Origin of the sequence: Pseudoalteromonas sp. APM04 (assembly GCF_022809815.1) — a bacterium.
In the GTDB taxonomy this organism is placed as follows: Bacteria; Pseudomonadota; Gammaproteobacteria; order Enterobacterales; family Alteromonadaceae; genus Pseudoalteromonas; species Pseudoalteromonas marina.
Map to the genome: position 1 here is coordinate 1,497,946 of NZ_CP094441.1, position 115,343 is coordinate 1,613,288.

105 protein-coding genes (2 of these 105 only partly in view) are annotated in these 115,343 nt (G+C 39.3%); 65 read left to right on the forward strand and 40 right to left on the reverse strand.

The features are described 5' to 3' along the window. The 4 genes from MTP24_RS07075 to MTP24_RS07090 form a co-directional block, all read left to right on the forward strand. Nucleotides 1–48: the final stretch of an L-threonylcarbamoyladenylate synthase gene (locus MTP24_RS07075; protein ID WP_006792208.1), read on the forward strand. The gene continues 573 nt to the left of window position 1, outside the view; only the last 48 of its 621 coding nucleotides appear in the window; the start codon falls outside the window, past its left edge; the stop codon is at nt 46–48. Between the two features lie 6 nt (nt 49–54). Then, nucleotides 55–879, forward strand: a complete 825-nt coding sequence (locus MTP24_RS07080; RefSeq protein WP_243533420.1) for a ScpA family protein — start codon at nt 55–57, stop codon at nt 877–879. 155 nt (nt 880–1,034) lie between these two features. Then, nucleotides 1,035–1,586 carry a cytochrome b gene (locus MTP24_RS07085; protein WP_203986919.1) on the forward strand — a complete coding sequence of 184 codons (552 nt, stop codon included), beginning with the start codon at nt 1,035–1,037 and terminating at the stop codon, nt 1,584–1,586. Nucleotide 1,587: 1 nt separating this feature from the next. Continuing rightward, nucleotides 1,588–2,166 (forward strand): YceI family protein, encoded by a 579-nt coding sequence (locus MTP24_RS07090; RefSeq protein ID WP_203986922.1) that lies wholly within the window; start codon nt 1,588–1,590, stop codon nt 2,164–2,166. A gap of 60 nt (nt 2,167–2,226) precedes the next feature. Here MTP24_RS07090 and MTP24_RS07095 read toward each other — a convergent pair whose 3' ends face one another. Together MTP24_RS07095 and MTP24_RS07100 are read right to left on the reverse strand one after the other, a co-directional pair. Further along, a complete protein-coding gene (locus tag MTP24_RS07095) occupies nt 2,227–3,060 on the reverse strand; it encodes a transporter substrate-binding domain-containing protein (RefSeq protein ID WP_243533422.1) in 834 nt (277 codons plus the stop codon). 125 nt (nt 3,061–3,185) lie between these two features. Continuing rightward, nucleotides 3,186–3,353 carry a hypothetical protein gene (locus MTP24_RS07100; RefSeq protein ID WP_008131463.1) on the reverse strand — a complete coding sequence of 56 codons (168 nt, stop codon included), beginning with the start codon at nt 3,351–3,353 and terminating at the stop codon, nt 3,186–3,188. A 369-nt stretch (nt 3,354–3,722) separates the two neighbouring features. On the opposite strand from MTP24_RS07100, the gene MTP24_RS07105 reads away from it, so the two are divergent. After that, complete coding sequence (locus MTP24_RS07105; RefSeq protein ID WP_243533424.1) at nt 3,723–4,274, forward strand: hypothetical protein; 552 nt, start codon at nt 3,723–3,725, stop codon at nt 4,272–4,274. Nucleotides 4,275–4,314: 40 nt separating this feature from the next. Here the strand turns inward: MTP24_RS07105 and MTP24_RS07110 are convergent, their stop codons facing one another. Further along, complete coding sequence (locus tag MTP24_RS07110; RefSeq protein ID WP_203986929.1) at nt 4,315–5,115, reverse strand: hypothetical protein; 801 nt, start codon at nt 5,113–5,115, stop codon at nt 4,315–4,317. A gap of 184 nt (nt 5,116–5,299) precedes the next feature. Between MTP24_RS07110 and icd the strand changes: the two genes are divergently transcribed. After that, on the forward strand, nt 5,300–6,568 hold the full coding sequence (icd, locus tag MTP24_RS07115; RefSeq protein WP_243533688.1) for an NADP-dependent isocitrate dehydrogenase: 1,269 nt from the start codon (nt 5,300–5,302) through the stop codon (nt 6,566–6,568). Nucleotides 6,569–6,580: 12 nt separating this feature from the next. On the opposite strand, the gene MTP24_RS07120 is transcribed toward icd, so the two are convergent. After that, entirely contained in the window at nt 6,581–7,018 is a 438-nt protein-coding gene (locus MTP24_RS07120) for a hypothetical protein (RefSeq protein WP_006792199.1), read from the reverse strand. 520 nt (nt 7,019–7,538) lie between these two features. Beyond that, nucleotides 7,539–8,486, reverse strand: a complete 948-nt coding sequence (locus MTP24_RS07125) for a LysR family transcriptional regulator (RefSeq protein ID WP_203986932.1) — start codon at nt 8,484–8,486, stop codon at nt 7,539–7,541. Between the two features lie 117 nt (nt 8,487–8,603). Here MTP24_RS07125 and aceK point away from each other — a divergent pair, with 117 nt between their 5' ends. The 3 genes from aceK to MTP24_RS07140 all read left to right on the forward strand — a co-directional run bounded on the left by aceK (nt 8,604) and on the right by MTP24_RS07140 (nt 11,717). Then, nucleotides 8,604–10,379, forward strand: a complete 1,776-nt coding sequence (gene aceK / locus MTP24_RS07130; RefSeq protein ID WP_243533426.1) for a bifunctional isocitrate dehydrogenase kinase/phosphatase — start codon at nt 8,604–8,606, stop codon at nt 10,377–10,379. A gap of 54 nt (nt 10,380–10,433) precedes the next feature. Further along, entirely contained in the window at nt 10,434–11,396 is a 963-nt protein-coding gene (locus tag MTP24_RS07135) for a zinc-binding dehydrogenase (protein ID WP_203986937.1), read from the forward strand. 69 nt (nt 11,397–11,465) lie between these two features. Next, on the forward strand, nt 11,466–11,717 hold the full coding sequence (locus MTP24_RS07140) for a DUF2999 family protein (RefSeq protein WP_243533428.1): 252 nt from the start codon (nt 11,466–11,468) through the stop codon (nt 11,715–11,717). Between the two features lie 75 nt (nt 11,718–11,792). On the opposite strand, the gene MTP24_RS07145 is transcribed toward MTP24_RS07140, so the two are convergent. Then, nucleotides 11,793–12,290, reverse strand: coding sequence for a fasciclin domain-containing protein (locus tag MTP24_RS07145; protein ID WP_203986938.1), 498 nt, complete (start codon nt 12,288–12,290; stop codon nt 11,793–11,795). A 168-nt stretch (nt 12,291–12,458) separates the two neighbouring features. Here MTP24_RS07145 and lepB point away from each other — a divergent pair, with 168 nt between their 5' ends. Further along, entirely contained in the window at nt 12,459–13,109 is a 651-nt protein-coding gene (lepB, locus tag MTP24_RS07150; protein ID WP_052242862.1) for a signal peptidase I, read from the forward strand. 90 nt (nt 13,110–13,199) lie between these two features. Here lepB and MTP24_RS07155 read toward each other — a convergent pair whose 3' ends face one another. Both MTP24_RS07155 and metG read right to left on the reverse strand, forming a co-directional pair. After that, nucleotides 13,200–13,850: a bifunctional 4-hydroxy-2-oxoglutarate aldolase/2-dehydro-3-deoxy-phosphogluconate aldolase gene (locus MTP24_RS07155; RefSeq protein WP_138740012.1), complete on the reverse strand. Its 651-nt coding sequence runs from the start codon at nt 13,848–13,850 to the stop codon at nt 13,200–13,202. Between the two features lie 124 nt (nt 13,851–13,974). Further along, nucleotides 13,975–15,996, reverse strand: a complete 2,022-nt coding sequence (metG, locus tag MTP24_RS07160) for a methionine--tRNA ligase (protein WP_058429002.1) — start codon at nt 15,994–15,996, stop codon at nt 13,975–13,977. Between the two features lie 187 nt (nt 15,997–16,183). Here metG and apbC point away from each other — a divergent pair, with 187 nt between their 5' ends. Then, a complete protein-coding gene (gene apbC, locus MTP24_RS07165; RefSeq protein WP_243533430.1) occupies nt 16,184–17,260 on the forward strand; it encodes an iron-sulfur cluster carrier protein ApbC in 1,077 nt (358 codons plus the stop codon). Between the two features lie 4 nt (nt 17,261–17,264). Then, nucleotides 17,265–17,852, forward strand: coding sequence for a dCTP deaminase (gene dcd / locus MTP24_RS07170; protein ID WP_006792188.1), 588 nt, complete (start codon nt 17,265–17,267; stop codon nt 17,850–17,852). On the opposite strand, the gene MTP24_RS07175 is transcribed toward dcd, so the two are convergent. Together MTP24_RS07175 and MTP24_RS07180 are read right to left on the reverse strand one after the other, a co-directional pair. Further along, nucleotides 17,849–18,640: a CLCA_X family protein gene (locus tag MTP24_RS07175; protein ID WP_243533432.1), complete on the reverse strand. Its 792-nt coding sequence runs from the start codon at nt 18,638–18,640 to the stop codon at nt 17,849–17,851. The genes dcd and MTP24_RS07175 overlap by 4 nt on opposite strands. 20 nt (nt 18,641–18,660) lie before the next feature. Then, nucleotides 18,661–19,254: a tRNA-uridine aminocarboxypropyltransferase gene (locus MTP24_RS07180; RefSeq protein WP_243533434.1), complete on the reverse strand. Its 594-nt coding sequence runs from the start codon at nt 19,252–19,254 to the stop codon at nt 18,661–18,663. 135 nt (nt 19,255–19,389) lie between these two features. Between MTP24_RS07180 and MTP24_RS07185 the strand changes: the two genes are divergently transcribed. Together MTP24_RS07185 and MTP24_RS07190 are read left to right on the forward strand one after the other, a co-directional pair. After that, nucleotides 19,390–19,734 carry an Hpt domain-containing protein gene (locus MTP24_RS07185; protein WP_008131485.1) on the forward strand — a complete coding sequence of 115 codons (345 nt, stop codon included), beginning with the start codon at nt 19,390–19,392 and terminating at the stop codon, nt 19,732–19,734. 163 nt (nt 19,735–19,897) lie between these two features. Then, nucleotides 19,898–21,115 carry a pyridoxal phosphate-dependent aminotransferase gene (locus MTP24_RS07190; protein ID WP_243533436.1) on the forward strand — a complete coding sequence of 406 codons (1,218 nt, stop codon included), beginning with the start codon at nt 19,898–19,900 and terminating at the stop codon, nt 21,113–21,115. Nucleotides 21,116–21,169: 54 nt separating this feature from the next. Here MTP24_RS07190 and MTP24_RS07195 read toward each other — a convergent pair whose 3' ends face one another. From MTP24_RS07195 to MTP24_RS07210, 4 genes are read right to left on the reverse strand one after another with little or no spacing between them, the layout of a single operon-like run. Continuing rightward, complete coding sequence (locus tag MTP24_RS07195) at nt 21,170–21,637, reverse strand: glycine zipper 2TM domain-containing protein (RefSeq protein WP_243533438.1); 468 nt, start codon at nt 21,635–21,637, stop codon at nt 21,170–21,172. 17 nt (nt 21,638–21,654) lie between these two features. Beyond that, nucleotides 21,655–22,269, reverse strand: coding sequence for a penicillin-binding protein activator LpoB (lpoB, locus tag MTP24_RS07200; protein ID WP_008131492.1), 615 nt, complete (start codon nt 22,267–22,269; stop codon nt 21,655–21,657). A gap of 11 nt (nt 22,270–22,280) precedes the next feature. Further along, complete coding sequence (locus tag MTP24_RS07205) at nt 22,281–22,706, reverse strand: YcfL family protein (protein WP_243533440.1); 426 nt, start codon at nt 22,704–22,706, stop codon at nt 22,281–22,283. 8 nt (nt 22,707–22,714) lie between these two features. Beyond that, nucleotides 22,715–24,079, reverse strand: a complete 1,365-nt coding sequence (locus MTP24_RS07210) for an adenine DNA methylase (protein WP_243533443.1) — start codon at nt 24,077–24,079, stop codon at nt 22,715–22,717. A gap of 309 nt (nt 24,080–24,388) precedes the next feature. Here MTP24_RS07210 and MTP24_RS07215 point away from each other — a divergent pair, with 309 nt between their 5' ends. Further along, the gene (locus MTP24_RS07215; RefSeq protein ID WP_008131498.1) at nt 24,389–25,258 is read left to right on the forward strand and encodes a DMT family transporter; all 870 of its coding nucleotides are present in this window, start codon (nt 24,389–24,391) and stop codon (nt 25,256–25,258) included. 8 nt (nt 25,259–25,266) lie between these two features. Here MTP24_RS07215 and MTP24_RS07220 read toward each other — a convergent pair whose 3' ends face one another. The 7 genes from MTP24_RS07220 to MTP24_RS07250 all read right to left on the reverse strand — a co-directional run bounded on the left by MTP24_RS07220 (nt 25,267) and on the right by MTP24_RS07250 (nt 31,908). Beyond that, nucleotides 25,267–25,953 carry a M15 family metallopeptidase gene (locus MTP24_RS07220; protein WP_008131500.1) on the reverse strand — a complete coding sequence of 229 codons (687 nt, stop codon included), beginning with the start codon at nt 25,951–25,953 and terminating at the stop codon, nt 25,267–25,269. After that, complete coding sequence (dapE, locus tag MTP24_RS07225; protein WP_243533690.1) at nt 25,953–27,083, reverse strand: succinyl-diaminopimelate desuccinylase; 1,131 nt, start codon at nt 27,081–27,083, stop codon at nt 25,953–25,955. The genes MTP24_RS07220 and dapE overlap by 1 nt, the downstream gene beginning before the upstream one ends. Beyond that, the gene (locus tag MTP24_RS07230) at nt 27,080–27,424 is read right to left on the reverse strand and encodes an ArsC family reductase (RefSeq protein ID WP_058428993.1); all 345 of its coding nucleotides are present in this window, start codon (nt 27,422–27,424) and stop codon (nt 27,080–27,082) included. Before MTP24_RS07230 ends, dapE begins: the two co-directional genes overlap by 4 nt. Before the next feature lie 3 nt (nt 27,425–27,427). Beyond that, nucleotides 27,428–27,925 carry a PTS glucose transporter subunit IIA gene (locus tag MTP24_RS07235; protein WP_243533445.1) on the reverse strand — a complete coding sequence of 166 codons (498 nt, stop codon included), beginning with the start codon at nt 27,923–27,925 and terminating at the stop codon, nt 27,428–27,430. 3 nt (nt 27,926–27,928) lie between these two features. Next, the gene (locus MTP24_RS07240) at nt 27,929–28,315 is read right to left on the reverse strand and encodes an ACT domain-containing protein (protein ID WP_243533447.1); all 387 of its coding nucleotides are present in this window, start codon (nt 28,313–28,315) and stop codon (nt 27,929–27,931) included. A gap of 223 nt (nt 28,316–28,538) precedes the next feature. Beyond that, the gene (gene pta / locus MTP24_RS07245) at nt 28,539–30,692 is read right to left on the reverse strand and encodes a phosphate acetyltransferase (protein ID WP_243533449.1); all 2,154 of its coding nucleotides are present in this window, start codon (nt 30,690–30,692) and stop codon (nt 28,539–28,541) included. 1 nt (nt 30,693) lies between these two features. Beyond that, entirely contained in the window at nt 30,694–31,908 is a 1,215-nt protein-coding gene (locus tag MTP24_RS07250) for an acetate kinase (protein WP_243533451.1), read from the reverse strand. Nucleotides 31,909–32,191: 283 nt separating this feature from the next. Here MTP24_RS07250 and yfbV point away from each other — a divergent pair, with 283 nt between their 5' ends. Continuing rightward, nucleotides 32,192–32,638, forward strand: a complete 447-nt coding sequence (gene yfbV, locus MTP24_RS07255; protein ID WP_006792170.1) for a terminus macrodomain insulation protein YfbV — start codon at nt 32,192–32,194, stop codon at nt 32,636–32,638. A gap of 17 nt (nt 32,639–32,655) precedes the next feature. Here the strand turns inward: yfbV and rlmA are convergent, their stop codons facing one another. Genes rlmA through xthA form a run of 3 tightly spaced genes read right to left on the reverse strand, consistent with a single transcriptional unit; the run spans nt 32,656 to nt 34,909 of the window. Beyond that, nucleotides 32,656–33,453 carry a 23S rRNA (guanine(745)-N(1))-methyltransferase gene (rlmA, locus tag MTP24_RS07260; protein WP_243533453.1) on the reverse strand — a complete coding sequence of 266 codons (798 nt, stop codon included), beginning with the start codon at nt 33,451–33,453 and terminating at the stop codon, nt 32,656–32,658. Then, entirely contained in the window at nt 33,450–34,097 is a 648-nt protein-coding gene (locus MTP24_RS07265; protein WP_243533455.1) for an energy-coupling factor ABC transporter permease, read from the reverse strand. Before MTP24_RS07265 ends, rlmA begins: the two co-directional genes overlap by 4 nt. 5 nt (nt 34,098–34,102) lie before the next feature. Then, nucleotides 34,103–34,909, reverse strand: coding sequence for an exodeoxyribonuclease III (xthA, locus tag MTP24_RS07270; RefSeq protein ID WP_039036864.1), 807 nt, complete (start codon nt 34,907–34,909; stop codon nt 34,103–34,105). A gap of 240 nt (nt 34,910–35,149) precedes the next feature. Here xthA and MTP24_RS07275 point away from each other — a divergent pair, with 240 nt between their 5' ends. From MTP24_RS07275 to rluB, 4 genes are all read left to right on the forward strand, one after another. Next, nucleotides 35,150–35,581, forward strand: coding sequence for a hypothetical protein (locus tag MTP24_RS07275; protein ID WP_008131524.1), 432 nt, complete (start codon nt 35,150–35,152; stop codon nt 35,579–35,581). 218 nt (nt 35,582–35,799) lie between these two features. Beyond that, complete coding sequence (locus MTP24_RS07280; protein WP_008131525.1) at nt 35,800–36,321, forward strand: calcium-binding protein; 522 nt, start codon at nt 35,800–35,802, stop codon at nt 36,319–36,321. 148 nt (nt 36,322–36,469) lie between these two features. Continuing rightward, nucleotides 36,470–37,060, forward strand: coding sequence for an SMC-Scp complex subunit ScpB (gene scpB / locus MTP24_RS07285; RefSeq protein WP_008131527.1), 591 nt, complete (start codon nt 36,470–36,472; stop codon nt 37,058–37,060). After that, nucleotides 37,057–37,926 carry a 23S rRNA pseudouridine(2605) synthase RluB gene (gene rluB / locus MTP24_RS07290; RefSeq protein WP_006792163.1) on the forward strand — a complete coding sequence of 290 codons (870 nt, stop codon included), beginning with the start codon at nt 37,057–37,059 and terminating at the stop codon, nt 37,924–37,926. Before scpB ends, rluB begins: the two co-directional genes overlap by 4 nt. 72 nt (nt 37,927–37,998) lie before the next feature. Here the strand turns inward: rluB and MTP24_RS07295 are convergent, their stop codons facing one another. Further along, on the reverse strand, nt 37,999–38,745 hold the full coding sequence (locus MTP24_RS07295; protein WP_006792162.1) for a YciK family oxidoreductase: 747 nt from the start codon (nt 38,743–38,745) through the stop codon (nt 37,999–38,001). A 206-nt stretch (nt 38,746–38,951) separates the two neighbouring features. Between MTP24_RS07295 and MTP24_RS07300 the strand changes: the two genes are divergently transcribed. Then, complete coding sequence (locus tag MTP24_RS07300) at nt 38,952–41,381, forward strand: VolA/Pla-1 family phospholipase (protein WP_243533457.1); 2,430 nt, start codon at nt 38,952–38,954, stop codon at nt 41,379–41,381. A 102-nt stretch (nt 41,382–41,483) separates the two neighbouring features. Next, nucleotides 41,484–42,500 (forward strand): protease SohB, encoded by a 1,017-nt coding sequence (sohB, locus tag MTP24_RS07305; protein WP_243533460.1) that lies wholly within the window; start codon nt 41,484–41,486, stop codon nt 42,498–42,500. Between the two features lie 77 nt (nt 42,501–42,577). Here the strand turns inward: sohB and MTP24_RS07310 are convergent, their stop codons facing one another. Beyond that, nucleotides 42,578–43,909, reverse strand: coding sequence for a dicarboxylate/amino acid:cation symporter (locus tag MTP24_RS07310; RefSeq protein WP_243533462.1), 1,332 nt, complete (start codon nt 43,907–43,909; stop codon nt 42,578–42,580). Between the two features lie 191 nt (nt 43,910–44,100). Here MTP24_RS07310 and MTP24_RS07315 point away from each other — a divergent pair, with 191 nt between their 5' ends. After that, nucleotides 44,101–47,451, forward strand: coding sequence for an invasin domain 3-containing protein (locus tag MTP24_RS07315; protein WP_243533464.1), 3,351 nt, complete (start codon nt 44,101–44,103; stop codon nt 47,449–47,451). Nucleotides 47,452–47,695: 244 nt separating this feature from the next. Next, entirely contained in the window at nt 47,696–50,404 is a 2,709-nt protein-coding gene (gene topA, locus MTP24_RS07320) for a type I DNA topoisomerase (RefSeq protein WP_039036869.1), read from the forward strand. A gap of 171 nt (nt 50,405–50,575) precedes the next feature. Here the strand turns inward: topA and MTP24_RS07325 are convergent, their stop codons facing one another. Further along, on the reverse strand, nt 50,576–50,818 hold the full coding sequence (locus tag MTP24_RS07325) for a hypothetical protein (RefSeq protein ID WP_006792156.1): 243 nt from the start codon (nt 50,816–50,818) through the stop codon (nt 50,576–50,578). A 229-nt stretch (nt 50,819–51,047) separates the two neighbouring features. Between MTP24_RS07325 and MTP24_RS07330 the strand changes: the two genes are divergently transcribed. Continuing rightward, nucleotides 51,048–51,602, forward strand: a complete 555-nt coding sequence (locus MTP24_RS07330; protein WP_010557473.1) for a TIGR00645 family protein — start codon at nt 51,048–51,050, stop codon at nt 51,600–51,602. Nucleotides 51,603–51,670: 68 nt separating this feature from the next. Here MTP24_RS07330 and MTP24_RS07335 read toward each other — a convergent pair whose 3' ends face one another. Continuing rightward, on the reverse strand, nt 51,671–53,293 hold the full coding sequence (locus tag MTP24_RS07335) for an alpha-glucosidase family protein (RefSeq protein WP_243533466.1): 1,623 nt from the start codon (nt 53,291–53,293) through the stop codon (nt 51,671–51,673). Nucleotides 53,294–53,953: 660 nt separating this feature from the next. On the opposite strand from MTP24_RS07335, the gene MTP24_RS07340 reads away from it, so the two are divergent. From MTP24_RS07340 to MTP24_RS07375, 8 genes are all read left to right on the forward strand, one after another. Continuing rightward, nucleotides 53,954–56,740 (forward strand): TonB-dependent receptor, encoded by a 2,787-nt coding sequence (locus MTP24_RS07340; RefSeq protein ID WP_243533469.1) that lies wholly within the window; start codon nt 53,954–53,956, stop codon nt 56,738–56,740. 115 nt (nt 56,741–56,855) lie between these two features. Continuing rightward, entirely contained in the window at nt 56,856–58,349 is a 1,494-nt protein-coding gene (locus tag MTP24_RS07345; RefSeq protein ID WP_243533471.1) for a tryptophan halogenase family protein, read from the forward strand. Beyond that, the gene (locus MTP24_RS07350; RefSeq protein ID WP_243533473.1) at nt 58,349–60,205 is read left to right on the forward strand and encodes a glycoside hydrolase family 13 protein; all 1,857 of its coding nucleotides are present in this window, start codon (nt 58,349–58,351) and stop codon (nt 60,203–60,205) included. The genes MTP24_RS07345 and MTP24_RS07350 overlap by 1 nt, the downstream gene beginning before the upstream one ends. 89 nt (nt 60,206–60,294) lie before the next feature. Next, nucleotides 60,295–62,154 carry an alpha-amylase family glycosyl hydrolase gene (locus tag MTP24_RS07355; protein ID WP_243533475.1) on the forward strand — a complete coding sequence of 620 codons (1,860 nt, stop codon included), beginning with the start codon at nt 60,295–60,297 and terminating at the stop codon, nt 62,152–62,154. Then, the gene (locus MTP24_RS07360; protein ID WP_243533478.1) at nt 62,147–63,646 is read left to right on the forward strand and encodes an MFS transporter; all 1,500 of its coding nucleotides are present in this window, start codon (nt 62,147–62,149) and stop codon (nt 63,644–63,646) included. The genes MTP24_RS07355 and MTP24_RS07360 overlap by 8 nt, the downstream gene beginning before the upstream one ends. Nucleotides 63,647–63,655: 9 nt before the next feature. Next, nucleotides 63,656–66,061 (forward strand): glycoside hydrolase family 15 protein, encoded by a 2,406-nt coding sequence (locus tag MTP24_RS07365; RefSeq protein WP_243533480.1) that lies wholly within the window; start codon nt 63,656–63,658, stop codon nt 66,059–66,061. Nucleotides 66,062–66,347: 286 nt separating this feature from the next. Continuing rightward, nucleotides 66,348–66,644, forward strand: coding sequence for a hypothetical protein (locus tag MTP24_RS07370; RefSeq protein WP_243533482.1), 297 nt, complete (start codon nt 66,348–66,350; stop codon nt 66,642–66,644). Next, nucleotides 66,554–67,486 (forward strand): IS3 family transposase, encoded by a 933-nt coding sequence (locus tag MTP24_RS07375; protein ID WP_243533692.1) that lies wholly within the window; start codon nt 66,554–66,556, stop codon nt 67,484–67,486. The genes MTP24_RS07370 and MTP24_RS07375 overlap by 91 nt, the downstream gene beginning before the upstream one ends. A gap of 97 nt (nt 67,487–67,583) precedes the next feature. On the opposite strand, the gene MTP24_RS07380 is transcribed toward MTP24_RS07375, so the two are convergent. Further along, nucleotides 67,584–68,600 (reverse strand): LacI family DNA-binding transcriptional regulator, encoded by a 1,017-nt coding sequence (locus tag MTP24_RS07380; RefSeq protein ID WP_010557464.1) that lies wholly within the window; start codon nt 68,598–68,600, stop codon nt 67,584–67,586. Nucleotides 68,601–68,891: 291 nt separating this feature from the next. Here MTP24_RS07380 and glk point away from each other — a divergent pair, with 291 nt between their 5' ends. The 5 genes from glk (at nt 68,892) to gap (ending at nt 74,780) form a co-directional block, all read left to right on the forward strand. Beyond that, nucleotides 68,892–69,884 (forward strand): glucokinase, encoded by a 993-nt coding sequence (glk, locus tag MTP24_RS07385; protein ID WP_008131565.1) that lies wholly within the window; start codon nt 68,892–68,894, stop codon nt 69,882–69,884. Between the two features lie 32 nt (nt 69,885–69,916). Beyond that, nucleotides 69,917–70,933, forward strand: a complete 1,017-nt coding sequence (locus MTP24_RS07390; protein WP_243533484.1) for a LacI family DNA-binding transcriptional regulator — start codon at nt 69,917–69,919, stop codon at nt 70,931–70,933. 328 nt (nt 70,934–71,261) lie between these two features. Beyond that, the gene (gene edd, locus MTP24_RS07395; protein WP_243533486.1) at nt 71,262–73,112 is read left to right on the forward strand and encodes a phosphogluconate dehydratase; all 1,851 of its coding nucleotides are present in this window, start codon (nt 71,262–71,264) and stop codon (nt 73,110–73,112) included. Nucleotides 73,113–73,145: 33 nt separating this feature from the next. Continuing rightward, a complete protein-coding gene (eda, locus tag MTP24_RS07400; protein WP_008131571.1) occupies nt 73,146–73,766 on the forward strand; it encodes a bifunctional 4-hydroxy-2-oxoglutarate aldolase/2-dehydro-3-deoxy-phosphogluconate aldolase in 621 nt (206 codons plus the stop codon). Between the two features lie 9 nt (nt 73,767–73,775). Beyond that, a complete protein-coding gene (gene gap / locus MTP24_RS07405) occupies nt 73,776–74,780 on the forward strand; it encodes a type I glyceraldehyde-3-phosphate dehydrogenase (protein WP_039036880.1) in 1,005 nt (334 codons plus the stop codon). A gap of 66 nt (nt 74,781–74,846) precedes the next feature. Here the strand turns inward: gap and MTP24_RS07410 are convergent, their stop codons facing one another. From MTP24_RS07410 to MTP24_RS07425, 4 genes are all read right to left on the reverse strand, one after another. Then, nucleotides 74,847–76,142 (reverse strand): leucine-rich repeat-containing protein kinase family protein, encoded by a 1,296-nt coding sequence (locus tag MTP24_RS07410; protein WP_243533488.1) that lies wholly within the window; start codon nt 76,140–76,142, stop codon nt 74,847–74,849. A 69-nt stretch (nt 76,143–76,211) separates the two neighbouring features. Continuing rightward, nucleotides 76,212–76,925, reverse strand: coding sequence for a YebC/PmpR family DNA-binding transcriptional regulator (locus tag MTP24_RS07415; RefSeq protein WP_006794578.1), 714 nt, complete (start codon nt 76,923–76,925; stop codon nt 76,212–76,214). 202 nt (nt 76,926–77,127) lie between these two features. Continuing rightward, nucleotides 77,128–79,206 (reverse strand): M13 family metallopeptidase, encoded by a 2,079-nt coding sequence (locus MTP24_RS07420; protein ID WP_008131576.1) that lies wholly within the window; start codon nt 79,204–79,206, stop codon nt 77,128–77,130. A gap of 171 nt (nt 79,207–79,377) precedes the next feature. After that, nucleotides 79,378–81,156: an ABC transporter ATP-binding protein/permease gene (locus MTP24_RS07425; protein ID WP_138741052.1), complete on the reverse strand. Its 1,779-nt coding sequence runs from the start codon at nt 81,154–81,156 to the stop codon at nt 79,378–79,380. A gap of 94 nt (nt 81,157–81,250) precedes the next feature. On the opposite strand from MTP24_RS07425, the gene MTP24_RS07430 reads away from it, so the two are divergent. The 5 genes from MTP24_RS07430 (at nt 81,251) to MTP24_RS07450 (ending at nt 86,258) form a co-directional block, all read left to right on the forward strand. Further along, nucleotides 81,251–81,712: a hypothetical protein gene (locus MTP24_RS07430; RefSeq protein WP_138741053.1), complete on the forward strand. Its 462-nt coding sequence runs from the start codon at nt 81,251–81,253 to the stop codon at nt 81,710–81,712. Nucleotides 81,713–81,823: 111 nt separating this feature from the next. Next, nucleotides 81,824–83,662, forward strand: coding sequence for a protein translocase subunit SecD (gene secD, locus MTP24_RS07435; RefSeq protein WP_243533490.1), 1,839 nt, complete (start codon nt 81,824–81,826; stop codon nt 83,660–83,662). Next, nucleotides 83,655–84,587 (forward strand): protein translocase subunit SecF, encoded by a 933-nt coding sequence (secF, locus tag MTP24_RS07440; protein WP_243533492.1) that lies wholly within the window; start codon nt 83,655–83,657, stop codon nt 84,585–84,587. The genes secD and secF overlap by 8 nt, the downstream gene beginning before the upstream one ends. A gap of 117 nt (nt 84,588–84,704) precedes the next feature. Beyond that, on the forward strand, nt 84,705–85,181 hold the full coding sequence (locus MTP24_RS07445; RefSeq protein ID WP_243533494.1) for a GreA/GreB family elongation factor: 477 nt from the start codon (nt 84,705–84,707) through the stop codon (nt 85,179–85,181). 258 nt (nt 85,182–85,439) lie between these two features. Beyond that, entirely contained in the window at nt 85,440–86,258 is an 819-nt protein-coding gene (locus MTP24_RS07450; protein ID WP_243533496.1) for a DUF2971 domain-containing protein, read from the forward strand. Nucleotides 86,259–86,408: 150 nt separating this feature from the next. On the opposite strand, the gene MTP24_RS07455 is transcribed toward MTP24_RS07450, so the two are convergent. Beyond that, nucleotides 86,409–86,747 carry a zinc ribbon domain-containing protein YjdM gene (locus MTP24_RS07455; protein ID WP_243533498.1) on the reverse strand — a complete coding sequence of 113 codons (339 nt, stop codon included), beginning with the start codon at nt 86,745–86,747 and terminating at the stop codon, nt 86,409–86,411. Between the two features lie 305 nt (nt 86,748–87,052). On the opposite strand from MTP24_RS07455, the gene MTP24_RS07460 reads away from it, so the two are divergent. The 5 genes from MTP24_RS07460 (at nt 87,053) to MTP24_RS07480 (ending at nt 91,322) form a co-directional block, all read left to right on the forward strand. Further along, on the forward strand, nt 87,053–88,447 hold the full coding sequence (locus MTP24_RS07460) for a RimK family protein (RefSeq protein ID WP_243533500.1): 1,395 nt from the start codon (nt 87,053–87,055) through the stop codon (nt 88,445–88,447). Between the two features lie 3 nt (nt 88,448–88,450). Further along, nucleotides 88,451–89,560, forward strand: coding sequence for a GNAT family N-acetyltransferase/peptidase C39 family protein (locus tag MTP24_RS07465; protein ID WP_243533502.1), 1,110 nt, complete (start codon nt 88,451–88,453; stop codon nt 89,558–89,560). Nucleotides 89,561–89,577: 17 nt separating this feature from the next. Beyond that, nucleotides 89,578–90,090, forward strand: a complete 513-nt coding sequence (locus MTP24_RS07470) for an MgtC/SapB family protein (protein WP_243533504.1) — start codon at nt 89,578–89,580, stop codon at nt 90,088–90,090. A 202-nt stretch (nt 90,091–90,292) separates the two neighbouring features. Further along, nucleotides 90,293–90,943 (forward strand): GGDEF domain-containing protein, encoded by a 651-nt coding sequence (locus tag MTP24_RS07475; RefSeq protein ID WP_243533506.1) that lies wholly within the window; start codon nt 90,293–90,295, stop codon nt 90,941–90,943. Between the two features lie 4 nt (nt 90,944–90,947). Then, nucleotides 90,948–91,322, forward strand: coding sequence for a GGDEF domain-containing protein (locus MTP24_RS07480; RefSeq protein WP_243533508.1), 375 nt, complete (start codon nt 90,948–90,950; stop codon nt 91,320–91,322). A gap of 13 nt (nt 91,323–91,335) precedes the next feature. Here the strand turns inward: MTP24_RS07480 and MTP24_RS07485 are convergent, their stop codons facing one another. Beyond that, nucleotides 91,336–92,346, reverse strand: a complete 1,011-nt coding sequence (locus MTP24_RS07485) for a helix-turn-helix domain-containing protein (protein ID WP_243533510.1) — start codon at nt 92,344–92,346, stop codon at nt 91,336–91,338. Between the two features lie 124 nt (nt 92,347–92,470). Between MTP24_RS07485 and MTP24_RS07490 the strand changes: the two genes are divergently transcribed. Continuing rightward, nucleotides 92,471–94,378, forward strand: coding sequence for a beta-ketoacyl synthase (locus tag MTP24_RS07490; RefSeq protein ID WP_243533512.1), 1,908 nt, complete (start codon nt 92,471–92,473; stop codon nt 94,376–94,378). Between the two features lie 155 nt (nt 94,379–94,533). Beyond that, nucleotides 94,534–95,517 (forward strand): energy transducer TonB, encoded by a 984-nt coding sequence (locus tag MTP24_RS07495; RefSeq protein WP_243533514.1) that lies wholly within the window; start codon nt 94,534–94,536, stop codon nt 95,515–95,517. Nucleotides 95,518–95,622: 105 nt separating this feature from the next. Here MTP24_RS07495 and MTP24_RS07500 read toward each other — a convergent pair whose 3' ends face one another. After that, the gene (locus MTP24_RS07500) at nt 95,623–96,039 is read right to left on the reverse strand and encodes an MgtC/SapB family protein (protein WP_006794759.1); all 417 of its coding nucleotides are present in this window, start codon (nt 96,037–96,039) and stop codon (nt 95,623–95,625) included. A 244-nt stretch (nt 96,040–96,283) separates the two neighbouring features. Between MTP24_RS07500 and MTP24_RS07505 the strand changes: the two genes are divergently transcribed. Further along, the gene (locus tag MTP24_RS07505; protein ID WP_243533517.1) at nt 96,284–96,661 is read left to right on the forward strand and encodes a hypothetical protein; all 378 of its coding nucleotides are present in this window, start codon (nt 96,284–96,286) and stop codon (nt 96,659–96,661) included. On the opposite strand, the gene fghA is transcribed toward MTP24_RS07505, so the two are convergent. Continuing rightward, the gene (gene fghA / locus MTP24_RS07510; RefSeq protein ID WP_203987025.1) at nt 96,615–97,457 is read right to left on the reverse strand and encodes an S-formylglutathione hydrolase; all 843 of its coding nucleotides are present in this window, start codon (nt 97,455–97,457) and stop codon (nt 96,615–96,617) included. The genes MTP24_RS07505 and fghA overlap by 47 nt on opposite strands. Before the next feature lie 68 nt (nt 97,458–97,525). Beyond that, nucleotides 97,526–98,647: an S-(hydroxymethyl)glutathione dehydrogenase/class III alcohol dehydrogenase gene (locus tag MTP24_RS07515; RefSeq protein WP_006794756.1), complete on the reverse strand. Its 1,122-nt coding sequence runs from the start codon at nt 98,645–98,647 to the stop codon at nt 97,526–97,528. 131 nt (nt 98,648–98,778) lie between these two features. Here MTP24_RS07515 and MTP24_RS07520 point away from each other — a divergent pair, with 131 nt between their 5' ends. From MTP24_RS07520 to MTP24_RS07545, 6 genes are all read left to right on the forward strand, one after another. Further along, nucleotides 98,779–99,651, forward strand: a complete 873-nt coding sequence (locus tag MTP24_RS07520; RefSeq protein ID WP_243533519.1) for a LysR family transcriptional regulator — start codon at nt 98,779–98,781, stop codon at nt 99,649–99,651. A 137-nt stretch (nt 99,652–99,788) separates the two neighbouring features. Beyond that, nucleotides 99,789–101,006, forward strand: coding sequence for a lipoprotein-releasing ABC transporter permease subunit (locus MTP24_RS07525; protein ID WP_138740875.1), 1,218 nt, complete (start codon nt 99,789–99,791; stop codon nt 101,004–101,006). Further along, nucleotides 100,999–101,697, forward strand: coding sequence for a lipoprotein-releasing ABC transporter ATP-binding protein LolD (gene lolD / locus MTP24_RS07530; RefSeq protein ID WP_006794753.1), 699 nt, complete (start codon nt 100,999–101,001; stop codon nt 101,695–101,697). The genes MTP24_RS07525 and lolD overlap by 8 nt, the downstream gene beginning before the upstream one ends. Then, entirely contained in the window at nt 101,687–102,931 is a 1,245-nt protein-coding gene (locus MTP24_RS07535) for a lipoprotein-releasing ABC transporter permease subunit (RefSeq protein WP_243533521.1), read from the forward strand. Before lolD ends, MTP24_RS07535 begins: the two co-directional genes overlap by 11 nt. A gap of 106 nt (nt 102,932–103,037) precedes the next feature. After that, a complete protein-coding gene (locus tag MTP24_RS07540) occupies nt 103,038–103,499 on the forward strand; it encodes a DUF1456 family protein (protein ID WP_243533523.1) in 462 nt (153 codons plus the stop codon). A gap of 229 nt (nt 103,500–103,728) precedes the next feature. Then, nucleotides 103,729–104,811 carry a GGDEF domain-containing protein gene (locus MTP24_RS07545; RefSeq protein ID WP_243533525.1) on the forward strand — a complete coding sequence of 361 codons (1,083 nt, stop codon included), beginning with the start codon at nt 103,729–103,731 and terminating at the stop codon, nt 104,809–104,811. A 44-nt stretch (nt 104,812–104,855) separates the two neighbouring features. Here MTP24_RS07545 and MTP24_RS07550 read toward each other — a convergent pair whose 3' ends face one another. Together MTP24_RS07550 and MTP24_RS07555 are read right to left on the reverse strand one after the other, a co-directional pair. After that, nucleotides 104,856–106,589: an AMP-binding protein gene (locus tag MTP24_RS07550; RefSeq protein ID WP_243533527.1), complete on the reverse strand. Its 1,734-nt coding sequence runs from the start codon at nt 106,587–106,589 to the stop codon at nt 104,856–104,858. A 184-nt stretch (nt 106,590–106,773) separates the two neighbouring features. Next, a complete protein-coding gene (locus MTP24_RS07555; protein ID WP_006794749.1) occupies nt 106,774–107,220 on the reverse strand; it encodes a DUF3010 family protein in 447 nt (148 codons plus the stop codon). A 357-nt stretch (nt 107,221–107,577) separates the two neighbouring features. On the opposite strand from MTP24_RS07555, the gene thrS reads away from it, so the two are divergent. The 8 genes from thrS to MTP24_RS07595 all read left to right on the forward strand — a co-directional run. Beyond that, nucleotides 107,578–109,488, forward strand: coding sequence for a threonine--tRNA ligase (gene thrS / locus MTP24_RS07560; protein WP_243533529.1), 1,911 nt, complete (start codon nt 107,578–107,580; stop codon nt 109,486–109,488). A 59-nt stretch (nt 109,489–109,547) separates the two neighbouring features. Further along, on the forward strand, nt 109,548–110,108 hold the full coding sequence (gene infC / locus MTP24_RS07565; protein ID WP_006794470.1) for a translation initiation factor IF-3: 561 nt from the start codon (nt 109,548–109,550) through the stop codon (nt 110,106–110,108). Between the two features lie 212 nt (nt 110,109–110,320). After that, nucleotides 110,321–110,521 carry a 50S ribosomal protein L35 gene (gene rpmI, locus MTP24_RS07570; RefSeq protein WP_002960713.1) on the forward strand — a complete coding sequence of 67 codons (201 nt, stop codon included), beginning with the start codon at nt 110,321–110,323 and terminating at the stop codon, nt 110,519–110,521. A gap of 15 nt (nt 110,522–110,536) precedes the next feature. After that, nucleotides 110,537–110,896: a 50S ribosomal protein L20 gene (rplT, locus tag MTP24_RS07575; RefSeq protein WP_002960711.1), complete on the forward strand. Its 360-nt coding sequence runs from the start codon at nt 110,537–110,539 to the stop codon at nt 110,894–110,896. 298 nt (nt 110,897–111,194) lie between these two features. After that, entirely contained in the window at nt 111,195–113,012 is a 1,818-nt protein-coding gene (locus MTP24_RS07580; protein WP_243533531.1) for a M14 family metallopeptidase, read from the forward strand. Nucleotides 113,013–113,014: 2 nt separating this feature from the next. After that, nucleotides 113,015–113,656: an MBL fold metallo-hydrolase gene (locus MTP24_RS07585; protein ID WP_243533534.1), complete on the forward strand. Its 642-nt coding sequence runs from the start codon at nt 113,015–113,017 to the stop codon at nt 113,654–113,656. Nucleotides 113,657–113,771: 115 nt separating this feature from the next. Next, nucleotides 113,772–114,230, forward strand: coding sequence for an Lrp/AsnC family transcriptional regulator (locus tag MTP24_RS07590; RefSeq protein ID WP_002960703.1), 459 nt, complete (start codon nt 113,772–113,774; stop codon nt 114,228–114,230). Between the two features lie 113 nt (nt 114,231–114,343). Next, on the forward strand, nt 114,344–115,343 hold the 5' portion of the coding sequence (locus MTP24_RS07595; RefSeq protein ID WP_006794467.1) for a SulP family inorganic anion transporter. Its footprint extends 557 nt past the window's final position; only the first 1,000 of its 1,557 coding nucleotides appear in the window; it begins with the start codon at nt 114,344–114,346; its stop codon lies beyond the right edge, outside the window.

Sequence of the window (115,343 nt, forward strand, 5' to 3'; positions counted from 1 at the left end):
GTAAAAATACTGCGTGTTGGCTGTGGTGATGTGAGCCCGTTTGAGTAATTAAACGTGGCTTCAACGACTAAACTTCCACCAGTAATTGATGAGCCAGTGCAGCAAAATCTGCCACTGGCTTTTTTGCATGGAAAGGCCGTTGTTGATAAACCTGAAGACTTATATATTCCACCCGACGCACTTGAAGTTATTTTAGAAACCTTTGAGGGGCCGCTTGATTTACTTCTTTATTTAATAAAAAAACATAAGCTTGACGTACTTGAGCTTTCAATATTTAGTATTACAGAACAATATGTTAGCTATGTTGAAATGATGAGCGAATTTCAATTAGAGCTAGCTGGTGAGTATTTAGTCATGGCGGCATTGTTAGCGCAAATAAAATCACGGCTGCTTCTTCCTGTTCACGAAGAGCTCGAAGAAGAGGAAGACCCTCGTGCTGAACTAATTAAACGCCTACAAGAATACGAGCAGTTTAAAAAAGCAGCTGAAAATTTGGATGATATTCCTCGTGTTGGTCGTGATATTTTCGTTGCCCATGCGGTAATGACCATTAACGACGATACAAGCAAAAACCTACCCGAATTAGAACTCAAAGATTTAATGCTTGCCTTAAGTGAAGTTATGGCGAGAGCTAAAACCTTTGAGCATCATCAAATAACAGCAGAAGTGTTATCAACCCGCGAGCGCATGAGCCAAATATTACAACAGCTTTCCAAAGCAAAGAGTGCAATTGTGTTTAACGAACTGTTTAAAGCATCAGAAGGGCGCAGCGGGGTTGTCGTAAGCTTTATAGCTATACTTGAGCTTATCAAGGAAGGGCTTATTACTTGCCTGCAAGTTAATGAAGAGAGCTTAATATACGTAAGCCTCACTGAATAGCCGCTTCGAGTAAAACTGAAACACTCTCTTTAACCACTAAACTCCCCTATGTAAACCATTTATGTGCATATACGCACACAAGCTGTTTGCACATGCTATTTTACTGTGCACTTCTTTTCTATATCTTGTCGTTATCAAAACACAGGATATTAATTATGTTTAAAAACACACCACTCTCATATGGGGTCGTTGCCATTATATTGCATTGGTTGATGGCGTTTACCGTTATTGGCTTATTTGGTTTGGGTTTATACATGGTTGAACTTACCTACTATGACAGTTGGTACAAAGGTTCTCTTGATTTACATAAAAGCATTGGAATTACGCTTGCAGCTATTTTGATTTTTAGAATTTTATGGCGTGTTTTTTCTAAACAGCCAAAACCGCTAGGTACAAATACTAAAGTCAATCAACTAGCACATACTGCCCACATAGCTATGTACATTTTATTAGCTGTGATTGTGGTAGCTGGTTATTTGATCTCAACTGCAGATGGAAGGCCCATTGAAGTTTTTACCCTGTTTAATGTGTCTGCTCTCGACTTTGTTTTTGATGATCAAGCTGATATAGCAGGAAAAGTTCATTACTACGGTGCATGTATATTAATTGGTTTTGTTGTTTTACATGCATTGGGTGCACTAAAGCACCATTTTATAGATAAAGATAAAACTTTAACAAGAATGATTACCCCATTGAAGGAAGATTAATATGAACAAACTATTACTAAATACGGCTGTATCGGCGGCTCTCGTTTTATCAGCATCGGCTGTAAATGCTGCTGAATATGTTATTGATACAAAAGGGGCACATGCTTTTGTGAACTTTAAAATAAAACATTTGGGTTACAGCTGGCTACATGGACGTTTTAATACGTTTGACGGTGAATTCAATTATGATGCAGAAAAACCTAATGCTTCACAAATAATGGTAAATATAGATACAACCAGTCTTGACTCTAACCATGCAGAGCGAGATAAGCACTTACGTGGTAAAGATTTTTTAAATGTTGATAAATACCCAACGGCTACATTTAAAAGTACTAAAATTACTTTTAACAACGATGATTCAGGCAAAGTAACTGGTGATTTTACATTACATGGTGTGACAAAAAGTATTACCTTTGAAATAGATAAAATAGGTGAGGGTCAAGACCCGTGGGGTGGTTACCGTGTTGGATTTGAAGGCGAAACAAGCCTTAAATTAAGTGACTATGGCATTAACTATAATTTAGGACCTGCGTCGACGCATGTTGATATTGGGTTATTTATTGAAGGTATTCGTAAATAAGCAGGGTTGTAATTATACAACTAACTTTGAAAGCGCCACATTACGTGGCGTTTTTTTTGCTTAGTTCATTCTTGTTTTTAGCAATGGCTTTAAATGCTCGGGCAACCACTTTGATAAGGCATTTATGTATCCATCAGTTTGTTTGATTACTTTAAGGTGTTTGTTTAGCAAAGCAATATTTTTAATCCCTTGCTCGGTTTTAGTGCAACCTATAAAACCATAACTTAACGCAGGTGCTTCAGTTAATGGTCTTTGGGTTAAGTTATCTTGAAAGTTCATAGATTTAGCTAAATAAAAATGTTCACTTGGGTAGCCAAGTAAAATATCAATGCGTTTTAAGTTAAGCATATAGGTAAGACTAGCTAAGCTATCTCGGGTAGGGCGAATAACAATGTCAACATCGGGCGTTGAATTAATTATACTATCGATAGCTTCCCCATAAGAGCGACTCAAAGACACGCCTAATGTTAGCTTTTTCTCTTGTAGTAAATCATACAAAGACACCTCAGCGTCGTTTTTAAGCGATAGCGCATTTGCTAGCTTTTTATGTAGTGCAACAGAGGGAGATAAACCAACAGTAGAGCTTTCTTGTGTAAATACCATTTGTTGCTTTCTGTTTTCGTTTTTATAAAGAGAAAGTACGCACGCGTCATTTGTTTTATCAGAAAGGGTTTGAATTAGCTTACTTGCAGGCACCACAACACGATTGAATTTGATATGAGGTAGTTGGTCTTCGAGTAATTTTATGATTGTTTCGTCGCGGCCTTGGCCCTGATACTTACCATTTAATATATAGTAAGGTGCAAAATCGTTGGTTAACCAGTTAATTGTTTGAGCATGACAAACTGAAGTTAGAGAGCAACAAAATAAAAGAGTGAAAAGTACACGTAACATTGCAGTAACCAACGAATGTAATTGGATTATTGTTTTAACACTTAAGTATTAAAAAGTAAAATGCCAACAACAAGGCTGGCATAATATTACGTGTTATCGCGCATGGGATTGCGATATAGCTTTGCTTAGCTAACTTTTAGCCACTTAACAAATTGACGCGCATCGCTAGCTTTTTGAAACAATGCGTTTTTTAAACCTTGTGTATCACTAAAGATAACACGATGTTTATTAACTGAAATTGATTGCACAGGATGTGCTATTTGGATCATAGATCCGTTATATTTATAAGACATAATAAAACTCACTTTATTCTTGTAATTTATTCTGCGCTATTTTTTATAGCAGGTTGCAGTCAATAAATTAACGATGTTGTGTTTAGCTTCATTACAGTGTTGACGATCTTTATGACACTTTTACGATGATTGTAAAATTCATCTCGGTATTATTTAAGGGGTACTCGCCGTACAATAACTTAGCTTTCAAATATACGTTGTGCGGGGCTTACTGGATCAGGGTAAATAGGTTAACCGCAGTGGTTTCTTAAAACCAGAGAGGGAATGTAACCTAAATAAATTATGCTCGCAAGTTATTTGTATAGTTTTTGTAGTGTAGACTTTATCAACTGGGTTAAATACTTTGTTTTTACACCAAAAGGGAATCGTATGCATTACATAATAGTAAGTGATATTTACGGAAAAACACCGGCTTTACATGACTTTTGTAAAACATTAAACACTCAGTTCACCCTTGTTGAACCTTACAGTGGGAAAGAGCAAGCTATTGAAAGTGAAGAGCATAACTATAAAAATTTTATAAAAGCATGTGGCCACAACGTGTATACGGCAATGCTGCATAAACAATTTGATAGACTCACAGAGCCAACAATTTGCATTGCCTTTAGTGCAGGGGCTAGTGCCGCATGGCGAGCCCAGTTATTAACAAGCAATCCACATCTTAAAAAAGTGGTTGGTTTTTATCCATCACAAATACGAAACTACTTAGATTTAGACGCAAGTGTACTCTGTGAGTTTATTTTTCCTTACCATGAGGTGCACTTTGATGTGACTGCTGTTATTAATGAGCTTAATAAAAAACAAAACGTAATTTGCAAACCAACAGATTATTGTCATGGATTTATGAATAAGCGTTCTTTAAATTATAATGAACAGGCTTATCAATACTTTTGTAACTATTTAACTTCAAATGATTTTTAGCATCTTGGTATTAAAAGCCTAACTTTAAAATCAATACAGCTCAAAGTGTGTTTATTAATTTTTTAGTCACGTTTGGAAAGTCAGTGCGGTTTTTATACTCTGCATATAAAGAAGTAAAAATACTACTACGTGAGAGTTTATCAAGGTCTTTAATAAATGCTTTAGCACTTGAACGCGCTGTTCTACAGCATAGTTGATAGGCCTTTATTATTTCAGCAAGGGTTTGGCCTTGCTGGTGGAGTGCTAAATCGGCTTCAACAAAAAATACAGCGCCTGTCCAATACACACGTTGCTGTGCACCTTGATTCCACATATCAGCAGAAAGCTCACTTAAAGGCTGCGACTTTGTTTTGCTTTGTAGTCTACCTCTACTAAACCCAGCATTTAATCGTTGAACAAATTGCGCTTGGGTTATTACACCGCTGTCTCGCATAATTACGTTTTGCATATAACTAGCAAACCCTTCACTTAACCAAAAAGCAGAGTAGGGGAAAAGCGGCAAATATAAATGCGATAGCTCGTGATATAGGGTCCAGTCTTTAGTAAATGCATTTAAACTTGCATATCTATCAATATGAAGTTCAACCCCATCGGGATTGCTTCGCTTTACCGTTGCCCATGGTACTGGCTCAAATGCAAAATATTGCGGCTTCAAATAAATAGGCAAGGTAGTTTGCTTTAAAGGCCCAAGCGTATTTTCAGTTTTTTTTACACTCTGATCAATCCAGGTAGAGACAACTTGCTGGCCACTTTTAGACAGCGAGTCTAGCTCGTGTATGTCAACCTCAAGAGCGCAGATGTTTAAAGAGTATAAAAATAGCAACGTCCACAATAATTTCATTAAAACCCCTCTATATTTAAAAACTAATACGAACCGTACACGCTATAAGACCATCCTTTTAACTACATAAGCACATCGTATTTGTTATTTTTTAAACTGATACCAACTATAAAAAGGCAATTAAAGACACGCCTTAATTAACATGGTTTAATCGAGCATATACATTGATTTATAGGCTTTAATGATGCAATACCAACATATAAAAATGCCAGAGCAAGGGCAACATATAACGGTAGATGAGCAAGGGAAGTGGGTTATTCCTTCAGAGCCTGTTATTGCCTATATTAATGGAGATGGAGTTGGGCAAGATGTTATGCCCGTTATGAGAAATATTGTAGATTGCGCTATCAAACACTGTTACAAAAACAAGCGAAAAATACATTGGATGCAAGTGTTTAATGGTGAGCAAGCAGCCAAGCTTTACGATGGTGATTGGTTTCCACAAGAAACAATACAAGCAGTAAGAGCCTGTAAAATAGCAATAAAAGGGCCATTAACTACGCCTTTGGGTGGAGGGTTCCGCTCTTTAAATGTTGCTTTACGCCAAGAAATGGATTTATTTGTAAATATGCGCACTATCAAAGGGTTTAGTGCTTTGCCTTCTCCTTTAAAAAATCCTTTTTTAACCAACATTACGGTTCTTCGTGATAGCAGCGAAGATGTATATTCAGGTATTGAGTGGCAAGCAGGCAGCATTGAAAGTGAAAAAATGCTCGACTTTTTATGTGAAGAAATGGGGGTAACACGCCTTAGGTTTTCACAAGATTGCGGCATAGGTATAAAAAATATATCCAAAGAAGGCTCTGAGCGATTAACACGTTTCGCTCTTAATTTTGCCCTTAATAACAATCGAGATTCTCTCACTTTTGTTCATAAAGGCAATGTGCTTAAGTTTACTGATGGTGCATTTAAACGTTGGGGCTTTGCACTCGCCAAAAAGGAATTTAATGCTATTGAACACGAAAATGGCCGCTGGCTTAAAATTGAGCGTGCTGGGCAGGCGCCTCTAATAATTAAAGAAGTCATTGCCGATAACATGCTGCAACAATGTTTAATGAACCCTGAGCAGTTTGATGTAGTGGCAACTACGAATCAAAATGGGGACTTTTTAGCCGATATGCTCAGCGCTCAAGTGGGTGGTGTGGGCATTATGCCTGCTGCAAACTTGAATAATGATGTGGCTTTTTTTGAACCTACTCATGGTACATTTGAGCGAATTGCAGGGCAAAACAAAGCGAATCCAAGCAGCAGTATTTTGAGCGCAGTACTCATGCTTAAATTTATGAAATGGGATGAGGCGGCATTAACTATTGAGAATGCTCTAGAAAACACATTAGCAAGTGGGTATGTTACTTTTGATTTAACCCAGCAAGGCATTGATACTTCAAAAACTCATAACTCGACAACCTTAAGCTGCACAGACTTTGCAGATAAAGTTATCGAGCACTTTTAAACACATTCATTATTAAGCTGCTGAGGCAGTTTTAACTGTATGTACGCATGGGCGATTAGTTAACTGTGCGGCACGATGGTAGATGTCGTGTGCATTTGGTTCATCGCATTGTGTACCACTAAGCGTATCCATTAAAGCAACAACAATGATTGCAGGAACCTGGCAGCAATATTCATCAAGTACCGCTTCAGTTGTTTGCGCATCCACATGACAGTGCGGATGGTTTTGCAGTTGGTAAGCGTTCAATAGTGTTTGTACTTCAAGTACATCGTTTGGTTGGTGCTTAGTTTTACGACAAGTACACCCAAACTCATCAACTAATGTCGCCAGTGTTTGGTAAACATCTGTTGTTTGTAATGTTGCTTTAGAACATAACTGCTCTTCAATGAACTGATGTAAGTTAGCGTCGATGAATAACCCGTCTTGGCGTGTGAAAGAAGCTGTTGTCATAATAAATACTCTTAGTTTGTTGGCTTAACTTCACTCTAGCGCTAACTGTATTATTAATGAAATTGTTGTTTTCAATAACTGATATTGATTAGATCAATATTAAGTTTTATTCATTTAATTTACGCTAAATTTATCGGCTTCTTTTTTTATTTAATTTGGTGCAAAAAATAAATAAATGCACAAAAGTGGTACAAATTTCAGAAGAAGGAGTATAGGGTTTTTTGTTAAGTTATTGAATTAATTTAAAATAAAAAACATGGTATCGGCTTTGCAAATTATTAATGAGTAAGGTTACTCCCCTTGCTAAGACTTATACGACTCCAAAGCAAAACATCGAGACACTCACTTTATTAAAGTGAGTGTCTCGATGTTTTATTTATTGAAAAATTAGTTTTTAAACGTTGTGTTTTTCTTACCTCTCACCTAGCCCGTCATTTTTAGTATGTATTTACTAGCAAATTGAATGTGTGCTTTTAGATTTTTCAGTATTTTTTGAAAAACGTAATGGATATTTTAAAATTTACCTATCTGCTACTGTTTTAGCGAACTCAAGCATTTCGCGGCGTAACCATTGATGCGCTGGCGCATGGTGAAGCAGTGGGCTCCATATCATTTTTACCTCAATAGGCACTATTTGAAACGGGGGTGGACTTATTACTAAGTTAGTATGTGTTGTTAATAGCTTAGCTTGCCTACGTGGTAATGTCGCCACCAGTTGCTCTGATTGACAAAGTAAACTGGCAATCATGTAGTGGCGGGTAAATACCCTAATTTTACGTGTTTGCTCTAACTGCCAGAGTGCTTCATCTACCCAGCCTAATTTTTGTTTACCTGACTTATTAGTTACTGCGGCTTCAGGGCCCCAACCAGCCCGGTTTACCCAAATATGTTCTTTTTTGAGGTAATTATCGAGTGTGGCGTTTTGTAAAAAAGTATTCTTGGGGTGTGTTAAACAGCAGTAGTTATCGCGCCATACTGTGGCTTGGTGAAACGATCGCGGTAATCCGTTAAAGCGATTAATAGCAAGGTCTATGGTGCCTTTTTCCATGTCTTGTAAGTTAACATCGCTTGGGCTTAAAACGTCAAAATTAATACCTGGATTTTTATTTAATTGCGCTGTTATAAATGGCGCAATTAACGTTGACTCTAAATAGTCGTTTGCCATTATTCTAAAGGTTATTTCAGCCGTAGCGGGGTTGAATTGCTCACTGGGTTGAGTAATTGCTTCAGCCATTTTTAATAATGATTCTATTTCGGGTTTAAGTAGGAGTGCTTTAGCTGTTGGGGTCATTGACCCTGCAGCGCGAACAAGAAGCGGATCTTCAAATAAATCGCGTAATCGCTTTAATGCATTACTCATTGCCGGTTGTGTTAGCGCTAATTTATTGGCGGCTTTAGACACACTTTTTTCGTCTATAAGCACGTTTAAATAGACGAGAAGGTTGAGATCGACGTTACGTATATTCATTAGATCAATCTTATTTATTTGCTGTATTAATTATCTAAATTAAAGCCTGCTTGTTAAGGTGTAAACAATTAATAAAAAATAACCGCCATAACGGGTAAAAATATAAGTGTTGTTAACATGCCAAATACGTTAATCGATGATTCAAATAATGCTCTTCAAAAGGTGATTGCAACTAAGCTTGCACGTGCTGTACTTGCAGGGTTTGATGCGATGTTTGCTGAGTTTTTAAATATAACACTTGGTGCACAAAGTCGGTTTGAGCAGCGCCAATATCATGATGTACAGCGTGCAATGCGCGATCGGTTACAAGTTTATGAGCGCCAAGTAAAAAATGTGAGTGAAGCGGTTAAAATAATTGCTTATGAAGAACTAGACTGCCCACACACATGGCAACTAGCTAAAAGTATTTATGGGGATATGGTTGAGCACCATGAGAATAAACCCATTGCGCATACTTTTTTTAATTCAACATTTGGTGCTATTTGGGACGATAAAAAAATTCGTACAGTGCATTTATTTGTATTAAAAGCCAAATACCGAAGTGAACCACGCTCATTTGAAAGTTTAGTAAGTAGAATATCGCTTCAAAATGGGTTTGAAACCGCAATTTCACAGCTTATTACTACGCAAATGTTTAGAGTTCCGTTCTGCCAATTAAATGCCGATTTAAAGCGTTTACAGCAAACCCTAATGCAAGGTGCTAAACATCAATGTAAGCAGGTCTATGAACTGATAAATTTAAACGACGGGTTTATTGAATACGCAAACTCGTTATTTTTTAGAAATAAAGCCTGTTATTTGATTGGCCGTTGTATCGCTAAAAATGGCGATAACATGCCGTTTGCTATTGCTATTTTAAACACCGAAAAAGGCTTAAGAATAGATGCGGTTATGATGGGCGCCGATCAATTAAGCTTGTTATTTGGCTTTGCCCGTACATATTTTATGGTAGATACAGACCAACCCGCGCGTTATGTTGATTACCTCAGTGTACTTATGCCGCATAAAAAGCGTTTTGAATTATTTAACGCTATTGGCTTTATTAAACACGCTAAAACCGAGTTTTACCGCTACAAGGTTGATACCACTAAAAACAGCCCCGCAAGTTTTAAATATATAAACGCACCTGGTACACCTGGCATGGTTATGCTGGTATTTACTATTGAAGGCTCAGATTATGTATATAAAGTAATAAAAGATAAATTTAGTGCACCAAAAACCGCAACTAAAGCACACGTAAAAGAAAAATATAACTTTGTGAAGCAAGCCGACCGAGTAGGGCGATTGGTAGATACGCACGAGTTTAGGTATTTAGCGTTTGATTTGAGCCGCTTTAGTGAAGAACTATTAACGCAGATGAAAACACACATTGATAGCAGTTTAGTTATATCGGGCAAGGCACTTATTTTAAAACATGTGTATGTTGAACGAAAAATGACACCTCTTAATTTATATATTAACCACTGCGATAAACACGCATTGGACCATGTGATGCTTGATTATGGAAAAGCAATTAAAGATTTAGCTGGGGCGAATATATTTCCAGGTGACATGCTAATGAAAAACTTTGGCGTTACTCGCTGGGGGCGTGTTGTGTTTTATGACTTTGATGAGATTTGCCAACTAACTCAGTGTAATTTTAGAGATGTACCTCAAACACAAAATGCATTAGAGGAGTTAAGTAGTCATTCTTATTTTGATATTGATGAAAACGATATATTTCCCAGTCAATTTAAGGTTTTTTTTAGCGCAAATGCTCATGCATTTGAGTGTTTTAACAACCACCACAGTGACTTATTTACAACAACCTATTGGCAACAGTGCCAGCAGCAAATACAAAATGGTTTTTTACCTGATGTTTACCCGTACAAGCAAAGCTGGCGGTTTAAATAGAAATAATTACCCCCATGTCTAAAGTACAACTTTAGTTAAAGCAAAGGAGTGGTAATGAAATATATTTCCCATGAAAGCGGAAACCTTGCCTTTAGTGATACCCGTAAACCGCAGCTAAAAAATTATGAAGTGCTTGTTAAAGTGGCTGCAATTGGCGTGAATCGTGCTGATTGCATGCAACGCCAAGGTAAGTACCCAGCCCCAAAAGGTGACAGCCCAATTTTAGGTTTAGAGTGTGCAGGCACTGTGGTAGAGCTGGGTAACGAAGTTGATAAAAGCTGGCTCGATAAACGTATTTTTACACTGTGTGCAGGTGGCGCTTATAGCGAATATGTTGCGGTAGATACTAAACAATTAATGGAACTACCTGATGATGTAACTATGGTTGAAGGTGCTGCCATAAGCGAGGTGTATTTAACTGCTTTTGGTGCATTATTTGAGCTTGGCAAGCTACAACATGGGCAAACGGCATTGATACATGCAGGGGCCAGTGGCGTAGGTGGTGCCGCTATTCAAATGGCAAAAAGTGCAGGAGCAACAGTTGTTATAACCGCAGGTTCTGATGAAAAATGCCAACACGCTAAGTCGCTGGGAGCAGATCATACAATTAACTACAAAAACACAGACTTTGTAGATTACATGCAAAGCCGTAATTTAACCGCTAATGTAATTGTTGATCCCGTTGCAGGCAGTTATTTAAACAAAAATGCACAAGTTGCTGCCATGGATTGCCAAATAATTATGCTTGCCTTTTTAGATGGGCGTTTTGCTGAGGTTGATTTTGCAGCCCTGTTACGTAAAAGGATTTCGTTTCATGCGTCAACCCTTCGTAACCGCAGTATTGATTTTAAACGCCAACTAAGAGATGACTTAGTAGAACGCTTTTACAACGACATAGCATCTAAAAACTATGACTTTAATGTGTACAAAACGTTGCCATGGACACAGGCTCAAGAGGCACATGCAATATTAGAGCGCAACGAAAACGCGGGTAAAGTCGTATTGCTTGTAGAATAACGCTTTATTTTACACGTTATGCCCATATAATTCAGTCATACACACGTTATTATAAAACCAAGGTTAAAAATGAATCCAATAATTGCAATTTTAAAAGAACATAATGTAAGTGATGAAAAAGTAAAAGCGTTATTGGAGGCGTTTACACAAAACCCAATGATGGCTATGGCGCTTGTACAGGAGCTTGGCATACCGCCTGAAAAGCTTCAGCAATTAATGGCTGTTGTTATGACACAACCACACTTAATCAAAGAAGCTACCGATGAGTTAGGTTTAGACTTTGAAAAAGTAAAAGAAGCGAAAGAAAAGCTTAATCAGTAATAAGGTCTAAGTATTCGTTAAAAAGAAGCATAAGCTTACGTTTATGCTTCTTTTTTTGTACATAATTTTTACTGCTTATTTTTTTGGAAGAAGAACAGTGTCAATTACATGGATTACGCCATTACTTGCTTTAACATCTGGCATCATCACGTTAGCGTCGTTTACCATCACACCCATGCTTGTTTTAATCATTACCGACTGCCCCTGGAGTGTTTTGGCGCTATCTAACTTAGCCACCTCTTTTGCCATTATTTTTCCAGCGACAACATGGTAGGTTAGCACTGCCGTTAACTTCTCTTTGTTTTCTGGCTTTAACAGCATTTCAACGGTACCCTCAGGTAACTTTGAGAAAGCGGCATCAGATGGTGCAAAAATAGTGAATGGTCCTTTGCCTTTTAGAGTATCAACTAAACCGGCTGCTTTTACGGCTGCAACAAGTGTTGTGAACGAGCCATTTTCAACCGCAACATCAACCACATCTTTCTTCATGCCATGATGGTTGGCTTGCGCAGAAAATGAAAACCCTATGCTTGCGGCGGTAATTAAAATTGCGGTGGTTATCTTCTTAAACATGTTAGTTTCCTTTAAGTTAATATTTGCTAAATTCCTAAGATGCTACGCTGCTGAAAATTTAATCGATCAAAAACGTTTTTTGGTCAAACATCTTTTGTTACATCCTTTTTTGAACTGCTAAAGCGCTGTTAGGTCATACCATTACTTGATCAATTAAAGGGAGCAGTTATGAAAGTGCTTTATAAATTTTGGAAAAATAATCGTTCACTCATTGTATTTATTGCCTTAATGAGTGTGTTTAGAAGTGCAGTAGCCGACTGGTATGAAGTGCCTACGAGCTCAATGAAACCTACAATTGAGCAAGGAGATAGAATTTTAACAGACAAAATGGCGTACGACTTACGAGTGCCTTTTACGCATATTTCTTTGCTTAAAATTAACGAACCACAGACAGGGGACATTATTGTATTCGACTCACAAGCGGCAGATAACCGGTTAATTAAACGTGTTATTGGTGTGCCTGGTGATACCGTTTCTTTAGTAAATAACGAATTAATTATTAATGGCAAAAAGCTTAACTACGAACATGTGCAAAATAATATCGATTCGGTTGATAAAGTAGAGATATTAAACGGTAAGAAGCACACCATTAGGATAGCAAATGTACCATCCCAATTAGCTGGCTTTGAAATGATCACCATTCCAGATGATTACTATTTGGCAATGGGGGATAACCGTGACAATAGCGCAGACTCTCGCGTAATTGGTTTAATCCCTCGTGGTGAACTACTCGGAAAAGCAAATAAGGTCATTGTTTCGCTTGATTACGATAATTACTACATACCAAGAAAAGAGCGTGTTTTGCTCTCTTTAAACTAAGTGCATTTAGATTTGTTTGAACAGAGTATTAAGTATTTGATGTAATTTAAGTTTGAACAATACCTAGTGATTACAGCAAATTAAAGACCTTTAATCAGTGGGTATGTCAGTTAAATGGTCATGAACTAACTGGGTAAGAGCTTGCTTGTCAGCGTGGCTAGTAATCACTTTTGAAAAATCACTACTAATGGCTACACCGCAAGCCCCTGCGTCAAACCACTGAGTAATGTTATTTAAATTTATCCCGCCAACGGGCATTAAATTGGCGCTATCAAATGGGCCTTTTAATGCCTTAAAATAGTCAATCCCCATGCTACCTGCTGGAAATACCTTAATAATATCCGCATTATACTCAATCGCGTTAGCGATATCTGTTGGCGTTAAAGCCCCCATTAAAACAGGTAAATTACACTGATGGGCAACTGACACAATACGCTTATCAGTATTAGGGGTTACTATAAACTGTGCACCCGCATTAATGGCTCGTTGAGCTAGTTTAGTATTTGTGATGGTGCCTGCACCCACCAAAATATGTTGATGACGAATACGTGCATTTTTAATTTCTTGCTCAAACCCTGGTGTATTAGAGGTGATTTCAAGCACTTTTATACCAGCCTCAACTAAGCAATCGACAAGTGGTGCAACATCTGATTGTTTTTTTAATCGAATAATAGCCACTATTTTGTGCTTTAAAATTTTGTTGCGAGTTACAGTCTTTTCTTGAGGAACTGTGCTAGGCATTGTATTACTTTTTTATTATTTATTGGTCGATGGTACAAAAAATCGATAAAAGTCGCAAATAGGATAAAATAACATATAAAAAAACCGCTGAGAGTCAGCGGTTTTTTTATTCATATGTGTAAATTTACATTACACGCATTCCAGGTTCTGATCCGTCGTCAGGATTAAGAATATAAATTTCTTTTCCGCCAGGGCCTGCAGCAAGTACCATACCCTCAGACATACCAAAACGCATTTTACGCGGTTTAAGGTTTGCAACCATTACTGTTAGCTTACCTTCAATATCTTCAGGAGCGTATGCTGATTTAATGCCTGCGAATACTTGACGCGTTTCGCCGCCTAAATCAAGGGTTAGCTTCAGTAGTTTGTCGGCGCCTTTTACATGCTCTGCTTTTGCAATTTTAGCAACACGAAGGTCTACCTTTGCAAAATCGTCAAACTCAATTTCTTCGCTAATAGGTTCTTTTGCAAGAGGGCTATTTGGATCAATTGTTACTTTAGGCTCTAGGCTTTCTTTAGATTCTTCAACCATTTTGTTTACTTTGTCCATTTCTACGCGTTGCATTAACGGTTTAAATTTATTGATTGAGTGGCTTACTAGTGGAGTTTGTACTGCATCCCAAGCAAGATCATCGTTTAAAAACGCTTCTACGTTTTGGGCCATAGCCGGTAGTACTGGTTTTAAATAGGTAATTAAAACACGGAACAAGTTAAGGCCAAGCGAACACACATCGTGAGCTTCTTGTTGCTTAGTTTCGTCTTTAATTAATACCCATGGTGCTGCGCCATCAATAAATTGGTTTGCTTTGTCGGCAAGGGCCATAATTTCACGAATTGCGCGACTGTATTCACGGTTCTCAAAATGGGTGGTAATACTTGGCGCAGCAGCTTGGAACTCTTCGAGAAGCTCTGGTTGCATAATGGTTGCGCTTAATTTTCCATCAAACTTTTTGGTAATAAAGCCTGCGCAACGGCTCGCTATATTAACGACTTTACCAACCAGATCTGAATTAACACGTTGTGCAAAGTCTTCTAGGTTTAAATCAAGATCGATAATACCGCTGTTTAATTTTGCAGCGTAATAGTAACGTAAGTATTCTGGATTTAGGTTGTCTAGGTAGGTACGCGCTTTAATAAACGTGCCCTTTGACTTAGACATTTTTTCGCCATTTACAGTAACGAACCCGTGTGCAAATACGTTAGTTGGTTTTCTAAATTTAGCGCCTTCTAGCATGGCTGGCCAAAATAAGCTGTGGAAGTAAATAATGTCTTTACCAATAAAGTGGTAAAGTTCTGCTTCTGAGCCTTCAGCCCAAAATGCGTCAAAATCAATCCCTTTTTTATCACACAGGTTTTTAAAGCTGGCCATGTAACCAATTGGCGCATCTAGCCATACGTAAAAGTATTTACCTGGGGCATTTGGAATTTCGAAACCAAAGTAAGGCGCATCACGGCTGATATCCCACTGTTGTAAGCCGTCAGTAAACCATTCGTCTAGCTTGTTAGCCATTTCTTGTTGAATAGTACCTGAGTGTAGCCATTCTTTGAGCATGCCTTCAAATGCTGGTAGGTCAAAAAAGTAATGCTCAGAATCTTTTAGAATAGGCTCGGCACCTGACATAACAGAGCGCGGGTTTATTAATTCGGTTGGGCTGTAAGTTGCGCCACACGAATCACAGCTATCGCCATTTTGATCTTCAGACTTACACGTTGGGCAAGTACCGGTTACAAAGCGATCAGGTAAAAATATGCCTTTTTCAGGATCAAACAATTGCGAAATAGTGTGCTTTTTTATATGGCCCGCGTCGTTTAAGCGGTTGTATATTAATTCACTAAATTCTTTGTTTTCTTGGCTATGCGTGCTGTGGTAATTATCAAACTTAATGTTGAAATCAGCAAAGTCGCGTTGGCGTTCAATGCTCACATTTTTTACCATTTCTTCAGGTGTGATCCCTTGCTTCTGTGCATTAAGCATGATTGGTGTGCCGTGGGCATCGTCTGCGCAAACATAATACGTTTCATGGCCTTGAAGTTTTTGAAAACGTGACCAAATATCAGTTTGAATATATTCCAATAAATGACCTAAGTGGGTTGGGCCATTTGCATAAGGTAATGCGCTGGTAATCAGGATCTTTCGCTGTGCCATAATCATTCCGAATTGAGGATAAAATACCGTTTTTACTATTTAAACGGCTGTTATCATTAATTTATCTATAAACAGGTGGCTATGCGCGCACACTGCTTATGGATTTTTATTAATTGACTGGTGTTAATGACCTGAATGTTACATAATTCCGAGGCACTTTTCATCAAAGAAACGCTATTTAATTGCTATGTTTGGACTGTCGAAACTTTTCTCTTCTAAATCGGTGCAAAAACAACCGATTATTGCTGCTTTAGCGGCTTATCGCAGTGCGGCCTTTGCCGTAGGAATTGACGAAAGCTTTATTGAGTCAATTTCTGAAAACGACGATAAATCATTACAAATTAGTCTTACTTTACCTTTTGCTGCGCAATCAGAAATCCCCCTTGTAGAGCAGCATGTCCGTGATGTTTTAAATATTGAAATTTCAATAAAGGCTAAGGTTGATATCCAAGAGCCTGCAAAGTTTAAAGGAATTAAACATATTGTACTTATTGCTTCAGGTAAAGGTGGGGTAGGTAAATCGACTACAGCTGTTAATTTAGCGGGTGCATTAAAAGCTGAGGGAGCAAAAGTTGGTATTTTAGACGCTGATATTTATGGTCCTTCAATACCAATGTTGTTGGGCCTTGTTGGTGCTGAGCCAAAAACAAAAGATAACAAACAATTACTACCGTTTGATGCCAATGGCATTAAAGCCCAATCTATCGGCTTTTTAGTACCCAGTGATGACGCAACAGTATGGCGAGGCCCAATGGCATCGGGTGCACTTAGTCAATTACTGAACGAGACTGATTGGGGCGAGCTCGATTATTTAATTGTAGATATGCCCCCAGGTACAGGTGATATACAACTTACCATGAGTCAAAAAGTACCTGCCAGTGGGACTGTTATTGTAACTACGCCTCAAGATTTAGCACTCGCTGATGCCCAAAAAGGCATTGCAATGTTTAATAAAGTAAATGTGCCAGTACTTGGTTTGATAGAAAATATGAGCCATTACGTTTGCAGCCACTGCGGTGAGGCAAACCATGTATTTGGCAAAGAGGGTGCACAAAAACTAGCCCACAAGCATGGCGTTCCGGTACTTAGCCATATTCCCCTTGCCATTGATATTAGAGAGTACTCTGAGCAAGGAAAACTTATTGCTAGCGATAACGATGCGGCAATAAGCAAAACATACAGCGCAGCAGCTAGGCTTATAGCCAGCACGCTATATTATCAACAGCATCACAACAGCATAGAAATTGTGATTACAGAAGATTAAAAGCATGAGACTTTCAGATACACATATTAAAGAACACTTAAAAGATGGCCGAATAGTTATAGAGCCTGCTCCGAGTAGTGAGATGATATCGGGTGTGACAGCAGATTTACGTCTTGGTAATAAATTTAGAACGTTCAATGCCCATAATGCAGCCTACGTTGATTTAAGTGGTCCAAAGGATCAACTCAATAAAGCCATGGAATCAATCATGAGTGAGGAAATTGAGCTTGCAGACGGTGAAGCGTTTTTTTTACATCCAGGTGAACTCGCACTTGCAATCACTTATGAAAAAGTAACGCTACCTGCCGATATTGTAGGGTGGTTGGATGGGCGCTCATCGCTTGCGCGTTTAGGTTTGATGGTGCATGTAACAGCACACCGAATTGATCCCGGCTGGAGCGGTAATATTGTATTAGAGTTTTACAACTCAGGAAAATTACCCTTAGCGCTGCGCCCAATGATGAAAATTGGCGCTATGAGTTTCGAAATGCTCTCAGGGCCTTGTGAAAACCCGTATAACATTCGTAAAGATGCTAAATACAAAGACCAGAGTAGCGCAGTTGCAAGTCGCATAAGTGATGAAAACAGCTAAACCTTATCGGGTAAATTATGAAGCGCATAACCCAATAGTTGAAAATAGTGGTTAAGCGCTTTATTTGCCTTGGTGGTATGTTGTGCTGGTGGGTATATTAAATTACTGGATTGCAAACCGCCCACCAAAAAACTGTTTTTTATATTTGGGTGTGCGTATATACAGGCTTCAAAACAGCGAGCTGCAATTTCTTCAGGCATACTCATATAATTCATATTATGGGCTTGGTCGTGTTTAATACATGCTTGCACAAATTCATTGGCATTTTCGCCACTTGCATCTAAAAATACTTCTTTATAAAAGCTGTTCAGTGCGTCATTGAGTGGGTGCGTTAAATTTGGTGTATTTGAAAGCCAAAGCTTTGAAGCAAATCCATAGCGTGGTTTTACTTTAAATAAATGTTCACTAATGTGGTGATCGAATGCATGAAACCACTCATGCGCGAGCGCACCACCGCCCGCATTTTTAGCAAGTGCTAATGTTTGACTGCCTGCATTGTAATGCGCTTGCACACCTTTTTGACCACCGTGCCCAAATGCAAAATTTAACTTTCCGCGCAGACCAATTGCTTTAGGTGGTAAGTGCAGTATTTGCGCCAGGTCGGCCAGCGCATCGTAAATTAAATTAGCGCTAATATAGCGTTCTTCTTTGGTTACCCATTTACCAACGACCATTGATCTGAACCCAAACGTGGTTCTTATATCGCTAAAATCAACTTGGTCATCAAAGCGATAGTCGGGGCCTTGACGAGTAAATCCTCGTTTTAATCTATTTGGGTAATGTCGCATCTGTTTATCAAAAGCTAAATTTAATTTAAGTAACGTGCTTTTACGTGCTCAGGCATATGTTGGGTTTGTTTATTAATTAATTCTTCTAATAAAGTAAACAAAGGCTCTGGGTTTAAATGTTCTATTAAGCTTAAGCTATGAGCAACGGCTTCAAGTGTAGAGAGGCTATCGTCACGGGGCGCTTTACGTATTGTATAAAGATTTTTAGGTGGTTTATTAAAACTCACTGTTCTAAATTGATTGAGTGCAGGGGTGAGTTGTAAAATTTTATAGGCTTTTTTCCATGTTCCATCGATCACAATTAAATGAGTGATGTGTTTATGGTTTGTAGAGTTTGGTTCATCTAGGTAGGTGGCATTTTCGTTTGGGTAAAGCAGTACTGTTGATTCTTTTGGCAAACTATTTAACATACTAAAGTCAGCACTGTTTTCACCTTTGATGATTTCGCAATCAATTAGACTTAAGTCGAGTAATTTAGCCGTGTTTTTTGCTATTTTTTCTTCGCTGGGGTGTTGTAGAATAATAACTTTAACTTTGTTAGTTATTGTTTCAATAGCGCTGCATACACAGGTATTAAGCGCAAAATTACAACGAGTACAAAGAATGCGTGCCATTTTAAAAATTTTCTCTCTATTATTAACTTGTAAATTATACATTTATGAAAGCAATTAAGTTGGTTTTTTTTCATTTATCAATATACAGTAGTTATATCAAATACAATGAACATGGATAGTTGAAGGAATTAAATAATGACAGACATTACCATAGATACATCAGCGTTAGAGAATATGAAATCTTTATTGGGCGAGCAGTTTGCTGATACGCTTGATTTTTGTTGTGCCGAGTTTGAACGTCTGGGCTCAGAAGTTATGGCAACCATTGGTAAAGATAAAGAGGCAGCGATTCGTCATTCTCATAGTTTAAAATCAAATGCCGCGCAGTTTGGTGCGTCTAGTTTAGCTGATGTTTCGCGCACCATAGAGTTAAGCTTAGTTGATGATGACTTAGCTAAAGCGATGGATGCTTGTGCCAACTTAATGCCACAGGTAGAAGGCTCTCAAACAAAATTTAAACAATGGTTAGATGCACAATAGTTAACGTGAATTAATTTCAGTTTTAAGCTGTTAAATTTACTGGTGTTATATATTTACTCGGTTAGTCTAGTAGGCAACCGGGTTTTTATTGTTTAGATAAAATAGACCCTGCTTATAAAACTCAAATTACAAAGGTCATCAGGCGCCAGCCAGTAGAGGTAAAATGTCAGATATAAAAAAGAGTCATAAATTAGAAGGCGTATGTTATGACATTCGTGGACCTGTTTTAGCTCAAGCTAAAAAAATGGAAGACGATGGTCAAAAAGTCTTAAAATTAAACATCGGTAATCCAGCTGCATTTGGTTTTGATATGCCTGAAGATATGCATCGCGATATTATCCGTAACCTGTATTCTGCCCAAGGTTATTGTGACTCTAAAGGACTTTACTCAGCCAGAGTAGCTGTGTACCAACATTATCAACAACGTGGGTTAAACAACTTAGACGTTGATAACATTTATATTGGTAATGGGGTAAGTGAACTAATCCAAATGATCACTCAAGCTTTGCTTAACAACGACGATGAAGTGCTTATCCCTGCGCCAGATTATCCGTTGTGGACTGCGTCAGTTAAGTTAGCGGGCGGTAATCCCGTTCATTATTTATGTGATGAAGAGCAAGACTGGTTTCCTGATATAGATGACATAAAAAGTAAAATCACCTCTAAAACCAAAGCCTTGGTGTTAATTAATCCGAACAATCCTACTGGTGCGGTATACAGTGATGACCTGCTTGAGCAATTAATAGATATTGCGCGAGAGCACAAGTTACTGTTGTTAAGCGACGAAATTTACGAAAAGATTTTATACGATGGAGTTAGCCACACTTCAATTGCTTCATTGTGTGATGATGTGCCAATGATTACTTTTAATGGTTTAGCTAAAACTTACCGTGCTGCTGGGCTAAGAATGGGGTGGATGGTTTTAAGTGGTAAAACATCAGCCATGGACGACTTAAGTAAAGGGTTAGATATACTCTCGTCAATGCGTTTATGCGCTAATGTACCTGCCCAATATGCAATTCAGCAGGCATTAGGTGGTGTGCAATCAATTGATAACTTAATTAATCCGGGCGGGCGATTATACGAACAACGTGATATTGCATGGCGCGGTTTAAACGCGATTGAAGGGATTAGCTGTAAAAAGCCAAAAGGCGCTTTATATGCGTTTGCCAAGGTTGATACTGCACACTTTAATGTAAAAGACGATGAGCAAATGATGTTTGATTTGCTCAAGGCCGAAAAAATATTGTTAGTGCATGGGCGTGCGTTTAATTGGCCAGAGCCTGATCACTTTAGGTTAGTGTTTTTACCTAATAAAGATGACTTAACTGATGCCATGCAAAAAATGCAGCGTTTTTTTAAAGATTATCGCCAGTTATAAAACGTTATAAAAAAACGAGCCTGTTGGCTCGTTTTTGTTTTTAAAGGCGTGTTATTAATATGCTTTATCTACTCTTACGGTGTTATCGCCTAAATAAACTAACCTCACATTATCGCCTTTTTGAAATCGCATACCTTGGTCTAGGTCTTGAACTACCATAAATTGGTCGCCATTTTCTACCTGAATTAGTAATTCAACTAACTGAGTTTGTTTGTAATAGCTACCTTGCTGACTATTGTTAGCAACGCTACCACCGAGAACTGAGCCTAAAATTGTGGCTATAGCACGACCGCTGCCACCACCAAATTGATTACCAATAACACCACCAATAAGTGCGCCACCAAACGTTTTCCAGCCGTTCTTTTTGTCTTGTATTAGTTCTTGCTCGCTGATGTTTCGTACTGATTTAATGTCACCAAACAACACTTTTTGAACTGCTACGGCTTTATTGCGCTCGTATTTAGCAAAAGTGGGTGCACTTAATGTAAGTAAAGCGCACATAATTACAGCAATTGCTTTCATAACTTACTCCTATCGGCTTACCAGCCAAAGGTTGATTTTTCTTTGGTTTTGCGAATTTCAGTTTCGTCCGCCCATTCAATAAGTCCGCTTTTCATATCCATTAAACGCATTGTGAATTTATAATATACGTCTGATTTATCTGCATTTGTTTTAACAATGCTTGATAAGTTGCCATACAACATGTATTGCGCACCAATTTGTTGTCCAAATGCAACCGCTGTTGCTGGGTTCACTAATGCATCTTCGTTTTGAAAGGTTAGCTGTTCACGTACAGCTTCAACACGTGTCATGTCTACAAAGCGAAACTTACCGCTGCGTAGCATTTGCGTTGAGATAGAATCAGTGATTGATTCTGTATCAATATGCTCACTGGTTTTGTTTTTAATACGTTCCACAAACACAACAGGACGGTTATTTTGAGTCATGGTTCCCACCACTGGCGAGCTTAGTAATGAGTCGGTCATTTGGCTCGCGACTTTTTGTAAATCGGTAGAACCAAAATTTATATCAGTTGTTTCAACTGCTTGAGCGTCACCATAGCTAACTACGGCTTTGTTAGCACAGCCGCTTAAGATCAATGCGCTGAGCCCGACCAATGCGTAGGTGGATGCTGTTTTAAATGTCGTGTTCATAATAGTTTCCTTTAATCTTTAAATTCTTGAGATTCAGTTGATACTTTTCTAACTGCCAGTGAAAATGTAACAGCATCAGAGCTAGGCGCTAAACCTGGTAATTGTGTATTAGCAAAACCAAATAAAGTTAATGGCTGCCACGGTGAATGATTTCCTTTAATCAAAAATCCATCTTTATCAAACCATTTAAATTGATACTGTAAATATTGTGACTTTTTATATTGGCTAGATAGGGTAACCACGACATCCGTTAACTGATTTGTTTGACGCGTTTTAACGTCGGTAATGGCGAGTTTTTCACCTGAATCAGGGTTATCCACTCTAAGTTGATCATTAAAATTTCCTTTATTTTGTTCAACCGCTATACCTGATGTGTCAGGCTGTGTTGCACAAGCACTTAGCAATAAAACGGCACACATTGGCACTATGTATTTCATGGTGTCTCCTAGAGTTGAACTACATGGTAGTTAAAATAGTTATTAATAGAGGTTAGGTAAATTAAAGTTAACCCTTGCTTACTAACGGTAAAACTAATAGGCGGTTGATTGCCTATATTTAATATATGTTCACCTGCTGTCAGACTTTGACGCGCTACAGAAATTTGATTTGGTAATGTAAGCCAGCTTCGGGTGTCGGCTTGCTCTGACGCTAAATTATATATATTGGCTAAAATGTTGCCTACATCTCCTGCGCTGCGCGCAAGCTCAGCGCGAACTTTTTCTTTAGTTATGAGCCGTAATACTTGGCGTGTAATTTTGCCTGGTATTTCTTGTTCAAGAGTTTTAGCGGCTAGGGCTTCTAAATAAACTAATGGCGCTAATGCTACTTCTTGTCCAGCAATATTCACATTTTGTATTGGGCTAATGTAAGCACTGTCTTTATATACGGGCATAGCAAGGCTATAAAAACGAACATCACCTTTACTTGTATCAATCGGTAGTCTTAATTTAAATTCAGTTTGTTTGGGCACGAAACCTTGTTCAAGTAATACGATTACTTCACCATGGTTAGGCTTTAAAGTGCTAAGTTCGCCAAAACGTTGTGTGTATTCGTCAAATTCTTGATGAAACCCTTGTTTTTTAGCTAAGCGAATTACATCTTGCTGTAAATATTTATTATTTGGTTGAATAGCTAACGCTTTTTTGTAGTCTATGTAGGCGTCGTCAAACTGTTTTGCACTTTGGTAAAGCAAAGCCGATAAGTAAAAAGTGTATGCGTTTTGAAAGCCGTTTTTAACATCTCTTGTCACATTATTCATACTTGGATAATGCTGCTGCGCTTCATTTTTTTCTGAATCTATTTCTGCTTCATTCTCGCTAAGCGCATCGGCTTGTACTTTATTAGCTCGGCGAATTTCGACCAGTGCGCCTTCAATATCATTTTTATAAACATAGTTAAGTGCTTTATAACTATGAAGCATGCTCATCTCGTAAGCAGGCGGTACATAGGTAATTGCCGAGTCATTCGTAAATAATGCATTACTTTGTTCAAGCCCGGCACTTAGTTGAATCTTTGCAGCTTGGCGTTTCGTTTGCATTTGAGCATATACGTTTTCGAATTTGCTTTGAGCGTTATCAGCTGAATTAGTAAGGTCGTTGATACGCGCTTGCTCAAGTTGGTTAAGCAAGTAACTACTGTGTATAGTGCTATTGTCAGCAATTAACGATTTAGCTTGTTGTAGGTTATTATTTTCAATAGCATTTCGCACTGGCGTCATTTGTGTGGCGTAATCGTTAAATAGGTCGTTAAACCCTATAGAGCTACAACCACTTAAAATAAAACAAACGCTTAAAATTATACTTCTGCGCACACAGCACTCCTTTTAATCTACTTAAGCAGGTTAACACACTCACTTTAAACAAGAGTGTGAAACATTGTAAAAAAACGTAGAGCCATATCATCGTTAAGGTAAATATGCATGTTCTATGTGAATAAGGCGTGAATTTAGTAATGTGTGAAATAGACAGCGAAAAGTTAAGGTCTTATTAAGTTTAAAGTTTTTGCACACTTTGCCTTATGCTGTATAAATAACTTACTTTTATAGCAGTTTAAGTTATTTAACTACTCACCCATAAAAACAGATTATTTAACAACCAGATTTAGGTTAAAAAGGATTATTTTGAAAGCAGCTATATATACATTTATTGCTTTAATAGCATTTGCCGCCAATTCTTTATTTTGCCGAATGGCATTAGCTGAGGGGTATATAGATCCCTATAACTTTACCATCATTCGTTTATTAAGCGGTGCTGCATGTTTAGGTATTATTATGAGCGTTTATACTTATAATCTAAAACGTAATGGGTCATTTAATGATGCTATTTTAAGTGATACAGGGAGTTGGCGAAGTAGCATTAGTTTACTTGTTTATGCACTTAGTTTTTCGGTGGCCTACGTTGAGTTAGATACCGGAACAGGCGCTCTGATTTTATTTTCAGCCGTGCAACTTACGATGATTGGTTGGGGTATATATAAAAAAGAACAATTAAGCGCCGTGCAGTGGGCTGCTTTTTTGATTGCTGTTACGGGGTTTGCTTATTTGATGCTGCCCTCAGCGGCGGTGCCCTCGCTAATAGGAGCGGGATTGATGGCCATAAGCGGTGTTGCTTGGGGTATTTACAGTATACGTGGCAAAGTATGTGTATCGCCATTGCGAACGACAGGGTTTAATTTTATTAGAAGTTTAGTAGCGCTCCCCATCTTATTACTTGTTAGTATGAGCTACTTTAACGCACTTACCATACAAGGCATTTTACTCGCGAGCGCTTCTGGCGCTTTAGCCTCTGGCATTGGCTATAGTATTTGGTACGTTGCAATGCCATTACTTAAAAGCACGCAGGCTGCGGTTGTGCAATTGTGTGTGCCGGTAGTTGCAGCGTTTGCAGGCGTTATTTTTTTACAAGAACAATTAACGGTTGAATTTGTTATCGCCAGCTTAGTTATATTAACAGCGGTACTCATATTTATTTTAAATAAAAAGAAGGAGTAGTCCTTCTTTTATGGTGGACTAACGTTGGTCACAAAGCGCTTATAAAGTGAAGGTAAGTGCGCCAATACGGCACTTTTACCAAGTAGTTCACTGTTTTCAATGCATTTTCGTAAAGCACTTTCAGTTAGTTGAATACTTAGCAATTGTGATTGCTTAATGTGGCTAATATGCCAAAGTTCAGGAGCTACCCCGTTTAAATCTTCGCGATAAGGCCGATAAAAACCAAATTTCTCAAGGTGAATACCGAGCCATTCACTAAATGCTGAAAAGGGACCGTTTTTCTCATATTCATGAGGAGATAACTGCAGTTGATAATCGTCACTAACACTGGCTTTGTCGTACACATCCAAATCGGTACCAAAATGGTGCCTACTTGCCCCAGGTAAAGCTGAATAACGCATAATTGCAATACACTTATCAATGTCATTTAAGTTCGTTAAATCAACAACCTTTTGTTGTGAATTATAAACAGGCCTTTGTCCTGAAAATTTGTTATTCCAAATTAGCGCCTGACGGTCAAAATCTCTAAAGCTTGATGCAATAGTTAAGTCAAACCCAGCTTGTTTAGCTGCGTTTTGTAGCGCTATAAAATCAGCAGTGATAGCGCTATGCAAACGATGGCTTTGTATTTTAGTTAAATGTGTATCACTTTGCCCTGTGACACACGCTATCGTGGGTACTTCTAAATCAGTCATTAGGTTAACAATTGCTCAAGTATTTGCTCGTAAATGTCGGTGAGTTTAATTAAGTCATCTGTACTTACGCACTCATCCACTTTGTGAATGGTGGCATTACGAGGCCCAAGCTCAATGACTTTAGCACCGGTTTGTGCAATGAAGCGACCATCAGAGGTTCCCCCCGTGGTTTCTAAATTGGTTGCTAATCCTGTCACAGACTCAATAGCATTAACGGTTGCGTCAACGAGTGGACCATGTTCTGTAATAAATGGGAGACCATTTACAATCCAGTTTAACTCGTAGTTTAAGTTGTGTTTTTGTAAAATGTCGATTACACGCTGTTGTAATTGTTGATGTGTGACTTCGGTGCTAAATCTAAAATTAAATTGCACATCTAGCTCACCAGGGATCACATTACCTGCACCTGTGCCGCCGTTAATATTTGATATTTGAAAGCTGGTTGCCGGAAAAAAATCATTCCCTTTATCCCACTGGGTTTGGCTAAGCTCTGTTAATGCTTCAGTGGCTAGATGAATAGGGTTTTGAGCCAGGTGAGGGTAGGCAACATGTCCTTGAATACCTTTAACTTTTAAGAATCCGGTAAGCGAGCCGCGTCGGCCATTCTTAACTACATCACCTAAGACATCCCGAGATGAAGGTTCGCCAACCAAACACATATCAATTTTTTCACCGCGAGATTCTAGTGTATCAATAACTCGGGTGGTTCCATTTATAAATGGTCCTTCTTCATCAGAAGTGATTAAAAAAGAAATTGATCCTTTGTGGTCGGGGTGTTTAGTTACAAAACGCTCAGTAGCCACAATCATGGCAGCAAGCGAGCCTTTCATATCGGCAGCTCCTCGACCATGCAATAAACCATTTTCTACCAGCCCTGAAAAAGGTGGGTGCTGCCAGTTTTTTGCGGGACCCGTAGGCACTACATCTGTGTGTCCTGCGAAACAAAAATGCGGCGACTGTTCGCCTTTACGTGCCCAAGTATTTAATGTATCTGTAAAAAATAGTGACTCTATATTAAAGCCGATCGCTTCAAGACGTTCGTTCATCATTTGTTGACAGCCGGCATCTTCTGGGGTGACAGATTCACGCTGTATCAAGGCTTGTGCAAGTGCAATTACTTCATTCATTATTTAAAAATCTCATCGTATTGCGCGACCTTAAAGCCTAAATAAAAATCAGTACCGTTAACTAATACTGGTCGCTTTATCATGGCGGGCTGCTGAACTAATAATTGAATAGCATTTTGCTTAGTCAAATTTTGTTTTTGCTCGTCACTTAGAGCTCTGTATGTAGTTCCACGTTTATTGACTAATTGTTCCCAATCTAATTTATCAGCAAATTCAGCGACCATTTGTTCATTAACACCCTCTTTGCGGTAATCATGAAAGGTAAATTCAATATTATTATCTGTAAGGTACTTTTTAGCTTTTTTAATTGTGTCGCAGTTACTAATTCCGTAAAGAGTGATCATAAGTTACTTCTTTTTAATAATAGTTAATAAGGTGTCTTCAGCTGCTTTTACATGCAGGTGTGAATAATGAAATGTGCCCAGTTTGTGACCATTAAGTAATATTAAACTTCCTAGCATGGGGGAGTCTAATTCTCTAAGGTCAAAATAAGCAAGTCGTTGGCCTTTGAGTACTTGGCTGCCATTTAACTGTGCTATATGGGTATGCGTAATTGCTGCAGAGGCAGGTAAGGTTAAATTAATGAGTATTTTTAAACCATTTTTAGCCTGCAAAATAAATTCAGTTCCTGCGTTTTTAACCTGCAGTAAAACCCCATCAAAGGGGGCTAAAATTTTATGACTGGTTGCTTGCACCATAACACCGGGGCCAAGTGTACCAAAACTGAACAAAGGCTCTGGGTGATTACTTAATTCTACTACCTTTCCCGTAAAAGGACTGGTGATATTAATAGCATCACGGGGGATTTTATTTTGTGCAATAAGCTCTATTGGTTGTGCTTTCATAAATTAGTTTGTCACCACATTATAGCCATCTTTTTTTAGTGCTGTGATTGCCTGGGCCGCTGTTTGTTTTTTTACAAGTATGTAGTCAGTATCGTAAGTTGAAATAGAAAAGATAGATATTTGTGCTTTAGCTAACACGCCAGAAATATTAGCCATAATTCCTGTTAACGAAAACCCTAAAGGGCCAATAACTTCTAATGCTTGCCAATCAGATTCTGTATCCAGGCTGTGTAATTCAAAACTACTGGGGCATACAATTGATAGTTCGTCATGGGTTTTTGAGATAAAAAACAACGGAAGTTTTAACAAAGCAGCAGGGATATCAGCATCAATACCTAAACTATGTATAGACAAAATAGTGCTGTGTAATTGTAATGTTTGTTTTGACATTAAAAACCTGCGGTACAGCAAAGACGATTTATTAATAGTATAGATTATTGAAGATAAATTAAAGCGGTAACTCACCGTAACTAAGCTGCAAAATATGAGCTACTTATACTTACCCACAATTTCTGTGGATAACTATGGGGGTTGAGAGGTATAAATAGCCTAACTAACTAATTTATAATTAGAAATTAGCTAGGCTATAAAAAGCACATGTTAATTAAAGCCTTTAATTAAGTGCTTCGACTTGCGCTGCTTGAATAGCGGTAAGTGCGATTGTGTATACAATGTCATCAACTAATGCACCACGGCTTAAATCGTTGACTGGTTTACGCATACCTTGAAGCATTGGACCAATACTGATGAGGTCTGCGCTTCTTTGCACGGCTTTATAGGTTGTATTACCGGTATTTAAATCAGGGAAAATAAACACCGTTGCTTTACCCGCTACGGGGCTATTTGGTGCTTTTTTAAGCGCAACGTTTTCCATAATTGCTGCATCGTACTGAAGGGGACCATCAATAATCAAATCGGGACGTTTTTGTTGAGCTATTTTGGTTGCCTCTCGCACTTTTTCAACGTCGGCTCCTGTACCAGATGTACCTGTACTGTAGCTGATCATGGCAACACGCGGCTCTATACCAAAAGCTGCAGCTGAGTCAGCTGACTGAATCGCAATGTCAGCAAGTTGCTCAGCATTTGGATCTGGGTTAATTGCACAGTCTCCGTAAACGAGTACCTGATCAGGCAGCAACATAAAAAATACCGACGATACAAGCGATGAGCCCGGGGCCGTTTTGATGAGTTGTAATGGCGGTCTAATTGTATTGGCGGTTGTGTTAACTGCTCCTGAAACAAGTCCGTCAACTTTGCCTTGTTCAAGCATCATAGTACCCAGTACTACGTTATCAAGTAATTGTTCTTGCGCTACAACAGCGGTGAGACCTTTGCTTTTTCGGATTTCGACCATAGGCTCGACATAATCATTAATGATGCTGCTTGGTTCTACAATGCTTACATTTTCGTTGAGCTCTATACCTTGTTGCTCAGCAATACGCATTATTTCTTCGCGATCACCTAATAAAATGGTTTTTGCTATACCGCGTTGCCCACAGATAGCAGCCGCTTTAATAGTTCTAGGTTCGTTGCCTTCAGGTAAAACAACCGTTTTGCCTGCTTTACGGGCTTTATCTGTAAGTAAGTATCTGAAAGCAGGTGGCGAGAGTTTACGTGTTTTCCCCACATTTTTTGCCAGTGAGTTCAGCCAATCTGAGTCAATAAATTCAGCATTGTGGCTTTTCACTTTTTCTATACGTTGGTCATCATCGCTTGGCACTTCCATATTAAAGTTATGAAGTAACAACGATGTTCGCCATGTATCGGCTTCTGTTGCTAAAATTGGGAGGCCAGTTTGCATTGCTTGTTCGCACAGCGCCATAATACGCTGTTCTGGCATAAAACCACCGGTGAGTAGTATTGCCCCAATTTTTGTACCATTCATTGCCGATAAACACGCAGCTACTAAAATATCAGAGCGATCGCCAGGAGTAACTAATAGTGCACCTGGTGTAAAGTGGTTTAAAATATTAGACACTGTACGTGCACAAAATGTGATACGACGCAGGCGTCGATGCAGCATGTCACCTTCGTTAATAATTGTGGCTTTTAAATACGCACTTAGGTCTTTCACTCGTGGTGCGACTAAATCAAAATCCCATGGTATTGCACCAAGTAACATAAATGGATTTTTTCTAAAAATTGGCAGTGATGCTAAGCGGTTTAGTTCGTTATCTACTTCATCAGGTTTGTAGGAGTCGACTAAATCGGCGCGTGCTCTGCCTTCTTCATCAAGAGGGGCATTTACTTTATTAAAAATACAGCCTAATACACGCGGGTGGTCAATACCACCGTAATTACCAGCAGCAATCTCAAGACGATCTTCAAGCTGGGTAATATTATCGTTACCAGGCGTTAATACAAATACAATATCTGCGCCGAGTGTTTGCGCTATTTCACGGTTAACGCGCCCAGCATATGGTTGTTTACGAGTAGGAACCATGCCTTCAATGATGGCTACTTCATCGTCGTTAATTTTACTTTCAAAGCGCTCAACAATTTCTTCTAATAAGTCGTCGCCCTTTGCATCACCAATCATTTGCTCTGCGTAATCCAATGCAAACGGTGTTGGTGGGTCAATAGGGGAGCCTTGCTTTATTATTTGTGTCGATTTTTCTGGACCGGTTTCGCCAGAGCGCGGTTGAGCAATAGGTTTAAAGAAATTAACTTTTACCGCCTTTTGCTCAAGCGCACGCACAAGCCCGACGGAAACAGATGTTAAACCAACTCCCGTAGAAATCGGTATCAACATAATACGGTGTGCCATATTATAGCTCCTTAACAATATTTGCAGAGTCGAGGGCGATAACCCATTCTTCATTCGTTGGCATGACGACAGTTTTGATACGAGATTGCTCAGTGCTAATTACACCTTGTTGACCAAAACGAGCATCTAAATTTGCTTGCGTGTCACATTCCATACCTAAAAATCCAAGTTGAGTGATCACTTTTTTACGGATGATATCTGAGTTTTCTCCAATACCGCCGGTGAAAATAAGCGCATCAAGACGCTGCAAAGGCACCATGTACGACGCAATTTGCTTAGATAAACGATAGCAAAACATTTCGAGTGCTAATGCTGCTTGTTGATTTCCCGCCATAGCAGCTTCTTCAATGGTACGGCAATCGTTAGAAAGTTCACTAATGCCTAACAAGCCACTTTTTTGATTAAGTAAGTCATCTATTTGTTGCGCACTATAATCTAGTTGTGTCGTTAAAAAGTTAAATAAACCTGGATCAATATCGCCACTGCGAGTACCCATTACTAACCCTTCAAGTGGCGTAAGGCCCATACTTGTATCGACACTGTCACCATTTTTAATCGCACATACAGAACAGCCATTCCCCAAATGAGCACTAATAAAATTACTTTTTTCAATAGGTTGGTTAAGTAGTTTTGCTGTTTGCCCGGCAACATAAAAGTGGCTCGTACCATGAAAGCCATAACGTCTAACACCAAACTCGGTATATAAATTGTAAGGTAGCGCATAAAGGTATGCGACCTTATCCATAGTTTGGTGAAAAGCCGTATCGAATACGGCAATTTGAGGTAAGCCTTTAAACGAGTCTTGCGCTGACGATATACCCAGTAAGTTGGCATGACCATGAAGCGGTGCAAGTGTTGCAGCCTGGGTTATGCTTTCAATAACTTTATCATTAATTAATACTGATTTGGTAAAGTGCTCGCCACCGTGAACAACACGATGACCAACAGCAATTAGCTGTTCATCTAGTTTGTGATCTTTTATTAACGTCACTAGCGTATTAATAGCCTCAGCGTGAGCTTGCTTTGGCGCTAAATCAATAAGTGTTTTATCACCTTTGTATTTATACTTTACCGACGGAGTTTCTGCACCTAGTCGCTCTGCTAAGCCAGATATAATTTCATGGCCGGTGTTTGCATCAATAATGGCAAACTTTAAACTTGAGCTACCACAGTTTAATACTAAAACATGTTGTGACTTAGGAGCGGGTGTTGGCATAGATATAATTTCCATAAATAAAGTTTAGTAAGTGAACATTAATTATTTACTGTTACACTCAGGTCTTAATTAAAAGGCTAAAGATATTATAAACAAGGTCGTTAGACCCATTAATAAGTTTTATATTTTAAACTATTTGATGTATTTAGTTTAGTATTTTGCACAATTTAACAGCAAAATTAAGCAGTTTTACTGATTAAGTGAAACCCGCTGTATTTGTGTTACACTTTATAAAAACACGAGCTAATTTATATATTGAATTCAGTAATTGTGAGGAGTCATGATGCAAAAAAGTGTGATGTCACAAGTTCAAATTGGTAGACAGTACGCAAAACAATGGCCAATGCGAAAAGAGTTAGCTCCATTGTTTAGTGAGTTTCGGGTAATTAGAGCAACAGAACTTGCCATTACTGTTATGCCCATTCTTGCTATGTTGACATTATTTTTTCAACTCAACTACCTTGGCCCTGATTTTTTACCACAAGCGATTGCCAGTGCATTGTTTTTCTTATCTTTACCTCTACAAGGTTTATTGTGGTTGGGTAAACGAGCACAAACCCCATTAGACCCAGCCATGCTAAGTTGGTACAAAGAGCTCCATACAAAAATGGTTGCTAATGGTTATCAAGCTAAGTTAAGTGAAAAAAAGCCCCGCTATTTGGAGCTTGCAACTTTACTTAAAGATATGTTTGAAAAAATGGATAAAGCGTTTACTAAAGAACAGTTTTAATAAAACGCTTTCAACAATCACGCTTTTTGAAATTGCGTTATATAAAACGACAAGGTGACATGGTGTTCACCTTTCTCTTCTAGTGTTTCCCAGTGCTCAGGTCTAAATTTCCACGCAAACGGTGTCATCATTATCAGGTTTCTAACATCGTTAATACTCAGTGTTACCTGTTGAGTGATCAAATCTTGGTGAGTTTCTGTAAAACCTTCAGGCACATCTACTTTCGTATGCTCGCTTACTGATTGGTAAATATAAGCTTTTAACTCTTTTAAATGCCATGGCCCTGGGCTGGCCACGACAAGCGTAGCATTAGGTTTAGCGAGTCTATCAAGCTCTTTAGTAAATAAAGGTGCAAATACACTTATAAGAATATCAGCAAACCCTTCTTTAAAAGGGGCTTGACTGATTGAAGCAACGCTAAAGCTGCAGTTGGGGTAACGTTTAGCGGCGTATTTTATAGCTGACTTTGAAATATCTACACCATAAACTTGCGCCTGAGTATTATTAGCAATAGCGTGGGTGTAAAACCCTTCACCGCACCCTAAATCAATAATATTATTACCTTTTATAGTACTTGTTATATCGCTAAGTGCTTGTTGTAAAAATTCATAAAAACCTTGCTCTAAAAATGTGCGCCTTGCTTGCACCATTTCAAGCGAGTCACCAGGTTGTTTAGAGTTTTTGTTTTGAACAGGCAGTAAGTTAACGTAGCCTTCTTTGGCAAAATCAAAACTGTGGTTGCTTTCACAGCGCAGTGTATTTTGAGTTTTTGTTAGCGATTTGCTACATAAAGGGCATTGATATTCAAGACTCATGAGTCTAGGTAATCCTTGTCGTAAAAAGTTTTAACCCAGTGGGGACGGTATGTAATTAAAATGGTGATGGCCATTCCGTTCAACATGGCTTCAGGAAACCAAATTATAGCACTTAAATAAACGTAATTGTCGGCAAGTTCTTGCCAATTATACTGACCTAAAGAGAAATAAAAGAGGGCACCTAAAGATATCTTTATGCACGCTATAAACCCAGCTGTTATGAAGGCACAAACAAATATATAAACAAAAAAATGTTTTGGTAAATAGTGATAGCACACAACAAAACTTAAATAACTCAATAATATGGGAATAAAAGCGCCAATAAGTATCTGTACAGGTAAAAGGTTAAAACTAACCTGCTCAAATGAAAACAACAAGGCACTTGCCAGTAGGCTACTAAAAATGGTTAGCCGCCAGCCTAATATTAAGGTGGCTGCAGTAATACCAAGTATGTGCAGGTCAAGGCCAGTTAAAATACCGGCTTTAATACGCCACAGTAGTGCAAATACAAGCGCACAGGCTAATACACCTGTTTGCCTAGCAGATGTTTTATAAAGCGATTTATAGGTGTTTTTGTCAAAACTAAAAATCGCAATAGCAAGTACAAGGGCCCACATCAGCCCTTGTATTTCAGTGTTTAACATTATAGCTACTTGAACGTTGACCAAATTGGCGCATGATCTGATGGTTTATCAATTGCACGCAGCTCATAGTCAATTCCTGAGTCAATACAACGCTCAGCAAGTGATTGAGTTGCAAGTACAACATCAATTCGCAGACCGCGATTATCTAAAAAGCCTTTAGAGCGGTAATCAAACCATGAGTATTGATCGTTAACATCAGGATAGAGTTCTCTGAAGGTATCTTTAAATCCCCAATCTAAAAGTGTTGATAGCCATTGACGTTCCTCTGGTTGGAAAGAGCACTTACCTGTTTTTAGCCAGCGTTTAGCGTTGACCTCACCAATACCTATGTCTAAATCTGTAGGTGATATATTTATGTCGCCCATAACAACTACATCCTGATCGGGAGTGAGGTTTGTATCTAGATGTGTCATCAAATCTTTATAAAATTGACGTTTATAGGGGAATTTAGTTTCGTGATTGATGTTATCGCCTTGCGGGAAATAACCATTCATAACGGTAATGTCGCGACCGTTATCTTGTTCAATAGTGACACTGATCATGCGCTTTTGCGACTCTTCTGTGTCGGTAGCAAACCCTTTTAAGACCGATTTTGGCTCTTTTTTGCATAACATAGCTACGCCGTAATGTGCTTTTTGACCGTGAAAGTAGACGTGGTACCCCATTTTTTGAACATCGTCTAATGGAAACGCTTCATCATGAACTTTAATCTCTTGCAAGCCAATTACGTCTGGTTGATGTTTATCAATAACAGCTTGTAATTGGTGAAGACGAGCACGCAGACCATTGATATTGAAAGAAATCACTTTCATTCGATTTACCTTTAAATTTGTTCTCATTTTGATAGCAAATTGTATCAGTAATTTAGCTTACATAACATGTCTGAAATGACAAAATAGCTGCGCAAATGTTGATCAAATGGTGGTGAAAGTTTAAACATTGTTAATGTTGTATTAATTTATAAAATAAATAAAAAATTCAATTGATCTGCAATAAATTGGCTATATAATGCGCGCAAATTCATTGGCAAACTCGTTCACATAGGATCTCTCATGAAAGCACAATTATTTTTAGCGGCAACATTATTAGCATCTTCTTCTGTTTCAGCTCAAAGTAACACTTACTTCAGCCAAGACAGCTCTATTGAGTCTAAGCTGTGTGTATTAAGCGCAAACGAAGGTTTTTCTGCAGCACGTAAATTAGCAGCTAAGCACAATGTATACTTATCACGCTTCTCACAAAGCATCATGTGTAACGGCCAAGATATTCGTGATATTGCAAAGAAAGATTCAACAAACAACATAACTGAAAACAAAGTAGAAGTGTTTGCTAAAGATGCTCAACAAGAAACTCAATTATGTATGACTGCATTAAAGCAAGGTTTAGCGCCAGTACGCCAAAAAATAGGTAATTTAAACTCGCTTAAATGTAACGGTCAGAAAGTTACTGACTTTGTTAAGCGTTATCAAAACGCTGCAATTTAATTAGCACGACAAAATTAATGAGAGCCCAGCTTTTACAGCTGGGCTTTTTTTTGCAAAATTTACAAGGTTGGTTGAAAAGGTTTCAAGGCTAACGTATTGAAAATAGAATAAATAATAAACAGGTTTTCTGTAAGGTGCTGAAATTTATATTTATTTTATTTTGGCACCAGACTTGTATTAGTTGTTGTGACATTTATTAACAACGAAGGACACGTCTTATGAAAAAGTTAACATTAGCAACAACTATTCTAGCAACATTAAGTTTAGCAGCCTGCGCATCTAATCAAGGTCTTGATAAAATAGACAGCGACTTTGCAAGCCTAGACAACGACAGTGATGGTTTTATTTCAAAAGTTGAAGCTGACGACGATAATATTTGGGGTCACTTTTCAAATATCGACACCAATATGGATGAAGAAATTAGTCGTAAAGAATTTAATGCTTACATGCAGTTAAACACTGGCAAGGTTGCAACCGATAGTGATGTAAGTGAATCAGCCTTTAAAGCTGAAATTGCAAAATTTGACAAAATTGAAAGTAGTTTTGCCAGTTTAGATAACGATAGTAATGGCTACATATCAGTTGTTGAAGGCAATGACGACGATATTTCAAATCACTTTGGTTATATGGACAAAAACGAAGACAATCGAATTAGTAAAAATGAGTTTATGGGCTACATAAATAAATATGGTAAATCTGTAGCTGAAGACGAAGCGTTAGAGTCAATTAAACACAGCTAATTAAAATTCAGAACATAAAAATCAAAGCCAGTTATTTTAACTGGCTTTTTTTATGGCTAATTTTAGATAATTGCCAGATATATTTTCCTAGTTAGTGGTTGTTCTGTCATAATAGATGGCTGTGTATTTTTATTTATTAAGAGTGTATATGGCTGGGCGGCGAATTAGTGATGAGCAGTTGGTTGAAATCATTGAGGCTGCGATTTTTGTTGCAGACAAACCCATAAGTAAACGCCATATTAAAGACACTGTTTTAGTGGATATTGCAATTTCTATGTCACGTATAAACGAGGCTATAGAAACAATACAAACACACTTTCAAACCCGTGGTATTCGCCTTGTTGAAGTTGGTAGTGGTTATCGATTTCAGGCGTGTAGTAGTTTGAGCCCTTGGTTGAGTAACCTATGGCAAGAACGAGCTCCTAAATACTCACGTGCTTTATTGGAAACATTATCACTTATTGCTTATCGTCAACCCATTACGCGTGGTGAAATAGAGCAAGTAAGAGGTGTAACAACGGGTTCGAATATAATTAAAACCTTACTCGAAAGAGAGTGGGTGAAAGTGGTAGGGCACAAAGAAGTACCGGGTAAGCCCGCTTTATACGCCACTACTAAACAATTTTTAGATTATTTTTCATTAACGGGTTTAGAAAACTTACCTGCGTTACCTGCGCAACAAGAAAGTAAAATAAACCAGTTATTAAGTGATCCTTCTGTGAGAGAACCATCCGAATGAATATACAAGGTGAAAAGTTACAAAAAGTCCTAGCCAGAGCTGGTGTAGGCTCGCGTCGTGAAATGGAAAAATACATTGATGCTAACCGTGTTAGTGTTAATGGCAAAGTAGCTAAACTCGGTGACCGCGTTGAAGAAACCGATTTAATTCGTGTTGACGGTCATACCGTAAAAATTGAAGAAAAAGCTGACAGAATTTGCCGTGTAATTATGTACAACAAACCCGAGGGAGAGTTGAGTACACGTAAAGACCCTGAAGGTCGTCGTACTGTATTTGACAGACTTCCTCGTATTGATGGCGATCGTTGGATAGCTGTAGGCCGACTGGATGTGAATACGTCAGGCTTAATGTTGTTTACCAACGATGGTGAATTAGCCAATCGTTTAATGCACCCAAGTTATGAAGTAGAGCGTGAATATTCTTCGCGTGTGTTTGGTGAAGTAACAAACGAGACACTTAAAAACCTGATGCGTGGTGTTGAGCTTGAAGATGGTCCTGCAAAATTCACAAATATAAAACCGCTAGGTGGTGAAGGAATTAACCGCTGGTTTAATGTGACGTTAAACGAAGGGCGCAACCGCGAAGTTCGTCGTTTATGGCAATCTCAAGACGTTGAAGTGTCGCGTCTTATCCGTATTCGTTACGGTAAGCTAGAGCTAGATAAGCGTGTGCCACAAGGTGGTTGGGTTGAATACGACTTAGAAACCGTTAACTACTTGCGTAAAACGGTTAAGTTAGGTCGTGAAACGCAAACTAAACTTTCAGTTATGCCTGAAAAACGCAAAGATAAACGCGCTAAAATTAATCAAATTCGTAAAGCGGTTAAAAAGCACAACCAACGTGTTAAGTCGACTAAGCGTAAGTGATATTTTGACGTTTTGTATAAAAGCCGCATTATTTGCGGCTTTTTTATTGAGGTTAATAAAAGTAAACAGCTGTTACTTTTTTATTTGTGCGTCTAATGACTCGCCATTGACTGCAATTGAATCATCACTCATTAAATATAAATAGGTCGGCATAATGCTTTCAGGTGTTGCCAACTTATCCCTATCTTCACCAGGGTATGCCGATGCGCGCATAGATGTGCGTGTAGCACCTGGATTAATACAGTTTACGCGAATGTTGGTTTTACCTACTTCACAAGCCCACGTTTGCATCATACCTTCAACTGCAAACTTAGAGATGGCATAGGGTCCCCAAAACTCACGGCCTTTACGACCAACACCAGATGAAGTGAAAACAATAGAAGCATTGTCTGATTTACGCATCACGGGGAATAATGCTTTGGTGATCATTGCTTGAGCTGTCACGTTAACTTTCATGATGTTCTCAAACGTAGATGAACAAAAATGTTCTAGTGGCCCTAGAGAGCCTAATATGCCAGCATTATTTAAAAGTCCGTCTAAACGACCAAACTGATTCTCAATAGTTGCAGCAAGATCACGATAATTTTGTTTTGTTGCGCCTTTTAAATCCATTGGCACAATCGCAGGTTTTGGGTAACCTGCATTCACAATTTCATCGTATACGCATTCAAGTTTATTTGTTGTTTTACCTAATAAAATAACAGTCGCACCATGCTTTGCATAAGTAATGGCTGCTACCCGGCCAATACCATCGCCTGCGCCAGTGATTAAAATAACTTTATCGTTTAATGCATTTTCAGCTGCTTGATAAGTGTGCATAAAAGTACCAATTGATAGATTTTTTCTGATTTTAACATAGCAATTCGACAAGTAATCGAATTTATTGAAAAATTAGGTGGCGAAAAAAGAAACTTTACGTTAAGTTTAACTGGTCTAATGTCTCATTAATAATCTGATTACATTGTTTTAACTTGATACACTGATTAAACACACTATAAAAATAAAATATGTTCGGAGTCACCAATATGAAGAAAATGCTACTTTCACTCTCGGTCACTGCTGCTTTAGCAGGTTGTGGCGGCGGAGAAACGTTAGAAGATGTTAAGAATGAAACCGCTACAGTTGTACCTATGGCCACGGTTAGCTTTGACCCGGCTAACGGTGTAATTTCTGTTCCCAATGATTTATTAATGAGCGGTACCCAAGATGGTACTTTAAATATCCCAGGTGAATTAGATGACGACAATGTATCTATCCCGCGTGCTGCATATGCTGATCCTCAGTTAGCATTAGGCGCACTGGACGGCTGGTCGTCTCAAGTTCCTTATAAAGTTGATTTGACATTTCCACCAAATGTTTCACTTGATGAAGCGTCAGCTGGAACACCTGGTAGCGTAAGAATTTTTGAAGTAATAATGGGCGCAAGCCTGACAGATGCAGAATGTTCTGTTGCTCCAGCTGGTGCAGCTTGTAAGCTTGTTGGCGAATTAACATTCGGTGTTGATTTTGTTACTCAAGCTTCAGAAAATGCTGTCGCTATTATCCCTCTTAAGCCTTTTAAAGCAGGTAGTTCGTACATCAATGTATTAACCACAGGCCTTAAAGATTCTATGGGGCGTTCTATTGCGCCGTCATCTACTTATGGCTTAGTTAAGCAAGAAGCGCCATTAATTACTGATTCTCAACTTGCATTACAAGGTGCAGTTAATAGTTACGAGAACGTAGTTGTGAGCTCTGGGGATATTTCAAAGCAAGATATTATTTTTTCTGGCGCGATGACGATTCAGTCAGCGGGTCCAGTACTTGGCACAATTAAAAACTTACTGGCTGCAAGTTTACAAAACGATGCTTTGCCTACACCAGCATTGCAAGTACCTGAACAACCTATGGTCAATGTGCAACAAGTGTTTGCATCTCAGGGTGTAACAGTATCTGCTGCGTTTTCAGGCGTTCAATATCAAAAAGGTAGCATTATGTTACCTATGTATCTTGGTACGCCAACTGGCACAGATATTAGCGATTTAAACGATACATACTGGCAAGGTATGTGTGATAACGCTGTAGCACTTCAAGGTTACAAAGCGGTTGCAGGTGATGCATTCCCAACTGATCCTATCAGTGAAAATGATGGGTTATGTTCAGCGCTTAGTGGTGGACAGTTACGTGACCTAGGTATCGATAGCACACGTCATTTAACAAAATATAACTCAATCCCTAAAGTACAAAGTATGGCTAATGTACCAGTACAGGTGACAAAGCCAATTTTACCAATCATTAACGGTGTACGTGCACAGTTACAGTTGCCAGCAATTGAGATGCCTGAAGGCGGTTGGCCTGTTGTTATGATGCAACACGGTATTACAACTAATAAAGAGAGTATGCTTGCGCTAACGGCTCAACTTTCAATTCAAGGTTTTGCAACGGTTGCAATAGACCACCCTCGTCATGGTGAACGTGGTGTTGATGTAGACGGTGACGGCAACGATGATTTTAATGCAACGACCGGTTCAGTACTTAGCTACATGAATTTAAGCTCTTTATTAGTTGCTCGTGATAGCTTACGCCAATCAGCAGCTGATTTATTAGGTTTACGTTTAGGCTTAAACTTTTTACAAGATGCAACTATTAACAGCCAAGATGTAACATACATAGGGCATTCATTGGGTTCTATTGTTGCTCCTGCATTTATTGCACAGGCTAATAATCCATTAGCGCCTACTGTTGACCCATTATTTAATGTAAATACAGTAGCTCTGGCAAGTGGCGGCGGCGGTATAGCTAGCTTCTTACTAGAATCAGCAGCATTTGGTCCGTTTATTCAAGGCTCTGTACTTTCTCAAGCTGGTACAACTGAAGCTGATGAATTTAATGCCTTCTTGCAAGGTGATGCTGTTTCTAACTGTGGTGCTGAGTTGCCAGATATGGAAGCATATTTAACGTGTGGTTATAACGAGTATATTACTTCTATAACAACGGCAGGTGAGACAGCTAAGCTTACTAATATCCAAGGCGTGTTTACGCAGTTTGCTTTTGCTTCTCAAACAGCATTAGATAGCGGCGATCCAACTAATTACGCAGCAGCGGTACAAGCGTTAGGTACACCTGTTTATACGAATGTTGTAGTGGGCGACGGCGGTGAAAACAAGCCAGATCAAGTTATTCCACCAATGGCAGCTAACAATCCTATTTCTGGTACAATTCCACTTGCTAACTTTATGGGATTAGAAACGGTAAGTACAACGCAAGCAATGACAGAAGCACCGGCTAGCTACTTAGTTAAATTTTCTAAGGGTCATCATGGTTCGATTTTAACACCTGCTCAAGATGCTGCTCAGTCTTCTACTGTAGAGGGGAGTGCTGCTGCAAATGCTGAAATGCAAATGCAAGTTGCTGTTTATTTAGCAACGCGCGGTCGTATGTTATTAGTAACAAACAGTGATGTTGTTACTGATTAAATATACACTCTAAAATATATCTAGTACAAAGCCACTTTAAAGTGGCTTTTTTTTGCTTAAAAGCATGATAAATTAGCGTAAATTTAAAATCGGAGAAACCAGTTGGAATTTTTATACGAGTACGGTTTGTTTTTCGCCAAAACAGTTACCTTTGTTATTGCGATAGGAGTTATTTTAATGATGCTTGTTGGCGCTGCTGTGAAGCCAAAAGCAAAAAAGGGTGAAATACAAATTGATGATGTGTCGGCTCAGTTGAGTGAGCTTAAAGAGGATTTTTTACTAAATACATTAAGTAAAAAAGAACTTAAAGCGCACGATAAAGAGCGAAAAGCGCTCGACAAAAAGTCAGATAAAGAAGGCTCAAAACCTCGCCTTTATGTTGTTGATTTTATTGGCAGCATGGACGCACATGAAGTTGAAAGTTTAAGAGAAGAAATTACGGCAATTATTTCAATTGCAGACCCTAAAAAAGATAAAGTCCTCATTCGCTTAGAAAGTGGTGGTGGGGTAGTCCATGGCTATGGGCTTGCTGCATCGCAATTGCAACGCATTAAATCGGCAGGTATACCACTGAGTGTGTCAATCGATAAGGTAGCAGCGAGTGGTGGTTACATGATGGCTTGTGTAGCTGATGAAATATTGGCAGCGCCTTTCGCAATAGTTGGCTCAATTGGTGTGATAGCACAAATTCCAAATTTTAATAAAATCTTGAAAAAGAATGATGTTGAGTTTGAACAAATTACCGCAGGAGAATTCAAACGAACCTTGACCTTGTTTGGTGAAAACACAGACAAAGCGCGTGAAAAATTTAGAGATGAAATTGAACAAACTCATGATTTATTTAAAACGTTTGTCAGTTCACAGCGCCCAAGTTTAAATATAGACCAAGTTGCAACGGGTGAACATTGGTTTGCAACGCAAGCAATAGAAAAAGGATTAGTCGACGTAATTAAAACAAGCGACGACGCATTACTTGAACAGCAAAACGAACGTCAAATATACAAAATAAAATACAAAGTAAAAAAAGGACTAAGCGATAAATTTGCGCTTGGATTAAGTAGTGGCGTTAATAAAATAGGCATAAACTTGCTGTCTAAGTTTAAATCACTAAATCCTTAAGTACGGCATAAAGTGTTACGCATAAAAAACCCTGATAACTATCAGGGTTTTTTTATAGCTTTAAAACTGCATGGCCATTAGTCAATCGACTTATGGTAATCCTCTAAATCTTTTGCAGCCTTAGGGTCGTTAAATATAGTCTCATCTAACTCACCTTCGCTTTTAGCAACCGCGCAAGTAACCATACAGTCGCCTGTAACATTTACAGCAGTACGAGTCATATCTAATAGTCTGTCTACACCAATAATTATGGCGATACCTTCTACCGGTAAACCAACTTGGTTAAGCACCATTGCTAGCATAATTAAACCAACGCCTGGTACACCCGCCGTTCCTACAGACGCAAGCGTAGCTGTTAATATTACCATTAAGTAATCCGATACCGTTAAATCAACTGCAAAAACCTGTGCAATAAATACCGTAGCAACACCTTGCATGATTGCAGTGCCGTCCATGTTAATAGTTGCACCTAGCGGAATAGTAAATGATGCGACAGAATTACTAGCACCTAACTTTTTAGTTGCAGTTTCAAGTGTTATTGGCATGGTTGCACTAGAGCTTGATGTACTAAAGGCAAATAAACACGTGTGTTTCATTTTTGCTAAGAAAGTGGCAGGGTTTAAGCCGGTTAAGAGCTTTAATAATAAAGTGTAGTTTACAAAGGCATGAAACAATAGCGCTAATACAACAACACCAAAGTATTTAGCTAAACTTACAATCAAATTAAGTTCAATCGTAGTAAATAGTTTGGCCATTAAAAAGAACACACCGTAAGGCGCAATGTTCATTAGTAACGTTACTAACTTTAAGATAACGGTGTTTAAATCTTCAAAAACGGCTGCAACACGTTTACCTGCTGAGCCACTTAAAGCCATAGCAATACCAAATAATAATGCAAATACAATCACTTGTAACATGTTGCCTTTTGCCATTGCTTCAAACGGGTTGGTTGGGAACATATCAATAATAACACGAGCGAGGGTCGGAGCTTCCTTCGCATCGTAACTTGCTTGAGATGGCAAGCCTATGCCTTCACCCGGGTTAAATAATAAGGCTAGTGTCATAGCCACCGTTATAGCGATTGCAGTTGTAACCAAATACAAGCCAATCGATTTGCCACCTAGTCGGCCTAATTTTTTAGGGTCACTTAAGCTGCAGGTACCACATACCAAGGACACAAAAACAAGAGGGACAACGAGCATTTTTAGGCTAGCAATAAAAATTTGCCCACCCACATGAAAAATGCCGTCAACAAAAAAGGCTTTAATTGGCAAAGAGAATAATCCAAGAGGGATTAGATAATCGTCTTGACCAGCTAAGATTGCTTGAAATATAAAACCAACTGTAACACCAAGCACCATACCAATCATGATGCGAGTAGTTAAACTTAACGTACCGATTTTTGACATACACCGAATCTACTTTTTATAAATTTGCCATAGACTACCAGTAAGAAATTATTTACTACAGAAAAAATTAGTATTTACACGAAATATTTTTGTACAAAAAAGTAATAAAAAACTGTGATTTTAGACTAAGTTATAGGTTAATATGAGGTAAACAACATATTGTTAATAATAACAACGCTAGGGAGAGGTTCATGCCTTTAATGCGACTACTCGGCATTTTATTGCTCAGTTTATTACTCACAGCCTGTGGTGGCGGTGGATCAATTGAAAAAAGCGGTACAGTTGGTGACACTGATACGGACACAGATACAACAACTTATACGTTAACGCTACAAGGGTACTCTCAAGCAGACGCAACTAAATCAAATAGCGTGACGAATACTGCGTCATTAGATTTACGTGCAACCCTAAAAGACAATGATGGCGCTGTTGTTGCTGGTAAACGCATTACCTTTACGTTGGCTGACGATATAGGGGTTTTAAACCCTGATTCAGCCCTGACACAAAACGATGGCATAGCAACAATCGAGTTAAGTGCAGGCTCTGAGGCAGGCGCTGGTGAAGTTACTGCTACCTACAATGGTGATGATGAAACGTATACAGCCACGTTTGCATTTCAATCAACGGGTGGCCAAGGTGAGGACACGGGTGTGAGTGGCTCAACAACTTTAGAAGTCCAAATTGTTGACCAAAATGGTGATAAATTTACCAGTGCTAATCCAGTAACTGCGGATAACGTTGGTGTTGTTGTTGCTACACTAAAATCAGATGGTGTTGCTGTTGCGGATAAACTTATTTCTTTTAATACCAATTTTACGGGCGTTATAACGCCAGAGCTTGGCACTGCAATTACTGATGACTCAGGTGAAGCTCGCGTCACATTGGGCAGTGGTGTAGCAACGGGTGCAGGCCAAGTTGTAGCAAGTTACGCTCCAGCAAGTGGTACGAGCGTTAGCAACACAGCTGTCTTTTACTCATCGGGTGATGGTGCAGCGCAAGATGAAGCGCAATTTTCGGTATCTATCAAACTACTAACAGGCTGTAACGCTGATTGGGATGATAACCGCAGTAATGTTAAATTAGACCCTTTATCTGCAGCATCTGGTTGTACTGTGACCAACAGTATTTCATCTTCTGAATTGGGTGAGCTATTTGTAGAAGTCACTAATGAACAAAGTGGCGAAGGCAGTAAAAACGCACTCGTAAATATTGAAACGAATTTAGGTACAATTTTACCTTCATCGGGCACTGCTTTAACTGATAACTTTGGTATTGCATTATTGAAGTTGCAACCGGGCAATACTGGTGGCGCAGGAACCGTTAAAGCAACGGCTCTCGATGAAAGTGCATCTTTAAACTTTGCAGTGGGTATTGCAAATTTAACGCTTAGCGTTGATAACGGCTTGAACACCAATGATGACGGTAGCGTTATACCGCTTAAAGCCGGCGGTAGTACGGTAATAGAAGTAACGCTTACAGACGAAGATGGTAATTTATACTTAACGGCTACTGACGTTGAATTTAGCTCTACCTGTGCGATTGCTGGTGAGTCAGTCATTGATGACAGCGTAAAATCGTCAAATGGTATTGCTACAGCAACTTACAGAGCAACAGGGTGTAACATTGACGATGATGTAACTATCACTGTTGAAACAGGCGGACAAAACTTTACTGAATCAACGGTTATACCCGTGGAAAGTTCTGCAGTACAGTCTATTCAATTTGTGGATGTAAGCGAAACATTTATTGCGCTTCCACCAGGCGAAGGTGGCCTACCAACTCAATCAATCGTTACTTTTAAACTTTTAGATGCTGACAATATAGCGTCTTCTCAGCAACGAATTGACTTTAAACTAACAGATTCGGTAGGCGCTGCAAATTTAACGCTTACCAGTGGCAACACAGATAACGAAGGTTTGGTACAAACGACAGTAACGTCAGGTATTGTGCCTGGGCCTTTAGTTGTGAAAGCGTGTTATGTGTCTAAAGACGATGTTAAAGCACTTCCAGAGGGTGATGATTTAACGTGTTGGGTTGATGACTTCCAATTGTGCCAAACTGATCCTAGCAATGAAATTTGCCCAGAGGGTACATTAAACCTGATCCCACTTTCTGAGCAAATTAGTTCTGTTTCTGCTCAGCTTACACTTGCCTCGGGTGTAACTGACCAAAACAGCTTTGATTTAAGCCCAACAACATTTAACACTAACTCGCTTTACTACAACGGTATCATAACCGATTTAACTGTATTTTTTGGTGACCAGTTTAATAATTACAACGGTGACGGTGTTGAAGCCACAGTGCTTTCAGAAGCCGGTGTGGTTGGTTCTTCAAGCAACGAAGAAACATGTAAAACAACCGATGCAACCTGTGTTGTTACATGGCGCTCTCAAGGTGACCGCCCATTTGAAGATTACAAATGGGGCAACAGAATAGGCGATATCGACGGTAATGCGTCTACAACTGAGGGTATCAATCCTAAAACAGGCCAAATTAACTGTGACCCTTACTTTGGCGCAGCTGCACCGTGTATTAATGGTATTACCCGCGCTAAAAATGACGAAAATGGCGTAGTAATGGGCGGGCGCGTAAGTGTGCTTGCAGTTACTAAAGGTCAAGAGAATTTTGTTGATGAGCAATCAACTGATGATATAAAGCGTACGAATGGTTTATTTGATATTGGCGAGTACTACGCTAGCTACGATTTACCTGAAGCCTTTATTGATCACAACGAAAATAACAGCTTTGATAAAGCGGATTGTAGTGATGCACGCGGCGATGATTACGACCCTGTATCAGATGCGTGTTCAGAGTTAAACTCACGTGGTGGCCATAACGAAACGTGGCGTGACTTAGACAACGACGGTATCTACGATGCCGCTGACGGCCTATACAATGGGTTATTATGTAGCGAAGCTGCAAATGCTGCAGGCGAATGTTCACGTGAGTTGGTTGAGGTTCGTAAAAACATTGAGCTAGTTATGTCAGGCGATGAACCATTTGTACGTTTCTCTGTGGTTAAAACGGATGCATTACCAGCACCATTTGAAGTATTTGTTCCTGCAGATTGTTCAAGTTCAGTATCTGGTAACAGAACTTTTGTAGAGTTAGAAGAGTCCGATGTAACTGAGCGTTGTGATGTTGCTGCAATAGACCTTTCTGTTAACAATGTTGAAATCGCTAACCCAGATTTCGATCCTAATGACCCTGACGAAACAGACCCTGAAACACTTACCGTGGACATTGGTTTAACATCAATGGCTGTTCGTATTCACTACACAGATGAATTTGGTAATCCATTACCTGCAAACACGGTAGTGTCTTTAACAACGAGCAATGGCGATCTGTCAATTATTAGTCACAGTGAAACAATCCCTAATACCAACACAGATAAACCGATGTACTCGGATGTATTAATTTCACGAGAGACTGATGGTAACGACCAAACAAGTGGGGTTTTAAGTATTACTTTTGAATTTGAAAACCAACTAGGGGCCAGTAAAACGGTCTCGACAGGCATCACAATTTTCGATGATGTTTAAGTTATCGTAAAAAATGCCAACCTTTAGGTTGGCATTTTTCTTTGTGTTCTATATATTCCACAGCAATTATTCTAAAAACACCAGTTTGTCTAAATTAGCAACAAAAATTGTTCGTTTATTCAGTAAATACTGAAAAGTTTGTATTAAAAGCTTGTAACAACTAGTGTTTGTAGATATACCTATAAATATTCGCACCGCTAATGCGGTAAACACATTTTCAATATTTGGTTAGAAATAGGCAACTATGGGCAAATCGCTAGTAATTGTAGAGTCACCTGCTAAGGCTAAAACAATTAATAAATACTTAGGTAATGACTTTATCGTAAAGTCCAGTATTGGACATGTACGAGACTTACCTACCTCAGGTTCGAGCAAAGCAAAAGTGCCGGCAACTAAAACGCCAGCAGAAGTGCGTAAAATGCCACCGGATGAGAAAGCAGCTTATAAACAGCAACGAGATTACACAAATTTGGTTGCACGTATGGGGATTGATCCTGAAAAAGGCTGGCAGCCTCATTACGAAATCCTACCGGGTAAAGAAAAGGTTGTTCAAGAATTACAAAAGCTGGCCGAAAAAGCAGACCAAATATACCTCGCAACGGATTTGGATAGAGAAGGGGAAGCAATTGCTTGGCACCTTCAAGAAATCATCGGTGGCGAACCAGAAAAATACAAACGCGTTGTTTTTAACGAAATTACTAAAAATGCCATTCAGCAAGCGTTTGAAACACCGGGTGAGCTAAATACTGACATGGTATTTGCTCAGCAAACTCGTCGCTTTTTAGACCGTGTTGTGGGCTTTATGGTATCGCCGCTTCTATGGGCAAAAGTAGCGCGTGGTTTATCTGCAGGGCGAGTACAGTCAGTTGCAGTAAGATTACTCGTAGAGCGTGAGCGTGAAATAAAAGCGTTTATTCCAGAAGAGTTCTGGGATATTCATGCAGATGTTAAAAATAGCGAGTCTGACCTGCGTTTAGAAGTCACTAAACAAGCAGACAAGCCATTTAAACCTGTAAATGAAGCACAGATCAAAGAGGCGGTAAAAAGCCTTGAGAGTGCAGAATATAAAGTTGTTAATGTTGAAGAAAAACCGAGTAAAAGTCGCCCAAGTGCACCTTTAATCACATCAACAATGCAGCAAGCTGCCAGTACACGTTTAGGTTATGGTGTTAAAAAGACCATGATGCTAGCGCAGCGATTGTACGAAGGTGGTTATATTACTTATATGCGTACTGATTCAACAAACTTATCGAAAGATGCTGTTGAGATGTGTCGTGAATACGTTACAGAGCAGTTTGGCTCAAAATATCTGCCAAAAGAACCAATTAACTACAGCTCTAAAGGTAATGCACAGGAGGCACACGAAGCGATTCGTCCTTCTAGCGTTACTGTGCTGTCTGGACATCTTGAAGGTGTAGATGCCGATGCTAAAAAGCTTTACGAATTGATATGGCGTCAATTTGTAGCGTGCCAAATGGTACCTGCAGAGTACGATTTAACAACCTTAACTGTTGCGGCTAACGATTTTCAGCTTAAGGCAAAAGGGCGTGTGCTTCGTTTTGATGGTTGGACCAAAGTGCAACCAGCTGTTCGTAAGAAGAACGAAGAAGATCAATCACTCCCAGCTGTTGCAGTGGGCGAAACACTGACACTTGTTGAACTTGATCCTAAACAGCACTTCACTAAGCCACCAGCGCGTTTTAGTGAGGCAAGTTTAGTAAAAGAGTTAGAAAAACGAGGAATAGGTCGTCCATCTACTTATGCTTCTATCATTTCTACAATACAAGACCGTGGCTATGTGCGGGTAGAAAATCGTCGTTTCTTTGCTGAAAAAATGGGTGAAATTGTAACCGATCGTCTGGTTGAAAACTTTACCGATTTAATGAACTTTGATTTCACAGCAAAAATGGAAGGTCGTTTAGATGATATAGCAGAAGGTGAGCGTGTATGGACGCAAGTACTTGATAAGTTTTACGCTGATTTTTCAACACAATTAACCATTGCAAAAGACGAACCAGAACAAGGTGGCATGCGTCTTAATGAAATGGTTGAAACTGATATAGAGTGTCCTACCTGTAGCCGTAAAATGGGTATTCGCACGGCATCAACGGGTGTTTTCTTAGGGTGTACAGGTTATAACCTACCACCTAAAGAACGTTGTACTACTACTATGAATTTAGTGTCGGGCGATGAAGCGGTTGCCGCTGATGTTGAAGACGAAGAAACAGAAAAATTAATGCAAATGAAGCGCTGTCCCGTTTGTGAAACAGCGATGGATTCGTATTTAATCGATGAAACCCGCAAGTTACATGTATGTGGTAACAATCCAGCGTGTAAAGGGCATATTGTTGAGCAAGGCACGTTTAAGATTAAAGGCTATGACGGTCCAATTATTGAGTGTGATAAATGCGGCTCAGACATGGAACTTAAATCTGGACGTTTTGGTAAATACTTTGGCTGTAATAACGAAGAGTGTAAAAATACACGTAAGTTACTAAAAAATGGTGAAGCCGCTCCGCCTAAAGAAGATCCAGTTCATATTCCTGAATTAGAATGTGAAAAATCAGAAGCCTATTTTGTATTACGTGATGGTGCTGCAGGTATATTTTTAGCTGCAAATACATTCCCTAAATCGCGTGAAACTCGAGCACCTAAGGTTGAAGAGTTAAAACGATTTAGAGATCGTATATCCCCTAAATTCTACTATTTAGCGGACGCACCAGGTCAAGACCCAGATGGTAATCTTGCTGTTGTGCGCTACAGTCGTAAAAACAAAGCGCAGTATGTTATGACTGAGATAGACGGCAAAGCAACTGGTTGGACTGCTCATTATGAAGCAGGTAAGTGGGTAGAAGAAGCCAAGAAAAAAGCTGCACCTAAAAAGAAAGCTGCTGCTAAAAAAGCCCCTGCTAAAGCAAAACCTAAAGCAAAAGCAAAAAAAGATGAAGAGTAACTAAAGCGCGTTTTTAACACCTTATAGTTACAAAAAACCGGAATGCACAGCATGTGTCTATTCCGGTTTTTTTATGCTTGGTAATTGTGCTCGCAACGGCTTTTTGGCTGTTCAATTAGCTAAGCATAGCTAGCCTCAAAGGCAGGCTTAAAGCATACCTTTGAGTCAGGGTTAGATTTTTACAGAAGTTACTTTTTGATAGCCTTCTGATTCAAGCTCATCATTTACGCAATTTAAAACATACGCGTAAAGGTCTTCATTCATTACATCGTCGTCTTTAGCCCAGTTAACACACATCTCAGTGTACTCTTTTACCATTTGTGCTGATGCTACTGGTGTGTCGTCTGCTACTGAGTATGTTGCATATACTGCAAATAGTGACGCTGTAAGTGATGCAAGTAATGCTTTTTTCATTCGTTTATTCCTAAAAAATGGTTTTATAGCGGTGATTGTCGCTATTAAACAAACATGTCCAAGCAGAACGCTTCTGTTGGTATGCTGAATTTAATCGAATTTTAAATAAAAGATAACGAAATATATTTATCGTAAAGATAAGTTTATTTATGAGCCGTTTTTTTATAATTATTTGTATAACCTTAATTAATACGTTACTGTCGCCTTTTTTTAATTCATAGAATAATAAATGACACCTAACACTCCCGTTACACCCAAAAAAAACATTCAATCAACCAATAAAATAGAGCATGCATTGGAGTCGTTTATTTTTAAAGGACGTTGGTTGTTAGCGCCTTTTTTTGTTGGCCTTTTGTTTGCAGTTATTTTGTTATTAATAAAGTTTTTTAAACAACTTTATTTAATGGGGATCGCTACTTTTACCGCATCAAGCCAAGATTTACTAGTAGGCATATTGACGCTGGTTGATACAGCGTTACTTGCAGGCTTATTGTTAATTATTATATTTAGTGGATACGAAAACTTTGTTTCTAAACTAGGTATAGATAATCATGAAGATAAGCCATCTTGGATGGGTAAAGTGGGGTTTTCAGGGCTGAAAATGAAGCTTATCAGCGCAATCGTTGCAATATCGGCTGTTGAACTATTAAAAGTGTTTATAAATTCAGAGGCGCATTCAAACGACGAGCTATTATGGAAAGTAATAATCCACGTTACTTTTGTGATGTCTGGAGTGTTGTTTGCATTTACCGATTACCTCAATAGTAAAACCCATAACCATTAAATTTACCTACAAAAAAAGCCCATGTTATTACATGGGCTTTTTTGTAACTAATTAGCGGTTAGTATCATTTAGCACTTTGCGTAATAGCATGCAAAAGGCGCTAATAGTAATTGATCGTTCGTTACATGGCCTTTATGGTGGCTAAGCTCACTAAACTCTGTTAATACTTCAGTTGGCAGCGATAGCGATGCATCAGCGCTACTTAAATTAAAAACACACAACATTTTTTCATTTTCGAATGTTCTGTAAAAAGCAAGTACAGGCTCATGTGTGTTAATAAATTCAATATCGCCTTCAAGTAGCACGGTTTTTGTTTTTCGCCACGCCATAAATTCACGATAAGCATTTAAAATAGAACCATGATCATGTGTTTGCTGTTTTACTGATTGCTGCTTATGCTGCTCGTCTACAGGCAGCCATGGCTTAGTGTCACTAAAGCCTGCATGGTGTAGATCGGCATTATCCCATGGCATCGGCGTTCTACAGCCATCACGGCCTTTAAAGTTTGGCCAAAAGGTTATTCCATACGGGTCTTGCAAATCCTCAAAGGCTACGTTTGCTTCCCCTAGGCCTAATTCTTCACCCTGGTACATACATACGCTACCGCGCAAGGATGCGAGTAGGGCGGTGAGCATTTTACATTGCTGTGAATTAACTTCGCCATTTTGACTCCAACGGCTTGCTACACGTTCAACGTCGTGATTGCTAAACGCCCAACAAGGCCAGCCTTCTGTCATTCCTTTTTCAAGGGTTTGCACGGTTGTTCTTATATACTCACTTGAATAATCGTTAGTCAAAAGCTCAAAGCTATAACCCATATGCAGCTTATCACCGCCTTGTGTGTACTCTGCCATAGTGGCTAAAGAGTCCTCTGACGAAATTTCACCCAGTGATACAGTGCCTGGATATTTATTAAGTAACGCACGAATATCTTGCATAAACTCAATATTTTCAGGTTGGGTATTATTGTAATAGTGGTATTGAAATGCGTAAGGGTTGTCTTCACTGAAACCACGGCCTTGGCGTTTTTCTTTTGGTTTTGCAGGATTATCACGAAGCTGCGCATCATGATAACAAAAGTTAATGGCATCGAGTCTAAAACCATCAACGCCTTTTTTAAGCCAAAACTCAACGTTATCTAGCACTGCTTTTCTAACATCTGGGTTATGAAAATTTAAATCGGGTTGTTCAGTTAAAAAGTTATGAAGGTAGTATTGTCCTCTGCGTGGTTCCCATTGCCATGCACCGCCGCCAAAAATTGATAACCAGTTATTTGGTGCCGTGCCGTCTTCTTTAGAGTCAGCCCACACATACCAGTCGGCTTTGTCGTTACTTTGATTTTCACGGCTGTCTAAAAACCATTGATGTTGATCTGACGTGTGGCTTAACACCTGGTCGATAATAATTTTAATATCGCGGTCGTGTGCTTGATCAATAAGCTCGTCGAAGTCGTTTAAATTGCCAAATAAAGGGTCAATATCACGGTAGTCACTAATATCGTAACCAAAATCTTTCATAGGAGATTTAAAAAATGGCGAAATCCAAATAGCATCAACACCTAAGCTTTTAATATAATCAATACGATTAATTATTCCTCTTAAATCACCAATACCGTCGTTGTTGCTATCTTGAAAGCTACGCGGGTAAACTTGATAAATAACCGCACCTTTATACCACTGCTTTTGGGCCATGCTTTTCTCCGTCATTCCAAACAGTTTTTTAAATTCTTATATGTGATTATGGTAAATCACGTTATTTGCAAAAAGCATACGTGAAGGCCGAGATACTGTAAAAAGACTGCATACGTATGCACAAAAATAAGCATGTTTGAGTGACTTCAAAAAGCGTCTATTTAGTTTTAAGGAAGCGTTGCCATTAAATTGAATCTGTTTACCAATTGCATGTAATTAAAAAGTAACACGGCATAGCACCTCGCAAGTGCATATTTTTGCTGGATTGCACTGTAATAGTGATTGCATGAAATGGTCTTACCAATTTCACATTGATATTTATTAGTTAAATTTAGCCAATGGTGTATGGATCTAATTTATTTCTTAATAATTACAAGCTGTTAAAGCAGGTTTAAATCATTAGGCTATTTTGCATAATTGTAATATTCGGATAAAATTTGTTGCACCAATAAATGTCATTTAAAACAGTGTGTTACTAAGTTTTGTGTGAAGTTTATGTTAATTTATGTTGGTTTTATAAGGCTTGAATACGTATGCATAAACTTGTTAATAAAATAAACCAAGCGTTAATATCCATCCTGACAACAAAATAAGCTCCCCTCGGTTTACTATCACTAAACAATTGAGCGGGTATCACAATATGGGTAACGGGAAAACATCATGTCTATGTTCAAACCAAGTATATTAACTCTGGCGTTAGCTGCTGCTGGCATCACTAGTTTTGCAGCAACTGCAGCGGAAGAAAAACAATTAAAAAATGATGACGTAGAAGTTATCGAAGTTAAAGGTTTTCGTGGCAGTATTGTAGAATCAATCAACACTAAACGTTTTTCACCAGAAGTCGTTGAGTCTATCTCTGCAGAAGATATCGGTAAGTTACCTGATTCGTCGATTGCTGAGTCTATCGCTCGTTTACCTGGCTTAACAGCACAGCGCCTAGACGGTCGTGCAAGCCGAGTGAGTGTACGTGGCTTTAGCGAAAACGAGAGTGCCACTACATTTAATGGTCGTGAGCAAGTATCAATTGGTGATAACCGTGGCGTTGAGTTCGACCTTTACCCATCTGAAATAATGAGCGGCGTAACTGTTTATAAAACACCAAGTGCGAGTATCGAAGCTGAAGGCATCGCAGGTGTTATCGACATGCAAACCGTTAAACCTTTAAGTAAAGGTGAACGTGTAATCATGTTTAATGGTCAACTTGAGCAAACTGGTTTTGGTAAGCTTAATCCAGACGGTGATGATCAAGGTTACCGCGGTACGGTTTCATACATTGACCAATTCGCAGATGACACCATTGGCGTTGCGTTTGCTCTAAACACAATGAGTTCACCAAACCAAGAAAAGCGTTGGAACTCATGGGGTTACCCAGAGTTTACTACTGAAGATGGTCAATCATATTCTATTTTAGGTGGTGCAAAACCATACGTACGTTCTTCAACGCTTGAGCGTGATTCAGCAATGCTTGTATTAGAAGCTGCACCGACTGATAAATTAAATATGACGTTTGATGCGCTTTATATCGACTTTTCAGATGAACAAATTTTGCGCGGTATCGAAATTCCATTTGCATGGGGTCAAGGTTCAATTAGCTCAGATTCAACAACAGTTGATGCTGAAACTGGATTTATCACAAGTGCTGTGACAGAAGGTCAGCGTGTTGTTGTTCGTAACGATCATCAAGAACGAAAAGCTGAATTAACGCAGTTTGGTTTTAATGCAAAATACGATATTAACGACAGTTGGAGCACAGAGTTTGATATTAGCCGCTCTGAGGTTGAACGTCAGCTATGGAGCATTGAAAGTTATTCAGGCACAGGTCGAGGTGATGCTAATGGTGTTGCTGACAACATTGGTTATATGCTTGATGGTGGTAATACAGGTGCACAATTTTCTCATGAGCTAGATTACAGTGACTATAACCTAATTCAATTAGGTGGCCCGTTATCGTGGGGTGGAAGTAAAGCCCTTAATGACAAATATGGTTTAACTGACACACCATTTCAAAATACAGCACAAGATGGTTTCATCAATGCGCCAGAAGTGAATGATGAACTAACCACGTTAAAACTTGCTGCAACTAAAATTCTAGACAACGAATACGTTAATGCTTTTAAATTTGGTATGTCTTATCGTGACCGTGAAAAATCAAAGTTATCTGAAGGTTATTTTTTAACACTTAAAGATTTTTCTCTATCTAACCCAGGTATGGTTTCGGTTCCAGAGCAGTACCGTTTAGGTTCAGCTAGCTTAGACTTCATTGGTATGGGCGATATGATTGCCTACGATACTCGTGCCCTAATAAACGATGGTTACTATGATTTACTTCAAGAAAGCCTTACAGACCAAAAACATAAAACACAGTCGTGGACAGTCCAAGAAAAAGTAACTGCCTTCTTTGTTCAAGCTGATATTAACGCAGAAATTGGATCAATTCCGGTAACAGGTAATGTGGGCGTTCGCTATGTTAAAACTGAACAGTCTTCACAGGGTTCAGCTGCTAACACAGTAGACGGTCTTGTAGTTGTTACACCAACAGACGTAAGTCACGACTACAGCCACGTTTTACCAAGCATTAACTTGTCGTTTGCAATCGACGAAGAACAAACGTTACGTTTTGGTGCGGCTAAAACTATTTCACGCGCATTATTAAACGATATGAATGCGTCAATCAATGCATCATACGGGCAACAACCAGATGATAATGGTAACTTTTGGAGTATTTCAGGTGGTAACCCTAAACTAGAGCCAAAAGAAGCGACAGGCTTTGATATCAGCTACGAAAATTACTTTAATGCAGAAGGTTACTTCTCTGCAGCGGTTTTCTATAAAGATATCAACCAGTGGATATTTGATGGTACTTACGCAGTCGATATGTCTGGCGTAGCTAATCCTGCAACGGGTGAAATACCAGCAACTTCTTCAGGTACTGGTAATGGTAAAGTAAATGGCGGCGGCGGTGACCTATGGGGTTACGAGCTTTCTCTTGCGCTACCGTTTAACGTATTTCATTCTTCACTTGATGGTTTTGGTTTAATTGCAAGCCATACAGGAATTGAACAAGACGTTGAAGATCAAAATGGGAATGAGTATGAACTTGTTGGCCTATCTGACCAAATTGATAGCTTGACTGTTTACTACGAGCGTAATGGCTTCCAAGCGCGTACAAGTATGCGTAAACGTAGTGACTTTAAAGGTAATGTAAATGGATTAGGTCTTGCTGCAACTCAAGTTGACATTAAAGGTGAAACAATTTGGGATGCACAATTGGGCTTTGATTTTGGCGAAGCAGGTGTTGATAGCTTAGATGGCTTAAATGTAACCTTCCAAGTACAAAATATTACTGAAGAACCGTTTACCACTTTAAGTGGCGATAACGCGCTACAAGTACGTGACTACCAAGATTATGGTCGCACGTTCTTATTGGGCTTTAGTTACAAGCTATAATAAACGTTGTGTGTAGAAGCCCTTGTAATTTATTTTACAAGGGCTTTTTTATAGCTACTTTATCTAAATTTTATCAAACTTAACAAAGCTTTGGCTTGTACAAGTGGGCAATACTATGAAACTAATAAAAAACGTTGTTATTGCGGGCGGTGGGACCGCTGGTTGGATAGCCGCAGCGCTACTTAATAAAGTGTTAGGTAAAGTAATTAACATTACCCTTATAGAATCCAGCAGTATTGGTACTATTGGCGTTGGTGAAGCGACCATTCCGCCTATTATTCAGCTCAACAATGCGTTAGGTATTAATGAACAAGACTTTATAAATGCTACTAATGCCTCTATAAAACTTGGCATTGAGTTCGAAAACTGGAAAACACCATCACATAGTTACATGCATGCGTTTGGCTCGTTTGGTAAAGACTTTCCGTTTTGTGACTTTTATAACTTTTGGGTAAAAGGGCAAATTAGTGGTAGTGAGGATTCTTTATGGGATTTTTCACTTAATTACCAAGCAGCTAAAAAGCACAAGTTTGCACCACTAAGCGCTATTCCTAATACACAGCTACCTGGGATAAGTTACGCTTTTCATTTTGATGCGACCTTATATGCTGAGTACCTTAAAAAACTGGCATTATCACGCGGTGTAAAACACATCGATGCAAAAATAGAGCGTGTTACTCAGTGCCCAAATACAGGCCAAATTAACAGTCTAACGCTTGATAATAATAGCCAAATAGAGGGGGATTTATTTATAGATTGTACGGGGCAACGTGCACTTTTAATTGAGCAAACGCTTAATACAGGCTTTGTTGATTGGTCGCATTATTTACCATGCGATAGCGCCGTAGCAGTGCAATCAACAGGAAGTGACGAATTAAGGCCTTATACGCGTTCTATTGCACATAACGCAGGCTGGCAGTGGCAAATACCGTTGCAAAATAGAACAGGAAACGGGCTTGTTTACTGCAGTCGATATTTATCTGACGAGGGCGCGACTGCTCTTTTACTTAATAACTTACCGGGTGAACCTACAACAGATCCTCGCTTAATAAAATTTAAAACTGGGCGACGCTTAAAGCAATGGCATAAAAATGTGGTAGCAGTGGGGCTTTCAAGTGGGTTTTTAGAGCCGCTTGAGTCTACCAGTATTCATTTAATTCAAAGTGCGGTTATACGTTTAATTAAGTTATTTCCTCATAATGGCATTAGTGATGCGCTTGTTACTGAATTTAATAAGCAAAGTGTTACTGAAATAGAACATATTCGCGACTTCATTATTTTGCATTACAAATTAACCGAACGAGAAGACTCGCCATTTTGGCGCCAATGTAAGCAAATGGATATACCTCAATCGTTAGCTCATAAAATAGATTTATTTAGGCAAACAGGCAAGGTAGTGCGCGAAAACGACGAGCTATTTGCAGAAGTGGCTTGGCAGCAGGTGTGTATTGGACAAGGTCTTATTCCCGAGGATTATAACAACATCGTTGACTCACTCAGTAGTGAACAACTAAACGATTTATTCTCAACACTAAAAACGCTTATTACCTCAACGGTAGATCAATTACCCACTCATAAAGATTTTTTAGCAAAAATTAAAAAGGCCTGATGATGCAACTTTTAAAAAAGCTTTTACTTGTAAGTGCCTGTACTTTACCAACCATTAGCTACGCACTTGACGTTGAGCCAGCTAATTGGTGGGTTGGCATGAACAAAAACACGATTACCATCATGGTTCATGAGCAAAACATTGCAAACGAGCACATTAAATTAGCTAAATACAACGGCGTTAAGTTAAATAAAGTAACCCGTACCGATAATCCAAATTATGTATTTTTAAATATTACTATTACCGACGCCGCTAAAGCCGGAACGCTTAAGTTTAATAGCAGCGAAACGAGCAATAACTTTGAGTTCCCACTTCTTGATCGAGATAAAAACAGCGCTCAGCGTAAAGGGTTTACATCAGCCGATACGCTTTATTTAATTAACCCCGATCGCTTTGCTAATGGTGATAAAGAAAACGATACCGTCCCAAGCATGTTAGAAGCAGCAAGCCCGAGTATAAAGGGTGGGCGCCACGGTGGTGATATTCAAGGCGTTATAAACGCGCTTCCCTATTTAAACGACTTAGGCGTAACACAGCTTTGGCTAACGCCTGTGCTTGAAAACAACATGCCTAATTATTCTTATCATGGATATGCAATTACAGACTTTTATAAGGTTGACCCACGAATGGGCTCAAACCAGTTATACAAAACGTTATCTGTAAAAGCAAAAGAGCAGGGTATAGGCCTTGTAATGGATATGGTTCTTAACCATTTTGGCTCTGAGCATACTTGGGTTAAAGATAAGCCAACTAAAGATTGGATTAACTTTAATGGTGAGTTTAATAAAGGCAAGAATGCCACCAGCCATGCGCGCCAAACCATACAAGACCCACACGCCAGTGAGTACGACAAGCGCCAGTTTAACGATGGTTGGTTTGTAGAAACCATGCCTGATTTAAATCAGCGCCAACCACTGTTAAGTGAATACTTAATTCAAAATGCGATTTGGTGGATAGAATACGCCGATTTAAGCGGCATACGCGTTGATACCTACTCTTACTCAGATAAAGCATTTTTGAGTGATTGGACAAAAGCCATTATGCAAGAGTATCCAGACTTTAATATTGTTGGAGAAGAGTGGACGTCTAACCCTGCTATTGCTTCTTACTGGCAACGTGGCAAGCATAACCAAGATGGCTATACATCAAGCTTACCAAGCGTGATGGACTTTTCGTTGCAAGAGTCGGTAATTCAAGCGCTAAATGAAGATGAAAGTTGGAACACGGGTTGGGTTAAAGTATATGAATCGTTAGCTAATGACTTTTTATACCCTGATACAAATAACATTATGGTGTTTGCCGATAACCACGATATGAGCCGTGTTTACACTGAGCTTGGTCAAGATGTAGCCAAAACAAAAATGGCGATGACCTTGTTTTTAACCACGCGTGGCATACCGCAAATGTATTACGGTACGGAAGTACTTTTAGATAACACCCCAAGTAAAGACCATGGCGATATTAGAATTGATTTTCCTGGAGGGTTTGATGGGCAAACACGTAACGCCTTTACCAAAGAGGGATTAACAAAACAGCAAAAAGAGATGCATAACACCATCAGTACGCTGCTTAACTTTAGAAAAAACAGCTCAGCACTAGATAAAGGTAAACTTGTACACTTTACGCCTCAACAAGGGGTTTATAGTTATGCACGTATTGGCGATGAGCAAACTGTGTTGGTATTTATGAATAAAAATACACAGGCACTACAAAAAAATATTGAGTATATGCAAGAGGTGATGCCTAACCGCACAACAGCATTTAATTTATTTACTCAAAAAACACAAAAGCTTGGCAAAACCATTGAACTACCAGCTATGAGCGCAACTGTATTAGTTATCAATAAGCCACAATAGTGACCTGAATACGTATGCAGCAACTGTATGGTTGCTGCAGTAATCTTTAGTATATTGTTAATAACAATACTGACAAAAAAAGACACACAATGAAAAAATCAGTTTATATACCCGCAGTGCTGTGTAGTGCACTTATTGCTACAGGGTGTTCAGAAAATAATAAACCTGAACAACAGCAAACACCTGCACATACGCAAAATGAGCTTACCAAGCCAGTTGTGTATCAAGTTTTTACCCGTTTGTTTGGTAATACCGAGACAGCCAATGTGCCATGGGGCACGAAAGAGCAAAACGGTGTAGGTAAATTTGCCGACTTTAACGACGCAGCCCTAAAAGGCATTAAAGAGCTAGGTACCACGCACGTTTGGTATACCGGTGTGTTACACCACGCGTTAGTGGGCGATTATACCGACTACGGTATTTCAAAAGATGACCCTGATGTAATAAAAGGTCGCGCAGGCTCACCGTATGCGATTAAAGATTACTACGATGTTAACCCCGATTTAGCTGTTAATGTAACAAACCGCATGGGAGAGTTTACCCAGCTTATTGAACGTACACATAGCCATGGCATGAAAGTCATTATTGATATAGTGCCTAACCATGTGGCACGTAATTATGAATCGCTAGGTAAACCTAAAGGTGTTAAAGACTTTGGTGAGCAAGATGACACCAGTAAAGTGTACGATAAAAATAATAATTTTTACTATGTACCAGGAAAGTCTTTTCAAGTACCTACAGATGTTAATTACCAAGTCCTAGGTGGCAATGCTCATCCACTTGCGGACGGCTTTTTTGATGAAAACCCAGCAAAATGGACTGGTAATGGTGCACGAGCGCCAAAACCTGACATAAACGATTGGTACGAAACCGTAAAAGTGAATTACGGTGTTAAACCAGACGGCAGTTACGACTTTCCAACACTACCAAAAAACATAGCAACGAAAGATTACCGTGTTCATTATGCGTTTTGGCAGGGTAAAGAGCTCCCTAATAGCTGGTATAAATTTAGAGATATTGCATTGTTTTGGCTCGATAAAGGGGTTGATGGCTTTAGATATGATATGGCCGAAATGGTACCGGTCGAATTTTGGAGTTTTTTGAATTCATCAATAAAAATGCAAAAGCCAGATGCCTTTTTACTGGCTGAAGTTTACAACCCAAAAATGTATCGCGCCTATATTCACCAAGGAAAAATGGATTTTCTTTACGACAAAGTGGGCTTTTACGATACGTTAAAGGCCATTATGCAAAGCAAGCAGCCAGCAAACACTATTTTTGATGCGCATAAAACCGTTGCAGACATAGAGCAACACATGTTGCACTTTTTAGAAAATCACGACGAGCAACGTATTGCTAGCCCTGACTTTGCAGGAAATGCAGTTTGGGGTAAACCCGCCATGGTGGTTTCTAACTTAATTAGTCGTGCACCAAGCTTATTATACTTTGGCCAAGATGTTGGTGAGGATGGATCTGAAAATGCCGGCTTTGGATCGCCTACTCGCACTAGTATTTTTGATTACATAGGCGTACCCGCTCATCAAGCATGGATGAATAACGGTAAGTTTGATGGAGCGAAACTCACTAACAAACAAGCTGCTTTGCGTGACTACTATAAAGCAATTATGGCTTTAAATAGCTTACCTGCTGTTGTAGGCGGCGATATGCAAAAGCTTAACCTTACAGGTAGCGATCGTATTGTTGGGTTTAGCCGAACGCTAGGGCAGCAAACAATTTTGGTACTAAGTAACTTCAGTGAGCAAACACAGAGTATCTCCGTTGATTTATCTCAGGAGCAAGTAACAAAACTGGGAGGAAGCTCACTAATTGTTGATTTACTTGAGCAACACCAAGTGGAACTTAAAACACACTCACAAGGCGCCAAATTTAACCTGACACTTGATGCATTTAGCAGCGCAGTATTAACAAATAAGGCTAATAATGAATAATCAAAATAATAATACCGATAAGCCAAATTTAAGTTTTTGGCAAATATGGAACATGTGCTTTGGCTTTTTAGGCATACAGTTTGGTTTTGCTCTGCAAAACGGCAATGTAAGCCGAATATTTCAAACATTAGGCGCACAAGTTGATGATATTCCTATTTTATGGGTTGCAGCGCCGCTTACAGGCCTAATAGTACAACCTATTATTGGTTACTGGAGCGATAAAACGTGGGGGCGCTTTGGCCGTCGTCGTCCGTTTTTCTTTGTGGGCGCTGTGTTAACAACACTTTCGTTGTTTATTATGCCGCACTCGCCAACACTTTGGATTGCTGCGGGTATGTTATGGATCATGGATGCCTCAATCAACGTGACAATGGAACCGTTTAGAGCGCTTGTTGGTGATAACCTGCCAGAGAAACAACGCGCGACAGGTTACGGTTTACAAAGCTTTTTTATTGGTATTGGTGCGGTGTTAGCCTCGGCGCTACCATGGATGATGACCAACTGGTTTGATGTCAGTAATACTGCAGCGGCTGGGCAAATTCCCGAGTCGGTTAAATATTCATTTTACTGGGGTGGGGTGGTTTTATTAGTTGCTGTTTTATGGACTGTGGCACGCACGAAGGAATATAGCCCAGAACAACTTGCTAAATTTGAACAGCAAACAGCAAAATCTACGACTGCAATTATTGCTGATATTAACTTTAATAAAGGTGCCATTATTTTTGTGGTACTGGGTTTAGCAACTCTTGCATTAGTCATGGGCTTATCCCTTGAAAAAGAATTATACCTACTTGCTGGTGGGTTATTGGCGTTTGGTATTGTGCAGTGGATTGCAGCCGCGCTTAAAAGCGCCAACAAAACACAAGGTGGCTTTTACCAGGTAGTACAAGATGTTTTTACAATGCCAGAGGCTATGAAGCAGCTTGCATGGGTACAGTTTTTTAGCTGGTTTACTTTATTTGCTATGTGGATTTATACCACTTCCGCGGTAACAAGTTTTCACTATGGCAGTAGCGATGCAACCTCTAAAGCATTTAACGATGGCGCAGACTGGGTGGGTATTTTATTTGCAGCCTACAATGGCTTTGCCGCAATTGCAGCTATGTGTATTCCGTTTTTAGTAAAAAAAATGGGTTTAAAAGGTGCACATTGTTTTAATTTATTGCTAGGCGCATTAGGCCTTGCAAGCTTTATGTTTATACAAGACCCAAAAATGCTAATTATTCCAATGATAGGCGTAGGGTTTGCGTGGGCGTCTATTTTATCGCTGCCTTATGCCATGTTAAGTAACGCCTTACCAAGTAATAAAATGGGCGTTTATATGGGCATTTTTAACTTCTTTATTGTAATACCGCAGTTACTCGCCGCTAGCATTTTAGGGCTTATTTTACGCCATGCATTTTCTAACCAGCCTATTTACGCCCTATTAATTGGTGCAGCCTCATTTGTGGTTGCCGCTGTAGCCGTAATGCGCGTTAAAAATTCTAATTAAGGACACACAATGAAAAAATACAACCTTATAACCGCCTCACTTTTAGCCTTAGGTTTAACAGCTTGTGGCGCACAAAACACAACTAATGAAAGTACTACAGCACAAGTTACATCGGCACCAGGCGCCCCAGGGGTAGAGCCATTTTGGGCTTATGCAGGCAAAACAGGTATTGGCACATCGTTTGAAGAATATAAAAAAGGACAGTACAGCGATACAGCCGCAACAGGCAGTGTGTCTAAAGTATGGTTTTCTATTGCTAAAGGAATGATCACCGAAACCATGTTTGGGCTTATTCACCAAGCGCAAATAAAAGACATGCAATTTATTGTTACCGGTAAAGACTTTACTGTAACCGAGGCTGATGACTTAGATGTAACCATTGATTACTTATACAAAGATGAGCAAGGCAGACCGCTTTCGCTTGCTTATAAGGTAACAAGTACCGATAAGCAAGGCCGCTTTAGCTTAGAAAAGCACATATTTACCGATCCAGATACACAAACATTATTTGTACGAAGTGTGTTTAATACTCAATTAGAGGGTCTAAAAGCCTACGTTAACGTTAACCCGTACATTAACAATAACGGGTTAGGTGACTTTGCTAAAACAACAGAACAAGGACTCGTCGCATGGGAAGGCGATAACTATTTAACATTACAATCAAGTTCACCTTTTAAAGCTAAAACAGTAGGATTTACAGGTGAAAGTGATGGTATTAATGCACTTAAAACAACGCAAGCAATTAATAATCAGTATACAAATACCGGTGAAGTTTCAGGTAATGTAAACATGCTTGCAGAACTCGGTGATATTAGTAACAACACCACATTTGATTTAGCGTTAAGCTTTGGAAAAACCCAGCAGCAAAGTATTCAGCAAGGCGAACAAAGTTTGGCTAAGGGTTACCAAGCCGTACTCGATCACTACAACGGTAAAGGCGACGCGCTAGGTTGGCAAGATTACCTACAAAGCCTTAAACCACTAAATACAATGACTGAACAAACTGCCGATAACGGCAAACTTTTATACACCAGTGCCATGGTATTAAAAGCACAAGAAGATAAAACACACGCGGGTGCGCTTATTGCGTCACTGTCAAACCCATGGGGTGAAACTGTATCGGCTAAAGAAGGCTCTACCGGTTATAAAGCAGTATGGGTACGCGATTTTTATCAAGTAGCTATGGCTTTTATGGCGCTCGGCGATACCGCTACAGCTAAAACAGCATTCGAATACCTTGAAAAAGTACAAGTTAACAGCAGTACACCGGGTAACAATGGTGATACAGGCTGGTTTTTACAAAAAACACATGTTGATGGCGAACTTGAATGGGTGGGTGTCCAGCTTGACCAAACAGCCATGCCTATTATGCTTGCTTGGAAACTTCACCAAGCTAATGTACTTAGCGATGAAGAGCTAAAAACTTGGTACGGCAAAATGTTAAAACCTGCAGCTGACTTTTTAGTTGATGGAGGCCTTGCTAAAATTTTATGGAACGACACGCAGATCACTCCACCTGCAACACAGCAGGAGCGCTGGGAAGAGCAAGAGGGGTATTCTCCTTCTACTACTGCCGCAATTGTTGCAGGGCTGATAACAGCAAGCGATATAGCAACACTTAGCGGTGACGATAAAAACGCAAAACGTTATTTAGAAACGGCTAAAAAGTATAACAGCGAAATAGAATCGCAAATGTTTACTACAAAGGGTAATTTAAAAGGTGAAAGTACTGATGGTGAGTACTTTATTCGCATTGGTCAGGATACTGACGCCAATTCAAACACTAAAATTAACGCCAATAATGGCCGTGAAGGGTTTAATAAAAAGCAAATATTAGATGGTGGTTTTTTAGAGCTAGTACGCTATGGCGTTCGCGGTGCAATCGACGAAAGTATTGTTAAAACACTGCCTGAATACGACGATGAAACGCTTGAAGATAATCTACAGGTAAAATATAGCTTTAGTTTTGAAGACGGTAGCGGCACCTTTGCAGGTTATCGTCGATATGGTAATGATGGCTACGGCGAAGATGAGGTAACAGGCACTAATTACGCAGAAGGTGGTGGAAACACACCAGGGCAACGTGGTCGTGTATGGCCATTTTTCACTGGTGAACGCGGCCATTACGAAATAGCGGCAGCCAACGCTACCAAAACATTTAATGATGCTAAGCAGGCTGATATTAGAAATAGTTACGTAAAAGGCTTAGAACAGTTTGCGAATGAAGGCATGATGCTGCCTGAGCAAGTATGGGATGGTGTAGGTGTCAACAAAGCGGGGTATGAACTAGGCGAAGGTACTAATTCAGCAACCCCATTAGCATGGACTCATGCTGAGTACGTGAAACTAGTACGCTCACTAAGCGATAAACAAGTATGGGATCATTACCCAGTTGTTGAGATAGCACTAAAGTAAATTTAGTGACTTAGTAAATAAAAAGCCACGCTTACTGAAGTGACCCCCAATAGTTGGACAATCCAATTACTGGGGGTCTTTTTATGTCCAAGCACAAAAGAATATTTAAGTTAAAGCTCGCACAACTTGCTGAGCAGGAAAACTCTGAAGCATTAAGTAGAAGTACAATATTAGCGCTCGGCTTATTCGTTATTGGTTTCAGGTCTACCTGCTTAATGGGTCAAAGAGTTTTATCCATAAACAGTTACCTTATTCAGGCGAGTTCAAAATTCATGTGCTCGAGACGATGGAAATTAATGATTGGTCTTTGGGTTATACTAGCGCCTATTTCGACTTATCATCCCCAGGTATTTTATTTCAATGGCAAAAGCTTTATGCTCACGGGGGGATAACCCGACTAAAACCACAGAAAAAAGGTAGGCCTTGCGTGACGAATCATTCTTCAACTCCTAAACCATCAGCAGACATGTCTGAAAAAGAGCTCAGGGAAGAATTGGATTATCTACGTGCAGAGAACGCAGTCTTAAAAAAGTTAGAAGCCTTGGCTCAGGCCAGAAAGAAAAAAGCAAAGACAAAAAGATAGTTGTCGAAGAGCTCAAGGCAAAATACAGCTTACAACACTTATTAAAGGTCACAGGGCTTCCCAAGAGTGTGTATTATTACCATCGTAATACACTGGTTCAGCCCTGTTCCAACACTGACTTATGCGAAAGAATACGTGATATCTATCACAAGCACAAAGGACGATACGGCTACCGTAGGGTAACTTGCACGCTAAGAGCAATGGGTTTGATGGTTAATCATAAGCGCGTGCAACGCTTGATGGGCGAACTTGGCTTGAAATCAAAAGTCAGACCTAAACGCTACACCTCTTACAAAGGTGAAGTCGGTAGAATCGCTGAAAATGTTCTCAAACGTGAATTTACGGCAAAGAAGCCCAATCAAAAATGGGTGACCGATGTCACTGAATTTAAAGTCAATGGAGAAAAGGTATACCTGTCACCGGTAATAGACCTATTTAACCAAGAAGTGGTCAGCTATGAGGTAAGGACATCTGTCACGCTACCACTCGTGACTGACATGCTTAAAGCCGCAACAGCAAAGCTGTTGAAGCATGAGAGACCACTCATCCACTCAGACCAAGGTTGGCAATATCAAAATAAACGATATCAACAACACCTGAAAAAGCATGGGCTAATTCAAAGTATGTCTCGAAAAGGAAACTGCTTAGACAATGCCGTTGCAGAAAACTTCTTCGGCATATTAAAAACTGAGATGTATCACAATGAGACGTTCAAGGACGCAAATAAACTCATTGAAAACATCAAAGAATACATCGATTATTACAACAACGAACGCATTAAGCTAAAACTAAAAGGCCTGAGTCCGATACAATATCGAAATCAGGCCTTGGTTGCCGCTTAGAAATGAGTCCAACTTATTGGGGTCACTTCATACAGCGTGGTTTTTTTATGTTCAAGCCAAGTTATATTTAAGTCTGGCTATATCAATTTTTAAATATTTAACTCGATCCGCGAGCAATTAACACAGGGGGTAAAAGGGTGCTTTGCACATCTTCTTCTCTGATTAGTTTGAGTAAATTTTCAACGAGCATTTGCCCTGCAAGAGTTGTATTCTGCTCTATGGTTGTCAGTGGTGGGTTTACAAAACTGGCTATAGCTATGTTATCAAACCCGACTACAGCGACATCTTTAGGGACATTAATATTTGCTTCTTTGAGTGCTCTGATAGCACCAATTGCAATTAAGTCGCTTGCTGCAAACAAGGCATTAAATTTAATATTATTGGCAATGAGCGAGCGAGTTGCATGATAGCCCGATTCTTCCGTTGAAATAGCGTTAGCCATTTTACGTTCATTTATTGCGATGTTGTTAGCTTCTAACTCGTCCTTAAACCCTTGAAAACGAGCAAAAAATTCCGGACTGTGGTCAGAAGCATCGCCAATAAATGCACAATCTTGTCTGTTGTGAGCTATAAAATGAGCCGCAGCTTGTTTACCACCACCGTAATTGTCACAGCACACGGTTAAATCAGGTCTGTTATCTACCGTTGCCCCCCAACATACAAATTTAGTGTTTTGCTCAAGCAGTGTTTTAAATTTAGGCTGAAAATCAATGTAATCGCCATAACCAAGCAAAATAATGCCATCGGCTCTGTGGCTATCTTCGTAATCGGCTTGCCAATCTGCACTGGCTGATTGAAACGATACTAATAAATCGTAGCCTTCTTTTGCACACGCACGTGTAATACTGCCGAGCATAGATAAAAAGAACGGGTTAATTTGTGATTCGTCTGAGGTGGGGTCTTCAAATAATAAAAGTGCGAGTGTGCTGCTTTGTTGCGTGCGCAAGTTGCTTGCGTTTTTGTCGACCTTGTAATTAAGTTTTTTTGCAATGTCATGAACACGTTTACGTGTTTCTTCGTTAACAAGCGGGCTATTTCGTAAAGCGCGAGATACAGTTGATTGAGATACCCCTGCATAGTGGGCAATATCAAATGATGTAGCTTTACCTTTCATTATCACAACTTAGTTAATGTAATACACAATAGTGCCATTTTCGTTTATTAATTAAATATTTCAAGCTTTTTGTGTTTAATGTAAATTATTTATTGATTTGACTGTGACACCGGTGTCATAATATTTGTGTTTTATCATTTTGTTGTCAAAACGAATTGGCTGTTTGTAATTGCTACAGGCAGCATTTTTTCTCTGATAGCCGCTTTAGGGTGATAGCCTAAAGCAATTACACCAATGGTTTACTATTGTAGAACAAAAAGCACTGATTGCTTAAACAAAAGAGATAACACCATGAGCCTAAACTCTTCTACCCAATTTGATCCTATTTTAGTTGCCGATGTTGGTGGCACTAATGCTCGTTTTGCTTTAATTACATCGTTTGATGACACAACAAATCAATTTGCAATTGAGCATAATAATACGTTTCCTAGTGCTAATTTTGGCTCACTTGAAAAAGCACTCGAACATTACTTATCAACCGTACCACATATTGTACCAAAACGCGCATGTTTGGCAGTTGCTGGCCCTATAAAAGCAGGGCAAGTACATTTAACAAATTTAGGATGGCACTTTAGTGTTAACGATTTTAAGGCTCATTTTGAGTTAAAAGAGCTTGATGTTATTAATGATTTTGCTGCTTTTGCTTACGCTGCACCTTACTTAAGCCCATCTCAAAATGTTGTTATAAAAGCAGGTCAAGCTGATGACAATGCAAATATTGGTGTAATGGGGCCCGGAACTGGCTTTGGTGCGGCTTGTTTAGTCAGAACATCTCACTCTACTTCTGTTTTAAGTTCGGAAGGTGGGCACATATCGCTTGCAGCGGTAACAGAGCTTGATGCCTTGTTAATTCAAGAACTAAAAAAAGAGCATCAACACGTGTCTGTCGAAACCGTTTTTTCAGGCCCTGGTATTACCCATCTATATAAAGCAATGGCTGCAGTTAAAGGGCAGTCGCCTAAAAATCTTGATGCTGCACAAATTAGCAGCTTAGCAAATAGTGGCGAATGTGATGTGTGCGATGCAACCCTGAATCAATTTTGTGATTGGATTGGCAGCGTAGCAGGCGATTTATCACTAGCTTATGGCGCATTGGGTGGCCTATTTATAGGTGGTGGAATATTACCGCGTATGCAAGCTCGATTACTTGAAAGCCGTTTTGTTGAACGCTTTTCGCAAAAAGGGATTATGTCGCAATACACAGGGCAAATACCTGTTACATTAGTGACACAAGACAACATACCTTTAATTGGCGCAGCGGCGTGTTTGCACAACGCCAATTAGTTTTTTGTTGATTGCATGTGGAAAATAGAGTGATGAAAAAAGTAACAATCAACAGCGTAGCAAGCCATGCTGGCGTATCTAAAAAGACAGTATCGCGGGTTCTAAATAACGAGCCCAACGTCAGTGCAGCCACTCGCGAAAAAGTACTCGCTGTATTTAAAGAGTTGGATTACACGCCAAACCCTATAGCGCGCGGATTAGCACAAAATCGAAGTTTTATTATTGGTTGCTTATACGACAACCCAAGTAAAAGCTACATAACCCGTGTTCAAACAGGGGCTTTAGCCGCTTGCCAAGAAAACAATTACAACTTGCTAATTCATCCATGCGAATGCAGAGGCGAGGCTTTAATTAGCAATGTTGAGCAGTTACTTCAAACATCTCGTTTAGATGGTATTGTACTTACGCCACCTTTTGGTGATTTTCCTGAGTTGGTTGAGTTTTTAACAGCCAAAAAAGTCCCGTTTGCTAGAGTAGCGTCCGCAATTTTACAAGATGAATCTATTTCTGTTCGTAGTAACGACGAGCAGGGCGCATTTGAAATTACAGAACATTTAATCAGCCTTGGTCACAAGTCAATTGCATTTATTAAAGGTCACCCTGACCACAGTGCAACACAGCAGCGCTTTAAAGGGTACAGGCGTGCATTAGCCGATCATAATATTGAGTTTGACGAGCGATTAGTTGAAGAGGGTAACTTTAGTTACCACTCGGGTGTAGACAGCGCCCGCAGTATTTTAGACTTGTCGCCACGGCCTACGGCTGTATTTGCATCGAACGATTACATGGCAGCTGCAGTACTTAAACTTGCAACACAAAGGCAATTGCGTGTACCTGACGACATATCTATAGCTGGTTTTGATAATGCACCTATTGCACGCCACATATGGCCAGGGTTAACAACCATAGCCCAACCAGTAGAAGAGATGACAAAGCTTGCTGTTACTCAATTAATTAATCACATTACAGAGCCTCAAGAACAGCCTTTTCAAATTACGCTTGAATCGCGTTTAATAACGCGTGAATCAACAGCTCGCGTAAACCAATAAAATACTTTTTCACAGTAGCCTGAATAAGAGTGACGCTTATTCAGGCTTTTTTTTGCCCGTAGCTTGATAAAAGTCTGTATGTACACAAGAATTTAAGTGTTCATTAATTGGTCATGATAAAAAGTTAAATTAATTTTAGCGGTCAGGGTTGACACCGGTGTCATAGCTATGAGTTAATACAGTGACACCGGTGTCAGGTTTGTTGTGAGAGGCTCCCTGATATCGTACCTTTGAACGGGTCAATCAAAGATGCTCAGTACAGTTATTTACGTGGAGTCTGTAATTGCTACTGAGCCTTTATCCTCTAACTAATAGAGATGAGTTAATTATGTTACATCCTCGAATTCAAGAAGTTACCCAACGCGTTATTGAACGCAGTAAGCAAACCCGTCAAGATTATTTAGATCGTATTTCGCATGCAAAAAAACAAACAAGAGTTCGTGCGGGATTAGGTTGTGGCAACATTGCCCACGTAATGGCAGCTTGTAGTAGCGACGATAAAGCGCGCTTAAAAGCAGATGAAGTGCCAAACTTAGCTATTATCAATTCATACAACGACATGCTATCTGCGCATGTACCTTACAAAGATTACCCAGACGTAATCAAAAGCATTGCAACCAAGTTTGACGCAACCGCTCAGGTAGCGGGTGGCGTTCCTGCAATGTGTGATGGTGTTACGCAAGGGCGTGACGGCATGGAATTATCGCTTTTTTCTCGTGATGTGATTGCAATGTCTACCGCTGTTTCACTTTCACATGATGTGTTTGATGGCGTTTTTTGTTTAGGCGTATGTGACAAAATTGTCCCAGGTTTATTAATTGGCGCATTATCATTTGGCCATTTACCTGTGTTCTTTTTACCTGCGGGTCCAATGCAGTCGGGTATCCCAAATAAAGAAAAAGCACGTATTCGCCAAAAGTTTGCACAAGGCCTAGTTAGCCGCGAAGATTTATTAGAAGCTGAAAGTGCATCTTACCACAGCGCGGGTACTTGTACGTTTTACGGTACTGCAAACTCTAACCAAATGTTAATGGAAATAATGGGCTTACATCTCCCGGGTAGCTCGTTTATTAACCCGTATACAGAGCTTCGTGATGGATTAACAGGTAATGCTGTAGAAACCATGCTTAAGCAACTTACAGATAGTAAAGAAAGCCCATGTTTAGCAGATGTGATCAGCGAAAAAACCATTATTAATGGTTTAGTAGGCTTGCTATCAACAGGTGGTTCTACTAACCATGCCATTCATATCGTTGCAATTGCTAAGGCTGCGGGCATTCAAGTTACGTGGAAAGACATGTCTGATTTATCAGAAGTTGTTCCACTTCTTACACGTATTTACCCTAACGGCTCTGCGGATGTAAATCATTTCCAAGCAGCCGGCGGCATGGGCTTCTTAATGCGCGAACTTGCAAGCGCAGGCTACTTAAACACAGACGTTAAAACAATGCTTGGCGATGGTCTTGCGCCATACATGACAGAGCCGCGTTTAGATAAAGACGACAGCCTGATCATGAGCGATTCAAATGGTCCAAGCAAAGTGAAATGGGTTGATTGCCCTGCTAATTCACTTGATGAAGAAGTGCTTCGTCCTGTAAGTAATCCATTTAGCAAACAGGGTGGCTTGCAACTGCTTACTGGTAATTTAGGTAAAGCGGTTATTAAAGTGTCTGCTGTAGCTGAGGAGCATCAAGTCGTTACTGCACCTGCTAAAGTTTTCAACTCGCAAGGAGCATTACAAGAAGCGTATACCCGCGGCGAGTTAAACCAAGACTTTATAGCTGTGCTTAAAGAGCAGGGCCCTAAAGCGAAAGGTATGCCAGAGCTTCATAAATTAACGCCAGTAATGGCAACCCTTCAAGACCAAGGTTTTAAAGTTGCTATTGTAACTGACGGTCGTATGTCGGGTGCATCAGGTAAAGTACCAGCTGCAATTCACCTAGCACCAGAAGCCGTTGAAGGTGGCATAATTGCAAAAATTCAAGAAGGCGACTTAGTTACTTTAGATGCCCCTAACGGAATTTTAAAAGTACATGTTAGCGACGACGAGCTTGCAAAACGTGAGCTTGAAATTAGCCAGCCAAGCTTAACATTTGGTACGGGTCGTGAGTTATTTACTGGATTTAGAAATATCGTAAGCAGTGCCGATTTAGGCGCGAGTGCTTTTGGACTTGAATAATAATTAGCCGAACTGGGTAATGAGGAACAAGTAATGAGTATTGAAAAAATCTTAGCATCGGCACCCGTTGTGCCAGTGGTTGTAATCGAAAAATTAGAAGATGCTGCACCACTTGCTAGAGCGTTATACAACGGTGGCTTAAAAGCACTTGAAATTACACTGCGTACGCCAATTGCAGCAGAAGCTGTAAAGTTGATGAAAGCTGAAGTGCCAGAAGCTTTTGTTGGTACGGGAACTGTAGTTGATAAAGCAAGCTTTGAAGCCTCAGTGGCTGCAGGTGCAGATTTCATGGTTAGCCCAGGTGTGAGTACTGAGTTATTAGCACTTGCAAAAGAGTCAGACATTCCATTTTTACCTGGTGCTGCAACTGCGAGCGAAGTAATGCAGTTAGCAAGCCATGGTTTTAAGTATTTAAAATTCTTCCCTGCTGAAGCTGCAGGCGGAACGGCAATGCTTAAGTCTATAGGCGGACCATTACCACATATTACTTTTTGTCCAACAGGTGGCATTAGCCTAGCAACTGCACCTAACTATTTAGCACTTAACAATGTTATTTGTGTTGGTGGTACATGGATGCTAGACAAACAACTAATTGAAAATAAAGACTGGCAAGCCATTGAAGCGCTTGCTCGCCAAGCAAGTGAACTTAAATAGGAGTCTCAAATGATTAATGTAGCAATTAACGGTTATGGTCGTATCGGTCGCAATGTATTACGTGCGCTTTATGAGTCAGCACAAAACAGTGAAATTAAAATTGTAGCAATTAACGATTTAGCACCGGCTAATGTAAATGCACATTTAACACAGTTTGACTCAGTTCATGGTCAATTTTCTAAAAAAGTAACACTTGCAGATAACACCATGCTGATTGGTGATGACGTAATTACACTTACTCAAGAGCGTGACCCTGCAAACCTACCGTGGAAAGAGCTAAACGTAGACATTGTTTTAGAATGTACGGGCTTTTTCACTAAGCGTGAAGACGCGGCTAAGCACATTACAGCTGGCGCCAAAAAAGTTATTGTATCTGCTCCTGGTAAAGATTTAGATGCAACAGTAGTTCACGGCGTTAACAGCGATGTAATTAATGCTGATAGCAACATTATCTCTAACGCATCTTGTACGACTAACTGTTTAGCACCTATTGCAAAAGCAATTAACGACACAGTAGGTATTGAGCAAGGTAGCATGACTACAATTCATGCTTACACAAACGATCAAAACTTATCTGACGTTTACCACCCAGATCTATACCGTGCGCGTAGTGCAACACAATCTATGATCCCAACTAAAACAGGTGCTGCTGCAGCTGTTGGCTTAGTACTTCCAGAGCTTGCGGGTAAATTAGACGGTATGTCGGTACGTGTACCTACTATTAATGTTTCTTTAGTTGATTTTACGTTTATTACTAAGCGCGAAACAACTGCTGAAGAAATTAACGAAGTAATGAAAGCCGCAGCAACAGGTTCAATGAAAGAAATTTTAGAGTACAACGAGCTTCCGCTTGTTTCTATTGATTTTAATCACAACCCTGCGTCATCAATTTTTGATGCAACGCAAACTAAAGCTGATGGCAAACTAGTTAAAGTAATGGCTTGGTACGATAACGAGTGGGGCTTCTCAAACCGCATGTTAGACCAAGTTAAAGCATTAGGTCAGTACTTATAATTGACCCTGTAAAAGTTTAGCTTTATCCAACCAAGCCTGCATTATGCAGGCTTTTTTTTGCTTAATTTATACCAACTCGTTTAATAAGGTGCTTAATGCTTTAAAGCTAGGGCGCGATGCAATAACGCTGTTGGTAGAACGCGTTGCTATATCGGACATTTTGCCAAACAATTCGTCTTGCTTAACTGCTGCGCTAACAGTACTTAGTAAATCCTCTATTAAACAACCAAAAGCGCGGACTTCTATTAATTGTATTTGCTGTTGTTGATAATTACTGAGCATAGCTAAATTTGTTGATGCTCCAAAATCGCCAAATAAAACGTCATAGTGTTCATTTATCATGGTGTTATGGGCGTAAATATCGCCGTGGCTTACCTTATTCGAATGAAGGTGAGTAAGCGTATTTGCCATTTGTTTTGCTATTTTATAAACAGCTTCAATTGAGTAGTTGCAACCGTCATTAAACGTATCGCGTGTACATGTTTCTAAACTTGGTGGTAACCCTAAATTAGTATAATTGGTATCTATTAACTCCATTACTAAGCCAAGTTGTTCACTTTGCTCTATGTAGCTTAATACCTTTATTAAGTTTGCATGATTAGCAGCTTGTAGGCAGCAATTCACCTCATCAAGTGGGTAACCATCGCTGGTGATCGCGCCTTTAAAAAGTTTCACTGCAACATTATTACGTTCTGCTTTTGCAAGATGAATAACACCCGATGCGCCTTGGCCTATTACTTTTTTAAGCTGAAAATTTTCAAGTGGGGTATTTTTCAACGTACTTTTAGTTAAGCACTGCGCTTTATTAAAGTTGTTACCTGCAAAAGCAAGCCAAGCAAGTTTTGGTAATTCTAGTAGCCAGTCATCGAGTTTTGTTAGGTTATTTGCAGAGAGCCTTACAAGCTCTAAGCTAGTGCAATTAGCCATACTTATCGGTAATTTTTTTAGGTTATTACCCGCAAGTGCAAGCTTTTTAAGCTGGCTGTAATTACCAAAATCGTCAGGTAATTCGTGTAAGTTATTATCGGTGAGAATAAGCCACTCAATATTTTTTGGCAGGCTGTTTGGTGCAAACTGCGATATTTGGTTGCCTTTAAACGCAACCATAATTAAAGCAGGGCATTTAGCCAATACTGTGGGTATATGTTTAAATTGATTAAACGACAAAAACACACGCTCAAGGCGATGCAAACACGCAAACTCGTCTGGTAAATCACTTAAATTATTATTTGAAAGATCAAGTACTTCAAGTGTATCGGCAAGCTTAAAAATGTCTGTTGGAAACTCAGATAATTGCTCAACCAGCTGTAAGTGCTTTGCACCGGCTAACTTACCAGTCTTTAGCTCTGAAAGGGTATTCATTAACTTATAAAGCCCTGTAAATAAAAAAGCCAACATGGCTGTTGGCTTTAATTAACATGTAGATGAGGTTTAGAATTGCGCGTTATGATAAACGTTTTGTACGTCGTCACAATCTTCTAGCATTGCTAAAAAGCGCTCCATTACTTCAACATCTTCACCTTCAATTGGCGCTTCTACTTGTGGTACAAACGCAATTAAGTCTTCGTCAAATTCAGAAATGCCCATTTCTTCTAATGCAGTACGTGTGTTGTTGTATTCAGTATGAGGTGCGAATACGGTTACTTTACCGCTGTCTACTTCTACATCGGTTACATCAACGTCAGCCATCATAAGCGCTTCAAGAACAGCTTCATCATCGTCGCCATCAAAAACAAAAATAGCTAAATGGTCAAATAAATGTGACACCGAGTTTTGTGCGCCAATTTTAGCATTTGCTTTTGTAAAACAAACGCGTACGTCTGCAAATGTACGTTTGTTGTTATCGGTTAAACAGTCAACAATAATCATACAGTTACCAGGGCCGTAACCTTCGTAACGTGTTGCTGCGTAGTCTTCACCGCCGCCGCCTTTTGCTTTTTCAATTGCGCGTTCAATTACGTGTGCTGGTACTTGGTCTTTTTTTGCACGTTCAATTAAACGGCGTAATGATAGATTACCATCTGTATCTACACCGCCATTTTTAGCACAAATATAAATTTCTTTACCGTACTTAGAGTAAACTTTAGTTTTAGCACCCGCAGTTTTAGCCATTGAATCTTTTTTGTTTTGGTAAGCTCTTCCCATCTGCGTTTCGCCTTAATTTTATAAATAACTGAAAAATAATAGACCGTATTCTAAAGGTAAATGGCATTAAGGGCTAGTACGGAATGGGGAACATTAATAGTAAAAAAGTTAAAATAGCCATTTGAATAAAAGAATATGCATAAAATAAAACAGCCCGCTGTTGCGGGCTGTTTAGTATTTGTTTACATACGTATTAGTGTAATTACCAAATACGAACGCGTTCTTCTTCTGGCAAATACAAGGCATCACCAGGTTTTACGTCAAATGCTTTGTACCAAGCATCGTGGTTACGTGGTGCTTGTGCTCTAAAGCGACCTGGTGCATGCGTGCCACCGCGTAGTTGATTTAACATACTTTGCTCAGTACGTTTTTCTTTCCATACTTGTGCCCAAGCTAAAAAGAAACGTTGATCACCTGTTACACCGTCAATTACAGGCGCTTCTTTACCATTTAGGCTTAGTTTGTAAGCGTGGTAAGCCATGGCTAAACCACCCACATCACCAATATTTTCGCCTAGGCTATTACGCCCATTTACAAAGTTACCTTCAATAGGTTCGTATTTACTGTACTGTGCGGCAAGTTGGTCTGCTTTTGCATCAAATGCAGCACGGTCTTCGTCTGTCCACCAGTTACGTTGAATACCGTTAGCATCAGATTTTGAACCCTGATCATCAAATCCATGGCCCATTTCGTGGCCAATTACAGCACCAATGCCCCCGTAGTTAACCGCTGGATCGGCATTTGGATCAAAAAATGGAGGTTGTAATATAGCAGCTGGAAACACAATTTCGTTAAACGAGCTATTGTAGTATGCATTTACACGTTGTGGTGTCATGCCCCAACGGTTACGGTCAGTTTTTTGTAGTTCTTTTTCTACGCTTTCAGCGCGGAAAAATTCACGCATGTTTTTAACGTTACCCACTAAATCGTTTTGGCTAATAGTTAAACCATCGTAAGACTGCCATACATCTGGGTAACCAATTTTTGGAACAAATGCTGCTAACTTCGCACGTGCGTTTACCTTAGTTTCAGCGCCCATCCAATCAAGATTATCAATTCGCTCACCTAATGCTGAACGCAGGTTTTCAACCAGTTCAGACATTTGTTGTTTAGATGATTCAGGAAAGTATTGGTCAACGTAAATTTTACCAATAGCAAAGCCTAGCGAGCTTGTGCCCGACATTTCGTTAATTGCACGTTTCCAGCGAGGGCGTGGTTCTTGCTGGCCGTTTAGTTCTTTGCCATAAAATGCAAAACGTGTATTAAAAATATCTTCAGAAAGTAAACCTGCATTACCGCTAATTGCATGGTAGGTTAAGTAGTCTTTCCAAACCGCTAAATCTTCATTATTGATAAGCTCAATCATGGCTTTAACCGGTTCAGGCTGAGATACATTAAGTTGAGGAACTTTGTATCCTGTTTGCTCAAAATATACATCCCAGTTAAAACCAGGGTATGTAGAAGCTAAATCTTCACGTTTAATTTGATTTAACGACAGGTCGCGATTACGTCGTTTTTCGCGCGGCCAATGGCCTTGTGCTATTTTAGTTTCAAGCTCTAGTATGGCTTTTGCGCGTTCTGTTGTGTTATCAACATTGGCAAATTTTAGCATGTCGGCAATATGAGCCACGTAAGCTTCACGGGTTTTAACAAAACGCTCAGCATCTTCTAAATAGTAAGAACGGTCTGGTAAACCTAAACCACCAGCGCCTAACGACATTTCGTATTTATTTGGATCTAAACGGTTAAACCACATACCACCACCAATAGGAGTACGAAGGCCCGATAACCACGATTGCCCAAATACATAAGCTAAGTCGTCGGTAGATTCCATATTACTAATTTGATTTAACAGCGGTTGAATAGGTTTAACACCAAGTTCATTAAGTGTGTCGGTATCCATGTACGAATTATAAAAATCAGCAACCAATTGCTCTTCAGCGTTTAGTTCTTTACGTGCAGCAATGTCTTCAATAATTTTTTTAACACGGTCTTCACTGCGTTCTGCTAAAGCCGAAAACGCACCATAACGCGTTTTGTCTGCTGGCATATTGTAGTTGTCGTACCACGTGCCACTGGCGTACATGAAAAAGTCATCACCAGGTTTAACGGCTTCGTTACGCGCTGATAAATCAACGCCAAAGCTGCCTAATTCAGCTTTATTGCTAACAACTGTATTTTCTGTGCTTGCAGTTTGAACTTCACTGCTTGTAGTTTGTGGCTCTGAACAGCCCGTTATAAAAGTGGCAGCTAAAGCCGCTGCAATTAAACTCTTTTTCATCGTTTATCCCCCTGGATAATGAATTTGTTAATTTTTGTTATAAAAATATCATTTTGATTGTTATGTATAAAAGACAGGCACACAATTCTTTTGAGGTGAATCACAGCCTGACCCGATAAAACCAATAAACAACGCAAGCAACAAGCTCCCAACATAAATTAATAAATCAGGTTAATCTTGTTGTTGTAATGTCCACATATGTGCGTATTCACCGCCCAAGGCCAGTAATTCATTATGTTGCCCTTGTTCAACAATTTGGCCTGACTTAAGCACAATAATAGTGTGGGCATCGGTAATGGTTGATAACCTATGGGCAATCACAATACTGGTGTGCTCGCTGGCTACTTCATACATTGCCTTTAATATTGCTTGCTCAGCCTGAGAGTCGAGTGCCGACGTTGCCTCGTCAAATATTAAAATTGGGGATTGTTTTAAAATAGCGCGTGCTATTGCAATACGCTGTTTTTCGCCGCCAGATACTTTTAAACCTCGTTCACCCACTCGCGTTTTATCGCCATCAGCTAACGTATTAATGAAATCTTTTAAATGAGCCATTTCAATGGCTTTATCAATATCACTATCGCTTGCCGAAGGGCGACCATAGGCAATGTTTTCACGAATTGTTGTATTAAATAAAACGGTATCTTGAGGAACAATAGCAATAGCTTTACGAAGGCTATCAAGCGTGACCGAGTTAATAGCTTGGTTATCAATAGTAATGCTGCCCGATGTTACATCATAAAAACGATAGAGCAGGCGCGCTAGTGAACTTTTTCCAGCACCACTTGCGCCCACAATAGCTACCTTGCTACCCGCTTTCACTTTAAAGCTAATATTATTTAAAATAGGGCGGTTAGCGTTGTAGCTAAAACTCACATTATTAAAGGCAATTTCCCCATTTTTAACATCAAGGGTATTTGCATTTGGAGCATTAGTGACTTGTGGTTTTTTATTGAGTAAGCCTAGCATGTTTTCTAAATCGGTAAGAGCACGGCGGATTTCACGGTAAACAAATCCTAAAAAGTTAAGCGGTAAAAATAATTGGATCATATACGCGTTTATCATTACCAATTCACCAATGCTTAGTGACCCTGTTACTACCTCGCTTGAACCTAACCACATTAACGCGGTGATGGCACTGGCAATAATTAATGCTTGCCCTGAATTAAGCGCAAGCAAAGACATCCTATTTTTTAAACGCGCGGTTTCCCAATTAGCTAAAAATGAGTCATATGTTTTGGCTTCAAACTGCTCATTATTAAAATATTTTACAGTTTCATAATTAAGTAAGCTGTCTATTGCGCGTGTGTTACTGAGGTTATCAGCTGCGTTTGATTCACGAATAAAACGATTACGCCACTGTGTCACCGTGACTGTAAAAAATATATATACGCCAACAGCAAGAAGTGTAATTAACGCAAACCAAATAGAAAATAGCGACCCAAAAATAATAGCAACGGTGAGTATTTCAAAAAGGGTAGGCACAATGTTAAACATTAAAAAGCGCATTAAAAAACTGAGTCCACTGGTACCACGTTCTATGTCACGGCTTATACCACCAGTTTGCCTGTCTAAGTGAAATGCAAGTTCAAGCGAGTGTAAATGCTTAAATACTTTTAGGCCAATATTGCGCATGGCATGTTCGGTTACCCGTGAAAAAACAGCGTCTCTTACTTCACCTAAAAACACACTAGCGAAACGCAAACCGCCGTACATTATTAATAATAGAGCGGGAATGACCAACACTGGGTTTATTGATTTATCAACCGAGTCGATAATTTCTTTTAACGCCCAAGGCATTAAAAGCGTGGCGCCTTTAGCACCAATAAGCGCTAAAAGCGCAATAAATACGCGCCCTTTAAACTTTGTAATGTAAGGCCACAACGTTCTAACGCTTTGTTTTAAATTCATGGCGTCTGCACGTTTTTCAACGTTTTGTCTGGAGCGCATTTTTTTTCTCGATTAAATACTTAATTGTTAAGCATTGTATTTTAAATAGTTGCCCTAATATACTAGGCACCTCTTATTTTAGTTTTATCTAAGTATGTTTAAATTTCGTGTTTTTATAACTGCTTTTTTGCTGCTAGCTGCACTGTTTAGTGTGCAGAGTAATTCTGTGCAGGTATCACAAAATTTAAGTCCAGCTGTCAGTTCACACATTTTATTCACAGATGCTATTGATATAACTAAAACAAAGCCTACTAAAAAGTCTGCAGACGCACCTGCTCATAAAAAAACACAACACACCGATTTTGACTCACATCAGCCAAGGCTTACAGCAAGTAATGCGTCACTTTTTTTGCACACAGTTCAAAGTGAGCCAGAATACGATGTTGTTTTTGAGTTTTTTGCGCAGCACCTTGTTAGGCAAATATTTTTACGCCCTCAAGCTGTAAATGCTATTCAGCCTTGGTATACGCTTGTGCACAATAGTAAAAAATCGCGTTTAAGTGGCTGGAAAGATGCCAACTTACTCTATAGAGCTGTCACTACCTACCACGCTTAATTTTTCTTATTTAATTTTTATTAGGTTTTAACGTTTTACGTTTAAGCCTTGAGATTAATTGTACTTTTAAAAAGTACGTTGCCAGTAATTTACTGGTGATAAGGAAAAAACATGTTAAGTGTAAAAAAAGAGCAAAACCCATTTATGGCTAAATTTAAATTAAGCTATATAGCCATGCTTATTGTGCTGATTTTATTAGCTATTAGCGCTTTACCCAACTTATACCCTAATAAATCGTGGTTGCATGTAAATAGCGCGCCACATAGCGAAACCCAAGCCGTGCCAAGCACTCAAGCCTTAGTTACTTTTTTAAATAACCAAGGCTTAGACGTTGAACAGGGCCTTGATAAGCAATCAACTATAAATATTTTATTAAACGAGCCAACTAAAAGCGCCCAAGCGCAAGCGGTTATAAAGGCGCAGTACCCAAACACGCAAGTTAAAATTGTAGAGCATGCAACAAGCCCAATTTGGCTGCAAGAATTTGGTTTATCGCCAATAAAATTGGGACTAGATTTAAACGGCGGTGTGTTATTTGTACTCGATGTAGATTTAGATAAAGCAATTGATGAGCAATTAGCCAGTGCGTATCAACAAGCTAAATCAATCATTATAAAGCAAAAAGCGCACGGCCTTAAAGCGCAGCAAACAGGGCACGGCTTTGAAATTAACGCGCTGCCTAATGCGGTGCAAAAACTTACACCAGTGATTGATGAGCTACAAAGTCGCTTTGCTAATTTAGCGGTTACAACAACCAATAACGGCAATGTTAAAAACGCCAAGTTTAGCTATTCAGAGCAAGGGCGAAGCAACTTTGATAAAAAAGTAATGAGCCAAACGCTTACTACGCTTCGCTCGCGCATTGAAGAATTAGGTATTACCGAAGCTGTAACACAGCGCCAAGGCACACAGCGTATACGCATAGAGTTGCCAGGCGTGCAAGACCCAACAGAGGCAAAGCGCATTATAGGCGCAACTGCATCACTTGGGTTTTATCAGTTAAAAGAAATTGGTGGGCAAACATTTAATATGCAATCGGGTGGCACCATAAACCTTGATCCTGTGCCTATTTTTACCGGTGAGCATATTAATAACGCCAATATAGGGCGCGATGATTGGGGTAAGCCACTTGTGCAACTTAGCCTTGATGGGCAAGGCGGCGATGCCATGTCGGCGTTTTCAAAAGCAAATATTGGTAAACCTATGGCCACGGTTTATTCTGAGTACTCTCAAAACGCTAAAGGTGAAACCGTTAAAAAAAGCGAAGTTATAAATGTGGCGAATATTGCGCAGCATTTAAGTTCACGTTTTAGTATTACTAATATGAAAAGCCAACAAGCAGCGGCCGACCTAGCACTATTATTACGCGCAGGCTCGCTAACTGCACCGGTTACTATTGTGCACGAGCAAACAATTGGCCCAAGCCTAGGTCAAGAAAATATAACTAACGGCTTGGCCGCATTGATGCTGGGAATGGGTATTACACTTGCCTTTATGGCAACGTGGTATCGCCGCTTAGGGCTTATTGCAAACGTAGCGCTGTTATTAAATTTAACGTCGCTTGTTGGCTTAATGTCGTTATTACCAGGGGTTGTATTAACCCTTCCGGGTATTGCTGGGCTTGTGCTCACTATTGGTATGGCGGTAGATACCAACGTTATTATATTTGAGCGAATTAAAGAAGAGCGCCGAAAAGGGCGTACGCCATACCAAGCAATTCAAGAAGGTTACAAGCAAGCCGCTAACACCATATTTGATGCCAATATAACCACCATGATCACCGCGCTTATTTTATACGGCATAGGTTACGGGCCAGTTAAAGGCTTTGCCATAACATTGGCACTTGGCTTAATAACCTCGGTATTTACTGGCGTGTACGTATCAAAAATACTAAGCCAAACGTTATATTTAAAATTGGCTAAAAAAGCAGGAGTAAATGCACATGCTTAACACTTTTTTAAAGGGCGAGGCGGGCACTCGTCTGCGTTTTTCAGGCATGCTTTTAAGCGCCATACTTGTACTGCTATCGGTATTTACGCTCAGTCAAAAAGGGCTTAATTTTGGCCTAGACTTTACTGGTGGCTACCTAACGGAATTTACCACCAGCCAAGGTGTTGAGCTAAAAGAGCTTCAATCGTTTATTACTAAAAATCACAATGGCGAGTTTGAACTAACCGCGCAAGGCAATAGCCATTATCAATTACGCGAAGCGCCTAGCGATTCAACAGCAAATAGTAACGATTGGCAATCTGCTATTACACAAAACGCAGATATTAACGCCGAGGTTTTATCATCAGCGTATATTGGCTCACAAGTGGGTGATGAACTGTTTGAGCAAGGTTGTTTAGCGCTATTTTCAGCTATGGTTGCAGTAATGCTGTATTTAGCGGTGCGGTTTGAATGGCGTTTAGCCGTAGGCTCTGTGGTTGCGCTAGTGCATGATTTATTACTGGTACTGGGGTTATTTTCGCTATTAAGTATTGAGTTTAATTTAACCGTACTTGCCAGTTTGCTGGCCATTATAGGTTATTCACTCAACGACTCTATAATAGTAGGCGATAGAGTACGCGAGCTTTTACGTGTTAAATCTAATAATGCGCTTAGCCCCGCAAGTATTATAAATAGCGCGATAAAAAGCACCGTAACGCGTACGCTTATTACATCGGGCACCACGCTTGCTACAGTTGCAAGTGTTTGGCTCCTCGCGGGCGCGCCATTACAAGGCTTTGCCATCGCGCTATTTATCGGCATTGTAGTAGGTACGTTCTCATCTATTTGTATTGCCGCCACGTTACCCGAGCTTTTAGGGTTAAGTGCTAAAAATTACGAAGAAAAACAAGATGCAGAAACGCAAGCGTTGCTCGATATGCCCTAGCAATAAATGCTTTTAAAAATCTGCATTAAAACACTGGCGCTTAAAATAATGGTTTTAAGCGCCTTATAACGGTAAAATTAATCACATAGTTTACCGTATTGGTTATTAGCGCCTTTCATGAATAAATCCCACGTAATAGAACACCTTAAATTTGCACTTGAAGCACAATTAAACAGCGCAAAACAAGCAGCAAAAGCCGCGCACGACGCCGCAACTCACGAAGAAAGCGTTGCAGAAACGCAGTACGATACCCTAGGACTCGAAGCCGCTTATTTAGCACAAGGCCAAGCCGAGCGTGTAAACGATTGCTACAAAAGCATTAAACAGTTTGAAGCCATTTTTAAAGAGCCTAATCACAATAAAGTGATTATAAGCTCACTCGTTTGCATAGAAGATGAAAACGCCTTACAAAAATGGTTTTATTTAGGCCCAGCCGCAGGCGGGTTAACGGTTGAAGTAAAAGGGCTCACTATTCAAGTTGTTACACCCGAAGCACCGCTAGGCAAACAACTTTTAGGCAAACAGCTTGATGATGAAATAAGCCTAAGTATTGCTGGTAAAAATCATAAATATTGTGTGGTAAAGATTTTATAAAACATTGGTTTTATATGTAGATCAGATAAGCGAAGCGCTATCCGACAAAGCTATTTTTTTTCATAACACTATTAAAAGTCGTTTTGGTGCAAAACCTCAGAATCAATTCTAATAAACAAGCTAATTACCTGTTTACATTGAAGTTATTAAGTGTGATTATTAAACTACCTAATATTAGGCTTTAGGTGATAGCTACCATAGTTGTTCAAGCTGTTATGTATATTAGCAATATTTGCCACAATTAATTTGGAGATATTTTTGTCTTTATTTAAATTCAGAGAAGTGAATACTAATAATCTTTCTGCTTTAGCTAATAATCAGCTCTGGTTCTCAAGCTTAAATGATTTTAATGATCCTTTTGAAGGCGCCCATATTAAAGATCATCATATAAATGTTGTTGAACTTACAAACTTTGAATGCAAAATCAAAGATAAAGTTGGTGTTGAAGAATATAATAAAATTCTCTCAAAGTTAGAGTTAGTCGATGGGAATTACACTGAAACAGAGCTTTTTCAAAAAATTGCAGAGCATGATTTGGATAAATTTATAAGTATTGTTCATAATTCCAAAGTCATTTGTTTCTCAATGGAAGATGAAACTAAAAATCCTCTGACAAATAACCTAATGTGGTCACATTATGCCAATGGACTTAGAGGGTTCTGTTTAGTTTTTAATGGCGATGAATTATTAAAAGACCTTTATAAGTCAACAAAGGAGTCTATGAGACCTATTGTTGTTGAGTATAAAGATAAACCCAATATACTAAAATTAAATGAGTTTATACATTCCGAAGGTCTTTATAGTAATTCAGATACCAATTTCGTTCAAAAAGTCACAGAAACAATAGCCACTAAATCAACTGATTGGGAATATGAAAAAGAATTTAGAGTCATGTCATTGAACCAAGAGTCTTTTCACAATTACTCACCTAGTTCATTAAAAGAAATAGTAATTGGTGACAAAATGCCTGAAGCGGAAAGGAATTTACTTCTAAAAATTGTGTCTGGGCTTTGTAAAAATATATTAATTAAAACGGCTCGTTTGCAAAAAAACAGCTATAAAATCGAAATTGTTTAGTATCAAAATATTCATATTCGGGTCGCCGGAGTGCTCAAACCTACAGCCCCCAGATCTCCCAACCTAGTTATCAACACGACAAACTACTGCCTTTGTTTATAAATCTATTGTCGGATGGCATGGCTTGGCCATTTATCCGACGTACTTGTACTAGTTAGCTTTTTTCACAAACTTCGCTGTTACCATCATTTCGCCAATACCATCTACTTTGCAATCTAGCTCGTGATCTTTTTTATCAAGCACACGCCTTACGACCGCTTTTGTGCCAATTTTAATGACTTGTGAGCTGCCTTTTATTTTTAAATCTTTGGCTACGGTTACTTTATCGCCATCAGTAAGTAGGGTGCCGTTGGCATCTTTAACTAAAATTGCGTCTTCATCGTTTGTACTGTTTGGGTTCCATTCATAGGCGCATTCAGGGCAAATAAGCAGTTGTTGGTCTTCGTAAACATATTCAGATTGGCATTGTGGGCAGGCAGGATGTGACATTTTTAACGCTCATAAAATATTAATTTTGCGTATTTTAATCTGCATTAATAGGAAAATATAGATAATCAATATTTTTTATCTTTACGCTAAAAATATCTCGTTTGTGTGGTTTTTAAAAAGGGCATATAAAGCAGATGTTGCTTAAGCAATTTAAGCGCTAACACTTACAGTAGGTATTTGTTAAAGCACCCATCGTATTAAGTGATACGCGCAATGCCCACTTAGTGCGATGGGTGTTTCTATTTATAGTGCTGAGTATTTTATTAGGCATGCTTTTTATATTTCTGACTTAACTAGGAAAAGTCGTGTTTAAAACCTTAATAGTGGTTGATAACAACGAGCAAACACTTGCTCAATCGTTCGACAATGTAATTACGTTTAATAGTTACTTACGTGATTACCCAAAACATAATGAACCTAAAACCCGTATTATTAATTTATGCGATTCAAGCCAATACTTGAGTAAAGGTTACTATTGCTCATTACTTGCAGAGGCCCGTAAACACCAAGTATTACCCAGCGTTAAAACAATAAACGCGCTTCGAAGCGGTCAAGCTCCTATGTTAAATGTTGGGCAAATTGATGGCGAAATTTACTTTGGTAATGCCTTAAACGAGCTACAAAGCAAAGCGGCTAAATCGGTATTTAAGCAATACCCAGCGCCTATTTTATATGTAGATGAACAAGGCTTGTTACAGCAAGGTTCGCTTAGCACTTTAAACGATGAGCAATACAGCAATTTTGTAGCAAAACTAAATACGTTTACCCAAACCCAATGGCGTATTGATACTGTGCAGCGCCGTTTTAGATGGGACATGGCAATCCTTGTTGATCATAACGAAAAAGTACCACCGAGCGATAAAGACGCCATTGCCCGTTTTATAAAAGCAGCGGCTAAACATGGTATTAATGCTCAAGCATTAAGCTTTGAAGAAATAGACAACATAGCCCAGTTTGATGCGTTATTTATTCGCCAAACTACAGCAATTGACCACCCAACGTATCGCCTTGCAAGTAAAGCGCAAAGCCTTGGTTTAGTGGTTATTGACGATGCTGAGTCTATTTTACGCTGTTGTAATAAAGTGTATTTACACGATGCGTTTAATTATCAAAAGGTGCCGAGCTTAAAAACGGTGGTAGTGGCTGATCAATCAGCGCAAACGCTTGAGCAATTAGAAGAGGCGTTTACCTATCCGCTGGTTTTAAAAATGCCTGAAGGGTCGTTTTCTAAAGGGGTGTTTAAAGTTGCAAACCGCAGTGAGCTTGAAGCTAAACTAACCGAGCTGTTTGAATATAGCGCATTGGTACTTGCACAAGAATACATGTACACAGAATACGATTGGCGAGTAGGTGTATTAAATGGCCGCGCTATTTATGCGTGTCGCTACTTGATGGCACGCAACCATTGGCAAATTTACAATCACGATGCTAAACGGTTTTTCTCGGGTGGCTTTAAAACGCTACCTACCTTTGAGTTACCAAAAGCCGTGTTAGATGCCGCTTTAAAAGCATGTAAAACTGTGGGCAAAGGCTTATATGGCGTAGATGTTAAAGAACATCAAGGCAAAGCATATGTGCTTGAAGTAAATGACAATCCAAGTATTGATCACAAAGTAGAAGACGGCTATTTAGGCGACGAACTATACATGATCATTATGGACGAATTTAAACAACGTTTAGAAGCGCGAGGCCGTGGTTAATACATGAGCAACCTTGTTATTCGAAAGGCGCTTAGCAGTGATTTAAACGCATTAATTGATGTTGAAAACGTTTGCTTTAATAACGATAAATTGAGCCCGCGTAGTTTAAAGCGTTGGTTAAGTGCTAAGCACGGTATTTTACTAATTGCAGAAAATGGCGAGCAAGTATGCGGCTATGGGCTTGTGTGGTGCCATAAAGGCACACGTTTGGCGCGTTTATATTCGCTTGCTGTAAAACCCACAATGCAAGGTAAGGGCATTGCAAAAGCACTGCTTACAAGCCTTGAAAAAGAAACGTGTGAGCGCGGGCGACTTTACTTACGATTAGAAGTAGCGGTAAATAACGAAAGTGCGATAGGGCTATACAAAAGCTTGGGTTACAGAGTGTTTGGCCAATATAGCGATTATTATGACGATCACAGTGATGCACTGCGAATGCAAAAAAATATTCGTCAAACGCGTGAACTTAAATTAGCGCGTTTAACGCCGTGGTATCAGCAAACAACAGAGTTTACCTGTGGGCCAGCGGCGTTACTAATGGCAATGGGGGCACTTGAGCCAATAACGGAGCTTAGCCAATCACATGAGCTGGCACTTTGGCGCGAAGGTACCACTATTTTTATGACCTCAGGCCATGGTGGTTGCCATCCGTTTGGTTTAGCGCTGGCGGCTTATAAACGCGGTTTTAAAAGCGAGGTAATGGTAAATACCAAAGAGCCTTTGTTTTTAGATGGCGTACGCAATGAAAACAAAAAAGTGGTGCTTTCAACAGTACACCAACAATTTGTAGAAGGTATTGCACAGGCAAATATACCGCTTGTGCATAAAGATGTTGAGCTTGAGCATATTGAACAGTGGTTAAATCAAGGCTTTAGTGTGCTGTTATTAATTAGCACATACAGTTTTGATGGTAAAAAATCACCTCATTGGGTTTGCGTTACCCACCTTGATGAGCACTGCGTGTATGTTCATGACCCATTTTGCGAGCCAGGAAGCGACAAACAACTCGCAATAGATTGCCAGTACGTGCCTATAGCGCGCAGTGATTTTAGTAAAATGTCAGCATTTGGTAGCCAACGGCTAAGAACCGCAGTAGCCATTGCTAATAATTAATAGGTTTTAAGTAAAGAGTGACTTTTTTAGATTTAATTGATGTAGCCCCTTATTCGTGGGCGGCCATTGGCACCGCCGCTTTTTGCGGTGCCATAATTGGGTTAGAGCGCCAGTTACGCGGTAAACCTGTGGGTATTCGTACCTCAGCTTTAATTACGCTGGGCACGTATTTGTTTTTATCGACCGCGTTTAACTTACAAGGGGATGTAATTGATCATTCGCGTGTAGTGGGGCAAATAATTACAGGCATTGGCTTTTTAGGCGCAGGCGTTATGCTTGCAAAAGACGGAGCCGTTGTAGGGGTTACCTCAGCTGCAACCATTTGGGTGCTTGCTTCAATTGGGGTAATGATAGCCACCGATAATCTAGCTGCTGCTATTAAACTTTCGGTGCTGGTGGTTGGTATTTTATACGGTGTAGATGTACTGGAGGCAAAATTTAAAAGCCTAAGCAAAGGCGTACACACTAAAGTAAAAAATTATCAAAAACGTTACTACCGAAAAGACTTTAACGACACAGAAAGCCACTGATTTAACGCCACTAATTTAGTGGCGTTTTGTTTTATTATGACTTAAATGTACATTGTGTTTTTAAAATTATAACTGGCCTATTATTCAGCGGATAACTTTTCGATTAAACTCTAATCATATGCGTGCTGTTAATTTACATATATCTAATCTAATATTAATAAATATATTTATGAACAAATAGTTAGTAATTTAAAAGGATTTTATGAACCGTCATTCATTCGATAAAACACAAGAGGTAAGAATAAAAGTTCTTCAAGGAATGAGTTTAATAATAGCGCTAGTTGCGCTTGTTGTAGCTTATATAAATATAATTATTTCGAAGGTTTACATATTAGGAGCGATAGAAGTTTTACTCGCTGTGTTTTGTTTTTACACGTATTACAAAACGTGTATATCTGCCTCAAAGGTTTGGCATAGATGGGCGGTAGCCTATGCTTATTTCTTTGTTGTATTTTTAGCTGTATATATTTTAAAAACAGATGAGGGTATAACGCATTGGATTTGTACATTTCCCATTTTGGCGTATTTGTTATTTGGTAAAAAACACGGGTTTATAAGTAGCTTTTGCTTACTGTTTGCGTCGGTAATTCCTTTATATTCTTTCCTCAGTTTAGGTGGTGCTAATAGTTTGCACTTAATTGTTAACTTAGGCCTTTCGTATATGACTATATGGACCGTTTCGCATATTTATGAAGCGATGAGATATTCTAACCAAGAAACAATTTTAAATTTGGCACTAAGAGATCCATTAACAAAAGCGTTTAATAGACGTGCATTACAAAGCCGCTTTAGTAAACAAACAATTATTGATGAGCCTTTATGCATAGCACTAATTGATATTGATTTTTTTTAAAAAGGTGAACGATAAATATGGGCACGACGCAGGTGATGCTGTTTTAACGCAACTAACTGAGTTATTTGTAGAAAAATTTAAAGAAGATAATGTATTTAGAATGGGCGGTGAGGAATTTGTTGTTGTTATAAATGCTGATCAGCAAGCTGCTTATGACTTAGCAAAGTGTTTAATTAAAACGGTTGAAAGTCATAAGTTTACTTATGAGAAAAACTGTTTAAAAATTACAATAAGTATTGGTTTGGAGGAACTGGTTACTGATTCGTCTGTTGATTTATCTAAAATACTTAAAGCAGCTGACGGTTATTTATACATAGCAAAAAATAACGGAAGAAATTGTGCTGTTTGTAGTATAAATAATTCAATATTAGGTAATTAAAAAAGCTTATTTGTTAGCCAAATAGCTTTCTTCTTACTACTTTTCTGTACTCGCTTGGCGTTTGGCTTAGCACTTTTTTAAACACGCGAGTTAAGTGGCCTTGGTCGTTATAGCCGACCTCAAGTGCTACTTCTTGAATCGTTAAATTAGATGAAGCTAATAGCTCTTTAGCGCCTTCTACCCGTAATTGTTGCCAATATTCTATAGGGCTTTGATTAGTCGCAAGCTTAAAGCGGCGGGTAAATGTGCGATAACTCAAACTAAATTGGGCGGCTACTTCTTGTAAGTTTAACTCGCTGGCTAAATTAGTTTTAAGCCAAAACTGAATTTGCGCTATAAGTTCATCTGGATGGCGGTCAACCGCGCCTTCAAGATAGCGCTGATCTTCGTATGGTTTACGTACTTCGTGCGAAAAGTTACGCTCTACATGTTGCGCAGCTGCTTTGCCATAGTATTGGCTAATAATATGAACGATCACATCGGCAAGGGCATTTAAACTTGCTACTGTATACATGCGCTCAGATTGGGTGATAAAAAAGTCGGGCTTTAAGCGCACTAACGGGTAGTCATGGCTAAATTGTTTTGCGTAATGCCAATGAGTTGTTGCAGGGTGCCCATCAAGTAAACCCGCTTCTGCAACTAGGCAATTACCCGTGCCTACACCAATTATATGGCTGCCAGTTTCAAAGCTCTCTTGTAGCCATTCAACCACTTCTTTATTAGTACGTACTACAGGGCGAGGATTTCGCCATATGCCGGGGACTATAATTAAATCGTTATACGGTGCGTTAGCAGTAGTGCAATCCGGGACTATAGCAAGGCCAGTACGGTTTTTTATTGGCTCATTACTTTTAGCAATTAAATTTATACTAAGCGGTCTAAAGTCAGTTTGGTCTAAGTGGCCTTTTGCGTAGGCTTCGCCGGCTCTTAGCATTTCAATAGGCAGTGTTAAACTGGTAATAAGTAAATGCGGGTACACTGCTATGGCAATATTTAACGCTGGGTTTACTGATTTTTTATGCATGTGAATGCTCCGACCAGTATTTTTTGGCCTTTAATGCTGAATATTTGGCTATTAAAGCACAAAGTGCTGTGGTTAATCCAATTAAACTGTTGGCTTCTCCCATAACACGTTTTAAAGGTTAATTATGACAGCATTACCCGTAATAGTAGGCATGGGTGGTATTAACGCCGCGGGCCGTACTTCTTTTCATCAAGGTTACCGCCGTATCGTGTTAGACGCATTAACCGCACAAGCTCGTAGTGAAACATTTTTAGGCCTCGCCACATTAATGAACTTAGTACGCGTTGTTGATGGTCAATTACAAGACACAAACGGTAATAATGTTGAGCAAAGCGACATAGAAGCACGCTTTGGTGAGCAAATTATTGCTGGCACACTTATTCGTAAAATTGAAAAAGAGCACTTTGACGCAGATGCCACGCCTTGGCAGCAAAAGATGACGTTAAAGTCCTCTGATGAAAACGCAATTGTGTTTGAAACGCGCTCACGCGATTTACCAACCCCAGTGCCTGCCAGTTGGAAAGTACAAGAGCTTGAAGGTAAAAAGGTAAAAGTGACTATAGCGGCAGAGCTAGACGTAAAGCTTGATTCTACACGTGATAACCCAATTAAATCGGCGGGGCAGTTTCCTACCGGGTTTGATCCATCAATTATGTATAACAGCCGTTATCAGCCACGCGGTTTGCAAGCCACCATATTTGCTGCAAACGATGCGATTAAATCAACAGGCCTTGATTGGCAACGCATAATGAATAGCGTAGAGCCAGATAAAATTGGTACTTATTCAGCCTCGGTTATTGGCCAAATGGACGACAAAGGATTAGGCGGTTTAGTTAAAGCACGCCAGCAAGGCGATCGTGTTAGTACAAAGCAATTAGCACTTGGCTTAAACACGATGTCGACTGATTTTATAAACGCCTACGTTACAGGTAATGTAGGTACTACGTTTTCTACCTCGGGTGCATGTGCCACATTTTTATATAACTTACGCGCTGCAGTAAACGATATTCAAGCAGGGCGCACCCGTGTTGCGGTGGTAGCAAGTGTTGAATGCGCTATTACGCCTGAAGTGGTAGAAGGCTTTGGTAATATGAGCGCCCTTGCAAATGTTGAAGGCCTGCGCCGTTTAGATAACTTAAGTAGTGAACAAGAGCCCGATTACCGTAAAAGCAGCCGCCCATTTGGCGAAAACTGTGGTTTTACATTAGGTGAAGGCGCACAAGTCACTATTTTAATGGATGATGCATTAGCACTTGAGCTTGGTGCAGATATTATGGGCTCAGTACCTGATGTATTTGTAAATGCCGATGGCATTAAAAAATCAATCACCTCACCGGGTCCGGGTAACTACATTACAATGGCTAAATCTGCGGCATTGGCAACAAGCTTATTGGGTAAAGAGGCGCTACAAAAGCGTAGCTTTATTTTAGCGCATGGTTCTAGCACGCCGCAAAATAGAGTAACAGAATCTCTTATTTACCATAAAGTGGCACAAACCTTTGCCATTGATAGCTGGAAAGTAACGGCGCCAAAAGCTTATGTAGGGCATACAATTGCCCCCGCAAGTGGCGATCAACTTGCTATTGCGCTGGGGGTATTTAGCCATAATATTATGCCGGGTATTACTACCATAGATAAAGTGGCCGACGATGTTTATGCAGATCACTTAGATATACGTAACAGCCATTACGACTGTGGCGACATGGACATCGCCTTTATAAACTCAAAAGGTTTTGGCGGTAATAACGCCACAGCTACAGTACTTAGCGCTAAAGTAACACTACAAATGCTTGCTAAGCGCCATGGTGATAAAGCGATGAGTGATTACGCTTATAAAAATACATCCGTTGTTGCTTTGCAAAATACCTATAAAGCGCAAGCTGACCTTGGTAAGTACGAATTAGTATATCGTTTTGGTGATGGCGCCATTGACGATAACGACATTGTAATTGGCGAAGACGGAATAGAGCTTCCTGGTTTTGATAAAGCAATTTCGTTTAATACAACCCACTCCTATCAAGATATGTTTTAAGCACACATACTTGAAACCCAAGGCGCTTAATAAAGCGCCTTTTTTATATTTATTAGCCTATAGTTAAATTTTGGTTAGTTATAAATATAAGCTTGCATCTTTTTATAATGTTTGTTTCTATAATAGCTACTTTGCGTTCTAGGATGGATAATCAAATGAAAAAACTCTCTATAGCTCTTTCTATAATACCTGCGTTAACTTGTGTGCCAGTAATGGCAGATTTTGTGCCAGCTGAAGTTGTTAAGGACAACTACAATAAACAAACAAATACATCTTCTCGTGTGTCACGCTTTGAAGGCTTAAATTTAAGTAGTTATGTTGTGAATGAAAGCGGTCAGGTTAGTGATATAGAAATTGTTGCATCTATCGGGCAAGACAAATACAAAAGAGAAGTTGTTGAGTATGTGTCAAAACTAAATTACAAGAGTGCTCAGGTCGATGGTAAAGCTGTGCCTAGTGCCAAGCTTATTACAGTGACTTCTCAAAACCTGCACTTGGGGTACACTAACGACAAAGCAACGCATGGCTTTTTTAATGATTATGAAACGGCAAGTAATCTAATTAATGAAAAAAAATTAGACGAAGCGCAAATTAAAATAATAGAGCTAGAACGCGACCATGCTAAAAATACTGTTGAAATAGTATTACTTTCATGGCTAAAAAGTCAGCATAGCTACTTTACCCAAGATTGGATTGGCTTTGATAAACATATTAATAATGCATTTTTATTTAGAGATAATTTACCAGATCAGATTAAAGTGCGAGTGGTAAAAAATGCTTTGCAATGGTTTATATCTAAACAGGACTACGTGCGCGCTTATGATGCAATTGATGCCCTAGGAAATATTAAAGCCTTTGTTTTTACAGATGAAAACAAGCAGCAGTTGCTAGCTCAAGTTAATGATATTTATAAAAATTCAGGCGATATAAACCAACAAATAGCTATTGAGACAGATCAAGCTGTTATGCCTTTACTGTCTAAAAGTGAGGTTGTGCTTGAGTCAACAATGCCACTTAGCAAGGTTCAACTGCGCTGTGAAAATAAAGTGGTAAATTACAACACAAGCGCTATTGATAAAATTGTCATTTCTAAATATGATTTACGTTGCGGGTTATTAATTAAAAGTGCGCAAGCATAAACAGTAACGCTAAAACAAAGTGGAAATGCTTTTTTGTAAAGACCAAAAAAATATTTTTATTTAAAACCCCATATATAACGATGGGGTTTTTACTTTTAAGCTATATTACTTCAATTTTTTTACATACCTGAGCGTTATAAAGTTAATAATAGCTAGCAAAATGGCTACTTCATATCGGTTATTTGCTACAGCAATACCAATTAATCCCATATTCCATATGCTCGCTGCTGTCGCAGTACCTGATGTTGACTGGTTATTTTTCAAAATTGCGCCACCACCAATAAAACCAATACCTGTTATTATTCCTTGTAACATTTTAGATTGTGCTTCAGATGAGTCTAGTACCGACATGGCTATAAGTGCATACCCACACGATGCAACTGCTACTAACGGAAATGTTCTTAGTCCAGCGCCGTCTTTACTTCGCTCTCTATCGTAGGCCATTGGCAAGGCTAGGGCGTAGGCAATACCTAAATGAATTAAGTTATCTAAGATTTCATTCCACTGTAAATCAAATTCCATTGCGATTCTCTATTAAAAAACTTAACTTACAAAAGCAATTGCCACGCCAAGTATAAAAACATTTAAAATCAATGTGTTGTTTTTTATTTTAGGTTGATTTATAGCATATTTAGTAAAATGTACACATTGGTTTATCACTTTTACTTAATGTGTTTACAGGTGTATTTAAATTGGTTTTACAACTTTTTACAGTCTTAATTTTATAAACGTATAGTATAAATACATGTTTTTAGAGGAGGGGATTATGAAGCTATTACTAACACTATTAATAACTGTGTACTTAAGTGGTTGCACGGTGGCTGGAGTTTTAATAGATGGCCATGCTCAAAACAATAATACATTAAATCAAAATATGAATAGTAAAGCTCGTTCAGACCCTTACAAAGATCCATTTAAAGCCATTCCAAAAGATAGAGAAGGGTTTTCTTTTACAAAATTAGGTTTAAAAATTGATTCTGCATTAGTCGACTTTGTCAGTGTGGAAAATAAGCAACAACGCCAAGTGTGTAGGAAGGTGAGTAAAAGTTTAAAAGAGTGTGTAGAACTAAATAAGCCAGAACTACACACTAACGAGGCTACGCAGTTAAAAACTGACTATGAAATAATAAGTGTTGGTCAATAAAACTACTTATAAAGAAGTAACTATGATCGTAACCTTCTTGCATTTCAAGCGTTAACGGGTAACTCTTATCGTGAGCGATAGCCACTAGGTTGTGTGGTTTAAGTTGCTCCTCTAAAAAGCCATCGGCATCACCTTGCGATACTAGCATAGGTAGGTAGTCGTCCTGCTTTGCTAGTTTCATAAGCTCGCAGGTATCGTATTGTGCCCAAAGTGATTTATTGTTACCTAAATAACCAGTAAACGCTTTTGTGCCCCATGGGCAATTTATTGGGTTAACGATTGGGCTAAACGCAGATGCGCTTACGTAGGCTTGTGGGTTTTTAAGTGCAACCATTAAAGCACCGTGCCCACCCATAGAATGACCACTAATGGCTTTAGTACTTGTTACCGGAAAATGCTGTTCAATAAGTGCTGGTAGCTCATCAACTACATAGTCGTACATATTAAAATGTGTGTTGAAGGGCGCTTGCGTAGCATTAACATAAAAACCAGCACCTTGAGCGAAGTCATAACTATCTTCATTGGGTACGTTATCGCCACGCGGGCTTGTATCGGGTGCCACTATTGCAATACCCAGCTCGGCAGCTTTTTTAAATGCGCCCGCTTTTTGCATAAAGTTTTCGTCAGTACAGGTTAATCCCGATAGCCAATAAAGCACAGGTACTTTGTTCGTTTCACTTGCACCAGGTGGTAAAAATACCGCAAAACGCATTGTGCAATGGGTACTTGTTGCAGTGTGGGTATATTGTTTGTGCCAACCACCGGCTACTTTTGTACTTGAGATATTCTCTAACATAATAATCCTTAAAAGCCGTAAACGTTCAAGTATTACGGCTTTTTATCAAGTCGTTTACTAAGTGCTTATTAGTAATGAATTACAGTACGAATACTCTTGCCTTCGTGCATTAAATCAAATGCGTCGTTAATTTCTTCAAGGCTCATTGTATGAGTAATAAAGTCGTTTAGTGCAAATTCGCCTGCCATGTAGCGCTCAACTATTTCAGGAAGTTGCGAGCGACCTTTAACGCCACCAAATGCGCTACCACGCCATACACGACCGGTAACAAGCTGGAAAGGACGAGTTGAAATTTCTTGGCCAGCACCGGCTACACCAATAATTACCGATTCCCCCCAGCCTTTATGGCAACATTCAAGGGCAGAGCGCATTACATCAACGTTACCAATACATTCAAATGAGTAATCAACGCCGCCGTCAGTCATTTCAACGATCACTTCTTGAATTGGCTTGTCGAAATCTTTAGGGTTTATTAAGTCGGTTGCGCCAAGCTTAGTAGCAAGGTCAAATTTACTGGTGTTAATGTCTACACCAATAATACGACTCGCGCCCGCCATTTTTGCACCAATAATGGCTGATAAACCAATGCCGCCAAGGCCGAATATCGCGACTGTATCGCCTTCTTTTACTTTAGCAGTGTTAGTTACAGCACCCATACCGGTGGTAACACCACACCCTAATAAACAAATTTCTTCTAAAGAGGCTTCTTTGTTTACTTTGGCCAGTGAAATTTCTGGAAGTACTGTGTACTCAGAAAATGTAGACGTACCCATATAGTGGTAAATTGGTTGGCCGTCTTTAAAAAAGCGCGTTGTGCCGTCTGGCATTAGGCCTTTACCCTGTGTTTCGCGTACTGCAGAGCAAAGGTTAGTTTTGCCTGATGTACACATTTTACACTCACCACATTCAGCGGTATAAAGTGGAATTACATGATCCCCCACTTCAACACTCGTTACACCTTCGCCAACGGCATAAACAACACCTGCGCCTTCATGGCCTAAAATAGCTGGGAATATACCTTCTGGATCTTCACCTGATAACGTAAATGCATCGGTATGACAAACACCAGTAGCAGTAATTTTTACCATTACTTCGCCTTTTTTAGGCATCATTACATCAACTTCTTCAACGCTTAAAGGTTGGTTAGGGCCCCAAGCAATCGCCGCTTTTGATTTAATAAAATCAGACATGTGTTTATCCTTAGTAGTGTTATTTAATATCAATTGTAGACCCATTTTGTTTGGGTGATGGGACTATTGTATTTGTTTCTCATATAATGATAATCTCTTATTTATTAAAACACTTTTACAGTATGGTAATAATGGCGCGTTGGGATGGGATTGACGAATTTATTTCAGTCGGTGAGGAAGGAAGCTTTACTGCTGCAGCTAGGATGCTGGGCCTTTCGGTTGCCCATATTAGCCGTCATGTAACAGCCCTTGAGCAACGTTTAAATACCCAGCTTTTAACGCGCACCACACGAAAAGTTGTTCTCACCAAAGAAGGTGAGGTTTTTTTACACCAAATAAAACACTTACAGCATGCAATGGACGATGCTACGCAGGGCCTTGCATCACATCAAACAACCCCTAAAGGAAAAATTAAACTAACAGCCCCGGTAATGTTCGGCGAAACCTTTATTATGCCTATTGTGCACAATTTTATGCACGATCACCCCGATGTTGAAGTTATTGCAAACCTAAGTAACGAACAAGAAGATTTACTTGAAGGCGGGTTTGATTTAGCAATAAGGTTAGGCCATTTAAAAGATTCGAGCTTAAAAGCGCGAAGGTTAAGTGATCGGCGCTTTATTATGTGTGCATCGCCTGCTTATTTAAGGCGCTTTGGTGAGCCACATACCTTAGGTGAGCTACATAACCACCAGTGTTTAGTAGGTAATAGTAGTTATTGGCGTGTAAACGAAAATGAGCGTGAAAAACACATTAAAATTGCTGGCAGATTACATTGCAACAGTGGTTGGGCACTTGTTGATGGCGCTAAAAAAGGCTTGGGCATTGTGCAACTTCCTGATTATTATATAGATAATGAGGTTAATAGTGGTGAGTTAGTGCCTATTTTAACGTCTTACCAACCCAAGCAAGAAGGTGTGTGGGGGGTTTATCCACCACGTCAGTTTGTAGCTACCAATGTACGTGTATTGCTAGACTATTTAGTTGCTGGCCTTAAAGAATAAATTGCACTAAATAAATTGCTGAAAAATCATCCAAGTCTCAGATTTATAAATTATTTCTTACATTTATGGTCATATTCAATTGTGCTAACTTCGTGCTACTATAACCCCACACTTTTAGCATAAATGTTTTAAATTATATGTTTCAACCGGTTAGCTTATTTATAGGACTTAGATACAGCCGCTCCTCAAAAGGGAATGCGTTTATATCGTTTATTTCTTTTTTTTCTATTGCCGGTATTGCTATTGGTTTAATGGCTTTATTTACTGTAAGCAGTGTAATGAATGGGTTTGAGCATAGCTTAAAAACTAATATGCTTGGCCTTATTCCGCACATTGAAGTTAAATCTGATCAGCACACCCCAGAGCAAATAACGAGTTTAAAGGCAGCTCTTACTAAATCGTCTTATGTGAAACATGTTAATTTGTATCGCCAAGGCGAAGCTATTTTGCAAACCAATAAAGATCTTCACGGTGTATTACTGCAAGGTTTATATGACAATAACGGTGCGTTATACAAAGTTACTGAGAAAATAGTACAAGGCAATTGGCAAACAGTACTTAATAGTAATTATAACATTGCTATAAGCCGCTATTTGAGTCGGAAGTTAGGTGTTGGTTTAGGTGATAAACTTCGTGTGATCATGCCAAATGCATCTACTTATACTCCTTTGGGGCGTGTGCCTAGCCAGCGTTTATTTAAAGTTGCAGCAATATACGAAACGGGCTCTGAAATAGACATGGCACTCGCTTTCACAAGTGGGCCATCGCTTCAGCGTGTTTTAAAGTTAAATAAAAATGTTGCCCCAAATTTAAGTGTGTCACTTTTTGAACCCTTTGAATTAGACGAATTTACGGACGCAAGCCAACTTATTTTAAAAGGTTACAACTATTCAGACTGGCGAAGCAGCCAGGGCACTTTATTTGCCGCAGTAGCAATGGAAAAGCGGATCATGTCCATGTTACTTGCACTTATTGTGCTGGTCGCTGTGTTTAATATTGTATCTGCCTTAACAATGATGGTGAGTGAAAAACAAGGGGAAGTTGCGATACTTCAAACACTTGGGCTTACACCATCGCAGGTGCAAAAAGTATTTATGGTTCAAGGTCTTTACAATGGCGTTATTGGAACATTAATTGGCGCTTTTTTTGGGGTGCTACTGAGTTTATACATAAATGAGCTTCTTGAATTAGTTGGCCTGAGTCTACTTGCTGGCATTGAACTACCTGTGAAATTTGATGTGCTTAGTTTAGTAATAATTGCGTTTGCCAGTATTGCTATGAGCTTTTTAGCTACCTTATATCCTGCGCGCAAAGCCGCAAAAGTAAAACCAGCAGAGGTGTTGCGTTATGAATAATTTAGTAATTAGTTGTGAAAATTTAAGCAAAGTATACCAAGATGGCAATAACCAAGTTGAAGTGCTAAAGGGCGTGGATTTAGCGCTACAGCAAGGTGAAATGCTTGCTATTGTAGGTAGTTCTGGTTCTGGTAAAAGTACGCTTTTGCATATACTCGGTACGCTTGATACTGCCACTGCAGGTATTGCTAAAATTAAAAATCAAGAAGTTGCTAAGTTATCTCGTACTGAACAAGCGGCTTTTAGAAACCAAAATTTAGGTTTCATTTATCAGTTTCACCATTTATTGATGGAGTTTAGTGCTGTAGAAAATGTAGCAATGCCTTTGCTAATAAAAGGCTTAACGGCAAAAGAAGCAAAAGTACAGGCGCTCGACATGCTTGAAAAAGTGGGCCTTGCACATCGAAGTGATCATAAACCTTCTGCACTTTCAGGAGGAGAGCGTCAACGAGTTGCTATTGCCCGTGCTTTGGTTACTAAACCTGCGTTGGTTCTTGCTGATGAGCCAACAGGTAATTTAGACAAGCAAAATGCGATTAAAATTTATGATTTAATAAATGAGCTAAACCAGAGTTTAAACACGAGCTTTGTAGTGGTAACTCATGATTTAGAGCTTGCTGATAAACTAGGTAAAATAGCTTATTTAGATGACGGTAAACTATCGGTAAAAGAGTCACAATATGTTGCTTAGTGCATTTTTAAGTAAACGTTTTAGAGCATACTCAGGTCATAAAGACGAAAAAAACGGGTTTGTTAGTTTTATAGCTAAAGCGTCTACTATAGGTATTTTATTGGGGGTCGCTGTTTTAATTGTTGCCCTTTCAGTAATTAACGGCTTTGAACAACAATTAGTCCATCGTTTACTAAGCGTAGTACCTCAGGTTGAATATATTGCACCAAGCAGACCTATTGCTAATTGGCAGCTAAAAGTAGCTAATATAGAAAGTCAGCCGCATGTAACGGGAGCAGCCCCATTTATCGCGGTTAATGGTATGGCGCAGTATAAAAGCCAATTAAAAGCGGTCGAAATACGCGGTGTTAGCCCTTCTTATGAGGGCAATGTTTCTGCAGTTAACCAGTTTGGAACAGGTAAATTAGTAAGCCAATTATCCTCTGAAGAGGTTATTTTAGGCCAACAAATAGTAAAGCAACTTGACGCAAAAGTGGGCGACAATATTACTTTGCTAATTCCTCAGGTTGGGCAAGCAGGTGGTCAGTTATTAGCACCTAAACGCGTTACCCTGAGCCTTGCAGGTGTTATTGAAATGGGCGGCCCAATTGATAGTACGGCTGCTTTTATACATTTAAGCAAAGCGCAGCAAACACTTGGCTACGACGAAACCCAAGTTACAGGTTTAAGGTTAAGTGTTGATGATGTGTTTTCAGCGCATCAAATAGCGCTTAATGTAGGGCAAACCATTAGCGATTATGTCTATATTTCTAGTTGGTTTAGAACACAAGGTAGCTTATATCAAGATATACAAATGGTTCGTACCATTGTTTATATTGTTGTGTTTTTAATTATTGCTGTTGCGAGTTTTAATATTGTGTCTTCTCTTGTCATGGAAGTGCGTGAAAAAGAAGGCAATATCGCAATTTTAAAAACAATGGGCGCTAAAGACAGCACTATTTTAGCAACCTTTGTAATGCAGGGATTAACGCAAGCGTTTGTGGGTGTCTTACTTGGCTCGTTCATTGGTGTTGTATTAGCATTAAACATAAGTGAATTATTTGCTTGGCTGAGCCAGCTAATGGGTGCTAATCCGCTTGAAGGGGTTTATTTTATAGAATTTTTACCTAGTAAGCTTGTGCTCGAAGACATCGGCATTACAGTAATTGCAACATTCGTACTTGCTATTTTTGCGACTATTTATCCCGCATGGCAGGCTACGCGAGTCGATCCGGCAAAGGTGCTGGGTAATTAACCTTACTAAAACAATAGGGTCGGGTTTGTAAAGCTGCTAAACTACGCGCTCATTTAATAGTGGGCGCTATTGCTTATCTATTTAAAACCTTACTCAGGAAATCACTTTGACAAATAACGATATTTTACGCCGTCTTCGCTATACCTATAATTTAACCGATACTGCCGTGGTTGACATTTTTGCTGCGGCAGAGGCTACAGTAACAACAGAGCAAGTCATTGCGTGGTTAACAAAAGAGGGCGAGCAAGAGTTTGTTAAAATTTCAGACACTGAGTTTGCAACCTTCCTAAACGGGTTTATTAATACCAAACGAGGTAAACGCGAGGGTGTACAGCCAATACCAGAGAGTAAGCTCAATAATAATATTATCTTTATGAAGTTACGCATTGCTTTAAACATGAAGGCTGAAGATGTAATAGCCACGCTTGCATTGGTTGATTTTGATTTAAGCAAACACGAATTAAATGCGTTTTCTCGTAAAGTAGACAACAAGCATTACCGAGTGTGTAACGATCAAATACTGCGTTTATTCTTAACAGGCGTTCAGCAGCAATACCGCTCTGAGTAATTACTAATAATTATTTTGGCTTAAAAACGTTGTAATAACCAACGTTTTTTAGACAGTCATCTTTAAGCGTTTACTAATATTGTAATTAATCAAACATAGCGATAATATTTAAAAGTTAACTTTGCTAAACCAATCTAAGTGCATTAAAAACCAAGTGTCATAAAAACACAATCATATCCGTTTTAAGTTCGCTATTTCCAGGTAACGAAAATACAAAAAGGAATTTAGAATGCAATTAATCCCCTCAACATTTTATTTTCCACCCGACAAAGAAAAAGATTTTCAGTATCAACTCAACAAAAGCACCGTTCATTTTGCCAACATTGCGTTGTATTTGGCTGCTTTTTTTTTATCACTTTTAGTTGTTCTTTCGTGGTTGAATGATGAGCAATCTTTATACTCTGTCATTAATGTTTTAAGACTATCGATGGTTTGTTTGTCGTTTGTATTGGTTTATGTAAACAATAAATTAAAGGCAAAATACTTACATTATCGTTGTTTTGCTTTTGGCGTTTTATTTTGTATTTTATTTGGGTATTTATTTTGGTCCTTTGTCGGATTATATGGTTATTTAAACGAGGGAGGGCCAATGCTTGTAGTGGCTTCCTTTTCTGCAATACCCATGCTTCATTTAGGCCATAAACTTATTTTATGGACAATTACGGGGCTAAGCCTTTTAAGTGTTCATTTGTTTTCATCCACGCCAATAATATGGAGCCTTTACTTTTACATTAGTATTGTAATTGTGATGGCGTGTATTCAATATCAACTGGATATACTTTTACGTAAACAATATGAAGCTGAGCTTGTTGAAACACAAAAAGCAAACATTGATCAACTAACAGGGTTGCATAATAGACACAGTTTTGACTCAGAATGTAAACGCTTAATGAATCAAATAAAGCCATCTCAGTCGCTAGCGCTTGCTATGGTTGATATCGATGACTTTAAAAAATATAACGATAATTACGGGCATTTAGATGGCGATAACATACTCATTGATGTTGCGAGCCGATTAAAAAAACTCCAGGCAGATATCGTTGTTAGATTTGGTGGTGAAGAATTTATCTTAGTTAAAATTTTAGATCAAAATAATTTAAACTGGCTTGATAATTTACCCAATCGTTTTGCTACAGATACGATAAGTCACGAATACTCAACATTTAAACGTGTAACTGTTTCTGCTGGCGTTGTCGTAGCTGATTTTTCCGCCCTTTGTCCAGACATTAAAGCATTGCTATCTGTAGCCGATAAAGCGATGTACAAAGCAAAAAATACAGGTAAAAATAAAGTAATTAAAGATTACATATAAAAATGGCCCAACATTTATATTGTGTCATGCTGGGCAAGTTTATATTATGAAAATAATTTACTTGATAATACTTCTTGCATTTGTTCTCGCATTTTGAACTTTTGTAGTTTGCCTGTCACTGTCATAGGGTAACTTTCTACAAAGCGAATATACCTAGGCATTTTAAAGTAGGCGAGTTTGTCATGTGAAAATGCACGAATCGCTTGCTCATCGAGTCTTGTATCTTCCTTTGGTTGGATCCACGCACACACTTCTTCACCGTATTTTTCATCGCTGATACCAAATACAGCGGCGTCTTGTATGCCTGGATAGGTATACAGCACCTCTTCAATTTCTCGAGGGTAAACGTTTTCACCACCACGGATAATCATGTCTTTAATTCGCCCAACAATACTCACAAATCCTTCGCTATCCATAACACCTAAATCGCCTGAATGAAGCCAGCCGTCACTATCTATTGTGGCTTTTGTTTTTTCTTCGTCATTCCAATAGCAGCGCATTATTCCTACGCCTTTGGAGCATACTTCACCGGGTAAACCTATTTTTTGAATGTTACCCAGTTCATCAATAATTTTAACCTCAGTATGTGCAAGAGCGCGGCCAACGGTTGTTACTTGGCGCTCTATTGATGAATCAGTTTCGGTTATATTATTAATTGGGCTGCATTCAGTTTGCCCATAGGCAATTAAAACCTGATGCATATTCATTTGTGTTTGAACTTTTCGCATGACTTGTTCGGGGCAAGTAGAGCCTGCCATAACACCGGTTCTGAGTGTACTCAAGTCATATTTACTAAAGATACTGAGCTCAAGTTGACTAATAAACATAGTGGGAACACCGTGCAATGCTGTACAACCTTCTTGTTCAATTACATCAAGCGTTGTTTTGGCGTCAAACGAATCACTCGGATAAATGGCTGCGGCACCTTTAGTAACGCATAAGAGACTACCTAAAACCATACCAAAGCAATGATATAAAGGCACTGGAATACAAAGCTTGTCGTGCTCAGTAAAATGCATAGAATCGCCAACAAAAAGCGCATTATTTAATATGTTTTTGTGAGTGAGTGTAGCGCCTTTTGGGTTACCTGTTGTGCCTGAAGTGAATTGTATATTTATATCCTGTTCGGCATTTAAATTTGCAGCAATAGCATTAAGTTCAAGCTCATGAGCTGGCGTTGCCATACGCATAATATCGGAAAACGAAAACATGCCAGCGCTTACCTCATCACCAATACGAATTACATTCTTAAGATTGGGCAGAGCTTTAGCTGAAAGCTTGCCACTGTCACAATGTTTAAGCTCTGGCGCTAGACTATTTAGCATTTCTATATAGTTGCTGCCTTTAAATTGTGAAGCGGTAATGAGTGTTGAGCATTCAACGCTATTTAATGCATATTGAAGCTCATTTGGCCGATAGGCAGGGTTAATGCATACCATAATGGCACCAATTTTTGCGGTAGCGAATTGAGTTAAGCACCACTGTATATTATTAGGTGACCATATTCCGATCCGATCGCCTGGCTTAACACCGATGGCTAACAGCCCCATTGCGAGTTGATTCACTTCTTTTTGAAATTCTTTGTAGGTTAAACGAATGTTTTGATGATTGACCACTACAGCAAGCGAGTTAGGGTTTTTGTCGACAATGAAGTCGAAGTAGGCACCAATGGTTTTATTGGTTAAAGCTGTATTTTGTGAGCCTTTAAAATAGCTTTTGGACAACGGTAGTGAATTTATTACTTCTACTTCTTTAACTGTTTTATGTAGTGTGTGCATGTTTTTCTCCGTGTCGATGTGTGTGTATTACATAAACTAGGAACTAAATAAACACACATTGTCGACAAAAAGAAGGGTGGTTAGACTAATGTATTATAAGTAAAGATATAGCCAGTAAAATAGTAGCAATAAAAAACGCGCCATATTGGCGCGTTCATAATTTAAAAACTTTAAACGTTTTAAATTACATTTCGTCACTACGATACGTTTTTTTCATTATGTATACGTAGGCGTTCACAAATGCATTTTCTTGGTACTTTTTAAGGCCTGTTTCCTCAAATGCAATAGGGATAGGATTACGCTTAACTTGCTCTTTAATCTCTGTAGTTGAGAATACGCGTACATCTAGGTTTTCAATGAGCTGAATAGCGGTTTCCATTTTAAAACCTTTCGCACTGCCGGCAAATTTACCTTTTGGTTGGCGTTCGCGAATGGCAACAGAGTCAATTTGGTAATCTTGCATTAGCTTTGCAAAATCAAATTGAAATTTGCGCATTATTTCAGTGTCGTTACCATTACCTAAAGTAAAACGTGTTTGACGCACATCGCGAATATCAAAAACGTCGTTATCTTTACTTAAAATACAAAGTAGTACGTCACTACCGGTAATTTCTACACCACATGTTCTCATTGCTGTTCTCTAATAAAACTTAATTATTGCGTATTATACGCAACATCGAATAAATTGCGAGAATAAGCAATAAGGTGAATTCTTACTATGCATTTCTCAAAATTGTCATCGTTTTTAACTATATTTACAAACTTACGCAAAATAACATTGATTACAGCGCCTTTAAACTTGTAATTGTTTCTCGCTCACGCGACAATATATTTTTGTAGTTGAGCAGACTCAGCATCTACATCAGCCTGTTAGGCGAAAAATAGTCAATGCTTATTCGTAAGAGCGTTGTCGAGTCATTCTCATTTAATTTTATTTAAAGTACACGTGATACATTGTAGGTGTCACCACTGTATGTAAGGATTTATAATGCCAGTTATTACCCTTCCTGACGGCAGTCAGCGTAGTTTTGAAAACCCTGTAAGTACCCTTGATGTTGCAAACGATATTGGTCCAGGCCTAGCCAAAGCAACCATTGCTGGTCGTGTTAATGGCGACCGTGTTGATGCGTGTGACCTAATCAATGATGATGCACGGCTTGAGATCATCACAGCAAAAGATGAAGACGGACTTGAGATTATTCGTCACTCGTGCGCTCACTTAATAGGTCATGCGGTTAAGCAACTTTTCCCTGAAGCAAAAATGGCTATTGGTCCAACTATTGATAACGGTTTTTACTACGATATCGATATGGAACATTCTTTGTCACAAGATGACTTAGATGCCATTGAAAAGCGTATGTTGCAACTTGCAAAAACAAACTACGACGTAGTGAAAAAAACAGTAAGCTGGCAAGAAGCTCGCGATACGTTTGAAGCGCGTGGCGAAACATACAAAATGGAAATTTTGGACGAGAACATTGCAGAAGATGATCGCCCAGGATTATACCACCACGAAGAATACGTAGACATGTGTCGTGGTCCTCATGTACCTAACATGAAATTCTGCCAAAACTTCAAAATAATGAAAGTAGCAGGTGCGTACTGGCGTGGTGATTCAGAAAACAAAATGCTACAGCGTATTTACGGCACAGCGTGGGGTGATAAAAAGCAACTTAAAGCGTACCTTAAACGCTTAGAAGAGGCTGAAAAGCGTGATCATCGCCGTATTGGTAAGGCTCTAGATTTATGGCACTGGCAAGAAGAAGCGCCAGGTATGGTATTTTGGCACAACGATGGTTGGAGCATTTACCGTGAGCTTGAAGAGTTTGTTCGTGAAAAATTACGTGAATACCAATACGAAGAAGTAAAAGGTCCAATGATGATGGACCGATCTTTGTGGGAAAAATCTGGTCACTGGGATAAATACTCAGACGCCATGTTCACCACAGAGTCTGAAAAGCGCGAATACGCTATTAAACCAATGAACTGCCCGGGTCACGTGCAAATTTTTAACCAAGGTTTAAAATCGTACCGTGATTTACCACTGCGTATGGCCGAGTTTGGTTGTTGTCACCGTAACGAACCATCAGGCGCTTTACACGGCTTAATGCGTGTACGTGGCTTTACACAAGATGATGCTCACGTGTTCTGTACAGAAGAGCAAGTAATGGACGAAGTTTCAGCGTGTATTAAGATGGTTTATGATACCTATGAGACATTCGGTTTTGACAAAATTGTAGTTAAGCTTTCTACGCGTCCTGAAAAACGTATTGGTGACGATGAAATTTGGGACAAAGCAGAGGTTGCATTAGCTGATGCACTTAAGGCAAACGACATTGAATTTGATTACCTACCAGGTGAAGGTGCCTTTTACGGACCTAAAATTGAATTTACTTTGTACGATTGTTTAGACAGAGCGTGGCAATGTGGTACAGTGCAACTAGATTTTGCACTTCCGGGTCGTTTAGGCGCTACTTATGTAGCAGAAAACAACGAACGACGCACTCCAGTTATGATACACCGTGCTATTTTAGGCTCAATTGAGCGCTTTATCGGTATTTTAACTGAAGAATACGCTGGTTTATTCCCAACGTGGCTTGCTCCAAAGCAAGTGGTAATTATGAATATTACCGATAAACAAGCAGATTACGTGCACGAAATTGTACAAAAATTAAATAAACTTGGAATTAGAGCCGCTGCTGACTTGAGAAATGAGAAGATTGGCTTTAAAATCCGTGAGCATACATTAAAGCGTATACCTTACTTACTGGTTGTTGGCGACAAAGAAGTTGAACAACAAGAAGTAGCGGTTCGTACGCGAACAGGTGAAGACCTGGGTAAATTTAATGTCGATGACTTTGTAGCTAAAATAAGCGAAGAGATTAAAAATCGACAGTAAAAATCGAGCGTGTAGGGCTGTAACTAAAAGTCATCTACACGCTTATATTATTGATATTCTTGGAGGAACGTACCATTAGAGGCGGCAAGAAAGGGCAACAAACAGCTCAAAAAAATCGTATTAACGAAGAAATTACAGCTCAAGAAGTTCGTTTAATCGACATCGACGGCGAACAAGCTGGCATTCAGTCATTAAAAGACGCACAAGCTATGGCTGATGCAGCGGGTGTTGATCTTGTAGAGATTAGCCCAAACGCTGAGCCGCCTGTTTGTAAGGTTATGGACTACGGTAAGTTCATCTTTGAAAAAAGCAAAGAACTGAAAGAGCAGAAGAAGAAGCAAAAGCAAATCCAGATTAAAGAAATCAAATTCCGTCCTGGTACGGATGAAGGTGATTATCAGGTTAAGCTTCGCAACTTACGTAAGTTCTTAGAAGCTGGCGATAAAGCTAAAATTACCATCCGCTTCCGTGGCCGTGAAATGGCTCACCAAGAAATTGGCATCGAACTATTAAACCGCGTTAAAGGCGATTTAGAAGATTTAGCAGTCGTTGAGTCTTTCCCAAATCGCGTTGAAGGCCGTCAAATGGTTATGATGATGGCACCTATTGCTAAAAAGTAATTTTTAAGTAATAATGCGCACCGAATTTAGCTCAGGTCTGCAAGCAATATGCAAATATTCACCTGAGTTAACCGGTTTTAAAGTAAAGTTGCAGCATTTTATGCTGGGCTTTCACCGGAACATGGCAGTAAGTTAGGCCTAAAAGTGGAGCTATAGAAATATACCTCACGCCTGCTTACTAATTTAAAGGCAATACAATTGGAGTTATTGCAATGGCTTATAAGCTAAAAAGTCACAGTGGCGCTGCTAAGCGTTTCAAAAAGACTGCTTCTGGCGGTTTCAAGCGTAAACAAGCGCATCTTCGTCATATTCTGACTAAGAAAACTTCTAAGCGTAAGTTACACCTACGTCCTAAGATGATGGTTCATAAAAATGACCATGGTCTAGTTTCACGTATGTTACCGTTCGCTTAATAGGGGTTTTTAGAAATGGCAAGAGTTAAACGCGGCGTTGTCGCACGTGCACGTCACAAAAAAGTTTTAAAACAAGCAAAAGGTTACTACGGAGCACGTTCACGTGTTTACCGCGTAGCTTTCCAGGCTGTTACTAAAGCGGGTCAATACGCTTACCGTGACCGTCGTGCGAAGAAACGTACTTTCCGTCAATTATGGATTGCACGTATCAATGCTGCTTCACGTCAAAATGGTCTGTCTTACAGCCGTTTTATCAATGGTCTTAAAAAGACTTCTGTAGAAATCGATCGTAAGATCCTTGCAGATATCGCAGTTTACGACCAAGTTGCATTCGCAGCGCTTGTAGAAAAAGCTAAAGAAGGCCTAGCCGCTTAAGCTTTTTTATAAGAACTGAAAAGGAGCCCATTGGCTCCTTTTTTTGTGCCTAAAATTCGCTATGAAAACCCCACCACATAAAAGCTATTCTAAGTTCCCGAGTAAGATAAGCTGTTATTAATTTAAAGACCCAGCTGTATTTAATTAGATGCTAATTGTGCTGAAATACTAATAAAGCATTTTTGATCCATTATTAACTTACCTTAGGCTGTGTTTTTTGTTGAACTACCGCAGTTTTTTCGTAACGATCAGTTAAGTTGTTATAATTTGGCCATTAAAGCGTTTTTTTGAGAATAATATGTTAGCCAGCTTACTCTTTTTATCTGCAAGTATGACTTACGACAGCCATTTACCACCTTTGCTACCTTGGCAAGGACAAAGCTTATCGCTGATACAACAGGCAGGTCCTCTGACAACGGATTTTGAACTTTCAGATGGTTATATATCTCCTGACTACAAAAACACAATAGCTTTTGTAGAGCGTTTAGTTGCTGCAAACCCTACTCAATTCAAATCGCAAATAATTGGTTATAGTAATAGTAAGCGCGCTATTAAAATGGTTGTAGCGAGTGAGCAAGGTTTTTTTGATGCAGATCAGCTTGCTAATAGCACCAAGCCTACAGTGCTTGTTCAAGCGGGAATTCATGCTGGCGAGATTGACGGTAAAGACGCGATGTTTATGTTGTTACGCGATATAGCGACTGGCAAACGCAGAGATATTTTAAAGAAAGTAAATATTTTGTTTATCCCAATTTTAAACGTTGACGGACATGAAAGAAGCGGCCACTTCAACCGTATTAATCAACGCGGCCCAAGTAAAATGGGTTTTAGAACTAATGCAAATAATTTAAATTTAAACCGTGACTTTACAAAACTTGATACACCCGAAGTTAAAAGTGTTTTGAAGGTTATTAATGACTATAACCCAAATCTGTATGTTGATGTGCACGTTACTGACGGTGCAGATTATCAATACGATGTCACCTATGGGTATAATCCGGTTTTTGCGAGTGAATCACCTGCTATATCAGCTGCGCTAGACCAATACTTCAAACCTGTAATAGATGAAAAATTAGCATCGCAAGGCCATATACCTGGACCACTTGTATTTGTTATGAATAAGCGAAACTTTAAAGAAGGGCTTGCAGGTTGGGTTGCTACACCACGGTTTTCAAATGGTTGGGGCGACTTAAAGTCTTTACCTACAATTTTAGTCGAAAACCATTCCCTGAAACCCTATAAGCAACGTGTATTAGGAACTTATGTATTTATTGATGGTGCAATTGATGCCTTATCAAATCACAGCCATGAACTAGCTAATGCAGTAAAAAAAGAACAGGCATTTGTGCCAAAAGAGCTTATTGTTCAACGAGGGTATAGTAAAACCCCTGTTGAAATTGAATTCAAAGGTATTCGTTATACCTCAAAAATGAGTACGTTATCAGGTCAAACAGAAGTTCAATATATTGGCGAGAAAGAAGACTATACAAACCTCCCTGTATATTGGCAAAAAGACGTACAAAAGCGTGTTGAAGTGCCTAAGGCATTTTTTATACCACCTGTTTACACGGATTTAATTGAAAAGTTATCGCTTCATGGTGTGTCTGTGAACAAATTAGTTGGTGAAAATACACAACCATTAAAACAGGCCAAAATAGATAAGTACTCTTTTGCTAAGTCACCGTTTGAAGGACGATTTAGAGTAACGGCTACTTTTGATTATAAGCCTGCTATTAATGTAAATTTAGACGGTTGGTTTGAAGTGACAACTCAACAAAAGGCAGGAGAATTAGCTGTTCATTTGCTGCACCCGGAGGCACCGGATTCATTTTTTGCATGGGGTGAGTTTAATACTGTTTTTCAACGAACAGAATACATGGAAAACTACGCGCTAATCCCGTTTGCCCGTCAAATGCTAAAAGATAATCCAAAACTTGCATTAGCATTTGATAAAAAGCTAAAAAATGATAAGTCATTCGCTAATGATGCTAATGCTCGCTTAAACTGGTTGTATGAGCATAGCCCGTTTTATGACCAAGCTTATTTAAAGTATCCAATACTTATGTCGTTTGAAGAAGAAATAGCAATACCAGAACAAAAAGATAAAGAAATATAGCGATGAAAATTATAACAATACCAGTGACACCTTTTGCACAAAATTGCAGAATAATAGCTTGCGAAAGTACTCAAGAAGCAATCGTTGTTGACCCCGGTGGTGACAGCGATAAGATAATAGCTACTTTAACGAGTAATAGTTTAACCTTAAAAGCTGTTTGGTTAACCCATGGGCACTTAGACCATGTTGGTGCAGCTGACGTGCTTCGTAGGCAGTTTGATATTAAAATTATTGGCCCGCACAAGGATGAACGTTTTTGGTTTAATAATTTACCAATGCAAGCTCAAATGTTTGGTTTTCCTCCTATTGATCCTTTTTACCCAGATGCGTGGCTATCGCATGGTGACACTTTGAGCCTAGGTAAATTAAAATTCGATGTAATGCATTGCCCAGGTCATACGCCAGGACATATTGTATTTTATGAACAAGATAATAAATGCGTAATTGTTGGTGACGTTATATTTAAAGGCTCTGTGGGTCGAACCGACTTTCCACAAGGCAATAGTCAACAACTTTTAGAATCTATTAAGGCTAATATACTAACCTTGCCGGTGAAAACCGCGATTTTGTCGGGGCATGGCAGCGAGACAACGGTAGAGCATGAAATTAAAACGAACCCTTTTGTGAGTGGGCAGTACGGATAGTGGGTTAAATGTATTAATTATGAGTAATTTATACATAGAAAAACTAAAAATAAGCAGACTGTTTTTAAAAATGGTTGTATAATTTAACCAGTTTATTTGATAAATAAGAAATAAAATGTCTCTAAATCACGTAGATCGCCAAATTTTGGCACTTTTGCAACAAGACGCAAGTCTATCAACTGCTGAAATAGCCGACAAAGTCGGCTTATCTCAATCACCTTGTTGGCGTCGAATTGCTAAACTTGAACAAGACGGCTACATAAAAAGCAAAGTGGCATTGTTAGATGAAAAGAAACTAGGCTTTGATATGCTGGTATACGCACATGTGCGTTTATCTAACCATGGTAAAAAAAATCTGGCTGAGTTTGAAAAACTGATCATGAGTTATGATGAAGTTACTGAGTGTTATACAATGGCTGGTACCATGGATTTTATGTTACGTATAATCTCGCAAGGTATAGAGGGTTACGAACATTTTGTTAGAGATAACTTATTAAGTTTAGAATATGTACAGGAAGTGCATTCAAACGTAACAATGACATGTGTAAAACGAAGCACATCTCTTCCTTTGTAAACGGATAACTTTTTAGAACTATTTAGTTTAAAAGACAATGTAATTGTTAAATGAGCGCTAATTTGCTAGAATTTAGCGCTTTTTTTATACCCAAAACACACCTGAGGATCTCAATGTTTAACTTACTCAGTAGGGCGCCAAGCTCTGCTAAAAACGATATTCTATCTGGTTTAACTGTGGCGTTAGCCCTAGTGCCAGAAGCTGTTGCGTTTGCCTTTGTAGCAAATGTAGAACCTTTAGTTGGTCTATATGCCGCGTTTATCGTAGGTTTAATTACGGCTATATTTGGCGGCCGCCCTGGTATGATTTCAGGTGCTACCGGTGCATTAGCGGTTGTTATGGTAAGTTTAGTACTTGATCATGGTGTTGAGTATCTCTTTGCAACCGTGCTGTTGATGGGTATTTTGCAAATACTCGCGGGAATATTCAAGCTCGGTAAGTTTATTCGTATGGTACCGCATCCTGTAATGCTAGGGTTTGTAAACGGCTTAGCTATTGTTATATTTTTAGCCCAGTTAGGTCAGTTTAAAGTACCTGACGGTATGGGCGGTCAGCAATGGATGACGGGTGAACCATTGTTTATTATGCTAGGACTGGTTGCGCTAACTATGGGAATTATTCATTTCCTTCCTAAGTTAACAACGGCTATTCCTTCGTCTTTGGTTGCGATTGTAACGGTGACTGGCTTAGTGATTGGTTTAGACCTTGAAGCACATACCGTATTAGATTTTTTAAAAGGGATGACAGGTGACGAAGCGGCAACAATCGCAGGTGGGTTGCCAGAGTTTCATATTCCTATGGTGCCATTTAATTTAGATACACTGCAAATTATCTTCCCTTACGCACTGATACTTGCTGCTATCGGCCTGATAGAGTCATTATTAACGCTTAGCTTAATTGATGAAATTACTGAAACGCGTGGCCACAGTAACAAAGAGTGTATTGGCCAAGGCGCTGCAAATATAACGTGTGGTTTTTTTGGTGCAATGGGTGGTTGTGCAATGATTGGCCAATCAATGATTAATATTAATTCTGGCGGTCGTTCACGTTTATCAGGTATCAGTGCAGCATTAATGTTGCTCGCATTTATCATTTTTGCCTCAAGTTTAATTG

Excerpts from the sequence above, each read along its gene's own strand:
- MTP24_RS07410 (WP_243533488.1), bottom strand. The coding sequence starts at position 76,142 with ATGAATACCCTTTCAGAGCTAAAGACTGGTAAGTTAGCCGGTGCAAAG.
- edd (WP_243533486.1), top strand. The coding sequence starts at position 71,262 with ATGTTACATCCTCGAATTCAAGAAGTTACCCAACGCGTTATTGAACGC.
- lpoB (WP_008131492.1), bottom strand. The coding sequence starts at position 22,269 with ATGAACACGACATTTAAAACAGCATCCACCTACGCATTGGTCGGGCTC.
- MTP24_RS07505 (WP_243533517.1), top strand. The coding sequence starts at position 96,284 with ATGAAGCTATTACTAACACTATTAATAACTGTGTACTTAAGTGGTTGC.
- MTP24_RS07515 (WP_006794756.1), bottom strand. The coding sequence starts at position 98,647 with ATGTCTGATTTTATTAAATCAAAAGCGGCGATTGCTTGGGGCCCTAAC.
- MTP24_RS07590 (WP_002960703.1), top strand. The coding sequence starts at position 113,772 with ATGTCTCTAAATCACGTAGATCGCCAAATTTTGGCACTTTTGCAACAA.
- MTP24_RS07190 (WP_243533436.1), top strand. The coding sequence starts at position 19,898 with ATGTCAGATATAAAAAAGAGTCATAAATTAGAAGGCGTATGTTATGAC.
- secF (WP_243533492.1), top strand. The coding sequence starts at position 83,655 with ATGCTTAACACTTTTTTAAAGGGCGAGGCGGGCACTCGTCTGCGTTTT.
- MTP24_RS07090 (WP_203986922.1), top strand. The coding sequence starts at position 1,588 with ATGAACAAACTATTACTAAATACGGCTGTATCGGCGGCTCTCGTTTTA.
- MTP24_RS07330 (WP_010557473.1), top strand. The coding sequence starts at position 51,048 with ATGACACCTAACACTCCCGTTACACCCAAAAAAAACATTCAATCAACC.
- MTP24_RS07135 (WP_203986937.1), top strand. The coding sequence starts at position 10,434 with ATGAAATATATTTCCCATGAAAGCGGAAACCTTGCCTTTAGTGATACC.
- MTP24_RS07430 (WP_138741053.1), top strand. The coding sequence starts at position 81,251 with ATGTTTAAATTTCGTGTTTTTATAACTGCTTTTTTGCTGCTAGCTGCA.
- MTP24_RS07390 (WP_243533484.1), top strand. The coding sequence starts at position 69,917 with ATGAAAAAAGTAACAATCAACAGCGTAGCAAGCCATGCTGGCGTATCT.
- lepB (WP_052242862.1), top strand. The coding sequence starts at position 12,459 with ATGAAAGTGCTTTATAAATTTTGGAAAAATAATCGTTCACTCATTGTA.
- MTP24_RS07365 (WP_243533480.1), top strand. The coding sequence starts at position 63,656 with ATGAAAAAATACAACCTTATAACCGCCTCACTTTTAGCCTTAGGTTTA.
- MTP24_RS07180 (WP_243533434.1), bottom strand. The coding sequence starts at position 19,254 with ATGGCACGCATTCTTTGTACTCGTTGTAATTTTGCGCTTAATACCTGT.
- MTP24_RS07345 (WP_243533471.1), top strand. The coding sequence starts at position 56,856 with ATGAAACTAATAAAAAACGTTGTTATTGCGGGCGGTGGGACCGCTGGT.
- MTP24_RS07315 (WP_243533464.1), top strand. The coding sequence starts at position 44,101 with ATGCCTTTAATGCGACTACTCGGCATTTTATTGCTCAGTTTATTACTC.
- MTP24_RS07485 (WP_243533510.1), bottom strand. The coding sequence starts at position 92,346 with ATGCATAAAAAATCAGTAAACCCAGCGTTAAATATTGCCATAGCAGTG.
- MTP24_RS07265 (WP_243533455.1), bottom strand. The coding sequence starts at position 34,097 with ATGTTAAACACTGAAATACAAGGGCTGATGTGGGCCCTTGTACTTGCT.
- MTP24_RS07490 (WP_243533512.1), top strand. The coding sequence starts at position 92,471 with ATGACAGCATTACCCGTAATAGTAGGCATGGGTGGTATTAACGCCGCG.
- MTP24_RS07535 (WP_243533521.1), top strand. The coding sequence starts at position 101,687 with ATGTTGCTTAGTGCATTTTTAAGTAAACGTTTTAGAGCATACTCAGGT.
- MTP24_RS07555 (WP_006794749.1), bottom strand. The coding sequence starts at position 107,220 with ATGAGAACATGTGGTGTAGAAATTACCGGTAGTGACGTACTACTTTGT.
- MTP24_RS07250 (WP_243533451.1), bottom strand. The coding sequence starts at position 31,908 with ATGCCAACACCCGCTCCTAAGTCACAACATGTTTTAGTATTAAACTGT.
- MTP24_RS07520 (WP_243533519.1), top strand. The coding sequence starts at position 98,779 with ATGGCGCGTTGGGATGGGATTGACGAATTTATTTCAGTCGGTGAGGAA.
- MTP24_RS07415 (WP_006794578.1), bottom strand. The coding sequence starts at position 76,925 with ATGGGAAGAGCTTACCAAAACAAAAAAGATTCAATGGCTAAAACTGCG.
- MTP24_RS07085 (WP_203986919.1), top strand. The coding sequence starts at position 1,035 with ATGTTTAAAAACACACCACTCTCATATGGGGTCGTTGCCATTATATTG.
- pta (WP_243533449.1), bottom strand. The coding sequence starts at position 30,692 with ATGGCACACCGTATTATGTTGATACCGATTTCTACGGGAGTTGGTTTA.
- MTP24_RS07140 (WP_243533428.1), top strand. The coding sequence starts at position 11,466 with ATGAATCCAATAATTGCAATTTTAAAAGAACATAATGTAAGTGATGAA.
- rluB (WP_006792163.1), top strand. The coding sequence starts at position 37,057 with ATGAATATACAAGGTGAAAAGTTACAAAAAGTCCTAGCCAGAGCTGGT.
- rlmA (WP_243533453.1), bottom strand. The coding sequence starts at position 33,453 with ATGAGTCTTGAATATCAATGCCCTTTATGTAGCAAATCGCTAACAAAA.
- MTP24_RS07235 (WP_243533445.1), bottom strand. The coding sequence starts at position 27,925 with ATGAAAGCACAACCAATAGAGCTTATTGCACAAAATAAAATCCCCCGT.
- MTP24_RS07205 (WP_243533440.1), bottom strand. The coding sequence starts at position 22,706 with ATGAAATACATAGTGCCAATGTGTGCCGTTTTATTGCTAAGTGCTTGT.
- rpmI (WP_002960713.1), top strand. The coding sequence starts at position 110,321 with ATGGCTTATAAGCTAAAAAGTCACAGTGGCGCTGCTAAGCGTTTCAAA.
- topA (WP_039036869.1), top strand. The coding sequence starts at position 47,696 with ATGGGCAAATCGCTAGTAATTGTAGAGTCACCTGCTAAGGCTAAAACA.
- MTP24_RS07125 (WP_203986932.1), bottom strand. The coding sequence starts at position 8,486 with ATGAATATACGTAACGTCGATCTCAACCTTCTCGTCTATTTAAACGTG.
- rplT (WP_002960711.1), top strand. The coding sequence starts at position 110,537 with ATGGCAAGAGTTAAACGCGGCGTTGTCGCACGTGCACGTCACAAAAAA.
- MTP24_RS07445 (WP_243533494.1), top strand. The coding sequence starts at position 84,705 with ATGAATAAATCCCACGTAATAGAACACCTTAAATTTGCACTTGAAGCA.
- MTP24_RS07155 (WP_138740012.1), bottom strand. The coding sequence starts at position 13,850 with ATGCCTAGCACAGTTCCTCAAGAAAAGACTGTAACTCGCAACAAAATT.
- MTP24_RS07175 (WP_243533432.1), bottom strand. The coding sequence starts at position 18,640 with ATGCGACATTACCCAAATAGATTAAAACGAGGATTTACTCGTCAAGGC.
- aceK (WP_243533426.1), top strand. The coding sequence starts at position 8,604 with ATGCCAAATACGTTAATCGATGATTCAAATAATGCTCTTCAAAAGGTG.
- MTP24_RS07340 (WP_243533469.1), top strand. The coding sequence starts at position 53,954 with ATGTCTATGTTCAAACCAAGTATATTAACTCTGGCGTTAGCTGCTGCT.
- MTP24_RS07475 (WP_243533506.1), top strand. The coding sequence starts at position 90,293 with ATGAACCGTCATTCATTCGATAAAACACAAGAGGTAAGAATAAAAGTT.
- MTP24_RS07295 (WP_006792162.1), bottom strand. The coding sequence starts at position 38,745 with ATGCACACTTATCAAGCAGCTGAAAATGCATTAAACGATAAAGTTATT.
- MTP24_RS07220 (WP_008131500.1), bottom strand. The coding sequence starts at position 25,953 with ATGACTGATTTAGAAGTACCCACGATAGCGTGTGTCACAGGGCAAAGT.
- MTP24_RS07360 (WP_243533478.1), top strand. The coding sequence starts at position 62,147 with ATGAATAATCAAAATAATAATACCGATAAGCCAAATTTAAGTTTTTGG.
- scpB (WP_008131527.1), top strand. The coding sequence starts at position 36,470 with ATGGCTGGGCGGCGAATTAGTGATGAGCAGTTGGTTGAAATCATTGAG.
- MTP24_RS07350 (WP_243533473.1), top strand. The coding sequence starts at position 58,349 with ATGATGCAACTTTTAAAAAAGCTTTTACTTGTAAGTGCCTGTACTTTA.
- eda (WP_008131571.1), top strand. The coding sequence starts at position 73,146 with ATGAGTATTGAAAAAATCTTAGCATCGGCACCCGTTGTGCCAGTGGTT.
- MTP24_RS07280 (WP_008131525.1), top strand. The coding sequence starts at position 35,800 with ATGAAAAAGTTAACATTAGCAACAACTATTCTAGCAACATTAAGTTTA.
- MTP24_RS07420 (WP_008131576.1), bottom strand. The coding sequence starts at position 79,206 with ATGAAAAAGAGTTTAATTGCAGCGGCTTTAGCTGCCACTTTTATAACG.
- MTP24_RS07455 (WP_243533498.1), bottom strand. The coding sequence starts at position 86,747 with ATGTCACATCCTGCCTGCCCACAATGCCAATCTGAATATGTTTACGAA.
- MTP24_RS07580 (WP_243533531.1), top strand. The coding sequence starts at position 111,195 with ATGTTAGCCAGCTTACTCTTTTTATCTGCAAGTATGACTTACGACAGC.
- MTP24_RS07370 (WP_243533482.1), top strand. The coding sequence starts at position 66,348 with ATGGAAATTAATGATTGGTCTTTGGGTTATACTAGCGCCTATTTCGAC.
- xthA (WP_039036864.1), bottom strand. The coding sequence starts at position 34,909 with ATGAAAGTGATTTCTTTCAATATCAATGGTCTGCGTGCTCGTCTTCAC.
- metG (WP_058429002.1), bottom strand. The coding sequence starts at position 15,996 with ATGGCACAGCGAAAGATCCTGATTACCAGCGCATTACCTTATGCAAAT.
- MTP24_RS07425 (WP_138741052.1), bottom strand. The coding sequence starts at position 81,156 with ATGCGCTCCAGACAAAACGTTGAAAAACGTGCAGACGCCATGAATTTA.
- MTP24_RS07105 (WP_243533424.1), top strand. The coding sequence starts at position 3,723 with ATGCATTACATAATAGTAAGTGATATTTACGGAAAAACACCGGCTTTA.
- MTP24_RS07550 (WP_243533527.1), bottom strand. The coding sequence starts at position 106,589 with ATGCACACACTACATAAAACAGTTAAAGAAGTAGAAGTAATAAATTCA.
- MTP24_RS07095 (WP_243533422.1), bottom strand. The coding sequence starts at position 3,060 with ATGTTACGTGTACTTTTCACTCTTTTATTTTGTTGCTCTCTAACTTCA.
- MTP24_RS07465 (WP_243533502.1), top strand. The coding sequence starts at position 88,451 with ATGAGCAACCTTGTTATTCGAAAGGCGCTTAGCAGTGATTTAAACGCA.
- MTP24_RS07100 (WP_008131463.1), bottom strand. The coding sequence starts at position 3,353 with ATGTCTTATAAATATAACGGATCTATGATCCAAATAGCACATCCTGTG.
- yfbV (WP_006792170.1), top strand. The coding sequence starts at position 32,192 with ATGCAAAAAAGTGTGATGTCACAAGTTCAAATTGGTAGACAGTACGCA.
- fghA (WP_203987025.1), bottom strand. The coding sequence starts at position 97,457 with ATGTTAGAGAATATCTCAAGTACAAAAGTAGCCGGTGGTTGGCACAAA.
- MTP24_RS07275 (WP_008131524.1), top strand. The coding sequence starts at position 35,150 with ATGAAAGCACAATTATTTTTAGCGGCAACATTATTAGCATCTTCTTCT.
- MTP24_RS07335 (WP_243533466.1), bottom strand. The coding sequence starts at position 53,293 with ATGGCCCAAAAGCAGTGGTATAAAGGTGCGGTTATTTATCAAGTTTAC.
- apbC (WP_243533430.1), top strand. The coding sequence starts at position 16,184 with ATGTTTGGACTGTCGAAACTTTTCTCTTCTAAATCGGTGCAAAAACAA.
- MTP24_RS07495 (WP_243533514.1), top strand. The coding sequence starts at position 94,534 with ATGAAAAAACTCTCTATAGCTCTTTCTATAATACCTGCGTTAACTTGT.
- icd (WP_243533688.1), top strand. The coding sequence starts at position 5,300 with ATGCAATACCAACATATAAAAATGCCAGAGCAAGGGCAACATATAACG.
- MTP24_RS07240 (WP_243533447.1), bottom strand. The coding sequence starts at position 28,315 with ATGTCAAAACAAACATTACAATTACACAGCACTATTTTGTCTATACAT.
- MTP24_RS07500 (WP_006794759.1), bottom strand. The coding sequence starts at position 96,039 with ATGGAATTTGATTTACAGTGGAATGAAATCTTAGATAACTTAATTCAT.
- thrS (WP_243533529.1), top strand. The coding sequence starts at position 107,578 with ATGCCAGTTATTACCCTTCCTGACGGCAGTCAGCGTAGTTTTGAAAAC.
- MTP24_RS07185 (WP_008131485.1), top strand. The coding sequence starts at position 19,390 with ATGACAGACATTACCATAGATACATCAGCGTTAGAGAATATGAAATCT.
- MTP24_RS07325 (WP_006792156.1), bottom strand. The coding sequence starts at position 50,818 with ATGAAAAAAGCATTACTTGCATCACTTACAGCGTCACTATTTGCAGTA.
- MTP24_RS07525 (WP_138740875.1), top strand. The coding sequence starts at position 99,789 with ATGTTTCAACCGGTTAGCTTATTTATAGGACTTAGATACAGCCGCTCC.
- MTP24_RS07195 (WP_243533438.1), bottom strand. The coding sequence starts at position 21,637 with ATGAAAGCAATTGCTGTAATTATGTGCGCTTTACTTACATTAAGTGCA.
- MTP24_RS07230 (WP_058428993.1), bottom strand. The coding sequence starts at position 27,424 with ATGATCACTCTTTACGGAATTAGTAACTGCGACACAATTAAAAAAGCT.
- MTP24_RS07545 (WP_243533525.1), top strand. The coding sequence starts at position 103,729 with ATGCAATTAATCCCCTCAACATTTTATTTTCCACCCGACAAAGAAAAA.
- MTP24_RS07110 (WP_203986929.1), bottom strand. The coding sequence starts at position 5,115 with ATGAAATTATTGTGGACGTTGCTATTTTTATACTCTTTAAACATCTGC.
- MTP24_RS07300 (WP_243533457.1), top strand. The coding sequence starts at position 38,952 with ATGAAGAAAATGCTACTTTCACTCTCGGTCACTGCTGCTTTAGCAGGT.
- glk (WP_008131565.1), top strand. The coding sequence starts at position 68,892 with ATGAGCCTAAACTCTTCTACCCAATTTGATCCTATTTTAGTTGCCGAT.
- MTP24_RS07355 (WP_243533475.1), top strand. The coding sequence starts at position 60,295 with ATGAAAAAATCAGTTTATATACCCGCAGTGCTGTGTAGTGCACTTATT.
- MTP24_RS07310 (WP_243533462.1), bottom strand. The coding sequence starts at position 43,909 with ATGTCAAAAATCGGTACGTTAAGTTTAACTACTCGCATCATGATTGGT.
- dcd (WP_006792188.1), top strand. The coding sequence starts at position 17,265 with ATGAGACTTTCAGATACACATATTAAAGAACACTTAAAAGATGGCCGA.
- secD (WP_243533490.1), top strand. The coding sequence starts at position 81,824 with ATGTTAAGTGTAAAAAAAGAGCAAAACCCATTTATGGCTAAATTTAAA.
- MTP24_RS07145 (WP_203986938.1), bottom strand. The coding sequence starts at position 12,290 with ATGTTTAAGAAGATAACCACCGCAATTTTAATTACCGCCGCAAGCATA.
- lolD (WP_006794753.1), top strand. The coding sequence starts at position 100,999 with ATGAATAATTTAGTAATTAGTTGTGAAAATTTAAGCAAAGTATACCAA.
- MTP24_RS07120 (WP_006792199.1), bottom strand. The coding sequence starts at position 7,018 with ATGACAACAGCTTCTTTCACACGCCAAGACGGGTTATTCATCGACGCT.
- gap (WP_039036880.1), top strand. The coding sequence starts at position 73,776 with ATGATTAATGTAGCAATTAACGGTTATGGTCGTATCGGTCGCAATGTA.
- MTP24_RS07585 (WP_243533534.1), top strand. The coding sequence starts at position 113,015 with ATGAAAATTATAACAATACCAGTGACACCTTTTGCACAAAATTGCAGA.
- MTP24_RS07380 (WP_010557464.1), bottom strand. The coding sequence starts at position 68,600 with ATGAAAGGTAAAGCTACATCATTTGATATTGCCCACTATGCAGGGGTA.